110 protein-coding genes and 1 other annotated feature (1 of these 111 cut by a window edge) are annotated in these 115,343 nt (G+C 38.1%); of the genes, 15 read left to right on the forward strand and 95 right to left on the reverse strand.

The window, feature by feature from the left end; genetic code table 11:
• The 19 genes from MHH51_RS13850 to mtaB all read right to left on the reverse strand — a co-directional run.
• Nucleotides 1-65, reverse strand: partial view of a helix-turn-helix transcriptional regulator gene (locus MHH51_RS13850; RefSeq protein WP_147209432.1) — the beginning only. The gene continues 565 nt to the left of window position 1, outside the view; the window shows 65 of its 630 coding nt (coding positions 1-65); it begins with the start codon at nt 63-65; its stop codon lies beyond the left edge, outside the window.
• A 227-nt stretch (nt 66-292) separates the two neighbouring features.
• A complete protein-coding gene (glyS, locus tag MHH51_RS13855) occupies nt 293-2,368 on the reverse strand; it encodes a glycine--tRNA ligase subunit beta (protein WP_339282332.1) in 2,076 nt (691 codons plus the stop codon).
• A gap of 1 nt (nt 2,369) precedes the next feature.
• The gene (gene glyQ / locus MHH51_RS13860) at nt 2,370-3,248 is read right to left on the reverse strand and encodes a glycine--tRNA ligase subunit alpha (RefSeq protein WP_147209434.1); all 879 of its coding nucleotides are present in this window, start codon (nt 3,246-3,248) and stop codon (nt 2,370-2,372) included.
• Between the two features lie 97 nt (nt 3,249-3,345).
• Nucleotides 3,346-3,523, reverse strand: a binding site (T-box leader).
• Nucleotides 3,524-3,592: 69 nt separating this feature from the next.
• Nucleotides 3,593-4,336 carry a DNA repair protein RecO gene (gene recO / locus MHH51_RS13865; protein WP_147209435.1) on the reverse strand — a complete coding sequence of 248 codons (744 nt, stop codon included), beginning with the start codon at nt 4,334-4,336 and terminating at the stop codon, nt 3,593-3,595.
• A gap of 59 nt (nt 4,337-4,395) precedes the next feature.
• Entirely contained in the window at nt 4,396-4,557 is a 162-nt protein-coding gene (locus MHH51_RS13870) for a YqzL family protein (protein WP_147209436.1), read from the reverse strand.
• Nucleotides 4,558-4,736: 179 nt separating this feature from the next.
• Nucleotides 4,737-5,639 (reverse strand): GTPase Era, encoded by a 903-nt coding sequence (gene era / locus MHH51_RS13875; RefSeq protein ID WP_147209437.1) that lies wholly within the window; start codon nt 5,637-5,639, stop codon nt 4,737-4,739.
• 272 nt (nt 5,640-5,911) lie between these two features.
• On the reverse strand, nt 5,912-6,274 hold the full coding sequence (locus MHH51_RS13880) for a diacylglycerol kinase family protein (RefSeq protein WP_147209438.1): 363 nt from the start codon (nt 6,272-6,274) through the stop codon (nt 5,912-5,914).
• On the reverse strand, nt 6,264-6,728 hold the full coding sequence (gene ybeY / locus MHH51_RS13885; protein WP_147209439.1) for an rRNA maturation RNase YbeY: 465 nt from the start codon (nt 6,726-6,728) through the stop codon (nt 6,264-6,266). Before ybeY ends, MHH51_RS13880 begins: the two co-directional genes overlap by 11 nt.
• Nucleotides 6,728-8,854: an HDIG domain-containing metalloprotein gene (locus tag MHH51_RS13890; protein WP_339282333.1), complete on the reverse strand. Its 2,127-nt coding sequence runs from the start codon at nt 8,852-8,854 to the stop codon at nt 6,728-6,730. Before MHH51_RS13890 ends, ybeY begins: the two co-directional genes overlap by 1 nt.
• A 247-nt stretch (nt 8,855-9,101) precedes the next feature.
• On the reverse strand, nt 9,102-10,073 hold the full coding sequence (locus MHH51_RS13895) for a PhoH family protein (protein WP_339282334.1): 972 nt from the start codon (nt 10,071-10,073) through the stop codon (nt 9,102-9,104).
• 2 nt (nt 10,074-10,075) lie between these two features.
• Nucleotides 10,076-11,293, reverse strand: a complete 1,218-nt coding sequence (gene yqfD, locus MHH51_RS13900; protein ID WP_147209441.1) for a sporulation protein YqfD — start codon at nt 11,291-11,293, stop codon at nt 10,076-10,078.
• A gap of 111 nt (nt 11,294-11,404) precedes the next feature.
• Nucleotides 11,405-11,704 carry a sporulation protein YqfC gene (yqfC, locus tag MHH51_RS13905; RefSeq protein WP_147209442.1) on the reverse strand — a complete coding sequence of 100 codons (300 nt, stop codon included), beginning with the start codon at nt 11,702-11,704 and terminating at the stop codon, nt 11,405-11,407.
• Nucleotides 11,705-11,854: 150 nt separating this feature from the next.
• Complete coding sequence (locus MHH51_RS13910; protein ID WP_147209443.1) at nt 11,855-12,394, reverse strand: hypothetical protein; 540 nt, start codon at nt 12,392-12,394, stop codon at nt 11,855-11,857.
• Between the two features lie 28 nt (nt 12,395-12,422).
• Nucleotides 12,423-13,418, reverse strand: coding sequence for a flotillin-like protein FloA (gene floA, locus MHH51_RS13915; protein WP_147209444.1), 996 nt, complete (start codon nt 13,416-13,418; stop codon nt 12,423-12,425).
• A 23-nt stretch (nt 13,419-13,441) separates the two neighbouring features.
• Nucleotides 13,442-14,776, reverse strand: a complete 1,335-nt coding sequence (locus MHH51_RS13920) for an NfeD family protein (RefSeq protein WP_339282335.1) — start codon at nt 14,774-14,776, stop codon at nt 13,442-13,444.
• Between the two features lie 229 nt (nt 14,777-15,005).
• Nucleotides 15,006-15,452 carry a GatB/YqeY domain-containing protein gene (locus tag MHH51_RS13925; protein ID WP_147209446.1) on the reverse strand — a complete coding sequence of 149 codons (447 nt, stop codon included), beginning with the start codon at nt 15,450-15,452 and terminating at the stop codon, nt 15,006-15,008.
• Between the two features lie 14 nt (nt 15,453-15,466).
• Nucleotides 15,467-15,643, reverse strand: a complete 177-nt coding sequence (gene rpsU, locus MHH51_RS13930) for a 30S ribosomal protein S21 (protein ID WP_019377991.1) — start codon at nt 15,641-15,643, stop codon at nt 15,467-15,469.
• 111 nt (nt 15,644-15,754) lie between these two features.
• Nucleotides 15,755-16,420, reverse strand: coding sequence for a deoxyribose-phosphate aldolase (gene deoC / locus MHH51_RS13935; protein ID WP_339282336.1), 666 nt, complete (start codon nt 16,418-16,420; stop codon nt 15,755-15,757).
• A 15-nt stretch (nt 16,421-16,435) separates the two neighbouring features.
• Nucleotides 16,436-17,797: a tRNA (N(6)-L-threonylcarbamoyladenosine(37)-C(2))-methylthiotransferase MtaB gene (mtaB, locus tag MHH51_RS13940; RefSeq protein WP_147209448.1), complete on the reverse strand. Its 1,362-nt coding sequence runs from the start codon at nt 17,795-17,797 to the stop codon at nt 16,436-16,438.
• 239 nt (nt 17,798-18,036) lie between these two features.
• On the opposite strand from mtaB, the gene MHH51_RS13945 reads away from it, so the two are divergent.
• Nucleotides 18,037-18,441, forward strand: coding sequence for a recombinase family protein (locus tag MHH51_RS13945; RefSeq protein ID WP_339282337.1), 405 nt, complete (start codon nt 18,037-18,039; stop codon nt 18,439-18,441).
• 194 nt (nt 18,442-18,635) lie between these two features.
• On the opposite strand, the gene MHH51_RS13950 is transcribed toward MHH51_RS13945, so the two are convergent.
• Nucleotides 18,636-19,367, reverse strand: coding sequence for a hypothetical protein (locus MHH51_RS13950; RefSeq protein ID WP_156986112.1), 732 nt, complete (start codon nt 19,365-19,367; stop codon nt 18,636-18,638).
• Nucleotides 19,354-19,584: a PspA/IM30 family protein gene (locus tag MHH51_RS13955; RefSeq protein WP_339282338.1), complete on the reverse strand. Its 231-nt coding sequence runs from the start codon at nt 19,582-19,584 to the stop codon at nt 19,354-19,356. Before MHH51_RS13955 ends, MHH51_RS13950 begins: the two co-directional genes overlap by 14 nt.
• Before the next feature lie 1,016 nt (nt 19,585-20,600).
• Here MHH51_RS13955 and MHH51_RS13960 point away from each other — a divergent pair.
• Nucleotides 20,601-21,824: a dicarboxylate/amino acid:cation symporter gene (locus MHH51_RS13960; RefSeq protein WP_339282339.1), complete on the forward strand. Its 1,224-nt coding sequence runs from the start codon at nt 20,601-20,603 to the stop codon at nt 21,822-21,824.
• Between the two features lie 72 nt (nt 21,825-21,896).
• Here MHH51_RS13960 and MHH51_RS13965 read toward each other — a convergent pair whose 3' ends face one another.
• The 14 genes from MHH51_RS13965 to gpr form a co-directional block, all read right to left on the reverse strand.
• Nucleotides 21,897-23,093, reverse strand: a complete 1,197-nt coding sequence (locus tag MHH51_RS13965; RefSeq protein ID WP_339286311.1) for a Bcr/CflA family efflux MFS transporter — start codon at nt 23,091-23,093, stop codon at nt 21,897-21,899.
• 216 nt (nt 23,094-23,309) lie between these two features.
• Entirely contained in the window at nt 23,310-23,780 is a 471-nt protein-coding gene (yiaA, locus tag MHH51_RS13970; protein WP_339282340.1) for an inner membrane protein YiaA, read from the reverse strand.
• Between the two features lie 238 nt (nt 23,781-24,018).
• Nucleotides 24,019-24,675, reverse strand: coding sequence for a hypothetical protein (locus MHH51_RS13975; RefSeq protein WP_339282341.1), 657 nt, complete (start codon nt 24,673-24,675; stop codon nt 24,019-24,021).
• A gap of 66 nt (nt 24,676-24,741) precedes the next feature.
• On the reverse strand, nt 24,742-25,509 hold the full coding sequence (locus MHH51_RS13980) for a 16S rRNA (uracil(1498)-N(3))-methyltransferase (RefSeq protein ID WP_339282342.1): 768 nt from the start codon (nt 25,507-25,509) through the stop codon (nt 24,742-24,744).
• Nucleotides 25,510-25,526: 17 nt separating this feature from the next.
• Nucleotides 25,527-26,468, reverse strand: coding sequence for a 50S ribosomal protein L11 methyltransferase (gene prmA, locus MHH51_RS13985; RefSeq protein WP_339282343.1), 942 nt, complete (start codon nt 26,466-26,468; stop codon nt 25,527-25,529).
• Between the two features lie 100 nt (nt 26,469-26,568).
• Complete coding sequence (gene dnaJ, locus MHH51_RS13990) at nt 26,569-27,699, reverse strand: molecular chaperone DnaJ (protein WP_339282344.1); 1,131 nt, start codon at nt 27,697-27,699, stop codon at nt 26,569-26,571.
• Nucleotides 27,700-27,881: 182 nt separating this feature from the next.
• Nucleotides 27,882-29,723 (reverse strand): molecular chaperone DnaK, encoded by a 1,842-nt coding sequence (gene dnaK / locus MHH51_RS13995; RefSeq protein WP_339282345.1) that lies wholly within the window; start codon nt 29,721-29,723, stop codon nt 27,882-27,884.
• A gap of 42 nt (nt 29,724-29,765) precedes the next feature.
• The gene (grpE, locus tag MHH51_RS14000; RefSeq protein WP_147209459.1) at nt 29,766-30,326 is read right to left on the reverse strand and encodes a nucleotide exchange factor GrpE; all 561 of its coding nucleotides are present in this window, start codon (nt 30,324-30,326) and stop codon (nt 29,766-29,768) included.
• Nucleotides 30,327-30,430: 104 nt separating this feature from the next.
• A complete protein-coding gene (gene hrcA / locus MHH51_RS14005) occupies nt 30,431-31,462 on the reverse strand; it encodes a heat-inducible transcriptional repressor HrcA (protein ID WP_339282346.1) in 1,032 nt (343 codons plus the stop codon).
• A gap of 76 nt (nt 31,463-31,538) precedes the next feature.
• Complete coding sequence (hemW, locus tag MHH51_RS14010) at nt 31,539-32,720, reverse strand: radical SAM family heme chaperone HemW (protein WP_339282347.1); 1,182 nt, start codon at nt 32,718-32,720, stop codon at nt 31,539-31,541.
• Nucleotides 32,721-33,393: 673 nt separating this feature from the next.
• A complete protein-coding gene (gene lepA / locus MHH51_RS14015; protein WP_147209462.1) occupies nt 33,394-35,202 on the reverse strand; it encodes a translation elongation factor 4 in 1,809 nt (602 codons plus the stop codon).
• 177 nt (nt 35,203-35,379) lie between these two features.
• Nucleotides 35,380-35,673, reverse strand: a complete 294-nt coding sequence (locus MHH51_RS14020; protein ID WP_147209463.1) for a hypothetical protein — start codon at nt 35,671-35,673, stop codon at nt 35,380-35,382.
• A gap of 11 nt (nt 35,674-35,684) precedes the next feature.
• Nucleotides 35,685-36,854 carry a stage II sporulation protein P gene (locus MHH51_RS14025; RefSeq protein ID WP_147209464.1) on the reverse strand — a complete coding sequence of 390 codons (1,170 nt, stop codon included), beginning with the start codon at nt 36,852-36,854 and terminating at the stop codon, nt 35,685-35,687.
• 129 nt (nt 36,855-36,983) lie between these two features.
• Nucleotides 36,984-38,084, reverse strand: a complete 1,101-nt coding sequence (gene gpr, locus MHH51_RS14030; protein WP_147209465.1) for a GPR endopeptidase — start codon at nt 38,082-38,084, stop codon at nt 36,984-36,986.
• 355 nt (nt 38,085-38,439) lie between these two features.
• Between gpr and rpsT the strand changes: the two genes are divergently transcribed.
• The gene (rpsT, locus tag MHH51_RS14035; protein WP_147209466.1) at nt 38,440-38,697 is read left to right on the forward strand and encodes a 30S ribosomal protein S20; all 258 of its coding nucleotides are present in this window, start codon (nt 38,440-38,442) and stop codon (nt 38,695-38,697) included.
• A 113-nt stretch (nt 38,698-38,810) separates the two neighbouring features.
• On the opposite strand, the gene holA is transcribed toward rpsT, so the two are convergent.
• The gene (gene holA, locus MHH51_RS14040) at nt 38,811-39,815 is read right to left on the reverse strand and encodes a DNA polymerase III subunit delta (RefSeq protein WP_339282348.1); all 1,005 of its coding nucleotides are present in this window, start codon (nt 39,813-39,815) and stop codon (nt 38,811-38,813) included.
• A 443-nt stretch (nt 39,816-40,258) separates the two neighbouring features.
• On the opposite strand from holA, the gene MHH51_RS14045 reads away from it, so the two are divergent.
• Complete coding sequence (locus MHH51_RS14045; protein ID WP_040980284.1) at nt 40,259-40,393, forward strand: YqzM family protein; 135 nt, start codon at nt 40,259-40,261, stop codon at nt 40,391-40,393.
• Between the two features lie 230 nt (nt 40,394-40,623).
• On the opposite strand, the gene MHH51_RS14050 is transcribed toward MHH51_RS14045, so the two are convergent.
• The 11 genes from MHH51_RS14050 to MHH51_RS14100 all read right to left on the reverse strand — a co-directional run bounded on the left by MHH51_RS14050 (nt 40,624) and on the right by MHH51_RS14100 (nt 49,430).
• Entirely contained in the window at nt 40,624-42,915 is a 2,292-nt protein-coding gene (locus tag MHH51_RS14050; RefSeq protein WP_339282349.1) for a DNA internalization-related competence protein ComEC/Rec2, read from the reverse strand.
• Complete coding sequence (locus MHH51_RS14055; protein ID WP_147209469.1) at nt 42,912-43,490, reverse strand: ComE operon protein 2; 579 nt, start codon at nt 43,488-43,490, stop codon at nt 42,912-42,914. The genes MHH51_RS14050 and MHH51_RS14055 overlap by 4 nt, the downstream gene beginning before the upstream one ends.
• Nucleotides 43,491-43,568: 78 nt before the next feature.
• Nucleotides 43,569-44,174 carry a helix-hairpin-helix domain-containing protein gene (locus MHH51_RS14060; RefSeq protein ID WP_246145065.1) on the reverse strand — a complete coding sequence of 202 codons (606 nt, stop codon included), beginning with the start codon at nt 44,172-44,174 and terminating at the stop codon, nt 43,569-43,571.
• Nucleotides 44,175-44,277: 103 nt separating this feature from the next.
• Nucleotides 44,278-45,024, reverse strand: a complete 747-nt coding sequence (locus MHH51_RS14065; protein WP_147209470.1) for a class I SAM-dependent methyltransferase — start codon at nt 45,022-45,024, stop codon at nt 44,278-44,280.
• A gap of 5 nt (nt 45,025-45,029) precedes the next feature.
• The gene (gene rsfS, locus MHH51_RS14070) at nt 45,030-45,386 is read right to left on the reverse strand and encodes a ribosome silencing factor (protein ID WP_147209471.1); all 357 of its coding nucleotides are present in this window, start codon (nt 45,384-45,386) and stop codon (nt 45,030-45,032) included.
• A complete protein-coding gene (gene yqeK / locus MHH51_RS14075) occupies nt 45,379-45,963 on the reverse strand; it encodes a bis(5'-nucleosyl)-tetraphosphatase (symmetrical) YqeK (protein WP_147209472.1) in 585 nt (194 codons plus the stop codon). Before yqeK ends, rsfS begins: the two co-directional genes overlap by 8 nt.
• Nucleotides 45,944-46,519 carry a nicotinate-nucleotide adenylyltransferase gene (locus tag MHH51_RS14080; RefSeq protein ID WP_147209473.1) on the reverse strand — a complete coding sequence of 192 codons (576 nt, stop codon included), beginning with the start codon at nt 46,517-46,519 and terminating at the stop codon, nt 45,944-45,946. Before MHH51_RS14080 ends, yqeK begins: the two co-directional genes overlap by 20 nt.
• A 104-nt stretch (nt 46,520-46,623) precedes the next feature.
• Nucleotides 46,624-46,914 (reverse strand): ribosome assembly RNA-binding protein YhbY, encoded by a 291-nt coding sequence (yhbY, locus tag MHH51_RS14085; protein ID WP_147209474.1) that lies wholly within the window; start codon nt 46,912-46,914, stop codon nt 46,624-46,626.
• 1 nt (nt 46,915) lies between these two features.
• Nucleotides 46,916-47,746, reverse strand: coding sequence for a shikimate dehydrogenase (gene aroE, locus MHH51_RS14090; protein ID WP_156986103.1), 831 nt, complete (start codon nt 47,744-47,746; stop codon nt 46,916-46,918).
• Nucleotides 47,747-47,802: 56 nt separating this feature from the next.
• Nucleotides 47,803-48,912, reverse strand: a complete 1,110-nt coding sequence (gene yqeH, locus MHH51_RS14095) for a ribosome biogenesis GTPase YqeH (protein ID WP_339282351.1) — start codon at nt 48,910-48,912, stop codon at nt 47,803-47,805.
• Between the two features lie 2 nt (nt 48,913-48,914).
• On the reverse strand, nt 48,915-49,430 hold the full coding sequence (locus tag MHH51_RS14100) for a YqeG family HAD IIIA-type phosphatase (RefSeq protein ID WP_339282352.1): 516 nt from the start codon (nt 49,428-49,430) through the stop codon (nt 48,915-48,917).
• Between the two features lie 508 nt (nt 49,431-49,938).
• Here MHH51_RS14100 and MHH51_RS14105 point away from each other — a divergent pair.
• The 11 genes from MHH51_RS14105 (at nt 49,939) to MHH51_RS14155 (ending at nt 59,740) form a co-directional block, all read left to right on the forward strand.
• A complete protein-coding gene (locus tag MHH51_RS14105; protein WP_077601248.1) occupies nt 49,939-50,079 on the forward strand; it encodes a sporulation histidine kinase inhibitor Sda in 141 nt (46 codons plus the stop codon).
• 857 nt (nt 50,080-50,936) lie between these two features.
• A complete protein-coding gene (locus tag MHH51_RS14110) occupies nt 50,937-53,354 on the forward strand; it encodes a Na+/H+ antiporter subunit A (protein ID WP_339282353.1) in 2,418 nt (805 codons plus the stop codon).
• Complete coding sequence (locus MHH51_RS14115) at nt 53,354-53,782, forward strand: Na(+)/H(+) antiporter subunit B (protein ID WP_147209674.1); 429 nt, start codon at nt 53,354-53,356, stop codon at nt 53,780-53,782. The genes MHH51_RS14110 and MHH51_RS14115 overlap by 1 nt, the downstream gene beginning before the upstream one ends.
• Complete coding sequence (locus MHH51_RS14120; RefSeq protein WP_147209479.1) at nt 53,782-54,120, forward strand: Na(+)/H(+) antiporter subunit C; 339 nt, start codon at nt 53,782-53,784, stop codon at nt 54,118-54,120. The genes MHH51_RS14115 and MHH51_RS14120 overlap by 1 nt, the downstream gene beginning before the upstream one ends.
• Entirely contained in the window at nt 54,113-55,597 is a 1,485-nt protein-coding gene (locus tag MHH51_RS14125; protein ID WP_339282354.1) for a Na+/H+ antiporter subunit D, read from the forward strand. The genes MHH51_RS14120 and MHH51_RS14125 overlap by 8 nt, the downstream gene beginning before the upstream one ends.
• Nucleotides 55,598-55,602: 5 nt before the next feature.
• A complete protein-coding gene (locus MHH51_RS14130) occupies nt 55,603-56,079 on the forward strand; it encodes a Na+/H+ antiporter subunit E (RefSeq protein WP_339282355.1) in 477 nt (158 codons plus the stop codon).
• Nucleotides 56,079-56,357, forward strand: coding sequence for a Na(+)/H(+) antiporter subunit F1 (locus MHH51_RS14135; RefSeq protein WP_152656324.1), 279 nt, complete (start codon nt 56,079-56,081; stop codon nt 56,355-56,357). The genes MHH51_RS14130 and MHH51_RS14135 overlap by 1 nt, the downstream gene beginning before the upstream one ends.
• Nucleotides 56,350-56,703, forward strand: a complete 354-nt coding sequence (gene mnhG, locus MHH51_RS14140; protein ID WP_147209675.1) for a monovalent cation/H(+) antiporter subunit G — start codon at nt 56,350-56,352, stop codon at nt 56,701-56,703. Before MHH51_RS14135 ends, mnhG begins: the two co-directional genes overlap by 8 nt.
• 229 nt (nt 56,704-56,932) lie before the next feature.
• Nucleotides 56,933-57,640, forward strand: coding sequence for an RNA polymerase sporulation sigma factor SigK (sigK, locus tag MHH51_RS14145; RefSeq protein WP_147209483.1), 708 nt, complete (start codon nt 56,933-56,935; stop codon nt 57,638-57,640).
• Between the two features lie 164 nt (nt 57,641-57,804).
• Entirely contained in the window at nt 57,805-58,449 is a 645-nt protein-coding gene (locus MHH51_RS14150) for a cupin domain-containing protein (protein WP_339282356.1), read from the forward strand.
• A 214-nt stretch (nt 58,450-58,663) separates the two neighbouring features.
• Nucleotides 58,664-59,740, forward strand: a complete 1,077-nt coding sequence (locus tag MHH51_RS14155) for a type I restriction endonuclease (RefSeq protein ID WP_147209485.1) — start codon at nt 58,664-58,666, stop codon at nt 59,738-59,740.
• 58 nt (nt 59,741-59,798) lie between these two features.
• On the opposite strand, the gene hfq is transcribed toward MHH51_RS14155, so the two are convergent.
• From hfq to tsf, 48 genes are all read right to left on the reverse strand, one after another.
• Nucleotides 59,799-60,023 carry an RNA chaperone Hfq gene (gene hfq / locus MHH51_RS14160; RefSeq protein ID WP_077601236.1) on the reverse strand — a complete coding sequence of 75 codons (225 nt, stop codon included), beginning with the start codon at nt 60,021-60,023 and terminating at the stop codon, nt 59,799-59,801.
• A gap of 46 nt (nt 60,024-60,069) precedes the next feature.
• On the reverse strand, nt 60,070-60,999 hold the full coding sequence (miaA, locus tag MHH51_RS14165; protein WP_147209486.1) for a tRNA (adenosine(37)-N6)-dimethylallyltransferase MiaA: 930 nt from the start codon (nt 60,997-60,999) through the stop codon (nt 60,070-60,072).
• A 37-nt stretch (nt 61,000-61,036) separates the two neighbouring features.
• Complete coding sequence (gene mutL, locus MHH51_RS14170; protein ID WP_339282357.1) at nt 61,037-62,920, reverse strand: DNA mismatch repair endonuclease MutL; 1,884 nt, start codon at nt 62,918-62,920, stop codon at nt 61,037-61,039.
• Nucleotides 62,921-63,037: 117 nt separating this feature from the next.
• The gene (gene mutS, locus MHH51_RS14175) at nt 63,038-65,635 is read right to left on the reverse strand and encodes a DNA mismatch repair protein MutS (RefSeq protein ID WP_339282358.1); all 2,598 of its coding nucleotides are present in this window, start codon (nt 65,633-65,635) and stop codon (nt 63,038-63,040) included.
• 199 nt (nt 65,636-65,834) lie between these two features.
• The gene (locus MHH51_RS14180; RefSeq protein ID WP_147209489.1) at nt 65,835-66,407 is read right to left on the reverse strand and encodes an outer spore coat protein CotE; all 573 of its coding nucleotides are present in this window, start codon (nt 66,405-66,407) and stop codon (nt 65,835-65,837) included.
• A gap of 259 nt (nt 66,408-66,666) precedes the next feature.
• Nucleotides 66,667-67,095: a YlbF family regulator gene (locus MHH51_RS14185; RefSeq protein WP_147209490.1), complete on the reverse strand. Its 429-nt coding sequence runs from the start codon at nt 67,093-67,095 to the stop codon at nt 66,667-66,669.
• A 1-nt stretch (nt 67,096) separates the two neighbouring features.
• On the reverse strand, nt 67,097-68,656 hold the full coding sequence (miaB, locus tag MHH51_RS14190; protein WP_147209491.1) for a tRNA (N6-isopentenyl adenosine(37)-C2)-methylthiotransferase MiaB: 1,560 nt from the start codon (nt 68,654-68,656) through the stop codon (nt 67,097-67,099).
• Nucleotides 68,657-68,914: 258 nt separating this feature from the next.
• Nucleotides 68,915-69,175: a stage V sporulation protein S gene (locus tag MHH51_RS14195; RefSeq protein ID WP_042534912.1), complete on the reverse strand. Its 261-nt coding sequence runs from the start codon at nt 69,173-69,175 to the stop codon at nt 68,915-68,917.
• A 91-nt stretch (nt 69,176-69,266) separates the two neighbouring features.
• The gene (locus MHH51_RS14200; protein WP_147209492.1) at nt 69,267-70,064 is read right to left on the reverse strand and encodes a TIGR00282 family metallophosphoesterase; all 798 of its coding nucleotides are present in this window, start codon (nt 70,062-70,064) and stop codon (nt 69,267-69,269) included.
• A 335-nt stretch (nt 70,065-70,399) separates the two neighbouring features.
• A complete protein-coding gene (rny, locus tag MHH51_RS14205; protein ID WP_147209493.1) occupies nt 70,400-71,962 on the reverse strand; it encodes a ribonuclease Y in 1,563 nt (520 codons plus the stop codon).
• 714 nt (nt 71,963-72,676) lie between these two features.
• Nucleotides 72,677-73,720, reverse strand: a complete 1,044-nt coding sequence (gene recA / locus MHH51_RS14210; protein WP_339282360.1) for a recombinase RecA — start codon at nt 73,718-73,720, stop codon at nt 72,677-72,679.
• Between the two features lie 228 nt (nt 73,721-73,948).
• The gene (locus tag MHH51_RS14215; RefSeq protein ID WP_339282361.1) at nt 73,949-75,196 is read right to left on the reverse strand and encodes a competence/damage-inducible protein A; all 1,248 of its coding nucleotides are present in this window, start codon (nt 75,194-75,196) and stop codon (nt 73,949-73,951) included.
• Nucleotides 75,193-75,771, reverse strand: coding sequence for a CDP-diacylglycerol--glycerol-3-phosphate 3-phosphatidyltransferase (gene pgsA, locus MHH51_RS14220; RefSeq protein WP_147209496.1), 579 nt, complete (start codon nt 75,769-75,771; stop codon nt 75,193-75,195). Before pgsA ends, MHH51_RS14215 begins: the two co-directional genes overlap by 4 nt.
• Nucleotides 75,772-76,149: 378 nt before the next feature.
• Nucleotides 76,150-77,049, reverse strand: a complete 900-nt coding sequence (locus MHH51_RS14225; RefSeq protein ID WP_339282362.1) for a RodZ domain-containing protein — start codon at nt 77,047-77,049, stop codon at nt 76,150-76,152.
• 25 nt (nt 77,050-77,074) lie between these two features.
• Nucleotides 77,075-77,860, reverse strand: coding sequence for a DUF3388 domain-containing protein (locus tag MHH51_RS14230; protein WP_147209498.1), 786 nt, complete (start codon nt 77,858-77,860; stop codon nt 77,075-77,077).
• Between the two features lie 344 nt (nt 77,861-78,204).
• Nucleotides 78,205-78,456 (reverse strand): DUF3243 domain-containing protein, encoded by a 252-nt coding sequence (locus tag MHH51_RS14235; RefSeq protein WP_147209499.1) that lies wholly within the window; start codon nt 78,454-78,456, stop codon nt 78,205-78,207.
• A gap of 273 nt (nt 78,457-78,729) precedes the next feature.
• On the reverse strand, nt 78,730-79,446 hold the full coding sequence (locus MHH51_RS14240) for an SDR family oxidoreductase (protein WP_147209500.1): 717 nt from the start codon (nt 79,444-79,446) through the stop codon (nt 78,730-78,732).
• Nucleotides 79,443-80,738: a pitrilysin family protein gene (locus MHH51_RS14245; protein ID WP_147209501.1), complete on the reverse strand. Its 1,296-nt coding sequence runs from the start codon at nt 80,736-80,738 to the stop codon at nt 79,443-79,445. The genes MHH51_RS14240 and MHH51_RS14245 overlap by 4 nt, the downstream gene beginning before the upstream one ends.
• Nucleotides 80,731-82,017 (reverse strand): pitrilysin family protein, encoded by a 1,287-nt coding sequence (locus tag MHH51_RS14250; RefSeq protein ID WP_339282363.1) that lies wholly within the window; start codon nt 82,015-82,017, stop codon nt 80,731-80,733. The genes MHH51_RS14245 and MHH51_RS14250 overlap by 8 nt, the downstream gene beginning before the upstream one ends.
• Before the next feature lie 681 nt (nt 82,018-82,698).
• Entirely contained in the window at nt 82,699-83,424 is a 726-nt protein-coding gene (locus MHH51_RS14255) for a GntR family transcriptional regulator (RefSeq protein WP_147209503.1), read from the reverse strand.
• Nucleotides 83,425-83,748: 324 nt separating this feature from the next.
• The gene (locus MHH51_RS14260; RefSeq protein ID WP_339282364.1) at nt 83,749-86,079 is read right to left on the reverse strand and encodes a DNA translocase FtsK; all 2,331 of its coding nucleotides are present in this window, start codon (nt 86,077-86,079) and stop codon (nt 83,749-83,751) included.
• A 318-nt stretch (nt 86,080-86,397) separates the two neighbouring features.
• On the reverse strand, nt 86,398-86,604 hold the full coding sequence (locus MHH51_RS14265) for a YlzJ-like family protein (protein WP_147209505.1): 207 nt from the start codon (nt 86,602-86,604) through the stop codon (nt 86,398-86,400).
• Nucleotides 86,604-87,341 carry an ATP-dependent Clp protease proteolytic subunit gene (locus tag MHH51_RS14270; protein ID WP_147209676.1) on the reverse strand — a complete coding sequence of 246 codons (738 nt, stop codon included), beginning with the start codon at nt 87,339-87,341 and terminating at the stop codon, nt 86,604-86,606. Before MHH51_RS14270 ends, MHH51_RS14265 begins: the two co-directional genes overlap by 1 nt.
• 153 nt (nt 87,342-87,494) lie before the next feature.
• Nucleotides 87,495-88,724 carry an aspartate kinase gene (gene dapG, locus MHH51_RS14275; RefSeq protein ID WP_339282365.1) on the reverse strand — a complete coding sequence of 410 codons (1,230 nt, stop codon included), beginning with the start codon at nt 88,722-88,724 and terminating at the stop codon, nt 87,495-87,497.
• A gap of 100 nt (nt 88,725-88,824) precedes the next feature.
• Nucleotides 88,825-89,877 (reverse strand): aspartate-semialdehyde dehydrogenase, encoded by a 1,053-nt coding sequence (asd, locus tag MHH51_RS14280; RefSeq protein ID WP_339282366.1) that lies wholly within the window; start codon nt 89,875-89,877, stop codon nt 88,825-88,827.
• Nucleotides 89,878-89,917: 40 nt separating this feature from the next.
• Entirely contained in the window at nt 89,918-90,523 is a 606-nt protein-coding gene (gene dpaB / locus MHH51_RS14285) for a dipicolinate synthase subunit B (RefSeq protein WP_147209508.1), read from the reverse strand.
• Entirely contained in the window at nt 90,520-91,404 is an 885-nt protein-coding gene (gene dpaA / locus MHH51_RS14290; protein ID WP_339282367.1) for a dipicolinic acid synthetase subunit A, read from the reverse strand. Before dpaA ends, dpaB begins: the two co-directional genes overlap by 4 nt.
• A 353-nt stretch (nt 91,405-91,757) precedes the next feature.
• Complete coding sequence (locus MHH51_RS14295) at nt 91,758-92,012, reverse strand: YlmC/YmxH family sporulation protein (RefSeq protein WP_147209510.1); 255 nt, start codon at nt 92,010-92,012, stop codon at nt 91,758-91,760.
• Between the two features lie 103 nt (nt 92,013-92,115).
• Nucleotides 92,116-93,342: a pitrilysin family protein gene (locus MHH51_RS14300; protein WP_339282368.1), complete on the reverse strand. Its 1,227-nt coding sequence runs from the start codon at nt 93,340-93,342 to the stop codon at nt 92,116-92,118.
• A gap of 26 nt (nt 93,343-93,368) precedes the next feature.
• The gene (locus tag MHH51_RS14305; protein WP_339282369.1) at nt 93,369-94,322 is read right to left on the reverse strand and encodes a polysaccharide deacetylase family protein; all 954 of its coding nucleotides are present in this window, start codon (nt 94,320-94,322) and stop codon (nt 93,369-93,371) included.
• A gap of 569 nt (nt 94,323-94,891) precedes the next feature.
• Nucleotides 94,892-97,006 carry a polyribonucleotide nucleotidyltransferase gene (gene pnp, locus MHH51_RS14310; RefSeq protein WP_147209513.1) on the reverse strand — a complete coding sequence of 705 codons (2,115 nt, stop codon included), beginning with the start codon at nt 97,004-97,006 and terminating at the stop codon, nt 94,892-94,894.
• A 302-nt stretch (nt 97,007-97,308) separates the two neighbouring features.
• Nucleotides 97,309-97,578 carry a 30S ribosomal protein S15 gene (gene rpsO, locus MHH51_RS14315; protein ID WP_040980194.1) on the reverse strand — a complete coding sequence of 90 codons (270 nt, stop codon included), beginning with the start codon at nt 97,576-97,578 and terminating at the stop codon, nt 97,309-97,311.
• A gap of 126 nt (nt 97,579-97,704) precedes the next feature.
• Nucleotides 97,705-98,637, reverse strand: coding sequence for a bifunctional riboflavin kinase/FAD synthetase (locus MHH51_RS14320; protein WP_307725833.1), 933 nt, complete (start codon nt 98,635-98,637; stop codon nt 97,705-97,707).
• Between the two features lie 34 nt (nt 98,638-98,671).
• Nucleotides 98,672-99,559, reverse strand: coding sequence for a tRNA pseudouridine(55) synthase TruB (truB, locus tag MHH51_RS14325; protein WP_147209515.1), 888 nt, complete (start codon nt 99,557-99,559; stop codon nt 98,672-98,674).
• Nucleotides 99,560-99,676: 117 nt separating this feature from the next.
• A complete protein-coding gene (gene rbfA / locus MHH51_RS14330; RefSeq protein WP_077601204.1) occupies nt 99,677-100,018 on the reverse strand; it encodes a 30S ribosome-binding factor RbfA in 342 nt (113 codons plus the stop codon).
• A 33-nt stretch (nt 100,019-100,051) separates the two neighbouring features.
• Nucleotides 100,052-100,330 (reverse strand): DUF503 domain-containing protein, encoded by a 279-nt coding sequence (locus tag MHH51_RS14335; protein WP_147209516.1) that lies wholly within the window; start codon nt 100,328-100,330, stop codon nt 100,052-100,054.
• Nucleotides 100,327-102,426, reverse strand: a complete 2,100-nt coding sequence (infB, locus tag MHH51_RS14340; protein WP_147209517.1) for a translation initiation factor IF-2 — start codon at nt 102,424-102,426, stop codon at nt 100,327-100,329. The genes MHH51_RS14335 and infB overlap by 4 nt, the downstream gene beginning before the upstream one ends.
• 20 nt (nt 102,427-102,446) lie before the next feature.
• Nucleotides 102,447-102,746, reverse strand: a complete 300-nt coding sequence (locus MHH51_RS14345) for a YlxQ family RNA-binding protein (protein WP_077601201.1) — start codon at nt 102,744-102,746, stop codon at nt 102,447-102,449.
• A 1-nt stretch (nt 102,747) separates the two neighbouring features.
• Entirely contained in the window at nt 102,748-103,017 is a 270-nt protein-coding gene (locus tag MHH51_RS14350; protein WP_077601200.1) for a YlxR family protein, read from the reverse strand.
• 13 nt (nt 103,018-103,030) lie between these two features.
• Nucleotides 103,031-104,137 (reverse strand): transcription termination factor NusA, encoded by a 1,107-nt coding sequence (nusA, locus tag MHH51_RS14355; protein ID WP_147209518.1) that lies wholly within the window; start codon nt 104,135-104,137, stop codon nt 103,031-103,033.
• Nucleotides 104,138-104,158: 21 nt separating this feature from the next.
• Nucleotides 104,159-104,629: a ribosome maturation factor RimP gene (gene rimP, locus MHH51_RS14360; RefSeq protein WP_147209519.1), complete on the reverse strand. Its 471-nt coding sequence runs from the start codon at nt 104,627-104,629 to the stop codon at nt 104,159-104,161.
• Between the two features lie 394 nt (nt 104,630-105,023).
• The gene (locus MHH51_RS14365) at nt 105,024-109,313 is read right to left on the reverse strand and encodes a PolC-type DNA polymerase III (RefSeq protein ID WP_339282370.1); all 4,290 of its coding nucleotides are present in this window, start codon (nt 109,311-109,313) and stop codon (nt 105,024-105,026) included.
• 327 nt (nt 109,314-109,640) lie between these two features.
• Complete coding sequence (gene rseP / locus MHH51_RS14370; protein WP_147209521.1) at nt 109,641-110,915, reverse strand: RIP metalloprotease RseP; 1,275 nt, start codon at nt 110,913-110,915, stop codon at nt 109,641-109,643.
• A gap of 275 nt (nt 110,916-111,190) precedes the next feature.
• On the reverse strand, nt 111,191-111,979 hold the full coding sequence (locus tag MHH51_RS14375) for a phosphatidate cytidylyltransferase (protein ID WP_147209522.1): 789 nt from the start codon (nt 111,977-111,979) through the stop codon (nt 111,191-111,193).
• A 15-nt stretch (nt 111,980-111,994) separates the two neighbouring features.
• Nucleotides 111,995-112,753: an isoprenyl transferase gene (locus tag MHH51_RS14380; RefSeq protein ID WP_147209523.1), complete on the reverse strand. Its 759-nt coding sequence runs from the start codon at nt 112,751-112,753 to the stop codon at nt 111,995-111,997.
• Between the two features lie 323 nt (nt 112,754-113,076).
• Nucleotides 113,077-113,634 carry a ribosome recycling factor gene (frr, locus tag MHH51_RS14385; protein ID WP_147209524.1) on the reverse strand — a complete coding sequence of 186 codons (558 nt, stop codon included), beginning with the start codon at nt 113,632-113,634 and terminating at the stop codon, nt 113,077-113,079.
• A gap of 2 nt (nt 113,635-113,636) precedes the next feature.
• Nucleotides 113,637-114,359: a UMP kinase gene (gene pyrH / locus MHH51_RS14390; RefSeq protein WP_147209525.1), complete on the reverse strand. Its 723-nt coding sequence runs from the start codon at nt 114,357-114,359 to the stop codon at nt 113,637-113,639.
• Between the two features lie 86 nt (nt 114,360-114,445).
• Complete coding sequence (gene tsf / locus MHH51_RS14395; RefSeq protein WP_147209526.1) at nt 114,446-115,330, reverse strand: translation elongation factor Ts; 885 nt, start codon at nt 115,328-115,330, stop codon at nt 114,446-114,448.
• Nucleotides 115,331-115,343: the final 13 nt, after the last annotated feature.

The raw sequence follows: 115,343 nt of genomic DNA on the forward strand, positions 1-115,343 counted from the left end.
CCCGTGATAGGACCGTCTGCTTTTACTATTTCTATAATCTGCTGTTGCCTTTTCGATAAGTCCACTTTTTCACCACCTATACTGCTGCATTATTTGCAAATGAATATTATAAATAGTATTACTTAAGGGCATAAAAATTGGTATACATAAAGGATAACGTACCATGATTCCTTAATATTTTTAGAACATGGTACGTTATTATAATTCGACTTTATTCACTAAAATTCCTTTTTTAAGAGAGAAAACCTTTTTTATTATATTTTTCCTTGTTTATAAGACCGTTATAATCCATTTATGCGTGCTGTTTCCATGCTATTTTCCGTAAGTCTGCATATTGCAAGATTAGCACAGAAAGCTCATGGATGATAGAAAGACGGTTTTTTCTTACTTCTTCATTATCGTCCATAATCATATTATGATCAAAGAACGCATGGATATCACCTGCAAGGTCGGCAAGCAGCTGCAATGCTTCCTCACTTTTTTGGGCTTCTAAATATTCTGCGTAAGTTGATTTTACTGCTGCTACAGATTCATGTAATTCTTTTTCTGATTCTGTTTGGAAGAGGTTAGGATTTACCTTATAATCCGTATCCTCTACCTTGTTTTCCAAGTTCAACACACGAACAAGTGCCTCCTGAGAGGTCTTAAAATGATCATCTGCTTTTTTCTCAGCTAAAACATGTGCTTTTTCCACTGCAACATGAAATATACCTAATTGATTATCTACGACAGCATGGATTATATCTGTTTCAATATTTTCTTCACGCATTAAATACTCCGCACGGGAAGCGAAAAACGCCAGCAAGTCATCGTTAGAAGAAGCGTTTATTGTTAAACCGGCATTCTCTAATACAGATAAAGTATACTCAATTAGTGATTCTATGGTTAAATCCCAATTTTGATCCTTCAATATACGCAGGATGCCCATTGCCTGCCTTCTTAAGCCATATGGATCCTGGGAACCGCTCGGGATAAGACCAACACTGATACATCCGGCAATTGTATCTATTTTATCCGCGATACTTAATACTGCACCGACTGTCGTGGCAGGAAGCTCACCATGGGACTGCTTCGGCAGATAATGCTCGCGGATAGCTTGAGAAACCTCTTTAGCTTCTCCAAAGTAAGCAGCATATTTCTCACCCATAACGCCCTGCAGCTCTGTAAATTCATTTACCATATTGGTCATCAGATCAAACTTACTGATTTCAGCTGCACGAACAACTTCTTTAAGCTCTTTTAAGGAAAGCTCCTCTGCTAAATGCTTAGCAATTGTTTTAACACGATTAACCTTCTCGGTATACGTACCAAGCTTCTCCTGGAATATAACCCTGGTGAGTTTTTCCTGGAAGAAATCAATCGAAAGCTTTTTATCTTCTTCGAAAAAGAATTCTGCATCCGCAAGACGGGCACGAAGAACCTTCTCATTTCCCCGGATTACTGTTTCCAGCTCATAATCATCACCGTTTCTCACGCCGACAAACTTAGGAAGCAGTTCACCACCCTGCTCTACAGGAAAATAACGTTGATGCTCGGCCATAGATGTAATCAGAACTTCATTTGGCAATGCTAAGAAAGAGGTAGAAAAGCTGCCCACAAAGGCTGTCGGATATTCCACAAGATTTCTTACTTCATTTAATAGATCTTTATCAACAGGAATTTGGAAATCATTTTTCTCTTGTAAAGCACCAAGCTGCTTCACAATTTTAGCCTCGCGTTTTTTAGCATCAGCAATTACATAATTATCGTTTAGCAATTGCTCATATTGTTTCGGTTCATCTATTGTAAGCTTACCACTGAGGAAACGATGTCCATATGTGAAATTGCTTGTTTTCACATGAGCTATTTCAAATGGGATCACTTCATTACCGTAAAGCGCAGCCAGCCAGCGGATTGGCCGTGCATAACGCAATGTTTCATTTGCCCAGCGCATATTTTTACCAAATGTAATCGACTCAATAATATCCTTAAATTCCGGAAGTAAGGATTGCACAGACTTTCCTTCAATATATTTTTTTACATAAATATAAGAAGTTCCCTTCACTTCTTTAATATAAATATCATCCGTTGTTTTTCCCTGTCCCCGGGTAAATCCTTCCGCTGCTTTTGTCCAATTATCCTGGTCATCCTTAGCAATCTTTAAGGCAGGTCCTTTTGCCTCTTCTTCGATAGATGCCTGACTCTCAGCTACTTCTTCTATAAGGACAGCTAATCTGCGCGGTGTTGAGAAAGAAACTGCAGATGCGTAGGAAATACGTTGTTCATCCAGCCATTTTATTGTTTTATCTAAAAATTGAGCTTCTGCATCGTCTATGAAGCGAGCCGGCAGCTCCTCTAATCCAATTTCAATTAATACATCCTGTGCCATTTTAGTTCCCCTCCTTTTTCAACATTGGAAAGCCTAATTTTTCACGCTCTTGTACATAAATCTTTGAAATGCTGCGGGCCAAATTACGAATCCGGCTAATGTAACCTGTTCTTTCTGTTACAGAAATAACACCTTTAGCATCCAGAAGATTGAATGTATGTGAGCATTTTAAAACGTAGTCGTATGCAGGGAAGACGAGCCCTTTTTCCATCGTTGTTTTTGCTTCCTGTTCATATTTTGTAAATAAATCAAATAACATATCTGTATTTGATGTTTCAAATGTATAGACAGAATGCTCATACTCCGGCTGATAGAAAATATCTCGAAGTGTCACGCCATTATTCCACTCTAAATCAAATACATTTTCTTTATCTTGAATATACGAAGCGAGCCGTTCTATCCCATATGTTAATTCAACAGTTACCGGGTTGGCTTCTAAACCGCCAATCTGTTGGAAATAAGTAAATTGTGTGATTTCCATACCATCTAACCATACTTCCCAGCCAAGACCGGCAGCTCCTAACGTCGGGTTCTCCCAATTATCCTCCACAAAACGGATATCATGCTTGAGTGGATCAATCCCCAGCTTTTTCAAAGACCCTAAATACAGTTCTTGAATATTTGACGGAGAAGGTTTCATAATAACCTGGAACTGATGATGCTGATACAGTCGATTCGGATTTTTTCCGTATCTGCCATCAGCCGGCCGTCTGGAAGGTTCTACATAGGCAACATTCCATGGTTCTGGCCCCAAGCTTCGCAGCAGCGTCATCGGAGACATCGTTCCAGCACCTTTTTCTGTATCATATGCCTGCATTAAGATACAATTTTGTTCTGACCAATGATTTTGTAAAGTTAAGATCATTTCTTGAATATTCATTTACTCCACTCCTTTAATGGATAAGAAATTTACATCGTATTTCACGTTCAGCAGAACCAATAAGAAAAGCCGTCCCTATGTCTGCTTTAATGACAGACATAGGGACGGCTTAAAACCGCGGTTCCACCCTATTTGCTCTTGTTTTATAAGAGCCTCTTTTCATTGTTGTTACTCCGAAGCTCCTTCCTGAAGTCTCTATATACCTGGCTCGCACCATTTCCAGGCTCGCTTTTTACAGACAATACTTCAGTACTTTTCTTCATCATCGTAACGACTATTTCATAACATTTATACTTAAGATATATGTACAAATCATACTCTATCCGTCCTTGACTTGTCAATTATTACTTAAATAAATCCAGCTGATCCAAAAACTTTCGCGACTTTATGAAATATCCTCCATAACGATCATAATAAGCTTTTAAAATGGCCTGGAACATTTTCACGTTTTCTGGTTTCATTTGGATGGATCCGATACGTTCTAATTCTACCTCGGAGAACAGATATAGAATCCTGGCCAATTTTGGAGAAAGTTCTATTGCTTCCGGATCCAAATGGCGGCATTTAGGACATAAAAAACCGCCCTCCACGACAGAAAACACAAAAGGCTGCTGCACCGACCCACAATTTATACATTGATTTAAGAGTGGGGCAAACCCAGCTTTTTTATAAAGTTTTAATTCATACATCATTATTGGAATTTCAGCCTGATCATTCTCTTCAATCCACTTTACTGTTTGTTGAAATTGTCCAAATATGTACGGATCTATATTTTGATTTTCCAAAAGCTTATCTGTAAGCTCTGCAACATAGGAACAATAAGCTGTTTTCACGAAATCTTCGCGTATTTTGCGATGTGAGTTTAATAATTCTCCTTGCTGTATTGTACTCAATCCGCTTCCAAGATAAACAAAAAAACGGGCAAAAACGAATGGCTGAGTAACAGCAGCCATTCGACTTTTTGGTTTTTTTGCCCCTTTTGCCAAAGCTTGGAACTTCCCAAACTTTCCGCTGTAAATTGTCACTAATTTATGTGTTTCACCATAATCTTTTGTTTTTAATACGATACCATCTATCTGTTCCAGCACTCTAAATCACCCGGCCTCACTTTGTTTTGAACAGAAAAATCATCGTTATATCTCTGTGGTTAAACAGATGGTAAATCTAAACTCCCAGTCATAGAAGATCGGGTCTGTTCTTTTTGTTTCACTTCCGGGTTTAATTCTCCTTGCTGCTCTAATTCTTTTAATAATAAATAGGTTTCAATGTTTCCTGTTTGACAAAACAAATACCATGTTGCATCTAGCACAAGAAACCCCCGCCTTTCAAATTATTTTTTGCTAAGACTAAAGCAATTACTTAAAAAATACCCTGTTATTAACTTCCCGCTTCTTTTATAGGTTGGTTCGATTTGAACATTTCATGAGTATAAAAAATTACCATCTTTAAGAGGTTGTTCTTAAAAATCCAATGAAAATGTCACAAACTTTAATACTCATCAAGTCGGAATCCAAATTCATGCAATTGATTTTGTTTGTTTCTCCAATCTTTTTTTACTTTCACCCAAAGCTCTAAATACACCTTAGAGCCAAGTAAAGCTTCAATATCACGGCGTGATTGCTGGCCAATTTTTTTCAGCATGCTCCCTTGCTTTCCAATTAATATACCTTTTTGGGAGCTTCTTTCTGTAACAATCGTTGCTTGTACCAATAATTTTTCATTTTCATTCTTCTCTATATTTTCAATGACAACAGCAATCGAATGAGGAATTTCTTCCTTCGTATGATGCAATACCTTTTCTCGGATAAGCTCAGAAATGATGAATCTCTCGGGATGGTCTGTTACCTGATCGGCAGGATAATACTGTGGCCCATCTGGAAGTTTTCCAGCAACCACCTCTAACAGATGATTAACATTATTTCCATCTAATGCAGAAATTGGAATAATTTCATCAAACGAATAAAGATCCTTATACTGGTCAATCAGCTTCATGAGCTTTTCTGGATGAATTTTATCAATTTTATTAATTACCAGATAGACCGGCTGTTTCACTTTTTGCAGCAAGTCAATGATGTATTGGTCCCCGCGCCCATATCCTTCATCTGCATTAATCATGAACAAAATATTATCCACTTCATTTAAAGTATTCTCTGCCACCTGCACCATAAAATCGCCTAATCGATGTTTCGGCTTATGAATTCCAGGTGTATCAATAAAAATCATTTGGTATTCCTTGGTTGTCAGGACACCTTGAATTTTATTTCTTGTTGTTTGTGCCTTATCACTCATTATTGCTATTTTTTGACCAATAACCCGGTTCATAAAAGTTGATTTTCCCACATTTGGTCTGCCAATAATTGCAATAAATCCTGATTTAAAATTATTTGTCATGCTACGTTCCTCCGAATTTCTATTGTTTGCTTGCTTCTTATCATACTACATTTTTATGTTCGTTTCACTATATCGACAAAACCTTTAACAAACATACAATTTCAATTGTTTTTTGAGTAATTTGGTTAAGATTAACCAAGAAATGTTTTAATTTTTTTAATAGGTCTGCTCTTTTAAATTTGCCGGGGCAACTCTTGTCAGCGTTTTTATATACCTTTTTATTCTAAAAAAGAGGCTCCTGATAGGATCCCCTTTTGTAAATAATTATCGGATTATAGAAGCTGCATTATTTTTGGTCCGAAAATAAGTACTCCGACTACAACAGATATAATAGCTGTAACAAGAACGACACCTGCAGCAATATCTTTTATTTCCTTTACTCTTTCATCATAGTCCGGCTGAATAAAATCCATAATCCGCTCAATGACACTGTTTATCATTTCTGTGATAAGCACGAGACCTATGGTTAATAAAATAACTGCCCATTCGATGAGAGAAAGTTTGAAAAAGAAACCTAATGTAACTACAATTGCTGTTGCTGTGAGATGCAGCTGAAAATTAGACTCCTTTTTCACAACCGTTTTTAGCCCTGCCCAAGCAAAACGGAATCCAACAATTCTTTTTTTATCTTTCAATGCCAAATTCACCTAGGATTTCGTCCTGTCTGCGGAACATTTTCTTCTCATCCTCCACATTCATATGATCATACCCAAGCAGGTGTAAGAATCCATGCAATGCTAAAAAGGCCAGCTCTCTCTCAAAGCTGTGATTATATTCTTCTGCCTGTTCTTTTGCTTTATCTATCGAAATAATGATATCTCCCAGCACAACAGGCAATCCCTCCCCGACAATTTCCAGCTCTTCGTCTTCCATTTCCTGCATTGCAAATGAAATTACATCTGTCGGTTTGTCTTTATCACGATAGTCTCTGTTGATTACTTGAATTTGTTCATTATTCACAAAGCTGATGGAAACTTCTGCGTCATGAGCCACCTTCTCAGCTTTTCCAGCAAAGGTGAGCAGCTTCTCTACAAGCTCTATATGCTCATCAGCTACAATACCTGTTTCATCTTGAAAATCAATCATCATTATTTATCACCTTCCTCTTTCGGATACTGAATTCTGGAATGGAAAATTCCTTTTAAAGAATCGCAAATTGAATGTTGAATGGTTTTTAACTCTCTTAATGTTAAAGGACTGTTATCTAATTGTCCATCTGAAATTTTACTGCTGATAATAGCCGAAACAATTGAATCAATCTGCTCAGGAGTCGGATCCTGTAATGAGCGGACAGCCGGCTCTACAGAATCACAAATGCAGATAATAGCTGTCTCTTTGGTTTCCGGCTTTGGTCCAGGATATCTGAAATCCGATTCCTCCGTTTCAGGATTCAGCTCCTTCGCTTTTACGTAAAAGAACTGAACTAAAGAATTCGAATGATGCTGCTTCGCAATATCAATGATTTCCTTAGGCATTTTATGCGCTTTTAACATATTTGCTCCATCGGTTGTATGACGGATAATAATATCTGCACTTTCTTTTGGCGGCAGCAGGTCATGCGGATTTTTATTTGGCATCTGATTTTCAATAAAAAATCCCGGCCGGACTGTTTTACCAATATCATGATAGTAAGACCCTACCCGCGCCAATAAGCCATTTGCTCCTACTGCTTCACATGCTGTTTCACTGATGTTGGCAACCATTACAGAATGGTGATATGTTCCAGGTGCCTCCACCAGAAGCTTCTTCAACAACGGCTGATTAGGATTGGATAATTGCAGTAGCTTCATATCTGTTAATGTTCCTAAAAAGCTCTCAAATAACGGCAATATCCCAATTGCCAGGATCGCAGAGAGACAGGCAGCTGCAATACCAAAGCCAACATATAAAAACACATCAAACCATGTATATTTTTCAAAGGACAGGAATAAAAATAAAATAATGACAGCAGAATGGATAAGGATTAACCCGATTGCAGTTTTTAAAATAACTAAACGTTCACTTATTTTTTTCATTAATACAATCGCTGCAAGCTGAGAGAAAAGAAAATAAATAGCAGCTTCGACGTGCAGCATCCCGGCAATATAATTATTAAACATAAATGCAGCTAATATAGCATATAAAATGCTCAGCCGTATGGCAGTACGATCGCTTATTAATATTTTTAATAAAATAGCAATAGCTGCAATTGGTGTAACTAAGTACAGTGCGTTAGACTGGTCAAAGAAAACACTTTGAATCTTCATAATAAAGATTGCCAATGCACTTATCAGCACTGTTGCTACAATTGGAAGAATACTCCAATTTCTGTTTTTAGCAATTTGAAAGCTTTCATAGCCGAAAAAGTAAGCAATCACAGCTGCCAAAAATCCCAGAGCAAGAATCGGATAGATATTACCTTCCTGTGATAACACTCCTACCAATTCCAGCTGTTCATAAATTTCATTTGTAATGGTCTGCCCTTCACGGACAATAGTTTCTCCAGCCCGGATAATAACAGGGTCTACAAGCGTTGCTGCATCCTTTTTTTCTTGAGCAGTTTCTTCATAATCAAAAAAGGAATTTTCCACAACAGCAAAGTCTGCTAATTCGATTAAAGCCCCCTGCAACTCTTCATTTAAATCCGAATAAGATATAGCGCGATCTACATTAGTTATGCCAGATTGTATATTCTCTACTCTTATCCCCTGATTTAACACTTCTTCTAACGCTTGTGAAAATATTGTTTCAGCCTCTATTAAAGCAGCGTCTGACTGCTGCAGCAGTAAAACGAAAACATCTTCAGAGATTTCCGAACTGATTTCTTCAGAAAGAAGGGCCTTTAATTCAACTGCCTCCTCCCGATAAATATCTTCTATCGCCTCTCCTGCATCTTCATCGTGCTCTTCCTTCACCTTAAATACTGCTTCAAAGATTTCATTAATATAGTTTAATCGTTCTTCCGTGACTTCTTCGGAAATACTATACCGATCGGGAACAGCATCTACAGCTTCCCGAATCCTCTGATCTGTCTCCTGCTTATTCTCTATAGTGATCGGTGATCGTATTGTCTCTTCAGAAACAGCAAAACGCTGTATATCATATGTATCCGTACGTACATTATCTAATAAAGTAAAAAAAACAGTTGCTCCTATAATAAGAGCTGGAATAACCGCAAATAGATATTTTCGTCTCTTTTTAAAAAAAGGGAGTATTTTCCTCCATCTATTTTTCAACACCTTCACCCCACTACACATTTTTACCGGCTGCATTAAAATGATTATGGTGTACCATCTGGCAAGTAAACTTCCAGCTTTAAAATCAGGATATAACAACTGGATAAAAGATGATATACACTATTCAATTTATTATGATGATTCATTTACGATCTCTCCCGATTAATTCAGTACATCATATCCATATATGTATGATTGAAATACAACGATCTTCTCATGAACAACAAGGATGAGACTTTTCCCTGTCTCATCCTTCATTTCCGTCTTCTGCTTCATAAGCATTTATAATTTTTTGAACAAGCGGATGCCGGACTACATCAGCAGCCTGCAGATGCACAAAGGACAATCCGTCTATTACTGAAAGCATGCGTTCCGCAACTCTTAGTCCGGAAGTCATTCCTTTGGGAAGATCCACTTGTGTCATATCCCCTGTAATAATCATTTTTGATCCAAATCCTAGTCGTGTTAAAAACATTTTCATTTGTGCAGGTGTTGTATTTTGGGCTTCATCCAATATGACAAAAGCATCGTCCAATGTTCTCCCGCGCATATAGGCCAATGGAGCAATTTCAATTGTTTCCCGTTCGATTAAACGTGCTGTATGCTCCGTACCCAAGACATCATGTAATGCATCATAAAGGGGCCTTAAATATGGATCCACCTTCTCTTTCAAATCACCTGGTAAAAATCCTAAGCTTTCCCCGGCTTCTACCGCTGGTCTGGTTAAAATAATTTTTTTCACAAGCCCATTTTTCATAGCATGAACAGCCATAACAACAGCCAGATATGTTTTCCCCGTACCAGCTGGGCCAATCCCAAACACTAAATCTTTGGACTTGATAGCCTGAATATATTGCTTCTGTCCAAGCGTTTTTACCCGGATTGATTTCCCTTTATAATTTTTTGTAATTTCATCTTCAAATAGGGTTTCAAATTGTTTTATTTTACCTTTTTTCGCCAGTTCTACTGCATAAACAACATCCCGCTCTGAAATGGTTTGACCTTTTCGAATAACGCTCAAAATTGTCAGGAGAATCTCTTGTATCAATTGTACTGCCTGATCATCTCCAGAAACACGAATTAATTCGCCTCTGGATATAATATCTACTCCAAGTAAAGCTTCCAGCTGTTTTAGATGCTTATCATTAGCACCAAATAAAGCAAGCGCTTCATTGGCACCTTCTAATTGCAAATCAATATCCACTAAGTTTTCGGGCATAATCAGTCTCCTTGAGTTATAAGTTCTTCTTTTACAATATTTTCTTCTACAGAAAGATATAAGACTAATTCAACTTTACCATGCTCTGTATGTTCATGTAAAATCTTTTCTGATAATATCACGGCTTCCGGACCAAGTTCATTTTCCAATTGTGTTACAGCCTGCTGGATTCCGGCTTCAATCGCTTCTTCCTTCGACCTTTGTTCTTCTATTTTCTCCGTTTCACTTATTTCTTTAGAAACATACGATATGGGCAGCTCCCATTTCAAAAAATGAATAGGCTGTTCTCTCCGTTCCTCTTGGGAATATATAAAATCCGGATCCTTAAATCCCCAGAAAGGCAGCTGAACGTCTCCAAAACGTAAATAATGCTTCTTTTTCTGTTCACCAGTTATTTCTTCAGCCTGATAAAGAAGCGGAATACTGACATGAACTTCATACCACGTATTTGCTATCACTTCTGCTTCTGCAGCAATAGGCTGTCCTGGATTTTCTTCAGCATCTGTATTATTTTCCCCTTCTTCTGTATTTAAATTACCGGAAACTAAAACTTTTCCCGGAACAACATAATCATTCACACTTACCATAGCTCGTCCTTTAGAAACATACATGTTAGTAATAACACCCTTTTTCGTTGCCACTAAATTTCTCGGCTCCCCTGGAGGCAGCTCCTCTACAATTGTTTTTTCAACAGCTTCCAGGTGTAAGCTTGTTCCCTGAAGATTCACTCCTGTCCAGAGCAGCTCAGGCACTTCATTTAAAAGCTGGCGCTGTATATCTGTTGGTGTAGCAAGAGAAAACAGCCAGACACCTGGATGTATCCCAAAGGCTTCAAGCTCTGTTTCTATTTTTTCTTCAATTTCTTTTGGAACGCCAGTTATTTTAACTGACCATAACAAATTAGATAAAACGAAAAAAAAGAGAAAGCCAATGAGTATACCAATAACCAGAAATCTTTTTTTACAGAGTCTTGAAAGAAAAAAAGGAAAGCCTTTTCGATCAACAAAAGAAACTTTATATAAAGAATTCCTCCTTATTTTTCGTAAGGCTCCTAAATCCTTTAACATAATAGTAGCCTGACAGCAGTCATCTTCTATTTTTTTTACGTCCCAAATAGAAATACCCCCGCTGGCACATTTTTGTAAAAACAATTCCGGCCTGGCTCCTTTAATCCGAACAGTAATGTATGCACGTATAGTTGGCGAATTTTCTTTTTTCATTTCAACCTCCTATGGCTCGTCTCATATCCTTTTCATACAATAATGGTACTCCTATGCAAGTATTTATTTCTCATAAGGAAACACTTTATAGGCTTGTTAAGGATGGAGAAATCATTCTTTTTTTTCGCCTTCCTGATTTAAGAAGAGTACCTCTGAAATGGTTCCTTCCAGCATAATCTCCTTTGGCAGCATCATTTTAAGCACAAAGGAATGCCCTTTAATACATACAAAACCATTTGCCACCTTTAATCTTAGCTCTTCATTTGTGTATAGGGCTAAGCCTTGATGATTTTCAATATAGAAATGTAAATGTCCAATGATTGTTATACGCGGCATCTCCATAACAACATCGGATGGAAGAGAGAATTGCTCCATTAAAAGCGAACGGATTCTTTGTTGCCATTTTTTCAATGATGATCCCCCCTCATTGATACATATGTAAAGTCTTTCTTGAACAGAACCAGTTTTAGAAGGAAAGAAAACTTCCGAATAATATCCTCTTTAAACAAAGAAATATCCTAATTAGCATATCTATGCTAATTAGGATATAAATGTGATTCTTTATTTTCTTTTTTGTACGATACTTCTATACGGCTGCTTAGCACGGGGAGATCCAAGAACCTCCGACATAATAATTCCGTTTACTAAGCCTTTTCCGTCCAGATTACCGGAGACCCGTCTTTTCATTTCACGTTTCCCCGGGTTTTCTTCTTCAACGTTACGATCAACAATCAAATCTTTAAACTTTTGCTCTGCGTTCTCTATATCTTGCTGAGCAGAAGTCTGATATCGATTTGCCAAACGTTCCATTTGTTTTTTCTGCTGGTCTTCAATGCTTCCAGCAGAAATATCCGGACGCGCTCCTTCTCTATAGACTTGGCGTTCTGCGCGAGGCTGCTCTCTTTTTCTTTGAGTCTGCTGTCTCGTCCTCATCTCTTGTGGGGAACGCTGCTGCCTTTGTCTGGACTGCGTCTGATTTTTTGGAGGTGTAGACTGCTTTTTTTTCTGTTCTTCTTGTTTCCTTTTGGAATCACCCAGAAAAGTGATTAATCCAGAAATAATGATAATAACAAGAAATAAATTATCTAATATCCAGCCCATATGCCCCCTCCTTTTTTTGTCATTTTAATTACTTGTTTTGATCGTCATCTTTGTTGTCTTTGGAAAGCTTACCAATAGAATCACGCATATCTGTATCTGCATCAATATTTTGGTAGTTCATATAATCCATGACACCCATTTTACCGGAACGCAATGCTTCTGCTAACGCAAGTGGTACATCGGCTTCTGCTTCCACAACTTTCGCGCGCATTTCTTGTACGCGGGCAACCATTTCCTGCTCTTGTGCTACAGCCATTGCACGACGTTCTTCAGCTTTCGCCTGAGCAATATTCTTATCAGCTTCTGCCTGGTCTGTTTGAAGGATAGCACCGATGTTTTTACCGATGTCTACATCAGCAATATCAATCGATAGGATTTCAAAGGCAGTACCGGAATCAAGCCCTTTACTTAAAACTGTTTGAGAAATCATATCCGGATTTTCAAGTACCTGTGTATGTGCATCTGAGCTACCAATTGTACTTACCACACCTTCACCGACGCGGGCGATAATTGTTTCCTCACCAGCACCACCGACTAAGCGGTCAATGTTTGCACGTACTGTAATTCTTGCTAATGCTTTAACTTCAATACCATCCATTGCAATACCTGCGATAAATGGAGTTTCAATTACTTTCGGGTTTACACTCATTTGTACCGCTTCTAATACGTCACGGCCAGCTAAATCGATCGCTGCTGCACGTTCAAATAGTAAATCAATATTTGCACGCTGGGCAGCAATTAGAGCGTTAACCACTCTATCTACGTTACCACCGGCAAGATAGTGACTCTCAAGCTGATTAATTTTTACTTCCAACCCTGCTTTATGCGCTTTAATAAGCGGATTAATAACACGGTTTGGCACAACCCGGCGCAGACGCATACCAATTAGTGTAAAGATACTGATTTTTACCCCGGCAGCCAAGGCACTAATCCATAGTGCAACTGGAACAAAAGTAAATAAAATTGCTAAAGCAATAACGATGACCGCGATTATGATAAGCGGCATTAAGATTTCTCCATCCATTCTGATTCCTCCTGATTAAAAAGTTATTTTATTTCCCTAACTACGACACGAACACCTTCTACTCGAATTACTTTGACCTTTTTTCCTTTTTCAATATAAGATCCATCAGAAACAACATCAATTGTCTCATCATTTAATTCGACCAATCCGGAAGGGTGCAGTGGTGTTAATGAGTTTCCTTCAAGTCCGACAAGCTCTAAACGGTTCACTGAGGATACATAACCTTGTTCCGTTGCGGTACTGTCTCTTAAAATGATATGGCGGAAAATACCTTTGTCCATACCAATTCTTCTAAACAGAATGATAGCAAGAATCACAGCAATTAAAAAGGCAATACCTATACTCATTGACATGTGTACCATATCATATCCTGACATGAATAAAGACCCGACCACTGCAGCAATACCCAGGACACCCAATATACCTCCGGTGACAAAGAATTCTGCTACAATTAGGCCAATACCAATGATAAGGAGAAGAAGTGCCTCCATTCCAGCCAGGCCGGCAACAATATGACCATAAAAGAACAGGAGCAATGACAATAATCCCAAACTTCCCGGTACTCCAAATCCAGGAGAATACAGCTCAACAATCAGCCCGATACTGGCAACGGAAAGCAAGATAGGTATAACAACCGGATGCGTCAGAAATCTTGCCAGGTCTTCTGCAAAAGATGTTTCTGTTTCTACAATGGTTGCTTCAGAAAGATTAAGTTCTTCGAGAAGTTCGGCGCGATTTGAGACTATACCTTCTGCATAGCCTACTTCAACCGCCTGCCGGGGGCCTAATGTTAAAAATTCCCCTTCAGGAGCTCCATATTCCGGTAAATCAATACTGCTATCAGCCATCGCCGCTGCATAAATAGGATCTCTGCCGTTTGATTCCGCAGCGCTTCTCATCTGTGCAAGCCAGGCAGATTGTGCTTTTTTATCAGCCGCTGTTCCATCCTGATTGATGACGCCGCTTGCTCCCATAGTTGCATGCGGATTAAAATAAATATTATCAGAGAATAAGGCAATATAAGAACCTGCGGATAACGCCTCGTTAATGATATACGCTGTTGTTGGAATAGTTAGACTTTGAATATGCGAGCCTATTTGACCAGCAGAATCTACACGTCCTCCAGGAGTATCAATTTCAAAAATGATGTGATCTGCACCACTTTCCATAGCTTCTTCTGTGGCTCGTTTAATAAAAGCTTCAAGTCCTCTTTCCACTTCATTTTCAATCGGAATAATATATACTGTTTTACCCTGGCCCTGCTCGGCTTCGGCCTGTTTCCCTGTGAAAATAGATACCAAGGTTAAAACTGATACAAAAAATATGTATACAGCCAACCGCCTGCGATGTCTTTTCAACTTGAATCACCCCCTCATCGTCCACCTTATCTATATTTACGAAAGTAATTCATAAAAGGTTTCATTTTTCGTGGATGGGCATACTCTGATAGTACCATACCTTTTGAAGGAATAGAAAGCTTCATCTAATATTCAAGTTAGAAAAGTCTTTTATGTACATATTGATACTTGTCGTAAACTACATTTTAATTCAAATTAAAAAACCAACCCAAAAACGGGCTGGTTTTTTTTATCGCAATTTCTGCTCTACTATTTGTTTAATTTTAGTACCGTCAGCCTGTCCTTTAACCTTTGGCATCACGGAACCCATTACTTTCCCCATATCTTTCATCGAGGTTGCATTCACTTCTTTTATTGTTTCCTGAATGATCGATGTTAATTCTTCATCTGAAAGCTGTTTTGGTAAATACTGTGCAAGTATATCCAATTCATTTTCGGTTTTTTCAACCAAATCTTCTCTTCCAGCATTTTTAAATTCTTGGAGGGAATCTTTTCTCTGCTTAACTTCTCTCGAAAGAATAGTTAAATCTTCGTCCTCAGATAGAGTATCTTTTCCAAGCTTAATCGATTCATTCTGAATAGAAGCCTTTACCATGCGAATAACGCTAAGGGTTTCTTTATCTTTGTTCTTCATCGCCTGCTTCATATCTTGATTCAATCGATCAAGTAGCGTCATACGTTACACCTTCTTTAGAATTTACGTTTTCTAGCAGCCTCAGATTTCTTCTTACGGCGTACACTAGGTTTTTCATAGTGTTCACGTTTACGATATTCCTGTAATGTACCACTTTTTGATACACTACGCTTAAAGCGACGAAGAGCATCCTCAAGAGACTCGTTTTTACGAACGCGAGTTGTATTTGACATGCTAATTTCCCTCCCTCCGAAGCACAAAACCATATTTAATGCTGACATGAACATACTCTCATGCCTTTTTAAAGTATAATATAAACCTTCCGTGCGGTCAATGGTTATTTATTAATAATCTGAAGTTCCTTCTTTACCTGAAACAATTTCCACTCCGGCGCTTGCACCAATACGTGTTGCTCCAGCTTCAATCATCGATTCCGTCGTTTCTAAGTCACGAATTCCTCCTGATGCTTTTACTCCCATATCCGGCCCGACTGTTTCCCGCATCAATTTGATATCTTCAACAGTTGCACCGCCTCCGGAAAAACCAGTTGATGTTTTCACAAAGTCTGCTCCGGCTTCTTTTGCTAATTTACAGGCAAGCACTTTTTCTTCATTTGTCAACAAAGCTGTCTCAATAATTACTTTTGTTAAAGCTTTGTCCTTTGCAGCATCTGCAACAGCCTTAATATCTGCTTTAACTAATGCTTCATTTCCTGCTTTTAATTCTCCAATATTTATAACCATATCTACCTCTGTTGCACCGTTTTCAATTGCTTCTTTTGTTTCATAAACCTTTGTCTGTGTTGTTGTTGCTCCTAGAGGAAAACCAATTACGGTACATACTTTTACTGGCGAATCCTTTAGTTCGCTTGCACAGTAAACAACCCAATGCGGATTTACACAAACGGATGCAAATTTATTTTCTTTTGCTTCTTCGACAATTTTTGCAATTTGCTGCTTCGTAGAGTCTGGTTTTAATAATGTGTGGTCAATATAAGAAGCTAAATTCATGATTAATATCTCCTTTTATGCGTTTTTTTCTGCAATATGTGTGGCATGATCCATCACCCTTACAAAAACACCTTTATTAATAGGGTAGCCGGACTCTGTTATTTTCACTTTAACAATTTTACCAATTAAATCGGCTGAACCTTCGAATTGTACTTTCATATAATTATCCGTATAGCCTATAAGCTGATTGTTTTCCTGTTCACTGGCATGCTCCTCTGGAATTACTTCCAATACTTCATCTTCGTATTTAGAGGCATATTCTTTAGCAAGCTGATCAGATAATGAGATTAAGTCATGCACACGTTTTTCTTTCACCTCATCTTCTACTTGATTATTCATTCTGGCTGCAGGCGTTCCAGTTCTTCTGGAGAAAGGGAATACGTGAAGCTCAGCATAGCCGATTTCTTTAATAAAATCATACGTTTCCTGGAATTCTTCCTCTGTTTCCCCAGGAAATCCGACAATGACATCCGAGGTAATCGCTAATCCCGGCAGTGCTTTTTGTATCTTTTTCACTTTTTGTCGGTAAAAATCTGTTGAGTACTTACGGCGCATTCTGGCTAATACCGTATCTGACCCGGATTGCAATGGAATGTGCAAGTGACGGACAATTTTTTTACTTCTGTCCAGCACACGGATAACCTCGTCCGTAATTTGACTAGCCTCAATAGAACTGATTCGGATGCGTTCTAACCCTTCCACCTGCTCCAGCTCTCCAAGAAGCATCGCGAAATTATAATCCTTTAAATCTTCTCCATATCCAGCCGTATGTATTCCTGTAAGTACAAGCTCTTTATACCCTGCTTCCACTAATTTATTTGCTTGTTCAATCACATTTTCAGGATCTCTGGAGCGAAGCAGTCCTCTTGACCAGGGAATAATACAGAATGTGCAGAAATTATTGCAGCCCTCCTGAATTTTCAGTGATGCCCGTGTGCGGTCTGTAAATACAGGTACATCCATTTCTTCAAACACACGATTTTTCATAATGTTTGACACACCATTAATAGGAGCTTTTGTTTTTTCATGCTCTTCAATATAAGTAAAGATATTTTTTCGCTCCTGCGTACCGACAACGACATCGACACCAGGAATCTCCATAATCTCGCCAGGAGAGGTTTGTGCGTAGCACCCAGTTACACAGACTACTGCATCAGGATTATTTCTAATTGCACGGCGGATTGTCTGTCTGCTTTTTTTATCACCTGTATTAGTAACTGTACATGTATTAATGACATAAACATCCGCATCATGATCAAAGTCTACACGTTCATAGCCCTGTTCCTTAAACATTCTCCAAATACCCTCAGTTTCGTAGTGATTTACCTTACAGCCGAGCGTGTGGAAGCTGACGGTTTTCGGTAGCTTTTCAGCCATTTATTTATCATCCTTTCATTACAATCTTTATTATAACTTCATCGTATCTTATATTATCACAAAAGATTAGAAATAGAATACTAAAGAACCTTTCTATCTTAAATATGATGAATGATTTTTTATTTAAATAATTAATTCCACTTTATTCTGCAAGGAGGACTCTTCTATTAATTCCGCCATCTCATTTAAACACTCATTCAATTGTTCATTTAACTTGCCACTTTGAAAGTTCTGATATATTGTTCCTTAGAAAAGACACTTGGAAGAAAGACAAAAAGGAATGGGTTGTTAAAGAAAATAATCATGAAAGTATTATTTCCAAGGAACAGTTTATTCGTGTTGGAAAAATATTAGATGGTAATTACAGAGGAAATCTCCACATTCAACGGGAAAATAAACATGATCATATATTTAGTAAGAAATTGTATTGTGGCAAATGTGGTAAAATGCTGTTTGCTGCTTTAGATAGTCATATAATTGAAAAGCAAAAAAATAGAAGCAAACAAAGGTTATACTACAAAAATTTTGAGGATACAATTCTACAATATTTAAAAGAACATGGATCTGCAAAAAGGATAGACCTTCAAAACCTTACAAATCTTAATTGGGATGCAACTACTGAATTATTAAAGGAATTAATTTAAAAGGATTTAATTGAGAGACGAGGTATCTCAATGGCTATTCGGTATTATTTTTAAAAAAGTAAACAATAAAAAGGGGATTTGGGGGGGTAATCCCCCCTCCCCGCTCTTGTATCTCAAAGGCGTGGGCGATTGCCCATACGCCTCTGTTTCTATGAGAAGGCTCTGTTAATGAGGTAAGGCTAAACTTCTGATATTCATGTGTCGTCCTCGATGTGCAAACGACCGAGCGGGCGCGCCTTTAGCACGTTGATGTCAGCGACGTCGCTATTAATCAGGCCCCGTTGCACGAGGGTGTCGATAGCCCGGCCGCGTAGCATCAGCAGACGCTTCACAGTCTTCTCGTCAAGATCCTCAAGAGCAATCTCCTGCACCTTCATCTCCGGGAGAGGCGACATCTGCACGAGAATGAACAGCAAGATGGCAAGGCCCATCATCACGTAGGCCGGCAACATCATGAGGCCCATGTCCACACCCTCGCGAGCCGCCAGCATGTACGCCACGGGAATCCCGAGTGCGCCGAACACGAAGATAATCGTCATGGTCAGGCGTAGGCCAGGCGTCTGCTTGCGTCCTTCCCGCACCCAGTCCACAAGCAGCACCACCACGCCGAGCGCTGCAATTGCGTAGCAGACAGAAGCGAAAGGAATGTCTCCCGCGTCCCTAGGAGTCATACGCCCAAGACGGATTGCACGATCATCGCCCAACAGCGCCGCAAACCCGCCAATCGACGCCAGCCAAGGAACAAATCCGACGAGAAACGCCCAAATTTTCTGCAGAGCCGAACTCTTCGTCCACTCAGACGCATTCATTCGATGCGCGACCACGTGGGCTTCCAACACATCGAGGCCGTGTGGCTCATACCGAGACACACTCCGCGCCCACATGGAAGGAGGCAGTGGGTCCGGTCCGATATCAGGCAACTTCATCTGCATGCTCCCATGAAGCCTGTAAAGATTCATACGATTTTTCTCGGTGTCTTTTATCTTTCAGTGCTTTTTTTGATAATTCTTCATTATTTTGAATTTCCTTCCCAATATCTATCGGGTATTGTTCTAACATTTTGACCGGATCTTCTGCCTTGTCAGTCATTGTATTCAATTCTGAACTGACAATGGTTTTCATTCTATTATATAATTGAAACATACAAATCCTCCTCTTAGAATAAGTAATGTACGATTTGTTCACAATATGAAATACGATTGATTTTGCAAATAGTTTCGTTTGAGGCGTTTCTCCAGATAATTTAGGAAACAGACATTTATTCTTAAATGCTTTAAGGTATGTTTCTAAAAAATAATGTGGCAGCTATTCGGTATTATTCAAAGAAAAAAATCAATAAAAAGGACTTTTGAGGTAATTCCCCCAACTCTTCTATGCCTTACCATTACAAAATTCTGTAGCAATCCTAAGTGAGTTTAGTAGGGGGCAGCCGAGCGTATGAAATCTGATGGTTTTCGGTAGCTTTTCAGCCATTTATTTATCATTCTTTCATTAATTTCTTTATTATAACTTCATCGTATCTTATATTATCATAGAAGATTAGAAATAGAATACTAAAGAACCTTTCTATCTTAAATATGATGAATGATTCTTTTTTCTATAGTATACAAAGAATTCCTAACAATAAATTATTTCATGAGTTTAACCCGTTCTTCCAAGGTATGAAAAAACGCTATTCTTCTACAGCTTTCAGCATAAACATGTCAGAACATGCGGTTTCCCAGGAAATAATTGAAACCAATATTGGAGATTTTTCTGCCGCAAGCCATGCTCCCAGCCCAATCATTGTTAATCCTGACAATTGATCGATCCGTTTGTCCTCATTAGTTAATATGTATAATCTAACCAAGTTAAATGTTTATATTCTCTTTCTTTAATACATTCACTCAACTTTCGCTCCTGAGAATAAGCATCTATACTCTACTATTCCAAGGTTCCCTGAACTCTAATTGTACTTATACCCTTAGAAATATAATTAAAAACAAAGCTTTATAAACTTTTCCATCATAAAAATCAGGAGACAAATTTAAAACACCCTAATCCATACAAGCTTAAAACCGCTGTCACTAAAGCAAGCCTTCATTACCCACTAAAAAGATGTGAATTATGAGTTTAATATGCTAATATATAATGAAATAGGATAAAAGGAATTGGGGAGAATGTCTTTATCTAATAGAATCTTTATGGCTTTGGGTGCGGGAGTTCTATTCGGAGGTTTACTGAACCTGCTTGCTCCGGGCTGGGTGGAGCCGCTCGATCAGCATCTGTTACAGCCTGCTGGCGAAATATTTCTACGGGCAATTCAATTAATTGTTGTCCCGCTTGTATTTGCAGCCTTGATTATGGGTATCACTCAGTTAAGAGGGACTGGCTATATTGCCCGATATACAACAAAGCTGATGAGCCTTTATGTGGTAACTTCTGCTATTGCTATCGGCCTTGGGCTTGTAGTCGCGTTAATCGTTCGTCCTGGCAATAATGCAGAAGCCATTTCTATAGGCGAGGCATCGGCCAGCGATGAAGGATATTCCTTAATCGAATGGCTCGTAAGCATTGTTCCCTCTAATCCATTTGAAGCATTGGCAACAGGGAACCTTTTACAGGTTATTGTCATCTCTGCCCTTGTAGGTACAGCGATTAATCTGTTAAAAGAGGAACAAACTCGTCCCTTTTTAAATGTTGTGAAAAGCATGTACGAAATTGTGCAGAAAATCCTGCAGCTTGTATTAAAAATAGCTCCATATGGGGTTTTTGCCCTGATTACCTCTGTAGTAGCAACGCAGGGATTTGGAATTATCGGCAACCTGGCTGTTTATATGCTTGGTTTGATTTTAGCAATTATTCTTATGATTGGTTTATATGTACTGATTTTATTTGCCTCCGGTGTAAAACCAAAATCTTTTTTCCGGGGATTTGGCTCCGCATTTACGCTGGCATTTGGCACAGCCAGTTCCAACGCGGCTTTGCCTCTTGCCTTAAATGGAGCCGAGAAAGCTGGATTGCAAACTGATTTATCCGGTTTTGCCATTCCATTCGGAACAGCCTTAAAAAGAGATGGCGCTGGTATCTTACAGGGATTTAACGCCATTTTTGTTGCGCAGCTGTTTGGGGTAGATTTAACGATAGGACTTGTAATCGCAGTTTTCCTGAGTGCTCTGCTTGTTTCGTTTAGTACAGCCGGGGTACCTGGCGCAGGGATTATTATGATGACCACTGTTCTTTCTGCAGCGAATCTGCCTTTAGAAGGAATTGCAATTGTTGCCGGTATCGACCGGGTAACAGAAGGATTCCGTACACTTTTGAATGTTTTCGGAAACACGGCGAACGCAAGTCTTTTGCAGCAGTGGGAAAATCGGCGGGATCGTAAAAATCAGGAAGGGTGAAGGATAATCACTCTTCCTGATTTTTTATAAATACCAATTAAATACTTCTTACGCATTACATCATTTATTTCTCTAATTTATTTTTTTAACAAGCGTAAAGAAAGCAATAAAACCAATGAGCGTTGTTACAAATAAAATAGTCCCCATCGGCACCGCTGATGCCTCATTAATACCCGCCAATGGTGAAAAAATGGAACCAAGCAATAAAGGAAGCATACCTAAAACAGCACTCGCACTTCCTGCACGATGACCCTGTTTGGCCATCCCCAACGTAAAGGTACTCGTCAAAATCATACCCATTGTAATCATATAAATAAAAATCAATATAACGATCATCGCTAAAGGTCCTTCAATAATTGTCATGACAAGTAATAAGGATGTAGCCGTAAGTGCAGTTACAACAGCAGCTTGAAGCAGCTTTTTTTCTGAAATGATTCCGCTGAAGCGCCCGATAACAAAGCTGCCAGTAATAATTGCCAGCCCATTAATACCAAATAATACACTAAATACTTGAGGAGATACACCATAAATGTCTTGATATATAAATGGAGTTCCCGATACGTAAGCAAAGCTGCCGCCATGGATAAACCCGACGACCAAGGCATAGCCGATAAAGGAGCGATCTTTCAGTAAACTGCCCATTGTTTTTACCGAAGCTCCTGCTGAACTCGAGATTCGTTTATGCGGCGGTAAGGTCTCTTTAAGCTTCATAGCTACAATGACAACCATAAGCAACCCAACTATACTTAAAAAGAAAAAAATACTTTTCCAGCTGGTCGAATGAAACGCCAGAATAAACCCGCCAATCATCGGGGCAATCATTGGAGCGATCGCATTAATCACCATCAATAACGAAAAAAACTTTGTAAGTGCCTGTCCACTGAACACATCCCGTACAACTGCCCGCGAGAGAACAACTCCGGCTGAGGCAGTTAACCCTTGTAAAAAACGCATTGCAATCAATATCACAATATTAGGAGCTAAAGCACATAGAACCGAAGCCAAAGCAAACAGGAGCGTAGCAATCAGTAACGGCTTTCTTCTCCCCTGGGAATCACTTATGGGGCCCGCAAACAGTTGACCAATTGCAAGCCCCAGCAAACACGCTGTTAAACTCGCCTGAACAAGTGTTGCACTTGTATCTAAATCTTGAGCAATCTCAGGAAAACTGGGCAAATACATATCAATATTAAGCGGCCCTAAAAAAGCTAGTAACCCGAGAAGCAATGCTAATCCCAATCGAGTTGATCCCGTCGGGTTATGCTGTATCGTTACTTCTCTTTCAAATTTCAATCATTCTCACTCCTGACAGCTTTATTGCAGATAATATTAGACAGAGAAAATTTTAAAATTTATTCATCCAACTGTCAAATCTTTCAAATATTGATTGGCAATCGATATAACTATTAGGACAATTAAAAAGCCTGACTTCTTTATTCTATTAAAGAAATTAGGCTCTTCATATTCAGCTAACCTATTCCATTTTCAATCTCTTTCTCTAGCCTGCTCTGTATCTCTAATATTTTTCTGAACCGTTACTGCGGAAAATAAGCTAAGTACAAATGCCATACCGTAGAATCCTTTTTCACTTAAAACAATACTTCCGGCATTGTATAGACCGATACCAATTAATGAAATAGATATAATAAGTGCAACCCAGCTGATACCATAATAAATATTTGTCACTGGAATTCCTTCATCTTTATCTCTTACCGCTTTTTGTAACGATACCGCTGAGTATAATCCAAATATTAATACTGCAAAATAATAGCCTTTTTCATTCAGTTCCATTCCTGCGTTAAACAGGCCGATAAGATAAGCAGATACACCAATTAATAAAGCTGCCCAGGAAGCGCCTTTAAATGCTGCGGTAGGTTCGCCTTCTTTTCTTTCAATTTTTATCTTTGGTTCCACATCCTCTTGCCTGTCTGTTACAATCTTAGGTTCGCTTGCCATTCACATTGCCTCCTTCTTTTTATCTATAAAATAAAGCATTGCAATAATTCTGCAATGCTTATACTTACATTTATTATACGTGATCTCCCTGTAAAGAGAAGATGATTTTAAAAAGATAGTTACTTAGACTTACAAAGGAAATTCGAGATGTACAGCATAAATAACAAAATGGCTTCAACGTAATTAATACTGCCTAAGCTTTAACGTTATAATCTTTTTTATATCCTGAGACTTATTTCTAACTTTCAATATTCAGCTTTTTGATTAGTGCGGTTACTTCTTCGTCGTTACCTGTTTCAATATAAATCTTTTCAGTATTTTTAACGATATTCTCCGTATATTCCTCCATTGACGTGTCTATTTGATCCTCGCTCGGCCAGTGTGAGGGTACATCATATAAATTAATTGTTCCGTCTCCATTACCGCTATAAGTCACGATACCATCTGCCATAATTCCTCCCCCTAAGGTGATAACATCTTCTGGATAATCAACACTTGTTTCTTCATAGGGATTTACTTGTTCTCCGGCTGAGGTATGGTAAACGTTTAATTCTTCGATATCCTGATTACCTATAATTTGCAGCCAAACACGGGCGAATTCAATTTCATCAGCTGAATATTCAGATAAGGCATCGCTGTTCACCTTACTGTCATTCGATTGATTATTTGAACTCTCATCCTCCTCTTCTTTGGATGGTTTTTCTGTAGAATCATTCTTCTTTACTTCTTCTAAGTCATCATCTGTTTTATTTGCGGATTTGTTTTCTTCAGTCTTCTCCTTCTGCTCCCCAGCTCTGTCCTCGCTATTCCTGCTTTGTTTAGCATCATCATTACAAGCTGCAAAAAGGAATGCGATGGTAATTAAAATTATCATTGAAGCCAGTGTTCTTTTCATTTTACATCCCTCGCTTGATAGCTTCTAAAAAAAGGCAAAACAGCCTTTATCCGACTATTTTACCCTCTAATCTTTGTATCTAAATTCTTCCATATGATAAGAAATACTTGCCAACGCATATAAAGCTGCTGTTTCCGTACGCAAAATACGCTTACCAAGTCTTATTGCCTGAAAACCAGACTCTTTAAGATGATCCACTTCTTCCGGAGAAATCCCGCCCTCTGGACCTATCACAAGCAGAACTCGGTCATTCTCGGATACATTATCCAATGCAGATGCAAAAAGAGAAGATTTTTTATCTGCTCCTTTAGCCTCTTCTTCATATGCAAAAAGCTTTACTGTATAGGATTCGCTTTCTTCTAATAAAGCTTTAAATTGCATAACAGGGAACAGTTCAGGAATCCGATTGCGATGACTCTGTTCACTAGCTTCTTTAATAATTTTCTCAAAGCGTTTTGCTTTTTTATGAAATTTCTGGTCATCCCATTTTGCAACAGATCTCTCTGCTGCAAACGGAATAAATTTTGCTGCCCCCAGCTCAGTTCCCTTTTGAAGAATCCATTCAAATTTATCACCTTTAGGAATTCCTTGTGCAATGGTGACCTCCACTGGTAATTCAACGGATTCATCCAGCCAGACTTCAATGATTGCTTGCACTTCTTTTTCATGCATTTCTTCAATTTTACAAAGAGCTGATTTCCCATCCTCTGTATTGCAAATAAATTTATCACCAGGCTTATTCCTCATAACCTTTGTCATATGATGGACATCGTCTCCAAGAATTCGGATCGATTGATCTTGTATTTGTTCTTTCGAGATAAAATAGCGCTGCATTCTAATTTCACCTGCTTTTATTCCGGTTTTTTAGCAACAATGGAAACCCAATCTTCCATTTCGCTGACTGAAATAATATCAAACCCGGCTTCTGTTAACTGATCCCGGACCAACTGTTTCTTCTTCTGGATAATACCTGAAGTAATGAAATAGCCGCCCGGCCGAAGATTATTATAAGCATCCCCTACAAAACGGACAATAATCTCAGCGAGAATATTGGAAACAATCATATCTGCCTGGCTCTCTACCCCGTCCAGTAAATTATTCTGTTTCGTTGTTACTTTATCCTGAAGGCGGTTTAATTTCACATTTAATTTTGTACTCTGTACAGCTACATCGTCTAAATCAAAGGCCTGTACTGACTCCGCGCCTAATTTTACAGAAGCGATGCTTAAGACCCCTGAGCCGCAGCCAACATCAATAACTTTATCACCAGGCTCTATATAGGCTTCTAAACCTTGAATACTCAATACTGTGGTAGGATGTGTGCCAGTACCAAAAGCCATTCCCGGATCCAGCTCAATAATTAATTCATCTGTAGATACCGGTTTATAGTCCTCCCATGTCGGAGTGATTGTAATCCGGTTGGATATTTTGACCGGTTTATAGTACTTTTTCCAGGCGCTCGCCCATTCTTCTTCATGAACCTCGCTTATTGTTACTTGATTTTTCCCTAAATCAATATCATAAAGAAGTAATTGGTTAATTGCTTGTTTAATCTCCTCTACAGTTTCTCCTAAAAAGCTGTTCATCGGCAGATATGCCTTAATACGAACACCTTCATCCGGATAGTTCTCAGGATCTAACTCCACAATTTCTCCAAATCCTTCTCCTTCAAAACGCTCCAGGTCCAATGGATCTTCGATAACTAATCCGCTCGCACCTGTTTCATGCAAAATATTTGAAATAGGCTCCACTGCTTCGTTTGTTGTAAGAATGGTAATCTCTGACCATTTCATATTGAACACCGCCGTCCTTTTAAAATATCTATGTAAACAGAGGAACCTCCAGCCTTTACCCTGAAAATATCATCAAAATTCAAGCTGGAGGGTACCCTGATCAGTCACCTTTGAACGCTTTACGAAAACGTTGGAAAATATTATCTTCTTGTTCATCTGTAGATTCATGTCCGCCTAGTTCATTAAATTGACGCAATAAATCTTTTTGTTTGTCTGTTAAGTTGGTTGGTGTCATAATCTTCACTTTAATATGCTGATCTCCATGACCTCTTCCATGAACATTTGGTGCTCCTTTTCCTTTTAAACGGAAAGTCTTGCCTGCCTGTGTACCTGCTGGAATTCTTAATTTGACTTTCCCATGTACAGTAGGAACTTCTATTTCATCACCTAAAGCAGCCTGTGCAAAGGTAAGCGGCAATTCACAGAAAATATGGTCGCCTTCGCGGAGAAAGAAATCATGCTTGCGAACACGAATTACAACAAACAAATCGCCTGCAGGTCCGCCATTTTTTCCCGGCTCTCCTTTTCCGGCGACACGGATTTGCTGCCCTTCGTCAATACCTGCCGGAATATTAATATGAATTTTTTTCTTTTTATTAACTGTTCCGGAACCGCCGCAGGTTTCACATTTTTCAGGTATAATTTTACCTGTTCCGTTACAATAATGACATACACGGCGATTAACCACACGACCAAACGGCGTATTCTGCTCTTGGTTTAGTTGGCCTGAACCATGGCAGTGTGAGCATGTTTCTGCCTTTGTACCCGGTTTCGCTCCTGAACCATGACAAGTATCGCATTCTTCCTCCTGAGAGACTTCAATATCCGTTTCTTTTCCGAAAATCGCTTCTTCAAAATCAAGAATCATCGTATATTGTAAATCGTCTCCCTGCTGCGGAGCGTTTGGATCACGCGTACGCCCTCCGCCGCCAAAGAACATATCAAAAATGTCACTGAATCCGCCAAAGTCTTGAGCGCCGCCACCGCCAAAACCGCCGAATCCCTGACCTTGAGCTCCTGCATGCCCAAATTGATCATATTGTGCTTTCTTTTGATCATCACTTAATACTTCATAAGCTTCTTTTACTTCTTTAAATTTTTCCGCTGCGCCTTCTTCTTTGTTTACATCTGGGTGATATTTACGGGCCAGCTTCCGGTAACTCTTTTTTATCTCATCCTTCGAGGCACCCTTATCCACGCCTAAAACATCATAATAATCACGTTTTGCCAAATTACTCACTCCCGAAACTCTGATTGCATAAGTTTAATCATATCATCATTCATTTGTCTGTGGCAACAATGAATATCTGCTTCGAATCAAACTGACTGCCATGCGTTCATTTTCTACATTAGTCTGTAAAAAAGTCAAAGCCAAGAGAATCCTGACTTTGACTTTTATTCAGTAACTATTTATTATTTATTTTCTTTATCGTCATCGTCGACTTCAGTATAATCAGCATCAACAACATTGTCATCCTGTTGTCCACCAGCATTTTCTGCTCCTTGTGCTGCTTGAGCCTCCTGCTGAACCTGCTCATAGAGCTTAGCTGAAAGCTGTTGAACTTTTTCTTCCAAAGCATCTTTCTTCGCTTTGATTTGTTCCTGATCATTAGACTCTAAAGCTTCTTTTAATTCATCTCTCGCAGCTTCTGCCTGCTGTTTATCTTCATCAGAAACTTTATCACCTAAATCTTTCAATGTTTTATCTGTTGTAAATACAAGCTGATCTGCCTGGTTGCGAAGCTCGACTTCTTCACGGCGCGCTTTATCCGCATCTGCATTTTCTTCTGCTTCTTTTACCATGCGGTCTACTTCTTCATCAGATAAACCGGAGGAAGATTTGATTGTAATGGATTGTTCTTTATTTGTTCCTAAATCTTTCGCTCTAACATTTACAATACCATTGGCATCAATATCAAAGGATACTTCGATTTGAGGCATTCCACGTGGTGCCGGTGGAATATCAGTTAATTGGAAACGGCCGAGTGTTTTGTTATCTGCCGCCATTTCACGTTCCCCTTGAAGTACATGAATATCTACTGCAGTTTGATTATCTGCTGCTGTAGAGAATGTTTGTGATGCACTTGTCGGTATTGTCGTATTACGTTCAATCAGTTTAGTAAAGACTGCACCCATTGTTTCGATACCTAATGAAAGTGGTGTTACGTCAAGTAATAATACGTCTTTAACGTCTCCTTGTAATACGCCGCCTTGAATAGCTGCACCAAGTGCTACAACTTCATCCGGGTTAACGCCTTTAGAAGGATCCTGACCTAATTCTCTTTTAATTGCTTCCTGTACGGCTGGAATCCGTGTAGAACCACCAACTAAGATAACTTTGTGGATATCATTTTTAGATAATCCGGCATCAGAAAGTGCACGGCGTGTCGGTTTCATTGTACGTTCTACTAAATCAGATGACAGCTCATCAAATTTCGCACGGGATAATGTCATTTCCAAGTGTAATGGGCCTGCATCGCCGGCTGTGATAAATGGAAGAGAAATCTGTGTCTGTGCAACACCAGATAAATCCTTCTTCGCTTTCTCTGCAGCATCTTTCAAGCGCTGTACAGCCATTTTATCCTTAGAAAGGTCAATGCCGTTTTCTTTTCGGAACTCTTCTACCATATGCTTGATGATTACTTCGTCAAAGTCATCTCCGCCAAGACGATTATCTCCAGCTGTTGCAACTACTTCGAATGTACCATCACCGATGTCTAAGATGGATACATCAAATGTACCGCCGCCAAGGTCATATACAAGAATTGTCTGATCCTGATCATCTTTATCAATACCGTATGCAAGTGCTGCTGCTGTTGGTTCGTTAATAATACGTTCAACCTCTAGACCTGCAATTTTACCAGCATCTTTTGTAGCTTGACGTTCAGCATCATTAAAGTAAGCAGGAACTGTAATGACAGCTTTCTCTACTTTTTCACCGATATAATCTTCTGCATAAGATTTGATATATTGCAAAATGATTGCTGAAATTTCTTGTGGTGTATATTCTTTATCCTCAATAGTTACTTTATAATCTGTACCAATATGACGTTTGATAGATTGAACTGTATTCGGGTTTGTAATTGCCTGACGTTTAGCAACCTCCCCAACCTGTCTTTCACCGTTTTTAAAAGATACAACAGAAGGAGTTGTACGATTTCCTTCCGGGTTAGGGATAACGACTGCTTCGCCACCCTCCATTACTGACACACATGAGTTTGTTGTTCCTAAGTCTATTCCAATAATTTTACTCATTTCTTCATTTCCTCCTTAAATCCTTCAATGACACATATTAGATTATTTATTGACTTTTACCATAGCCGGACGGATAACCCGGTCCTTTAAGAGATAGCCTTTTTGCAGCTCTTCAACCACTTTATTTGCTTCAATTGAATCATCTTCAATTTGCATTACTGCATGATGCAGATTCGGGTCAAAGTCAGCACCCTCTGTTTCAATAATGGAAACATCCTGGGAAGCAAATACATCTTGTAATTGACGGTATACCATATCAATTCCTTCAAGTATGCTTTTGTTTTCTTCCGATACCTCTACCTGCAGGGCACGTTCAAAATTATCCATAACCGGAAGCAGTTCCTGCACCATGTCCTGTGCTTTATATTTACGATCTGCTTCACGTTCTTTTAATGTGCGTCTTTTATAATTATCAAATTCAGCCTGCAAGCGGAGCATACGATTCGTAAGCTCTTCTTTTTCATTTTTCAATTCTTCAATTTGAACTTCTAATTCATTATTTTCATCGACAGATTCAGATTCAGCATTCACTTCTTCTGTTGTCTCATCAACAATTTCTTGTTCTTCTTGTTTTACTTCTTCTTTTTTTTCATTCTCTGACATCTACTCGGGCACCTCTTTTCTAAATTACAATTAAAAACTATACCATAGAAGATATAGACAGGAAACCAAAACCCTTGATTTCTTTATAAGGATGTTCACTTACATCATGATTTGTCACTATACCATTTTCCCATTGCACCAGTCATTTCCTTGGAGATGCTTTCCATTAAGGATAATACTTTTTTATACTCCATTCTCGTGGGTCCGATTAATGCAATTGTACCCATCTGGCCGCCGCCAATATGGTAAGAAGCAGTGATCAAACTCAAGTCTTTAATCTCTTCAACTTCATTTTCATGACCAATAGAAACTTTAATACCTTGATTAGAGTTCTTCAAGAGATTTACAATTTCATCCTCGCGTTCCATCAAGGAGTAAAATGAGCGAATTCGATCAACATCATTGAATTCCGGCTGCATCAAGATATTGGCTTTACCGCCAAAATAAAGCTTTACAGCCTGCTCTTGTGTGAAGAGTGTGCGAATCCAATTGAGTGAAGAATCTACGCCATTCATATATTTCATCATTAAGGAAGCTACTTCATTTTGAATCACCTCAGGAATCCTGTAAAGTGGAATCCCCTGAAGACGGTTATTTAAAATGTTTACCAGCTTTTCGAGATCAGATGATGAAACTCCTTTTGGCAAAGTAAAGGATCGATGCTCTACATGACCTGTGTTTGTTACTAAAATCGCTACTGCTGATTGATCGGACAGTGCTAGAACCTGAATCTGCTTTACTGTTGTTTCAAACATTTCCGGTCCAAGAATGATTGACGTATAATTTGTTAACTTAGAGAGAGCCTCTGCTGCCGTCTGCACAATCTGTTCAAATTCATATATTCCGTTATTTGTTAATCTTTCAATGATGCCCAGTCCATGCTGATATATTTCAGGACCAATTAAATGATCGACATAATAACGATATCCTTTTTCTGAAGGCACACGCCCAGAAGAGGTATGCGTCTTTTCTAAAAAGCCCAGCTCTTCTAAATCCGCCATTTCATTTCGAATCGTTGCGGCGCTGTACGGTAAAGTATCTTTTTTAGATAGCGCCCTGGATCCAACCGGTTTAGCAGATTCTATAAAATCATCAATAATCACCTGCAATATCATAAGTTGCCTTTCTGTTAACATGATGATCACCTCTGTTAGCACTCTCATGTTTTGAGTGCTAAATCTATAATAAAATTATCAAATTCATTTTCTTTTGTCAAACAGTTTGACTTTCTGCTGCTATAATTTTTTGATCAAAGTCTTCCAGTAATAAAAACTGCCCGAAAACTCTGTCGCCAAGAAGCATTCCTCTGTTCGTCAATGCATAGTTTCCATCGTTATATGTTAATAATTTGTCATGAATTAATTGATTTAATTCATTCCCATATATTTTCTCCAAAGATACACCATATCTTTGCCGAAATACTTTCTTATCAATTCCTTCCGCTTTTCGCAGCTGTAAAAACAGCTCTTCTTCAATTCTGTCCTGCAGCGTTATTTCTTCCAGTTGTTCAACTGCTGAACCGGAACGGTGGATTTCTTTCATATAAGTTCCCAAAGGTTTGTAATTTGCTGTACGTTTTCCCGGTAAATATCCGTGAGCTCCGGCTCCAAACCCAAAATAATAGTCATTATTCCAGTACGTTAAATTATGTCTGCTCTCGTATCCCGGCTTGGCAAAATTACTTATTTCATACTGAAGCACACCCTGTTTTTTCATGTTTTCCTGAAGCAGCTGATACATCTCTACCTCGTCATCCTCTGGAGGCTGATGCAGGGCTCCCTTTCTCTTCTTGTGATAAAACACGGTTTTCGGCTCAATTTGCAGTGCATATGTTGAGTAATGAGGAAGTCCAAACTGCAAGGCTTCTTTTAATGTTTTTTCAAAGTGGGATACTGACTGATCAGGGAGAGCATAAATTAAATCCAGACTAATGTTTGTAAACTTTGCCTGTGTCAAAATATCAACTGTTGTATAAACATCCGCCACACGATGTATGCGGCCAATTTTTTCAAGCATATCATCATCCATTACTTGAACACCAAAAGAAATCCGGTTTACTCCATAATCATGAAGCAATGCTGCTTTTTCTGCATCAATATCACCCGGGTTAATTTCAATCGTAAATTCCTCACATGACGTGAGGTCAAACTTTTCATTTAAAAAGTGAAAAAGCTTCTGCAGCTGACTCATGGACAACGCTGTAGGAGTTCCGCCACCCATATAAATCGTCCGGAAGACATTTCTTTTTCCGGGAATAGCTGTATCAATTTCTTTTATTAATGCATCTATGAAGGCATCTGCCTTTGTCTCCATATAATAATATTTTACAAAATTACAGTAATGGCAAATTTGCTTACAAAAAGGAATATGAATATATACTGACTGAACTTGCATTGTTTGACTTCCTTTCTTACTAAAATAAATCGTCAATCAACAGGAGTTTCTTCATTTCATACGGGAATATACCTGTAATTATTCGTTCATTTTCAAATACCGAAGACAAAGCCTTTGATTGAATAAAAGACAATGTACTGTATTTTATCACATTTAAATATGTTTAACTATCATTCTTACGGGCTGTAATGTAAATCGAAAAAATAATGAAGGCCAGTGAAGGATGATAGCTGACATAAAGAGGTCTGTTGTCACAGATCAGTCTGTTTAAAATTCTTGCCGATTGTAGTTCCGTTTTGTGTAAAAACAAACTATAATTTTCTATATGGGCAGGTAGCTGAATGAAGAAATTATACGCAAGTCTTGTTTCATCTTTTATATTCATTTTTTTGGTTAACAAACTTAGTCCTGAAAAAACAAGGAGACAACTAAACAGAAGAGTAAATGGAAATTGAAAATAACAATAAGTTTTTAAAAGAAAAATAAGCATAGGAGAACCTATAAATAATTCAAAAACCCGTCAAAAGCATATATCTCTGCCATGACGGGTTTTACTTATAAAAATATTTGTAACAGTCTGCAATTCCTGCCAGCCTAAATAGAGCAAAAGCAGTCTGCTACACGAGTTAAATTAAATGTTTGTTTCGATATAAACCTTGCGTTAAATTAGTATTTAATCCTCATCCATCTTCAGAACAGCCATAAACGCTTCTTGTGGAACTTCTACAGAACCTACCATCTTCATACGCTTCTTACCTTCTTTTTGTTTTTCAAGAAGCTTTCTTTTCCGGGTAATATCTCCGCCATAAAGCTTCGCAGTTACATCTTTACGTACTGCCTTGATATTGGATCTGGCTACAATTTTATTACCGATTGCTGCCTGAACCGGTACTTCAAATTGCTGTCTTGGAATTAATTTCTTCAGCTTTTCAACAATCTGCTTACCGCGCTCATAAGCGAAATCACGGTGAACAACAAACGATAGCGCATCAATGGAATCACTGTTGAGCAGGATATCCATTTTCACAAGCCGGGAAGGCTGATAGCCGATTAATTCATAGTCAAACGATGCATACCCTTTTGTCTGTGATTTTAACTGGTCAAAGAAATCATAAACAATTTCCGAAAGCGGAATATGATAGACCACATTGACGCGAATGTCATCTAAATATTGCATATCTACAAAATTCCCGCGTTTCTTCTGAGCAATTTCCATCACAGCCCCAACATAATCATTCGGAACCATAATGGTAGCTTCTACATAAGGCTCACGTACTTCTTGAATGACTTGCGGATCTGGCATTTCTGATGGATTATCCACAGAAACCACGTCGCCATTTGTCAACTCCACTTCAAAAATAACACTTGGAGCTGTTGTAATTAAACTGATACCAAATTCTCTTTCAATACGCTCTTGAATAATTTCCATATGGAGCAATCCTAAGAAACCACAGCGGAAGCCGAAACCAAGTGCCTGAGAAGTTTCTGCTTCATATTGCAGAGAGGAATCGTTCAGCTCCAAACGTTCTAAAGCTTCTCTTAAATCATTATAGTCATTGGAATCTACCGGATAGAGTCCGCAAAATACCATTGGGTTCAGACGGCGGTAACCTGGAAGTGCTTCATCGGCTGGTCTGTTAGCTAACGTAATGGTATCCCCGACACGTGAATCACCAACATTTTTAATTGACGCGGTTAAATAACCTACATCCCCGACTGTTAATTCTTTTTGAGGAAGCTGTTTCGGCGTAAACACACCTACTTCATTTACCTCAAACTCTTTACCGGTAGCCATCATTCTGATTTTATCTCCGACTTTAACAGAGCCTTCCTTCACACAGACATAAGCAATAACACCACGGTAGGAATCATAAAGCGAGTCAAAGATTAAAGCTTTCAACGGATCATCCGCACTTCCTGGCGGCTCCGGCACAGCCTCAGCTACACGCTCAAGAATCTCTTCAATTCCTATATTTGCTTTTGCAGAAGCTAAGATTGCTTCATCACCATCAATTCCTAAAACATCTTCTAATTCCTTTTTAACTTTTTCCGTGTCTGCACTCGGCAAATCGATTTTATTAATTACTGGAATAATCTCTAGATCATTTTCCATTGCCAAATAAACGTTTGCGAGCGTCTGTGCTTCAATTCCCTGGGCAGCATCCACCACAAGAATAGCACCTTCACAAGCAGCTAAACTTCTGGATACCTCGTATGTAAAATCAACATGCCCCGGTGTATCAATCAGATGAAAAATAAATTCTTCTCCAGCTTTATTTGTATATTTTAATTGTACTGCATTTAATTTAATGGTTATGCCGCGTTCACGCTCCAAATCCATTCCATCCAGCAACTGTTCTTTCATTTCACGTTTCGTTACTGTTTCTGTATTTTCAAGAATCCGATCAGCTAATGTTGACTTTCCGTGGTCAATATGAGCAATGATCGAAAAATTTCTGACGTTTCTTTTTTTATTCGTCATTTCACGCACACTCCTAAGTTTTTCCTGTACAAACTATATTTCTTTCCACAATAAAAAGGCGTCAATTACTAGCATTGATTATAGCAATTGACGCCCCGAGATTCAATGATTAACTAATAAGTAACCATCTTATCGTTAAATTTTTTGTTCAAAATAATTTCCTGAATTAGTTCATTTCTAGAAAAACAGCTCTCCAATCCCATACATAATAGAGACAATTACTTCAAATAGCCCTTTAACAATTCCTTCCATGGTTGCTGCCGTGCGATTTGTCAGGGAATAGTTACCTTCTTCCAGCACATCCGTTTCGGTGATAATTATTTGCTCTTGTTCATTTATCTCTTCTGCTACCTCAACGGCAGACTCGTCTGGAATAGCAGTTTGTTCAGCTGTTTCATTCTTTTGCATGCCGAATACGAGTCCGCTCAGAAAAAAGATGACAAGCAATAACAATATAATAATATTTCGCATCAAATCTCTCCTTATTGATCAGACTGTACTGCTTCAGCGTCCCAATAATACTCGCTGAACACTTCCGCTAATGCATCAGCAGAACGGTATAGCTCCTCCATCGTGTTATCTACTCCGCCAAATTCAATGAGTAATGCATTGTCAGCCATATCCTGATTATAAATTCCGTTGCCGCCCGACCCATCCTTTTGGTAAACTCCTCGGCTCATTCCGGGATAAGCTTCTTCTATTAATGCATGTAATTCAGTTGCTACCTTCAAATTATTTTCATAATCTGGATGCCCGGTGCCGATCACAAATAGAATTTTCGCATAATCTTCTCCTTCAATGGTTTGTGTGGTCTTATCTCTCCGAAGTGCATCTCTATGCAAGTCAAACATATATTGAATCTCTTGATTACCTGCCATAGCCTCCGCGACCACATCACGGGAAACTTCATAAGATTGATGATATCCCATCCCCAGTTCGTTGAGCAGCTCACCGAAATCCGTCTTATCCACCTGTGTTCCAATTCCCTTTTGCTCAAGCCCCTCTGCTAAACGGTCACTGACTTTTGTAATATTAATTTCTCCATGCATTGCAGCATTAGGATTCGTTTCATTAGGCAGATGCGGCAAAAAAGACTCTCTATTGTGTGTATTATAAATAAAAACAACATCCCGGTCCCCAGTAGTCTGTTCATTTTCTATTTCTTCTTTCGTTTCTTCTTCCCCTTCCGCTTCTTCCTCTTCTGTCAATACTGCTTCTCTTTCCCGTAACACTTCTTCTAAAGGCGGATTAGATTCGATTGGAAAGTGTGTAAAATCATTATCACTTGCCATTAATAATTTATTATCAAATATTGCGAACCCCGGAATTTCATTTCCGAAAAGACTTCTAGGATCTGTCGGCTTTACATTAGATGTCAATTCAAAAAATAAACCGGACAGTTTCGGTATTTCAGCTTCTCCTTCTGGAAAGCTCTGCTTATAGGCCCTGTTTTCCATCGTAATTAAATGATAAAAAATTGTACTATCCATTTCTTTTGTCCAATTCGAAAGCATATCTGATGAAAACCGATATGCAGGTTGAACAGCGGTCAAAACACTGATTAGTAAAAAGATACTGACAAAAAATATAATGTAAATACCACTTCGTCGAGAAAAGGTTTGTACAATTTTACTCCAATTATTTTTTTTCATAAAAATACACGATGCCACCTTTCTCTAACAACTCTATAGTTTAATCTATGAGTAAAATAGAGAAAGTAGAACCGTGTAAAAAGAAAAAATAGACTTAATAGTATGTGTCCCAAAAAGAAAAAATAGAGCTTATCTGGAATAGCTTGAAAAATTATCTATTGTTACAGTCTCATGCAAAGCCGCGTTCAATCCATTTGCTATTACCTCGGCCATATCAATCATGAATCCATCCACTTCTTTGGGAGTAACCATTAAATTATGACCGATTGGTGTTAAAACTTCCATAATCAGCTGCCTTTTCTCTTCATCTGAAAGCCCTCCAATTATACCGAACAGCTTTTCACGCTGTTCTTTATCAGGCATATCCGCATCTGTTAACTGCTTCTGTCCGAAACTCATACCAGCGGGGGTTAAGGATTTAGACGGATCATCCTTTTCCTTCCATTCTCTCCCGAAGTGTTTTAATAAGTAATCTATTGTATCACTTGTTATTGTTACTGCATCTACCACTGTCGGCACTCCGATAGCGATAACAGGCATTCCAAGTGTCTGTTTACTTATTTCTTTTCGTTTGTTGCCCACACCTGAACCCGGGTGTATACCTGTATCAGATAACTGGATCGTTTCGTTCACTCTGCTGATCGATCTGGCTGCAAGAGCATCAATAGCGATAACAAGGTCAGGCTGATATTTTTCCACGATTCCAAAAATAATATCACTGGTTTCTATTCCTGTTACTCCCATTACTCCCGGTGTAATAGCGGCCACTTCACTATAGCCTTCTGCCACTGATTCTGGCTGCAGACGAAATAAATGACTGGTAACCAAAACCTTTTCCACTGCCATTGGCCCCAAAGCATCAGGAGTTACATTCCAGTTTCCTAAACCAACAACTAAACAAGAAGCTTTATCTGGCAGATCCTGCTTTTTTATTAAATGTTCCAGCTCTTTCGCTAATATCTTCGCTGCCTGATGCTGTTTCTCAGTATCCTGTTTTTTTACACCGTCAGCATGAATGGTGACATAATTTCCCGGCTTCTTTCCAATTTGCTCGGCACCAGTTTCATCAATAGTGACATAAGAAATTTTTACATCCTTTATCGTGGTTTCTTTAAAGGTAACACCTGCAATTTCTTTGTCTTCTTTACTTTCTTTCTTTTCTGTATACATGTCCCTTGCTTCAACTGCTAAATCAGTTCTCACCTGAAAGTTTTCCTCAATATTTTTCATAACCTCATCCACCTTTTTCAATGCGTACTATTGGCATAAATGAAACATTATAGAACGGAGACGGCAATTACTCGTCCCATCAATAGATTTGCACCGTGATAAATCCAGATACCCTCTTATCAGCCGGAGAAAATCATAAACATTTACACCGTGATAAACTCCTGTATTTTTACATTCTTAGCATGTACGCCTTTAATTATTTCATACCAATTTGTTGATTAAGTAACAATTCTATTGAAAAGATGGGGTAGCTTTGGTAAAATACATCTTGTCGTACGGATAAAATTGATAACTGATTAAAGCATACTTAAACATGTTTTTTTTAAATCGTACACTTTTTAGGAGGTGAATAAACATGGCAAATATTAAATCTGCAATTAAACGCGTAGAAGTTAACCAAAAGAAACGTGCTAATAACGGCTCACAGCTTTCTGCTATGCGTACAGAGATTAAACGTGTAGAACAACTTGTTGAAGCAAACGATACTGATAATGCAAAAGCAGCATACCAATCTGCTAGCAAGCATATCGATAAAGCAGCTCAAAAAGGTATTATCCACAAAAATGCTGCTAATCGTCAAAAAGCTCGTTTAGCTAAAAAAGTTAACGCATAATTATAAATAAAAGGTGAAGTAATCCCGGTTATAACCGCAGATACTTCACCTTTTATTTTTTTACTGTTTTATAGAACATTTATACAATAATTATTTAATGCATTTAGCTCTGCCTACACCAAATCCATTAACAGAAGCTCAAACGCCAGTCCTTTTTCCATAAGCCCTTGTTTCATTTTTGCATCAGCATCTGCCAGCTGACAAATAATATAAGACAGACGTTCTTCTGATAACTTCGCCTCTCTTGCCATCGCTACCTTAATAACATACGGATGTGCACCAATATTTTTTTGAATTTGAAACTGGGAATACCCTTTCTTTTTTAATTGCTTTACTCTTAAAATCATCCGAAATTGATAGGCAAGTAAACCAATCATAGCAATGGGGTCTTCATTCATTTTCTCTAAATCCTGGTAGATTTGAATTGCTTCCTGAATGCTTCCTTTCATTACAGCATCCACAAGTGCAATTGATGTAGTGGTTGGTGTATGGGATACTAACTGCTGTGCAATTTCTTTGGTAACAGTCCCGCTCTCCCCCACAAAAAGAGCAAGCTTCTCAATTTCACTTTGCAGTAGCTGAATATTATTAGAGACCTCCGCCTCTAATATTTCCATTGCCTCCTGATCAATGTGTATTCCATATGATTTCACCAGGCTCTGAATCCATGTTCTCGCATCTTTTTCCTTCACAGATTGACAATCGACAGAATAAGCCAGTTTTTTTAATTGTTTTGTTACTTTTTTTCGCTCATCTAATTTTTCATATGGTGCTGTAATAAGCAAAACAGAGTACTCAGGCGGGTTTTCTAAATATTCCTGTAAATACGTTAAATTATGCTCAAAAGGGGCTTTATCTGGCTTTGTTTTAATAAAAGAAGCATTACTGGCAAATATTAATTTGCGCTCACCGAAAAACGGGAAGGTTTCTGCATCTGCTAAAACCTCTTGTATAGACGTCTCCTCTAAATCATACAGGGATAAATTGGTTTTATCTCCATCTAATACTGTTTTTATCAGTCGATTTTTTAATTGTTCCTGAAAGAACGATTCCGTTCCAAAAGCAAAGTAAACCGGCTGAATCTGGTTACTTTTTATTTTCGTAATTTGATCCATCATGATGTTACGCTTCCCATCTAAAAAAATTTCATATCATGCGATATTTCTATAATCGATAAGTTCATCTCTTTTTATCGTATAAGGAAGCAGACATAAACGCAACAAAAAAATAAAGGAAGAAACGCAAGTATTTTGCATTCTCCCTTATGAAGCATCTATATTAAACGTCTTAAAATAAGCTCTAGAAACAAATTTTAAGAACGATATTTGCTTATAATGCGTCTTCAAAAAGCTGGAAAATAAAAAGCGAGAAGATCAAGGTACTGTCATTTGGCTGCTTTATGAACCTCCCTTTATATAATTTGTGCTTCCATGCAAAAAGTATAGATGACAACTGTTGCTAAAAATGGCTGATACCATATCAGTCTGGAATCCTTTAATTAATGTGGATTTTTTTATGTGTATGATTTATACTATAGTTGTGAGTATAGGAGGGGTATGTCTTGAACGAATTCGAAAAAGATCCGCAGTATAAAGGAAGCGATGTAGTAGACTCCATTAAAGGATTTACCTTTTCATTTCTCTTTTTCTTTATCATTTTTGCGGTAGGTGTAACCATCAGCGTAATTGGTCAATAATGAAAGAGATAAAAGGTCAAAAAGGAAGGGATTACATCTCTTCTTTTTTTGTTGCATGGGAATTTATAGAATTATTATCTTGTGGATAACTAATTATGGAAAAGCAGCCGGGCCCAGCTCCGAGCGTCGAAAAATGGGAGTCGACACGTGAATGCTCTGCGCTTTTGTTCTTTTGCAAATATTCATTTTTCCAGCCCTAAGTTATACTATCTCTATTTTCTCACTTTATATTATGGGAAGAAGGTGGAAAAGGTTCCTCCTTCATCTGTGTAAAAAAATTGAATCGCACCATGTTCATCTGTACGGTAAACATGTACTTGATTATCTTCTAAAACCTCCAGCACCTCTGCATTCGGATGATTAAATCGATTATTCCTCCCTGCTGAAATAAGAGCTGTATTCGGCTGAACAGCTTCTATAAATGCTGGTCCAGTGGAGGTTTTACTGCCATGATGGGCGACCTTTAAAATGTCAATGTTCATCCCCGGATAATTACGTATTATTTTTTCTTCTATTTCCTTACTGATATCACCTGTAAATAACCATTTCAAGCCAAGATTTGCATATAATACAATTGAATTATCATTTGAATTTCCAGAATCTATATCAGGTGCTAAAACCTGAAAGGACATAGAATCATTAAAGTTCAGAATATCCCCTGCTTTTACCTGCGTTATATTTAAAACAGGCTGTATCTCCTGAAATTCTTTTAATAGCTCCACATCAAAATAGGGACTTACTATTAATTCATTGACTTTAACCTCTTCTAAAATAAAACGGACACTCCCAAAGTGATCTACATCATCATGTGTAACGATAATTGCATCCAGCTCTTTAATCCCGCGTTGATGGAAATAGGCCCGGATAATATTTTTGTACACTCCTCTCGTCGGTTCCATATCCTCAAAATGAAAAGCAGCTCCGGCATCAATCATAATAACAGCTTCTCTCTTTGCCGCCTCCACCAGCATGGCATCTCCCTGCCCCATATCAAACATCGTTACGATACCCTCCTCCTGAAAATAAGGCTTACCCGCAGTCATTAAAATAGGCAATATAAAAAGAATTCCGGCTATCCATGCCCGTTTCTGCTGTTTGTGTTCTAAGTATTTCATAAACAGCAAAAAACAAGTGAAATAAAAAACAACACTCCATATAGATAATTGATTTAGATAAATAGGGGGAAATAATGTAGTATCTAATGCTTCAATAAAAATCAGAACTTTCTCATGAATGAATGCAAAGCTCCGATCTACAATAGCCAAAAGATTACCAGGAAAAAAATGAATGAGTAAAAACGTGTACATAAGTGGAATAACGAAGAAAGTAAAGTATGGAATGACTACTAAATTCATTAAAATTGACAGCGGATGGAAGATATTAAAATAATATATCTGCAGTGGAAGAATTGCCATCTGCGCAACAAAACTTACTTGGAAAATATTCCATACTGGAGATTTTGTTTTGCGGACCCATGCCTGAGACAGGAGAATTGCGAAGGTTACTGAAAACGAAAACTGAAAGCCCACATTATAAATAATATAAGGATCCCAAAGCATAAAAATCATAAAAATGATAGAAAATAAATCCGAATACGGAAGCTTCCACCGATATTTCTGAAGTATGAGCACCACAACCATCATAGAAGCCGCACGAAGCACAGGCGGATTAGCTCCAGCCAATATAGAGTAAACAGGAAGGAAAATTAGTAAGAATAGATGTGTTTTCTCTTTTGTAATTATATTTCCTTTTACAAGAATCAAATATACAAAAGTAATTACTAACGTCACATGTGTCCCAGAGATAGCGATAATGTGCGATAACCCAAACCGTTGAAACAGCTCCGTTACTGATTCCTCTATTCCAGAAGCATCTCCAAAAACAATTGCATTAATCCAGGGAGCACTATAATCACTCCATCTATATTCCATTTTATTCAGCAAATCTGTTCTCAGTTTATATAGTAAAGGGAGTACGCCGCTTTCAGGAGTACAAACAATATGATTAAAATCCTTTAAAACTGCCTGGTGGGTAATTTGTTTTTGCAGGAGGAATTGACGAAAATCAAATTGTGCAGGGTTAGTGCTTGAAGGGGGAATTTCAATACTTTGACGAATTGTACATTGAGATCCGTGAAATAGTGAATGTTTCAGAGGAATATCTCGAAAATCTTCATTTTTATCAGGAAAATAAGTAACCAAAAGATTAGTGGAACTATACGGTGGATTAAGAGTGAATTGTATTTGTTTGGAACTGAGCTTTACCTCACCTTCAATTTTCCCGATAATCTCTGCCTCGACAGAGCTTTCTTCAAAAGCTGCTTGTGGGATTACAGGAATAATATAACTAAAGATGATAAAGCTGAATAAGGTAATTATCCATACATTGATATTAAGTTTTTTCAAAAGCTTCAGCCATAAAAGCCATGCTGCGAAAAGAAGGAGAAGCCATTTTATATCCAGCAATTGATATAAAATGGCGATTACCCCTGCTATAGCAGGGAAATGCCAATAACCTCTCAATGCTTTTTGCCTTCATTAAAAAAAAGTCTGTCTGCATCGGCTTGGATTTCCGCTCTTTCCGATGAGCTCAAGCTTGATGAATCCAACTTTTCCATAAGTTTGTAAACAAAAGCATTCTTTTCCACAAAATTTGTGTCAACCATGGCATCAACTAATGGTACCTTTTGTGTTTTCACACCAGCTTCTTCAAATAACTGGATTGCATATGGATGATTCTTGTAATCTTCTGCATAAAATAAGTTTTTAATTCCACTTTGAATAAGCTGTTTTGTACATTGCAGACATGGAAAATGTGTTACATAGACATCTGCACCGTCCGTAGGTACACCGAATTTCGCACATTGAAGAAGCGCATTAGCTTCTGCATGTACAGTACGTACACAATGGCCGTCAATGACATAGCATCCCTCATCAATACAATGAACATCACCGGAAACACTCCCGTTGTAACCGCCGGCAATAATGCGTTTATCGCGGACAATTGTAGCTCCGACCATTAAGCGGGTACATGTGCTTCTTAGAGCTAACAGTTGACTTTGAGCCATAAAATACTGATCCCAAGCAATTCTCTCCATGATTATTACCTCTTTCTCTCTGTTTTGTATTACAAAAGCTATATGATTCATTTTTTCGCATTCCATACTTGATACTCTTTATGGTACCTGGATATGCTCTATAAGTGTCTCCAGGGTTTTTTCCCCAATACCTGAGATATCTAATAAATCCTCTGCTTTTTGAAACTGTCCATGGTTATCCCGATGAGCAATAATTGCTTCTGCTTTAGCAGGTCCGATTCCTGGCAACTGAGTCAATTCTTCCCTTGTCGCAGAATTTATTTTTACTTTATTATTATTTGTCTGTTCCCCGGCAAGACTATTAGCAGGATCCCCTTCTTGACCTACGGCAGGAATCAGGACAACCATTTCATCCTGCACAATTTGGGCTAAATTCACTTGAAAAATATCTGCATCTTCCGTAAAGCCCTCAGCACGTTCAATAATATCCTGGACACGATCGCCCTCATCAATCTCATATACTCCCGGCCGTACCACTTCTCCTTTTATATCAACCACTGCAACTCGTTCCTTCTCTTCTATGGTTTCTACTGCAAGAGGGGATTCAGCGGAGTCGGCAGGTTCAGAAGAAATTAATGAGGCGGATAGCGGACTGGAGGCTTCTTTCTTATTCATAAACACAAAAAGTACCAAAATAACAACAATAACGATAAAAAGTGGAATATTTTTCTTTAACCAATTCAAGGTATTACCTCCTTCTTTGTCAAAATACTGCTAAATGAATACTTCGACAAAGAAAGTTAATCTCCTTTTCCATGGCAATTACGTTAAAATTCGCTTTTATCGTTTATTTTTCAGCTAAAAAGAAAATTCTCTCTGATCGTTCATTCCAACTATTTGGTTCCAATGAAAAATCAGCGTAAATTTTAATTTTTTCAAAGCCGATTTTTTTTAAAATATTTTTATATACTTCTAATGGAAATGTCCGCTGATGATGTTTTTCTTGAAATCGGATAAAGCGGTCTCCTTCCTCCTGATGGAAAAAGGTTAGCTGATGATACATTTCTCCAACTTCGTCGCCCGGGACACATTCCCAGATATAAGCTGCTTCATCAGCTACATCTGAAAATGTTTGGCCAATATAGACATCCTCCACCGTATAAAGAGAATGAACATCAAAGAAAAACAGTCCATCTGCCTCTAATAACTGATATATATTTTTGAATGCTGTCTCTACATTTTGAAGATCTGTCACATAATTTATTACATCACAACAGCTGATTGCCATATCATATTGCTGTTTGCATCCATCTAATTCTGTAATATCTGCTTCTAACCAGTTGATGCTGCTGACAGATTCTAAATCCTTCTGTGCTTTCTGCAGCATTTCCGAAGACTGATCTACTCCGGTCATCGTATATCCTTCTGCAGCAAGCTTCCTTGTAATAACACCAGTTCCACATCCCAAATCGATAATCGATTGAATCGGCCTGCCTGCCTGAGCTATCATTTGCTGAATTAAGACCACCCAATCATCATATGGGACATTATCCATCAGTTGATCATAAACCTCAGCCATCTTGTGATATACCATTCTCATTAACCTTCTTGGGTAATATTCAGCGCAACACGATCAGCATCGCCCCATAATTTTTCCAAATTATAATAGTGTCTTTCATCCTTATGGAAGACATGACAGACAATATCGCCAATGTCCACTAAAATCCAGCGGGCTTCTTCAAAGCCTTCCATCCTTTTAATATTTTTTCCATTTTCTTCAGCAGTTTCTTTTATTGCACGTGCAATTGCTTGTACTTGCCTTTCGTTGCTCCCATGGCAAATTACAAAATAGTCAGCAACTAAGGATACTTCATGCATATCTAAGGCAACAATATTTTCTGCTCTTTTATCGTCACAGGCCTCTGCAACTACTTGAATTAATTCTTTGCTATTCATTTATTATTCCTCCAAAAACTTGTTGATTTAAATCATTATAAGCATGAAAGCTATCAGGATATACAGTACGATTCTTTTCCATTAAAAAGTGAACAGTATTCCTGGCAGCCTGATAGCATGCTTTTGTTAAATCTGTTTTAGCTGCAGCTCTCACTTCATCTAATCCGGGAAAGCTTCTTCCCGGCTCTATATAATCAGCAAGAAAGATTATTTTATCCAGCATTGTCATATTTGCTCTTCCTGTGGTATGAAAGAAAATCGCATCTTTTATTTCTTGATCCGTAACAGTATATCTTTCTTCTATCTGAACGGATGCAACTGGTCCGTGCCATAACTCATGATGAAAAGAAAGCAGCAAATTTGGCAGCTTGCTATTTGTTTCAATAATTTTTTTCATTTCTTCTAAAGAATCATACTTACAATAATCGTGAAACAAGGCAGCAATTTTTGCTTTTTCTACTGGCCCGTGAAAGGTCTCTGCCAGATTGATTGCTGTATCTGTTACTCTTAATGTATGTTCATATCTTGCTTCAGTCAGCCTTTCTTTCAGATCTGTTTTAAGGTTCTCTATATCCATAAATCTGATTCTCCTTAATATAATTCATTACATCATCAGGAAGCAAATAACGGATAAGCTCGCCGTCTCCCAGCCGATTTCTTATGAAAGTAGAGGAGATGTCTAAAGGATGTATCTCCAGACAATCCACCGGATAAGGTGTTTCCAATGTATAACCGGGTCTGGATACCCCTACAAAGCGAATCATCTTCACTAATTCATCTACCCGGTGCCATTTAGGCAAATATTCTACCATATCTCCACCAATAATAAAGTAAAGGTCATCGTCAGGATAACTTGCAGTTAATTCCTTTACTGTATCAAATGTATACGATTTCCCTTCTCTTTCAAGCTCTAAAGCATTCACATGAAAATGGGGGTTATCTCGTACTGCCAATCGGAGCATTCCTAAACGGTGGGCTGCATCAAGTATCGAGGTGTCTTTATGAGGCGGCGTCCGTGTAGGAATGAACCAAATTTCATCTAATTGATTTCTTATCCTTACTTCTTCGGCAATCCATAAATGCCCTATATGCGGCGGGTTAAATGTTCCGCCTAAAATTCCAATCTTCTTCAAAGACTCACCTTCTGCAATTATTGATTCGTGTTCAAAAAAGTGCCAATGAAAATCCTTGTGATGATTCTTACCTCGGAACCGCTGGCCTTTTTTGAACATCCTCTTTATGGAAGTTTAATTTCTTTGTGATCTGTTGATTCCTTATATAAAATAATCGTGCTGCCGATAACTTGTACCACTTCTGATTCAGTCCCGTTAGAGATTTGCTCAGCAACCACATTTTTATCCTCTGAACAATTCTGAAGGATACTGACCTTTATCAATTCTCTTTTTTCTAAAGCTTCACCAATTTGAGTTATCATATTTTCATTTACACCATCCTTACCAACCTGAAAAATTGGCTTAATATGGTGTGATTCACTGCGCAAAAATTGCTTTTGCTTATTTGTTAGCATCTTATTTCTCTCCTTTTATTTTTGCTATCATTTCTTCGTCCATCCCGTGTACATCTACCTTTTTATTTGTCCAAATTTCAAAGGCCTTCTGTGCTTGATAAAGCAGCATCGTATGACCATAATGAATGCGACCGCCTTTTTCTCCTGCCTGTTTTAAAAACTGTGTGACAAGCGGCTGGTAAACAATATCGCTGACAATGGTTCCTTCTTGTATATTGGACAGATCTATGATTTGTTTTGCCTCATTCATCCCTACAGAGCTGGTTTGAATAATAACATTATAAGCTGCAATATTTTTTTCAGCTTCTTCCAATGTAATCACAGATGCACTGGTTCCATTTGTAATATCTTCACATTTTGATCTGGTCCGGTTTGCAAGCGTCAGATTTTTATACCCTGCCTGTACCAATCCATGGAATATACCTCGTGCAGCACCGCCTGCACCGAGTATTATAATAGGGACATCAATATCTTTATCCATATCAGGAAACTTATCGCGCAATGCCTGTACATAGCCGATGCCGTCTGTATTATATCCAACCCATTTATTTCCCTCTAACGATACTGTATTTACTGCTCCCACGCGTTCCGCAGTAATATCAATTTTATCGAGATAAGGAATAATTGTTTCCTTGTAAGGAACCGTAATATTAAATCCATTAATTTCTGCTTCTCTCAGCTTCTTCATTTCCTCACCAAAGATTTCTTTACTTGGTATTTCATGCAATGTATAAGAACCTTCTACACCGCTTCGTTCTAAAAAAGAGCTCTGGATCCAGGGTGATAGAGAATGCTTGATAGGATAACCAATTAATTTTAATTTCAAACTCAACGAAGCGCCTCCTCTCTCTACTGCTGTACTTCTTTTCATCTAAGCATCTTGCCTGCTTACTGACCTGATAAAAAGGATTTTCTCGTTGTTACGGAGACTCCTTTAGGGCTATGCGCAACAACAGTAGCCCCTTCGCCTTGAATGCTAATCCAGCCAAGGCCCGGGAAGACAATATCTGTTTTTCCCTTTCCCACTTTAAAGCTGTGTGCTGTCATTGGAGGAAATTTATCCAGCTGCTCACTGTACGGAGGAGATAACAGTTCCCCAACATGCTTTTCATATAATTCATCCGCATTCTCCAACTTTGTCCGGTGAATCGTTAAATCATTAGAGAAATAACAAATAAATGATTGCTTTCCTCCTTTGATAAAGTCCAATCTGACCAAGCCGCCAACATATAACGTCTGCTGCTCATTTAGTTGATAAACTCTTGCTTTAATTTCTTTTTTCGGAGTAATCATTTTTAATTCCTTTTCAGAAACATAATGAGCCATCTGCTGTTTGTTAACAATTCCTGGTGTATCTACTAAAAATGTCTCTGCATCCAGCGGTATTTCAATAAAGCCAAGTGTTGTTCCAGGGAAATAAGAAGTTGTTATTGCGTTCTCTTCTCCTGTTGATTCTTTAATTAAACGATTGATAAAAGTTGATTTACCAACATTCGTGACACCAACAATGAATACATCTTTGCCTGCCCTGTATCTTTCTATTTTCTGCTTAAGCTCATCCATTCCATTCCCTTTTACAGAAGAAATTAAAACTACATCCTGAATTTTAATTCCAAGCTGACTTGCTTCATGACGCAGCCATTGCTTTAATTTATTTTCATTTGTCGATTTCGGCAATAAATCAAGTTTATTTCCAGCTAAAATGATTGGATTATCACCCGTAATTCTTGGTAAATTACTTAATAGTGTACCGTTCACATCAAAAATATCAATAATATGAACAACTAATCCATCCCGGTCCCGAATTGAACTGACCATTTTCAAAAAGTCTGCATCTGTAATTGACACATCCTGGATCTCATTATAATGCTTCAATCGAAAACATCTTTTACATAAAATAACATCTTTCTCTAACGCGCTGACAGGCGCATAGCCCGGCTCATCCGGATACTCTGTCTGAATAACGCTTCCGCATCCTTGACAAATATGTTGCTCCAAACTTATTCCTCCTTATTACTATTACTCTTGGTCTGCATTCTTTTTAAAATTTTCCTTTCAATCATACGGTTAATCTTCGTTATTCTACCATCCGTGTGTACCACAGGAACAACTAATACCGTATAAAATCCGGCTATATTGCCTCCAAGGACATCTGTCAACAATTGGTCCCCGACAACTAAAATTTCTTCTTTTTTCAGACCCATCTGCCTGGCAACTGTTTTAAAAGCCCTGCTCAAAGGCTTTCTGGCACTAAACACAAACGGCGTCCCAAGCGGTTCTGAAAAAACTGTTACACGTTCCTGATTATTATTCGATATAATTGTTACTTTTATATCATTTTCTTCCATTGTTTTAAACCATGAAATGACATCAGGGGTTGCATCCTTTACATCCCACGCAACGAGGGTATTATCCAAATCCGTTATAATACCTTTAATCCCTTTCTTTTTTAACGTTTCTGGTTGCAGGTCAAAAATTTGATCAATTTGTTCATTCGGTAAAAATTTTGAAAACATATACACACCTCAAGATTTCCGATTAGTTAACATTATACTTCTTGCATACTATACTTTTTATGTAAAGAAACTTCACTAAAAAAAATACTGTTTTTGCTTATCTCAAGAAAATTCAAGATAAAGCAATTTTATGCTACATCACATTATACCTAATCCTGCAACAACTGACTAGCGTTTCAAATAATTAATCTTTCTAGAGTGACGTTCACTCAATCGACATCGATATCCAAATTTTTCTTCTATTTCTATGGGGAACTATGCAGACTCCTTATGAAAAATGCTTCTATTCTTTAAAAATCGTTCGACAAATTCCGATTCCTTTCGATTTTGTGGATAACTTTATCAACATAAGAATGTACGAATAACAATCTTGAAAGAGGTTACCCACTTCCTTATACACAACTTATCTACAACTATATGTAGATAAGTTAGAGCTTGTTAACACAAGATATACATGTTAAATTATTAATATCTTAAATATTTGCTTACAAATCGAGGAGGTTGTATTGTGGAAACATTATCGGACGAACTATTACTAGAATCTTATTATACAGCAGTTGCACTAAACCTAAGTCCTGATTTTCTTTCTTTATTTGAAGAAGAAATCCATAAAAGATCTCTAACTCATAAAATCAAAGAATCTGTATAATTTTGTCTTGTTTACAAATCTTCAATTTTAAAATTGAAGTTTTTTTTTTGCCTTTTTCCCCTTGTTCCTTCCTATTTAAAATAAAGATTTCAACCTTTAGCAACCGCATTCTTTTTGTATGCATCCTTCTTCTTAATAAGTTATAATCAAATATAGTACTCTATTTTTGTGTGTGCAAAATATCGTAAAGAGATGGAGAATGCTAAAAAAGCATAGTATTCCTTTGAATTATCATACCGATTACTTTTAAGTAAGAGGCTATACAAAAGCCCGATAAAATGACATGACAGGAAAAGAAGTTTCTACTTAAAACCGTCTACATCGCGCGGGTAACACAGAAGCCATTACATATGTTTTCGATAAAGTGAATAATCGTAACGCCACGATGCAGCTGCATCAGCTGACATTGTCCTCTTTACTGGTTTTTGAACATGCACTACAGTGTAATTCATCCTTATTCTTATATTAAAAGATAAAATGAAACTTCATTCGTTAGGGGTTTTCTTTTCATCTCCCATGGTTTCCAAGGACCAAAGGCTAATTCTACAGCATGGTGAGACTACTGGGACTGGAGCTAAGATTACTTGCACCATCAAAAAGCGTTGTCTCAGGCGCCTTTGTGACCTATATCTTGAAGGCCTGATTCAACCGGACCGTTACTGGCTGCCTGATTCCTACATGGAATTTTTGATTCTCTATCTGTTGTTGAAGTGGGAGTCGTACAGCCAGTTACACTGTGATAAATTTTATTTTTTGCACAAGAAATGAAAAAAGTACTTTTAACTGAAGGAATATTGAAAGTATTCTTTCAGTTAAAAAGGAATTTTTCGGCATTATTGTAAAAGGAGGAATTATTGTTGACTTTATTACACTGGGCTGTTTTATCACCTTTTATTGCAGCCATACTTATTCCATTTTTATATAAGTATTTAAAAAGAATACATACTGGCTGGTTTGTTTTAATTCTGCCTCTGGCACTATTTATTTATTTCCTATCATTTATACCTGAAACATCCTCTGGAAACGTGGTCTTAAATAATCTGGATTGGGTACCTTCGCTAGGTATAAATTTCAATGTGTACATTGATGGTTTAAGCTTACTTTTTGCATTATTGATTACTGGTATTGGGACATTGGTAGTCCTTTATTCTATCTACTATCTGTCCAAGCAAAAAGAAAAGCTGAACAATTTCTATGTTTATCTATTAATGTTTATGGGTGCTATGCTGGGTGTTGTTCTTTCCGATAATTTAATTGTTATTTATGTTTTCTGGGAAGTAACAAGTATCGCTTCTTCTTTATTAATCAGCTACTGGTATACAAGAGAAAAATCTATTTATGGTGCTCAAAAGTCGATGTATATTACCGTTTTCGGCGGATTATCCATGCTTGCCGGTTTTTCTCTGCTTTACGTTATTGCAGGCACATTCAGCATTAGAGAGCTAATTGCAAATGCTGACCTTATCATGGCAAGCAGTTTATTTATTCCGGCAATGATTCTTGTCTTATTAGGAGCGTTCACCAAGTCTGCTCAATTTCCGTTCCATATCTGGCTCCCAGATGCAATGGAAGCACCGACACCCGTCAGTGCCTATCTTCACTCTGCAACCATGGTTAAAGCAGGAATTTACCTTGTCGCTAGATTAACGGGGGTTTTTGGCGGCGCACCAGAGTGGTTTTGGATTATTACCATTGCTGGATTAATCACATTGATTTGGGGCTCTATTTCAGCAGTACGCCAGAAAGATTTAAAAGGAATACTGGCCTATTCAACTGTAAGCCAGCTTGGTTTAATCATGAGTCTGCTCGGGGCTGGTTCTGCTGCGTTCTATTTTCAAGATGGAGACAATCCTTTATATATGACGGCCATCTTAGCAGCAGTATTTCATTTAATTAACCATGCAACCTTTAAAGGAAGCTTGTTTATGGCGGCAGGAATTATCGATCATGAGACAGGAACGAGAGATATCCGCAAACTGGGCGGATTAATGACTATTATGCCTGTAACAGCAACTATTTCTCTGATTGGTTTGGCTTCTATGGCAGGTCTTCCTCCATTTAATGGATTCTTAAGTAAAGAACTATTTTTAACAGGTATGTTGAGCGTTACGGAATATGGTATTTTCAACTTAGAAGCAATCGGATTTATCATTCCTATCATTGCTTTCATTGCCAGTGTATTTACTTTCTTATATTGCATTCTCATGTTTTATAAGACGTTTATGGGTAAATTCGACATAAGTAAATTGAAAGTAAAGCATGTTCATGAAGCACCAATTGGTATGCTGATTAGTCCTATTATATTAGCTGTTCTTGTTGTTTTATTCGGGCTCTTCCCTAATCTGTTAGCATACTCTATTATTGAGCCAGCTATGGCAGCTATCGCTCCCGGGATACTTTCTCCCGGAGAATTTTTTGATGTACACATTACGCACTGGCACGGCTTTTCAGCAGAACTCTTTATGACACTTGGCATTATTGTTTTAGGTGTTCTCTTATTTATAACATTTAGAAAATGGGAAAACACTGCATTTTACCGCGGGGAACAGGATCTATTCAACTATGCCTATGATTATGGATATGATGGTTTAATTAAGGGCTCACAGTGGCTTACCCGGATTCAGATGACCGGCAGATTAAGAGATTACTTCATCTATATGTGCACGTTTATTATGTTAATAATGGGTTATACGATGTACCGATATAATCTGCCGTTAATTCAAAATCTTGATTTATCACCAATACCTGTTTACACATGGTTTGTTATTTTAGTATTTCTTGGCTCTATTTTAACAATTCCATTTCTAAATAATCGGATAGCGATTATTATAACAACTGGCGTCAGCGGTTTTCTTGTAGCTCTTCTATTTGTATTATTCAGAGCTCCTGATTTAGCATTGACGCAACTGCTTATCGAAACAGTATCGGTCGTATTATTTATGCTTGTCTTTTATCATTTGCCAAAGCTGAAAAAGGTGAAGACACCACCAAAAATGAAAACGATCAAGTTAATTATTTCTATCGGTTTTGGACTAATGATTACACTAGGATCCTTATCAGCGTTTTCAATGGGACAAGAGGCAAATTATGAATCTATTTCTGAGTATTATACAGAGAATTCAAAGGAAAAAGCTGGCGGATATAATATCGTAAACGTTATTTTAGTCGATTTTCGTGGTCTGGATACTATGCTTGAGGTACTGGTTGTATCTTTAGCTGTATTGACTGTTGTCAGCTTGATTCGATTACGTTTTAAAGGCGGTGAGGATGTATGATGAAAAAGCCTAATAATATGATGCTGCAGACATTAGCAAGGTTGATTATACTCGTCGTCCTCTCCTTCTCTATTTATTTAATGCTGGCAGGGCATAACAGCCCTGGAGGAGGGTTTATCGGAGGGTTGATGACTGCGAGTGCGATTCTTATTTTATACCTTTCATTTGGCTTAAATCCGATTAAAAAGGTAATCCGTTTTGATTACATCAAAATCATAGGAATTGGATTGCTTTTACCCGGCATAACTGGTTTGGTTTCTATTTTCTTCGGATTTTCTTATCTGAAACAATTTTTTGGATATTTTCACATACCATTAATTGGTGAAGTAGAATTGACCACAGCACTGCCTTTTGACTTGGGAGTATACTTTGTCGTGCTTGCCAGTGCATTAACAATTATTTTAACAATCGCGGAGGATGATAAATAATGGAACTATTAATGTCAATTGTAATAGGGATTATTTTCAGTGTCAGTATTTACCTGTTCATGTCCAAAAATCTGCTCCGCGTTGCAGTAGCCACTTTATTGCTCTCTCATGGAGTGCATCTTTTATTAGTAACGATGTCTGGCTTACAACGTGGTGCATCACCAATCTTAAGCTTTGATGCAGAAGCTTATACAGACCCGCTGCCACACGCACTTGTATTGACAGCAATTGTTATCAGCTTTGCTGTAACTGCATTATTGTTAGTAATGTCTTACCGCACCTATAAAGTGCATAAAACAGATGATTTAGAAGATTTGAGAGGTTCTGCCGATGAATAATATCATAATTTTACCGGTTATTATTCCCTTTATAATCGGTGCTATACTTATACTATTATATAAAAGGCACTCCATGCAGCGTGTCATAAGCGGAATAACTATGTTTGTATTATTGGCACTTTCCGTATTTTTAGCAATCTATGTCTACCAGCATGGAACAATCGTTTTGGAGGTCGGTGACTGGAAAGCTCCATTTGGGATTGTTATTGTAGCAGATCTCTTTTCAACACTGATGCTGCTTTTATCTACCCTGGTGGGAACAGTTTGTTTGTTCTTTGCTTTTCAGACTGTATCTCAGGACAGAGAGAAGCAATTTTTCTACCCGCTTTACCTTTTCTTAATGATCGGAGTAAACGGATCTTTTTTAACAGGCGATTTATTTAACCTGTTTGTATTCTTCGAAGTTATGCTGATATCGTCTTATGGGTTAATTGTCCATGGTGGGACGGGCTATCAATTAAGAGAATCATTTAAATATGTTATTATTAACATTTTTGCATCTGCTCTTTTTATCGTGGGGATAGCCTGGGTATACTCCATTACCGGAACCATGAATATGGCACATATGGCACAGCGTGTTTCAGAGCTTGATCAAACAGGAGCACTTAACATTGTAGCGATTATATTCTTTATCGTTTTTGCTTGTAAAGGAGCTTTATTCCCATTATATTTCTGGTTACCGAGGTCTTATTATGGCCCTCCTGCAGCAATAGCCGCTCTATTTGGTGGTCTTTTGACAAAAGTTGGTATTTATGCGATTATCCGCACATTTACTCTTATTTTTAACCATGATGTTTCCTTTACACATAAGGGGCTTATTGTTACCATTGCTGGTTTTACGATGCTGTTAGGAGTTCTTGGAGCTGTATCGCAATTTGATTTCAAACGGATTCTCTCCTACCATATCATCAGTCAGGTCGGCTACATGGTGATGGGGCTTGGTATTTTCACACCATTAGCTGTTGCCGGCGCCATTTATTATATTGCGCATCACATGATTGTAAAAACAGCACTTTTCTTATTTGCCGGCGCCACACAGAAAATTACAGGAACAACTGACTTAAAGAAAATGGGAGGCTTACTTGGAACACATCCCTGGCTGGCATGGCTATTCTTTATTACTGCCATTTCCTTAGCAGGTATTCCGCCACTAAGCGGATTCTTTAGTAAATTTCCAATTATATTAGCCGGTTTTGAGGAACAGCAATATGTTATTTCTGCTGTTGCTCTCCTGGTTGGACTGCTTACATTATTTTCTATGATGAAAATATTCAGTTATGCCTTTTGGGGCAAACAGAAACATACAGAGGAACAAGCAAAGATTCCAGTAGAAAAATTGTTACTGCCTATCTTACCGCTTGTTGCACTGACAATTATTCTAGGTTTTGCAGCGGAACCGATTTTCACGTATTCGATGGAAGTTGCAGAAGAGATTATGAATCCTACAAATTATATTGAATCTGTGCTTAAGGAGTAGTTGCTATGCCTTTTCAAATATTAATAAACGTATTGCTCGCGATACTCTGGATGTTTTTACAAAATGAGTATACATTCGTAAGTTTTCTTTTCGGCTATTTAATCGGAATTCTAATTTTATTCGTCATACGCCGTTTCCTTAAGTTTGATTTTTATTTAAAAAAAGTCTGGGCTATTATTAAATTAATTTATCTCTTTATGATTGAATTAATTAAAGCTAATATTGATGTTGTGAAGGTAGTACTTAAACCGAAGCAGGATCATCAGCCTGGTATCGTTGCTGTCAGAACAAGCCTCGAATCAGATTTTGAAATTTCTATGCTGGCAGCATTAATCACTTTAACACCTGGAACGATTTCCATGGACTTCTCAGATGACAGTAAAACCATTTATGTGCATTCTATTGATGTTCCGGATAAAGAAGCAATGATTAAAGATATTCAAGATTCTTTTGAAAAAGCGATTATGGAGGTGACGAAATAATGTTTGATACAGTTATGATTATTGCATTAAGTGCACTCTCCATCGCACTTGTTTTATTGTTTATCCGTATTATTATCGGTCCTTCTACACAGGATAGAATTCTGGCATTGGATGCCATTGGTGTTCTGCTTGTCGGTTTTATCGGGATTCTGATGATTTTACAAGATACTTCCGTGTTCTCTGACATTGTTCTCGTACTGACTATTTTAGGATTTGTCGGGACCTTGACCCTGTCAAAATTCCTGGAAAGAGGTGTTGTCATTGACCGGGATGATTGAAGTAATTGTAGCTGTCTTTGTTATCATTGGTGTATTCTTCGCAGTAGTGAGTGCCATTGGTATTGTCAGATTAAAAGATGTATACAGCCGCGCACATGCCTCTGGTAAAAGCGCGACATTGGGTGTTATTTTTATTATGCTTGCTGTATTTATTCACTTTTTATCACAGGGCGAGATGAATGCAAAAATATTATTAGCTATTCTTTTCTTATTCTTAACAGCTCCGGTAGCCAGTTTAATGATAACAAGATCAGCCTACCGCAACGGTGTGAAACTCGATAAGAATACCGTAATCGACGATTTAAAAGAGATGTACGAAACCGATGACAGTAAACAAAATAAATGATTAAATAATTTAAAAGCTCAGATTCTCCTGAAATTTTGGGAATCTGAGCTTTTTATATGGCTTCTTGGTTTATTGAAATTCTCAAGTGACGAAAGAAATATAATAATTTTTTATTTCAGCTCCCGTATTGTGCATGGACAGACACGTTTTTTACCTTCCGCACATAAGATTAGGCTATAGGCAATTACCTAGAAGATTTAAAGGTGCTGACTCTCGGAGGTGATGGGACTTGTCCATTGTATTATCTGCACTTGGATTATTTATTAAAGAAGCTTTATTTTTCGTCTCTTATGTAAAGAATCAATCTTTCCCCCAGCCACTATCCCCAAAAGAAGAAGCAAAATACATCCAATTAATGCAGGAAGGAGATGAAGAAGCCAGAAACAAACTGATTGAGCATAATCTCCGTCTCGTAGCTCATCTGGTGAAAAAATTTGAAAATACCGGGGAAGATATGGAAGACTTGATCTCTATCGGCACGATCGGTTTGATTAAAGGGGTTGAAAGCTTTTCTACCGGAAAAGGAACAAAGCTTGCTACTTATGCTGCGCGCTGTGTAGAGAATGAAATCCTCATGCACTTAAGAGCTTTAAAAAAGGTTAAAAAGGATGTATCCCTGCATGATCCAATTGGGCAGGATAAGGAAGGTAATGAAATCAGCTTAATTGATATTTTAGAAGCTGAAAATGAAAATGTCATTGAGTATATCCAATTAAATATGGAGATTTCTAAAATTGAACAATACTTCTCCATTCTGGACAGCCGGGAGCGCGAAGTGATTGTATACCGCTATGGTTTAAACGACCAGGATGAAATGACACAGAGGGAAATTGCGAAAAAGCTGAATATCTCCAGAAGCTATGTATCCCGTATTGAAAAGCGCGCGTTGATGAAGATTTTTCATGAGTATTATCGGAATGAGCATCCATCATTTTAAATATTGAAGTTGATTATTAAAATAAGAGTGCATATTAAAATGCTTCAAGTGAAAATTTATCACTTGAAGCATTTTTTGTATTACATCATATCATTTTTTCAGATACACCGATTCTTTTTATATGAATAAAATGACTACATAATTTAGTAAGGAGTGACGAAATTATGGTGTCATATATGGACTATACTTCCTCATCAGCCCAATTCTTTTTTGATGTAAATAAAAGTCCCCTGTTCAAAAAGGACAACAGAAACTTAATTAATGTTTTAGGAGTTCAACAGTTAAATACATTAGAAAATGTATCTCTGCTTGACATTTTTCTAAGTGAGGATAATGTTGTAGAACCGCACTATCATCAAAATGCAGCTGAGCTCGTTTACTGTATTTCCGGTGCTGCCACAGTTTCAATGCTTAAGCCATTTACAAAAGAAATAATTAACATCCCTATTACACCTGGTCAAGTCGCGAACGTTCCACAGGGTTGGTGGCATTACGAGGTCGCTACTGCAGATAACACGCATATATTAGCAATCTTTGATGCTCCAACGCCTGAGGTGGTTTTAGGTTCTGATATCTTAAAATTTACTCCCTCAAATATTATGGCCCATACTTATTGTCTGGATGAAAACCAGTGGAAAAAAGCGATAGAACCTGTAAAACCGTCAACGTATATCGGTCCTTATAAGGATTGTGAAAGAGAAAATAATAGGATGGATAAACGACAATATAGAAACAGGTCGTATCAACAGCAGGAATATATTCAGCAGTATCAGCAAGATCCCTATGCTCCAGGATATCCATATTATTGAAATAGGTTAAGGAGTATAACGGAAACATGGTTTAAGCCATGTTTCTGTTTCATTTCATATTGATTCAAGGACTTATAAACAATATTTTTCTAAAAAAACAAAAAAATCAATCTAATTTGCTCATTGGTATTTATTAATTAGATAAATAGTGTAAAATAAATGTAAATAGAAAAAGTTTACTAATAGTAAATTTTTGAAGGGGGATTACACATAGATGTCTGAATTAAAAGATAAATTAAAAGGACTTGCTAAAAGAGTAGAAGCATTAGAAGGAAAAATTACTACTGAAGAAGCGACTAAAACAAGTATTATTATGCCTTTCTTTCAAATTCTGGGTTATGATGTATTTAATCCAAGTGAATTTACTCCAGAATATACAGCTGATGTCGGGATAAAAAAAGGAGAGAAAGTGGATTATGCTATCATGGACAACGATCTTCCTGTGATTTTGATTGAAGCCAAGTCAATTGCAGAACAATTACACAAGCATGATTCACAATTATTCCGCTATTTTGGAACTACGACAGCTAAGTTTGCTATACTTACAAATGGAATCGAGTACAAATTTTTTACTGACCTGGATGAACAGAATAAAATGGATTCCTCTCCTTTTTTCGAATTTGATTTGCTTGATTTAAAGGATAGTGAAATTATAGAATTAGAAAAATTTAAAAAAGATAAATTTGACTTAGAAAATATATTCAGCACTGCTTCAGAATTAAAGTATACAAGTAAAATCAAATCTTTGCTAACAGAGATATGGGAGGAACCAAATGAAGAATTTGTTTCATTCGTTTTAGCCCATGTATATGAAGGACGTAAAACAAAAAATATTCTCAACCAATTTTCTCCAATCGTTAAACAATCATTAAAACAGTTTATTAATGAGTTAGTGAACAAAAAATTAAGTGCGGCATTAAACTCTACCAGTGATGAGAATAAAGTTAAAGATGAAAGTAAACAGCCTGAAAATGCGTCTGATGATGAAATTGATATTGATGCTGGAATCATCACCACAGAAGAAGAAATTCAAGGTTTTGCTATTGCTAAAATTATTTTGTCTGAAATAATAGAAGAGGACAGAATTTACTATCGTGATACTAAAAGTTATTTTAATATTCTATTAGATGATAACATTAGAAAGTGGGTCTGTCGTTTAGGCCTGGATTACAATAAAAAATATATTCGATTCAACGACAGTGATAAAACTACCGTATATATAGAGAAAGTATCTGACTTAATGAATCATAAAGAAAAACTAAAAACTGTTACCGCTTCTTTAATCAATTAAATTATGGATAAATTAAAAAGAGAGAAGCTCAACCTAAAGCTTCTCTCTCCCATACTCTCTATTCTTTTTCAATCTCCACATTCTTCGACGGTGAGAATGTGGAAATAGCGTGTTTAAAAATAAGCTGCTGCTTGCCATCTGTTTCTAACAGTACCGTAAAATTATCAAATGCTTTTACCGTTCCTCTTAATTGAAAACCGTTTGTTAAAAAAACTGTTACAAAGATATGATTTTTTCGCAGCTGATTCAAATATTGATCTTGAATGTTCACGGATTGAGCCATAAATGAGTTCCTCCTCTTTTCTATCTATACATCTTTATTCGATTTATTATTCTAAAAATCCTGCTAAATCACTTAAAATTAATTTCATTTGTTGCGATGCTTCTTTTTCAGTCAGCTGATACCAGTTCACATCCAGCTTATTCCGAAACCAAGTAAGCTGTCTTTTCGCATATTTTCGTGAGTTTTGTTTTACCGCAGCAATCGCATCTGTTTGTGATAATCGATTTTCCAAATAGGCAACAATCTCCTTATATCCAATCGCATGCATTGATTGACAGTCCTTATAACCTTTTTCAATAAGCGCCTGGACTTCATCGATTAAGCCTGCCTCTATCATTTGGTCCACCCGCCGGTTAATCCGATCATATAATATTGCTCGTTCCATATCTAATCCGATAATAAATGGATCATACGGAGACTCTGCCTGCTGCTCTTTTTGGTAGTCCGACATTGTCAGTCCGGTCAGTTCATAGACCTCTAATGCGCGCACAAGACGCCTATGATTATTTGGATGAACTTTTCCCGCTTGTTCCGGGTCGACCTGCTTCAAGCGCTCATAAAGCTTTTCTGTACCTTCTGCTTCAATCTGCTGAAACAGCTGATTTGTTAACTCCTCATCACGACGCTGATCAGAAAAATGATAATCAAACAGTACAGATTGAATATACAATCCGCTTCCCCCAACAATAATAGGAAGGTTACCTCGCTCATGAACAGCTTCAATATGATATTTCACATGCTCTTGGAAATCCGCCACAGAAAACGGCTGATCAGGACGGATAATATCAATCATATGATGAGGGATGCCTTCTGTTTCTTCTTGTGTTACCTTTGCCGTTCCAATATCCATTCCAATATATATTTGTGTCGAATCACCGCTGATAATTTCTCCCTGGAACTTTTTTGCAGCGGCAATTCCTAATGCTGTCTTTCCGACTGCAGTTGGTCCTACGATAGAAACTACTTTTTTCTTCATTTACCTATTCCTCAACTTCAATATTTTTGTTCCCATTCTACATAATACGCTTAAACATCTTTTCTAATTCATAGGTAGAGAAATGAACAATAATCGGTCTGCCATGCGGGCATGTAAAAGGATCTGTTGTACTGCGTAAATCCTCAAGCAATTGGAACATTTCTTCATTTGTTAAATAATGATTTGCCTTTATCGAACGTTTACAGGACATTAATATCGCCGCTTCCTCACGTATCTTTTCTACATTAACTGTTGATTCCTGAATAAACTGATCTACCATTTCACGTATAATTTCTTCTTCAAAACCTGTTGGAAACCATGTTGGATGAGAACGTATGACATAAGTTTGGCTGCCAAAAGGTTCAAAAAATAATCCGGCTTGTTCCAACGTATTCTTTGCTTCTTCGATAAAAATAGCTTCTTTTCTAGAAAAGTCAAAGGTCATCGGTATTAAAAGCTCCTGTGATTCATTAATTGGCTTGCCCAGCTTGTTTTTAAAAAATTCATATTTAACCCGCTCTTGCGCTGCATGCTGATCTACCATATATAAGCCATTTTCGTTTTGTGCCATAATATAGGTTCCTTGCAGCTGGCCAATTGGATACATCATTGGTACCCGTGTGTGCTGTTCTATTCTCTCTTCTGTTTCAAGAGGGGCTAAGATGTCTTTTAAAGGCTCCTCAGAGGCTCCGGCTTCTTGGCTGATACTTGATTCGTATCCTTCCCCATTCATCTCTATGTCCTTATTCTCGTCACGAAGATAGGCGGGTTCATCCTTGTGAAATGGATTCTCTTCCTTGATAACCGGCTCTGATTTTTCAAATTCAATATTTTTCCCGGTTTCCTGAAATGGATTGACAGGCTCCGTCTCGAATTGAAAAGTATGCTGTTCTGATTTTTCTCTTGGTTCCGGCTTTTTCGTTACTTCTGGAATAAGCGTCATTTTCCGAAAATGAGACTGTATCATATCTCTGACAGCTGCATAAAGCTCTTTTTCTTTACTGAAACGAACCTCGAGCTTAGCAGGGTGGACATTCACATCAACCAATATAGAATCCATTTCAATGGAAAGGACAACAATTGGTGATCGGCCAATTGGAAGCAATGTATGATACCCTTCGATCACCGCTTTATTTATAGCAACGTTTCGGACAAATCTGCCATTAATAATGGTGGACATATAATTTCTGGACGCTCTCGTTACTTCCGGTTTCGCTATATATCCAGTAATCGTAAAATCTAATGTCCGGTATTCAACTGGTGACATTTGCTTGGCAACACTCATCCCATATACTTGTGAAATCACCTGAAGCATATCATTATTTCCTGATGTTTTTAAAAGCCCCTTGCCATTATGAGTTGCTTCAATCCGAATTTCCGGATGAGCCAGTCCCATCCGGTTCAAAACATCTGAGATATGCCCAAGCTCTGTATGCAGGCTCTTCATATATTTCAAACGCGCCGGTGTATTATAGAATAAATCTCTGACAACAATTTCTGTTCCTTGACGGGCATCGCTTTTACCTCTTTTGACCACTTCTCCGCCTTCTAATTCTAATGACACTCCTGCTGCGTTTCCTTCAGAAGTTTGAATAGAGAGTCTGCTTACAGAAGCAATACTCGCCAGTGCCTCTCCGCGGAATCCCAGTGTTTTCACATGGAATAAGTCAGTTTCTGTACTTATTTTACTTGTAGCATGTGGTAAAAAAGCTTTCTCCACATCTTCAGCAGCAATTCCAGAACCATTATCAACAATTCGTATTTCCGATAATCCTGCTTCATGTACATCGATTCGTATCCAGGTCGCTCCCGCATCAATGCTGTTTTCCATGATTTCTTTTACGACCGACGCGGGGCGTTCTACCACTTCCCCTGCCGCAATTTTATTTGCTAAGCTATCCGGCATTTGCATAATTGGCATGCTATCACCTTCCTATAAATGCGTGTTCAAAAAGTTGCCAAATTAGAAGCAAATCGGCAAAACCACTTCAACGATGAGATTCGCCGCTTATCATTTGGTGATTTTTTGAACTTCCTATTACTTTATCTTTTTCTGCAGGCGATACAGCTCATTCATAGCCTCTAATGGATTCATTTCCAATATATTTAAGCTTTTAAGCTCTTCCAAAGCTGTATTTTCTTTATTACTTAACTTTGCTCTCTTATTTTCTTTTCTGTTCTCCTCCACAAAGAAGGATAATTGATCTGATTGAGCTTCTTCCGGTTCAAGCGATGCTGCTGACTCGTTCAGATCTTCTTTTGTACCGATGCTTTCAAAGCCTTTCAGAATAACAGAAGCACGGTTGATTAATTCGTCAGGCAAATCAGCTAATTTAGCTACATGAATCCCGTAGCTTTGATCCGCTGCTCCTTCTTTAATTTGATGAAGAAAAACAACATTTCCTTCATGCTCTTCCGCACGGACATGGATGTTTTTTAAGTGCTCTAACGAAGCTTCTAAAGCGGTCAGTTCATGATAATGGGTTGAAAACAGTGTTTTAGCATGAATATGGTTATGAATATACTCCACAATTGCCTGAGCCAAGGCCATCCCATCATACGTGCTTGTCCCCCGTCCAATTTCGTCTAATAGAATCAGACTGTTGGAGGTAGCATTTTGAATAGCATGCCTCGCTTCAAGCATCTCTACCATAAAGGTACTCTGCCCGGAAACAAGGTCATCTGCAGCACCTATCCTTGTAAAAATTTGATCAAAGACAGGTAATATCCCTGATTCAGCCGGGATAAAGCAGCCAGTCTGCCCCATAATCGCAATCAGAGCTACCTGTCGCATATAGGTACTCTTACCGGACATATTTGGACCAGTAATCAGCAGCATCTGATTATTGTCATCTAACTGCACATCATTGGGCACATAAGTTCCGCTCTTCATCACTTGCTCGACAACTGGATGGCGGCCGCCTTCTACAGAGAACACACCTTTTTGAAAGGCAGGACGCTTATAATTATTTTCTTCACTAATCGTTGCAAATCCTTGTAACACATCTATTTCACTAATTATTTGTGCAAGCTGCTGAATTAATGGAATATCCTGCTTGATCCGTTCTCTGAGTTTAATAAATAAATCATACTCCAGTTCAACACTTTTCTCATCTGCCTCTAAAATAAGTGTTTCTTTCTCTTTTAACTCTGGTGTGATAAATCGCTCCGCATTTGTAAGTGTTTGTTTACGGTCATAGCGGTCATCCTTTAGTAAAGGCAGATTTGGTCTCGTCACTTCAATGTAATAGCCAAATACACGGTTATATCCTATTTTAAGCGATTTAATACCGGTTAGTTCCCGTTCTTTTTTCTCTAAAGCTGCAATCCATTGTTTTCCGTTCCTGGAAGCATCGCGATATTTATCTAATTCTTCATGGTAGCCTTCCTTAATCAGAGCTCCTTCTTTGATAGAGATTGGCGGCTCTTCTACTAAACTTTTTTCCAAAAGGTCCACAATATAATCTGGGTAGATTAAAGAATCTGCCAGGTCTGTTACTTCAGAAACCTTAAGCTGCCCAAGTGTCTCTTTAATCGCAGGAATTTTCTGCAGCGATTGTTTTAACTGAATTAAATCTCTTGCATTAACATTCCCGAAAGCAATTCTTCCAGATAAACGTTCTAAGTCATATACTGATTTTAAGCTCTCTCTTAAGCTCTCCCGTTCCATAAAAGCATCCAGGAAAGTCCCGACAATCTCAAGACGGCGGTTTATTTTAACTTGATTTAACAACGGACGCTCCAGCCATTTTTTCAGCATTCTGGCTCCCATTGCTGTTACTGTCTTATCGAGCACCCATAATAAACTGCCATGCTTCGATTTTTTCATAATGGACTCTGTCAGCTCTAAATTACGTTTTGAATACATATCCAGGCTCATATATTGTTTTAATTCAATTACTTCTGCCGGCTGCAGATGATCTAAGGAGCGTTTTTGGGTATTCTGGATATAATTCAATAATCTGCTGAAAGCCTTCATCAGACGCTCATCATTTAAGTTCTCACTTAAATCGCGAAATTCTGCATTAAAATTCACTTCATCCTGATAGGACAGAGTAATCTGCAATCGTTCCCGGAGCTGTGCTTGCATTTCTTCAGGCAGGTTTGAGGAAACTACAATTTCCTTTACCGGCTGATGGTAAAATTCGTGAATCACACTATCCCAGCCGTCCTCCATTAAAGCAAGGCGATTCTCGCCGGTTGACAAATCGTTATAAGCAATCACAAAGGAGCCATCTTCAAAATGAGACAGGCTGCCGATATAATTGTTCTCTCCCTCCACAAGCATGTTGCTCTCCATAACCGTTCCCGGTGTAATCATTTGGACAACTTCCCGTTTAACAACACCTTTAGCTGTCTTTGGGTCTTCAACCTGCTCGCAGATAGCTACCTTGTACCCTTTTTCAATCAGTACCTTAATATAATTTTCTGCAGAATGATAAGGCACTCCGCACATTGGAATCGGGTCATTACCTCCCGCCCGTTTAGTTAAAGTAATTTCCAGCTCCTGTGCAGCCTTTGTTGCATCATCATAGAACAACTCATAGAAATCCCCGAGCCGATAAAATAAAAAGGCATCCTTATATTGTGATTTTATTTCTATGTATTGCTGCATCATTGGTGTTAATTTAGCCATAAAAAAGTTCCTCCAGCTTGCTATAATTATCTATTTTACTTCTATTTATATTGTAAACAGCTTCTTATATTGTTTGGTCTCATGCATCTTTTAAATGAAAATTTTAAGATGGATGGAATTTCATTATAGCATATTCCAAAGCATCCTTGTCCTATCTTGTTTGAAAAGAAAACGAGAGTATAGCTACCCTCGCTTCATTTTAATCTTTGTGTTTATGATGAATAAAATCTGGACGAATATCTTCTGCTTCATCATCGGTCATTTCATAATCCCACATAACATCATCTTCATCGTCATCGCTTTTCCAGTTTGGCTTTACTTTTACACAGATTTTTGTTTCACCAATAATCTGAACAACAAATTCACGTTCAATATCGATAGACACACTTCCACCTTTATCTGAAATCATGCACTCTAAGCAGTTGGGCTGCTGAAGCACTTTTGCAATAATATCGTATTCATCATTAATACAATTATCATCCTTCACAGATAAAGGAACTAAATCTGTATACTCCACCCTTTCTGTAACAACCTCTGTTTTCGTGTTGTCGTTGTAAGAATACCATACATTAATATCATAACTGCCACTGATAATGACAGTATCCTCAGACTTCTTCTTTGCGTGGTACAAATGGTTAATTACCCAGCATCCAAGAATACTTGTCGGACGATGGCTTGGAGTTATGGTATGGGTATCTTTGGTGAATTTTCTGCCTTTACCACATACTGCTTTCGTAATGATTTCTCTATATTCTTTATCAAGAAAAGTCATGATACATTTTACCTCCTCTTTTTTCATAGTCATTTTATGCACGGCAAATACCTAAAGTGCATAACTATTGCCAAGAAAAAAGAAAAGGAGCCGCCTCATAATAGCTTGAAAGGTTTTTATTTTTAAAAATGGGCTAAAAGTGGGCGCCTTTAACTGCTATAATGATGAATTTCTCTTTTTATATTCAGCGATAAAGAAAAGCCGGACAAATAACTGTCCGACTTTATCTGCTTATTCATTTTATTAAATTGATACAAAATTAGTGCGCACAGCTGGAACTATTTTGTGTTTGCGAACCTGTCTCACCTTTTAGCACATCGCCGCCTGTAGATTCAATAATATCATTTGTAACTGTACGGGATATTGTTTTGGAAACCAGCTGTAAGACATCATTTACAACAATTTGTGTTTCTTTAAACTCCTGAACAACAGGAATTTCATCAATTTCATTTTGTAATCGGTCAATTTCCTGCTCGATCCGCTGTAAGGCTTCCTTCTTATCATAGGCTTGGAAGTTTACCGCCTGTTTTTGTAAGGTTTTAATTTTCTTAATCAAGCTTTGGACTTTTTTATTCTGGTTTAATTTAGCCTCCACTTGTTTGAAACGTTCAATTTCTTCTGTATTTGCAAGCATTGCAGCTAATTTTCTCGCTTCATCAAGTACTTCTTTCCGCTCATACATTGCCATCTTATTCCACCTCAACTCTATTCTCGGCCATTACACCATTTAGTGACCATGTTTTCGTGTCTGTAATTTCTACCTCAACAATCTGCCCAATTACGGATTTAGGTCCTTTAAAGTTTACTAATTTATTCCGTTCTGTATAGCCGGCAAGAACATCTGGATCCTTCTTACTCTCTCCTTCAACAAGCACCTTAACAACTTCACCCTGATAAGTCTTCATTGATTCTGCTGATTGCTTATTAACCAGCTCATTTAAACGATATAAGCGCTGTTTTTTTACTTCTTCGGGTACATCATCTTTCTTTCTGGCAGCAGGTGTGCCTTCCCGTGGTGAATAGATGTAAGTATAAGCTGCTTCGAATCCTACTTCTTCCATTAATGTCATCGTTTCTTCAAACTGCTCTTCCGTTTCGTTCGGGAAGCCGACAATAATGTCTGTCGTAAGTGTCGCGTTAGGCATTGCTTCACGAATTTTTCGAACCAATTCTAAATATTCTTCCCTGGTATACTTACGATTCATTTTCTTTAATATTTCGCTGCTTCCAGATTGAACTGGCAAATGAATATGATCCAAAAGATTTCCGCCCTGTGCCAGAACTTCAATTAAACGATCATCAAAGTCGCGGGGATGCGAGGTTGTAAACCGGACACGCGGGATGTCAATTTTATGAATATCATCCATTAAATCGCCTAAGCCATATTCAATATCTTCAAAGTCTTTTCCATACGCGTTCACATTTTGACCGAGAAGCGTAACCTCTTTATAGCCCTGTGCGACAAGGTGACGTACTTCCTGAATAATATCCTGAGGACGGCGGCTGCGTTCTTTCCCTCGTGTCATTGGTACAATACAGTATGTACAGAACTTATCACAACCGTACATAATATTAACCCATGCTTTGATTTTACCTTTACGTACTTTCGGCAGATTCTCAATAATGTCGCCTTCTTTAGACCACACTTCAACAATCATTTCTTTACCGAACAATGCTTCTTTGACAAGATGCGGCAGACGGTGAATATTATGTGTTCCAAAAATCAAATCAATATGCTGATGTTTTTTCAAAATCCGGTCTACCACGGATTCTTCCTGTGACATACAGCCGCATACGCCAATAATAAGATCCGGTTTTTCCAATTTCAACGGTTTTAAATGCCCAATTTCACCGAATACTTTATTTTCAGCATTTTCACGGATAGCACAAGTATTAAGCAGGATAATATCCGCTTCTTCCGTTACATTTGTGGACTCATAGCCCATCTCAGATAAAATACCAGCCATTACTTCTGTATCATGCTCGTTCATTTGACAGCCATAGGTTCGTATTAGAAACTTTTTGCCTTCCCCAATTCGTTGCATATCCTCCGGGATAGAGAAATCATAATGAAACTGAATATCTTCCTTGCGACGTTTTCTCGCTTTCTTTATATCTGGAGCTTGCGGCTCATATTCCGCATGAAAATATTTAGCGATTAATTCTTCACTGGATGTATTCTTAATTCGTTCAATATTTGCTTCTTCGCTACGAATCTGGGCCTGCTGTTTACGTTGTTCTTCGTTCATCAGGTTGATCCCCCTTCTTTCATCGATTCATATGTATTGATGCACTAACTTACAGTATAAAGCCTACAGAAAAATTGTACAATACTCAAGGCTGTAAACATTAAAAAAATCTCTTTTTTCAAATTTGAAAAAAGAGATTTTTTCTAATCCATAAAGAAATAATTGCTAAATTACCAATTAATTTGAGAACGGGTATGCTTCTGTCCAATTGGGCAGTATATATGCCTCTTCTTATTGAACAGATGCCCGAAACATCCCTTATCTTGGCTCAATAATTAACTTAATCGCTGTACGTTCCTCATTATCAATTAAAATATCTGTAAATGCTGGTATACAGATTAAATCGACCCCACTTGGTGCTACAAAACCGCGAGCTATAGCAACTGCTTTGACGGATTGATTCAATGCTCCCGCACCGATCGCCTGGATTTCAGCCGTACCCCGTTCCCTAAGTACATTTGCCAAAGCTCCTGCCACTGAGTTTGGATTTGATTTTGCTGAAACTTTTAAAACTTCCATCACTAGTACCTCCTCATGTGCTATTTATACATTTATTGCTACTATTTCTCCTGGAGATGTATACCTTGTTCGACTGGACAATAAGCAGATATTATGCAAAGAAGGGGTGATCGTCATTAATGATAATCCTTGCAATGCTTAATGCTTTACCAGTCGAATCGTCCGTACTAATAAATACTCCATTTAGTTGTGTTCTTCCCTTTTTTTCGATTTCGAAACGTACTGGAAGGGAAGTTTGAAATCTTTTAATAACGGATTCCTTCTCCACGCCTAATATCGCATCATACGGTCCTGTCATCCCCACATCTGATATATATGCAGTACCACCGGGCAATATTCTTTCGTCGGCAGTTTGTGTATGGGTATGTGTGCCGACAACAGCTGTTACTCTTCCGTCTAAATACCAGCCAATTGCTTGTTTCTCACTTGTTGCTTCCCCATGAAAGTCTACAAAAACCGTTTTGGTTCTTTTTTTAGCCTCCTCAACTAACTGATCCGCTTTTTCAAATGGATCATCAATTGGCGGAAGGAATGTTCTTCCTTGCAGATTAATCACGGCAGCTTCTTTCCCATTAATATTCGTATAAGTAATGCCTTTTCCAGGATTATTTTCTGGAAAATTTGCCGGGCGGATCATAGCCGGTGCCTGATCAATAAACTCAAAAATTTCTTTTTTATCCCAAGTGTGGTTTCCCATTGTAATGACATGAGCACCTGCTTGCAGAAATTGCTTATAAATTTTTTCTGTGATTCCTTTTCCTGCAGCGGCATTCTCTCCATTTATAATGGTTAAATTCGGCTTATATTTTTCTTTTAATTTCGGCAAGTACTCCGTAATCATATCTCTTCCCGGAGAACCTACAACATCACCAATAAATAATATTTTCATTATTATCCAACCTTCCTTTGCTCCTGCTACATACACCCATATTATAATTCTCAAAAAAGGAGTCAATACCAAAATCTATGGGGACAAACAGCATTGAATTTGTTACTAGCAGCCGTTACGAAATACACTACGCTAGTTAAGTATCATTATCATAAGTATTCATATATTCCACCCATAGATTTTTGCTGAAAAACTCCAAAAAGAATCAGAACTTTTTTATTTTCTTTAAAATACAGGATAGCTTATTTTACCTGAAAAAGTAAATGTATGCTCATCCTCAAATTTATATTTTTTATAGAACAAAAAAACAAAGGCGACATATGCCGCCCTTGCTTTTATTTTGCGTATTCAACTGCTCTTGTTTCCCGAATAACCGTAATCTTAATATGTCCAGGGTAGTCGAGCTCCCCTTCAATACGTTTTCTGATATCACGTGCAATTCTCGCTGATTCCATGTCATCAATATCATCAGGACGAACCATGATACGAATTTCACGACCGGCTTGGATAGCAAATGACTTCTCTACGCCTTCAAATGACTCAGATATCTCTTCCAGTTTTTCTAGACGCTTGATATAATTTTCAAGTGTTTCACTTCGAGCTCCTGGTCTGGCAGCAGAAAGTGCATCTGCAGCTGCAACTAATACAGCGATAACGGAGGTTGCCTCTTCATCTCCGTGGTGGGAAGCAATTGAATTTATAACAACTTCAGGTTCTTTGTATTTCATTGCCAATTCTTTACCAATTTCAACGTGACTGCCTTCCACTTCATGATCTATCGCTTTTCCGATATCATGCAGCAGGCCGGCTCTTTTAGCAAGATTTATATCTTCACCTAATTCAGCCGCCAGCAGTCCTGACAAGTAAGCAACTTCCATTGAGTGCTTCAAGACATTTTGACCGTAGCTTGTACGATATTTCAAACGACCCAGAATCTTTACAAGATCCGGATGTAATCCATGGACTCCAACTTCGAATGTTGTTTCTTCACCCACTTCACGTATATATTCATCAACATCACGTCTTGATTTTTCAACCATCTCTTCAATACGTGCCGGATGAATTCTACCATCTTGTACAAGTCTTTCTAATGCCATTCGTGCGATTTCACGCCGTATCGGATCAAAACCGGAAAGAATAACTGCTTCAGGGGTATCATCAATAATTAAATCAATTCCTGTTAATGTTTCTAATGTACGGATATTCCGTCCTTCTCTACCGATAATGCGGCCTTTCATCTCATCGTTTGGCAAGTTCACAACAGAGACCGTTGTTTCAGCAACGTGATCAGCTGCGCATCTTTGAAGTGCAAGTGATAAGATATTTTTCGCTTTCTTATCTGCTTCTTCATTCGCACGATTTTCAGCTTCTTTAATCATTACCGCTGATTCGTGCTGTACTTCTTTTTCGATACGCTCTAAAATAAGTTGTCTCGCTTGTTCGGTTGTATATCCTGAAATGCGCTCAAGCTCAGCTTGCTGCTCGTCTTTCATAGCTTCCACTTTGCTTTTCATTTCTTCAATTTGTTGTTGTTGTTCCACTAAAGTTTGTTCTTTCTGTTCAAGCAGAACTTCACGTTTGTCTAATGTTTCACTTTTTCTGTCCAGATTTTCTTCTTTTTGCATCAGACGATTTTCTTGCTTCTGAGCTTCCATACGACGCTCACGAATCTCATCTTCGGCTTGCTGACGAAGCTTGTGATTCTCATCCTTTGCTTCCAGAAGCGCCTCTTTCTTAGCAGCATCTGCATTTCTACGTGCTTCGTCCATAATTTGTTTAGCTAATGTTTCCGCACTAGAAATCTTAGCTTCTGCAATAGATTTACGTACCAGATAACCAACAACAATACCGACGACTAGAGCAAGCAAAATGGAGATGATAATAATAGCTGTGTTCATAACTTCACCTCCTATTGCCTATAAAATTGTAAATTGCGTATTTGTCGGCATATCACATTTTCAAATGCATTAAAATAAAGGTAATTTCATAATACAAATTATAAAATTATACACTATTAATATTAATTCTCACCAGCCTGAATGTCAAGGAGCACCCGATATATAAATTAAAATATATTCGAAATTTTGTTATATAGTTTGTTTATAAGAACAAACCCCTGCAAAACATCCTATAGTTTAAGAGTGTGCTACTCTTGACGAAACGCCGATGATATCAGGTTTCCGGTATACATTTAGCTGTTCCGAAATGTGTTATTTCCTCCCGTTTTTGACATTCAGAGCTGGGTATAGTATTCCTGAACTTCAGAACAAAAGCGCAGAGCGCCTGCTTAAAAACGTAGAGATTGCGCCCCCGGTCTTTGGGGGTGGTTCGACCTTGGTCGAACTTCCTTTACTTTAAACCGATGTTGACTTTCACCCACAGGGCATAAGTGCGACTTTACCTCTGTCTACGCCTGACGGCTTGACAATCGCTAAGTCTTCTTTATCGTAGGGCGTGACGTGAAATCTCTAAAGTTTGGCGCTCGGAGCTGGACGCGGCTATTTTTCTATAAATAGTTATCCACAAGGCAATAATTCTATAATTTCCTGGCAACAAAAAAACCATAGCACAGATGTACTATGGTTTTTGAGTGAGGTACAAAGCAGGTTATATTAAAGATCCAGGCTTTCCTGCTCTTCTTTTGATTTTTCTTCAGGCTGTTCCAAGTCTTTGTCGAGCTCATAATGATCACGAATTGCTCCGCTGATTTCTTCAAATAATGCTTCATTTTCCTTCAGGAATATTTTAGCATTCTCTCTGCCTTGACCTAAACGGTCTCCATTATAAGAATACCAGGCACCGCTTTTTTGTACGATATCAAGATCCGAGCCAATATCAAGGACCTCTCCTTCTTTGGAAACACCTTTACCATACATAATATCTACTTCAGCCTGTTTGAACGGAGGTGCTACTTTGTTTTTCACAACCTTAATACGGGCTTTATTCCCTACCACGTCATTGCCAACCTTAAGTGTTTCGGCACGGCGCACTTCCAGTCTTACAGAAGAATAGAATTTTAATGCACGGCCGCCGGGAGTAGTTTCTGGATTTCCAAACATAACGCCTACTTTTTCACGGATCTGGTTAATAAAAATAGCTGTCGTTTTTGATTTATTAATTGCCCCTGAAAGCTTACGAAGTGCCTGCGACATTAATCTTGCCTGCAAGCCGACATGAGAGTCTCCCATTTCCCCTTCAATCTCTGCTTTTGGTACAAGTGCTGCTACAGAGTCTACAACAACAATATCTACTGCACCGCTTCGAACAAGCGCTTCAGCAATTTCCAAAGCTTGTTCTCCTGTATCCGGCTGCGATAGCAGAAGTTCGTCAATATTAACGCCTAAAGCTCTTGCATAGATGGGATCTAATGCATGCTCTGCGTCAATAAAAGCTGCCTGACCACCTTTTTTTTGAGCTTCTGCAATAGCATGAAGCGCAACGGTAGTTTTACCGGAAGATTCCGGACCATATATCTCTACTACTCTTCCTTTCGGATACCCGCCAATTCCAAGAGCTACATCTAAAGCCAATGAACCACTTGGAATAGTTGCCATCTTAGGTATTTCATGTTCCCCCATTTTCATAATAGAACCTTTACCAAATTGTTTCTCTATTTGTCTTAAAGCCATATCTAAAGCTTGTTGTTTATCACTCACCGAAACTACCTCCTTTATCTATCTTTATCCATCATACAACGTTTTTACATATTTAACAAGCAAAAAGACGAATAAATGTTCTGCTATTTTTATATCAGATTTTACTTCAAAAATTAAAATCTATACATTCTTTTGTTCAAAAATGCCCAATTCTCTCTCTTATATAAACTGAATTATTAAATCTGCCTCTTTTGTAATAAAAATAAAACTTTCATTCACCTTAAAAAATTATTTTAAGTATTGATATAATAATTCAAAGCCTTTTAATGCAGCTCTTTCACGGATATTATTACGGTTTCCTGATAAAAGGATAGAGCTTGACTCTACAATTTTCTCTTCATCAAAAATAGCAATATAGACTTGTCCGACCGGTTTTTCTTCCTGCGTATCAGGACCGGCAACCCCTGTAAAAGAAATAGCCATTGGTGTATTTAATTTAAAAGCTGCCTGTTCAGCCATCTTTTCAGCACATTCCTTACTCACCACACCGTATTCAGCAATCCATTCCGGAGATAAATCTAATAAAGATTCCTTTGCAGATGTTTGATAAGTAATTAAACTGCCTGCAAAAACATTGGAGGCTCCAGCGGCTGACACAAGATTACTAGAGAATAATCCTCCTGTTAAACTTTCTGCTGCACCAATTGTTTTTTCTTTTTCAGCTAATAACTCAATAACTTTATTCTCAATCGTCTGATCGTCCTCACCGAAGCAGTATTCACCGATACGGGCTAAAATTTCCTGCTTTTTATCTGCGACCAGCTTTTGGGCACCTTCTTTCGATGAAGCACTTGCTGTAACCCGGATGACCACACCCTGATCCTGAGCAAGGGGAGCTATTGTCGGATTTGTCTGTCCATGAATCATATCTGTCAGTTCATGCTCCAGATTAGATTCGCCGATACCAATAAATTTTAAGACCGTGGATTGGATTACCTGCTGTTTGCCTGTTAAGTTTTCTAAAAATGGAAATAATTCTTCTGATGAAATTTGCTTCATTTCCCGTGGAACTCCCGGCAAAAAGAACCAATGTGTATCCTGATAATCTACATACATTCCCGGAGCCATACCAGCATTATTTTTTAAAACACTGGCGCCTTTAAATACTCGGGCCTGCTTGCGATTATTCGGCGTCATCGTACGGTTGCGTTCTTTAAAATAACTTTCTATCTTCTCCATCGTAGTCTTATCTTCTAGAATTTCAAGGCCGGTCATTTGTTCAAAACCTTCACGGGTTAAATCATCCTCTGTAGGCCCTAAACCGCCTGTGACAATGACAATATCCGAACGTGACTGTGCCAGCCGAAATGTCTGCTCGACACGATCTAAATTATCTCCCACTACGGTATGGTTATAAACATTAATTCCATAAGTAGCTAATTGTTCAGACAGCCACTGGGCATTTGTATTTGCTATTTGGCCTAATAATAATTCTGTACCTACTGCAACAATTTCTGCTTGATAATTTTTTGTCATTTAGAATCCCTCATCACATGCCAGTTTTTAACAAAATAGTCCACCCCTGAAATAATAGTGAACACTAAAGAAATATATAACATAATCGTACCAAATGGGAAGCTCATATAAGAAAATGGAAAATTATGCAGCAATAAAGAAGCTATGGCAATCATTTGTGTAGCTGTTTTTAATTTCCCCATACTCCCTGCAGCCAAAACAATTCCTTCACCTGCTGCAACCAGCCTTAATCCAGTAACTGCAAACTCTCTGCTGATAATAATAATAACAACCCATGCTGGAGCAAGCTCTATCTCTACTAATAAAATAAGGGCTGCAGAAACAAGCAGCTTATCTGCTAAAGGATCCATAAATTTCCCTAAATTGGTAACCAGATTATGTTTTCTTGCATAATAGCCATCTACCCAGTCTGTGCCTGCTGCAATAATAAATATCAGAGCTGCAGCAAAATGAGCAACGGGTAATTCTGCATTTCCAATATTCCAGCTTCCCCATGGAAAGGGTACTGCCAGTAATATCATAAAAAGCGGTATCATTAAAATACGAGAAAAAGTTAGTTTATTTGGTAAATTCATTTTATATCCTCCATTTTTTCTTATAGTACGTGTTCAAAAAGTCGGATAAATAGGACCAAGAAGTTTAATACGACTAGTTTTTTCTGAGCGGAACGTATGCTTTATAATACGTGAGTAACGCTCTTGGTGGGGCAAGTAATCGCAAATTTTTCGATGGGACGAGTAATCTCAGTCCCATCGGAAAAAGCTAGTCAACGCACTTCTCACGTGTTGCGGCGCCTTCTACGTTGTTGCCCACACGACGTACCCGTTCTTAGTAGAAGATCCTCTTATCGCCGCGTCATCTTTATTGGACTTTTTGAACATCCTCTTATAGTGCATCATGTGCATGAAGTAAACCCTCCCTTTCAGGGAGGGTTTACAGGTTACTTAATATAGTTAATTACTAATTTGTAACTCTAAACGCTGATGGATTGCAGATGTTGGGTACTCAATATCTGTTCCATCAACAGAAATTGTTACAGCTGATGAATTACCTATATTTAGTAATACGGAATCTTCATCAGAAATATCAATTTCTAATGGGGATGCTTCTGCATCAAAATTGCCGCTGAATAAGGACTCGTCATCTCCGCCGGTTACATCTAACCAGCTGTTCAAGTCTGCATCAGCTGATTCCAGCGTTAATACAGCTTCATCACTAACATTTGATATCTCAAGTACAGATGTTGGAGAAGACCCTGTTCCTTCTTCTACTACCTCAACAGAAACTTCTTCATTTTCTTCTGTTTCCTGTTCCTCATCTTCATTTCCTTCGTCATCGTTATTCTCTTCAGAATCATCTGCTGCAGCGTCATTACCATTGCCACTATCATCTGAATCGGTAATAATCGTACTGCTATCCGTATTATTATCCTCAACTGGCTCTCCTTCATTCGAGGAGGAGCTCTGACGCAGGAAAAATATTGCTACCGCGATAATAGCGATAATTAATAAAATAACTGTAACCGTTGGAATGATGGATGATGAACGAGATTCTTTATCTGATTTACTCTCTTTTCTTGTCCGTTGTATCCGGCTGTATTGTACATTTTCTTCTTCTTCTGTGGGAGGAAGCTCCTCTTTATGATCTGTCATAAGCTCGTCCGGATTTATCCCTACCGCAGACGCATATTCTTTTATAAAAGCACGTGTGTAGAATTTCCCTGGGAGAATATTGAAATTCCCTTCTTCAATTGCAACTAAATACCTTTTTTGTATTTTTGTTTTTTCCTGCAGGCTGTCCAGAGAAATATCTTTGGCCAGCCGTGCTTCTTTTAGTTTTTCACCAACATCCATTTAAAACACCTTCCACCTTTGTAAATTAAAACATCGAGAATCCGTCCTGCCGTAAATCTTCATTTTCCACTGTTTCATAAGTGATTTCCTGATCTTCGTGGGTTCTGAGCTCAATAATATAATCAAAATCCTCCATGCTGTATTCCGTAGATTGAACGAATATATCCGGATGTTCAATCACCTTGACAGTCGGCAGCTGCATAATTTCTCTAATCAGCTGCCAGTGCTCTTCTTCATTCATTTTTCTTTTTGACACAATACCATCGATAATGTAAATATTGTCTGAATCATATTCCCCTTCAATTAAACTTTTACGCACAGTTTGTTTAATCATAGTGCTGGATACAAACAGCCATCTCTTATTTGCGCTGACACTCGCTGCAACAACAGATTCTGTTTTTCCTACTCTGGGCATTCCTCTTATCCCAATAAGTTTATGCCCTTCCACCTTAAATAATTCAGCCATAAAATCGACTAAAAGTCCAAGTTCATTTCGTACAAAACGAATAGTTTTACGATCCTCATTATCGTGATGGATGAACTTTCCATGCCGGACTGTAATTTTATCACGTAATTTAGGCTTACGAAGTTTGTGTACTTTAATCGCATCCATTGTTTCTAAAATATATTTAAGTCTAACTATATTTTCATCATACTTAGACAGGATGAGCATGGCTCTGCGAGAATTTTCCACACCATTAATCATAATGATATTAATGGAGAGCATTCCTAGTAAAGAGGAAATTTCGCCTAATAATCCCGGGCGGTTTTTTAAATTTTCATACTCTAGGTACCACTGTGTTCTGTCCATGATAAGCTCCTTTTAGAGTCTGCTCAAAAAGCCTGAATTAAAAATAACACGTCAGGAAAGAGACATCCCAATCCTTTTTATCGTCTTTTTGAACATACACTTTTTAAAGTAATCTTTTCAAACAGATAACTTATTATGTCGTACTATGTATCATCATATCGAAAAAAGGATAATGTTTCTATTATAATATACCATCTTTTTAGTTTTTCCTAAACAGCTAACACCTTTTTCATCATTCATTTTTCTGAAACACTTCCATACAAAAAATGAATAACGTTTATCCATACATAAAAAGAAGCTATATAGATAATCCTATACAGCTTCTCTTCTGAAATATTCATTAGTTAATCATGCTTTTGGACAAGCTTAATCATCGCGCTGGCAAGAGCTTGCTGCTCTTCTTCAGAAGCTGTACTCCACAACTCTTTCAGCACCTTTTCTTCCGGCGTTTTAGCATCAACACTTTCAGCTAAATAATCACCGACTTCAGCTGCCAAATTAGTTAAAGTATCATGGTTAATACCACTTTCTTCAGCTTGCTGCAAACGTCCCTTTAAAAAGCCTTTCCATGAATCGAAGTTATCTAATACTGACATTTGGACACGCCTCCTCAAAAGTATTCTTTTGCAAATTAAGAAGTCTCACGATTTGCCAACCATTATCCCTGTTACCAGGGACATACAGCTTTTTCAGAACACCATTTTATATCTCTTTATTCGCAAAAATAAAGGCTGACTACATAAGCGGGCTGTTCTGAAACTCTCCTTAAGCACCTATAGTATTTGAGGAATTTTAAAATTTATACATGCCCAATTATCTTTTACCATAGAGAAACGCTTGTAATTATGCTGTTGAATGAAGATATCCTTCTACAAACCGCCATTAATATGAATGACTTCACCCTGAATATAACTGGATTCTTCACTAAGTAAATAGCTGATTACATTGGCAACCTCTTCAGGACGCCCCGCCCGATTCTCCGGAATTTCATTAATAAAGGCATCTGCTTCTTCAAGAGATAAATTGTGATTCATTTTCGTATCAATAAAACCGGGGCTTACTGCATTTACCCGGATATTGGATAATGCTACTTCTTTTGCCAAAGCCTTTACAAATATATTTTGGGCTCCCTTTACACTGGAGTAGACAACTTCATTACTTGCCCCATAATCGCCCCAAATGCTTGTAACAAATAAAATATTTCCTTTTCTTTGGCGGATCATAGCTGGAAGAAAATGATGGGTAATCAACCATGGCGACTTGACATGAACCTGCAGTAAGTCATCCATCTCTTCAGCTCTCATATCCTGAAACAAACCATAATGTGCATGACCGCCAGCAAAAATAATTCCATCTACAGAGATAGATACAGCCTCAATAAAATCAGCTACCTCTGCTTCATCTGCTAAATCCGCCTGATAAGCAGCTAAGATAGCGTTTCGCTCATCAGCCTGCATTAATTCTTTAATAGGTGCCTGATTGGAATGATAATGAAGGATAAGCTGATACCCGGTGTCCAGCAATTTTTTTGCAATAGCTGAACCGATATCACCACTCGCACCAATTAAAAGGATATTCCCTTTCATTTATCCACCGTTTGATTTTGAATCGTGCATGTTGCCAGACGTTCTTCTTCTATCCATGAATTTAAAAACACATTTACATCCTGAACAGTCAGTTTTTGAATAAATGGTACGATATCAAATAAATTTACCTTTTTAAAGGATAAAGTGGCAAATTGATTCGCAATAAATTCCAAAGAATTCATCGCACGGAGCAATTGCCCCATCTTTTTCTTTTTCATCCGTTCAAAATCTGCTTCACTAATTTCGTGGTCTTTGGTTGATAAAAGCAATTCCTGCACCCGTGAGGAAAAAGCTTCAGGATTATTGGTATTGGAACCAATGGAAACATAACCAAAAGAAGTTTGCAGATTACTTTCAAAAAAGAAGCTGTTATCAATTAAATCTTCATCATATAGTTTTTGGTAAAACTCTCCGCCAGTTGAAAAGAAATGATCAAGCACCATATCAACGAATAAATCACGTTTCAGGTATTCTTCGCCTTCGAGCTGCTTATTCGGCTCTTTAATACCTACTGCACATTTAGGAATAGATACCGGCATATTTATCATTAAGTTCTTTTCTTTTACAGTATCAGGCTCTTCCGGAAACTGCCGCTTTATATCGTCCAGCTTATCAAATGATTTTTTCTGCTGGTTTTCTTTAATTAAATTCATCATTTCCTGAGCATCAAAGTTTCCAGTTACAAATAAGATCATATTTTCCGGATGATAGAAAGTATGGTAACAGGTATATAAATCATCCTTTGTTATGGTGTAAATGGAATCTACTGTGCCTGCAATATCAATATTCACAGGATGGTTATGGAACAACGCTTTATTCGTTCCCATAAACAGACGCCAATCCGGCTGATCATCATACATATTAATTTCCTGCGCGATGATTCCTTTTTCCTTCTCTACGGATTGCTCAGAGAAATAGGGATCCTGCACAAAATCAACCAATGTTAATACGTTCTTCTCAATATTACTTGTCGCCGAAAATAAATAAGCTGTTTCTGTAAAGGAAGTAAAGGCGTTTGGAGAAGCTGCCTGCTTGGTGAAATCCGTAAATACATCACGATCTTCTTTCTCAAAGAGCTTATGCTCTAAGAAATGAGCAATTCCATCCGGCACAGTGATCGCCTCTGTTTGACCAATAGGTACAAAGCTCTGATCAATCGATCCGTAATTTGTCATGAAAACACCATATGTTTTCGCCAGTTCCGGTTTTGGTAGTAGACAAACCTGCAGTCCGTTATCTAGTTTTTCTTCATATAAAGTTTCATCAATTGTATCAAAATACTGCTTATTCATCGGCCTCTCCTCCTTCACTTGTTAATAAGTACACCATGTTTTCCTTCACTTGATTCGCTACTTCGATAACCTGCTCTCTAGTTACCTGCTGAATACCATGAAACAGCTCATCAACTGTAATCTCTTTGTGTCCAACTACTTGCTGATACATAAATTCAATCATACCCTGCGTATGATCTAAGGTCTCTTTTAATTGATTGATAATAAGAAGCTTTGTTTCTTCCAGTTCTTCTTCCGTAAATTCGCCATTTTTCATAGCTTCCAACTGCTCACGGATAATTGTCAATGCCTTATCATAATCCTCTGGAGCAATTCCGCTCATCACAAATAATAAACCTTTATGACTCTCCATCCGGGAGACAGCATAATAAGCCAGGCTATTCTTTTCTCTTACATTTATAAATAATTTTGAACTTGGGAAACCGCCGAACATCCCATTAAAAACCTGCAATGCCGGATACTTTTCATCTCGGAAAAGAATATTGGTCCGATAGCCGATATTCAGCTTCGCCTGCTGCACCTGATCTTCTTCGATCAGTTCTTTGGATGTAACTGATTGCGCTGGCACATCATCATTAACAGGAGCTTCTTTTTTCTTTGATGACCGTTTAAATCGGCTAGTTAATAAATTCAGCATCTGTTCCGCATCAAAATCTCCGCTTACATAAATATCCATCTCATCTTCCTGGTGCATATTTTGATAATACGTAAACAGCTCCTGATTTGAAAACGCTGATAAATCCTTCTCATAGCCTTGTGCATGAATACTATAGCGTTCACCTGAACACATTTCGTCCATTAGCCGAATATTAGCATAGCTGGCCTTATCATCCTTAATAGAAAGTATATTTTGACGAAGAATTTCTTTTTCTCGGTCGAATACCCGCTTAGGAAATCCGTTCTCTTCCTGATTTGGTTTATAAACAATTTCATACAGCAGTTCTATCGCCCGTTCCAATAATGAATTGGTTCCAGGCAGGAATTTTTCATTTGGTACTTCCAAATAAAACGTCAAAATATGACTTTCTCCTTTTTTTGATCCTCCGATAGAAAGCACTGCCCCATACAATTCTGCCAATTCCTCCTGCAGTTCTTTGCGCGTAGGAAAGGAAGCTGTTCCCTGTTTTAACACATAAGGAAGCAGAGCCCGTTTTGTAATGGTTCCTCTCTCCAGCGGTGCACGAAATTTTATTGCAAAGGTTAATGTTTTATGTTTTTTATTCGGAAGCATGTGAAATTTTATATTATTTTCATTCTGTTTAATTTCCTTAACACTCATATTTATCCTCCATTCTAAACTAGCCAGTATTTATTTTACGCGTTTCTCTCCTTTATCATCCATCATATTCAAAGAAACAGGTATTACATGCGGAAATTTTTTAAAAGTATATAACTCAACTTTCGCACCTGAGAGTAAGCATCTATACCTTACTGTTCCAGGTTGAACATGTTCTTTCTTATCCTGTTTGCATTTTGTTAAATCCCCTACTATATGAAATGGAAATTGTGTATAGCTCCTGCAACCAACCACTATGCTTTCCATGGGGACGGCTTCAGCTAACTTGAAAAGAAAATCGCTTTTCAAGTGCTCTTCTTAGCAAAAGTTAGCTGAAGAGCATGCCCCTAGGCAGGCTAAGGTCGCAACGTCCTGGGGTTGCGATTACTCACCCCATCGAAAAGAGTTGTTGCAACGCCTGCATTAGTACGTCCTGTACGTCGAAAGCAAAACGGTCCGCCGCAGCGGTAGCCTTACACGTTATCTTCTTTCTAAATAGCGTTTATGCCTTGTCAAGAGATAGATGGAAGGAACGGTCAACGCCTGTCTCCAGGATAAGCAAGTTATTTTTCAGGTGTGAAAGTTGAGTATATAGAATTGATCTGTCTTCTAATATAGTTTAAACAACAGCTTTCCTTTTGATTATAAAATGTTTACAGCCCGCAAAGAAATTCCCCGGCAACATTAAAGACGTCTGCGTACAACTTGAAAGCTGAACATATCTGCCCGGAAATAATTCATAGAATACAAAACACCCTCATCATTGCTTGTATAGTGCATCTGTTTTAATAAAAGCAGCGGCTGGTCGGGCGTACACTGCAAAATACTATAAATGCGTTCATGATATGTAATTGGTTCAATATTTGCAACAGCGTAAGTAATTTGCTTTTCTGAGGCCGCTTCAATCGTACTGAAAATGGAAGCCATCTCCCGTAGTTTTTCTAAAGACAGGTAAGACGCTGGAGCTTTATCAACACAAAATACAACTGGCACATCATCAGCAGTACGTATTCTTTCAATAGCTGTTACATATTCTAAATCCGGGTTGCTGAAATCACGCTTTTCCTGCTCGGTAGCATCTAAAATATCTGTACTGATATATTGTGTCCCAGGCTTCTTTCCTGACTGCTTAATCATTTGTGTTACACTGCTGAGTTCTTCAATACCTGCCTGGAACAATGGCTTTGTATTTACAAATGTTCCAACTCCATGCCTGCGGGTTACGATATTATCTTCTTCCAGCATTCTTAATGCCTCTCGTAAAGTTGCCCGTGAAACCCCTAATTGCTTCGAAAGTTCGTATTCAGATGGCAGTTTTTCTTCCTCTTTATATAATCCATCTTCAATGCCTGCTTTTATTTTGTCCATAACCTGCAAATATAAATGTCTGGCATCTTCACGCAAATTCATTTCTTCACCTCTTTTCTTATCAAATACTTCATCTATAGCCTTTTTGCATCTGTTATTAATCGTACCACTTCTTCTGCTAATTTTGAACTTTAAAAAATCATTATCTGAACAAAAGCTCAGAGCCTCTGTACAACAACGTACAAACCGGACTGCACACTTTGAATCGACGGTGACTTATTATCCAGTTACTCAGGGAGATTGCCGGCTATTAAGCCTGTGAATCTGGACAGTTATATCTATGAACCAGAAATAAATTCACATCAAAAGTACTTTCTTACAGAATGAGAAAAAACCGGTTTATCCACAACAGATAAACCGGTTTTTTTAAGAAGTAGTGGAATGCTCTTCTGTCTGGTTAGGCACCAGTACAGAACGAGGTTTACTTCCTTCATATGGCCCGACAATACCACGCGCCTCCATAGCGTCTATTAATCGGGCTGCCCTCGTATAACCGATGCGGAAACGGCGCTGGAGCATAGAAACACTCGCACTTTGCATTTCAGTAATCATCTGTACTGCATCGTCATAAAGCTCATCATCCACTTCCTCCATCACTTCATTCGTTTCTTCTGGAATCATTTCTTCCTGATAGCTTGCCTGCTGCTGTTCGATACAGTGATCTACAATACGTTCTACCTCTTCATCAGATAAAAATGCACCCTGGACACGTGTCGGCTTAGAGCTGCCGGATGGGAGATATAACATATCGCCCCGCCCAAGTAATTTCTCTGCCCCCCCGGAATCCAGGATTGTACGTGAATCTGTTGTAGATGATACACTGAAGGCAATTCTTGATGGTATATTTGCTTTAATAACCCCGGTGATAACATCTACAGATGGACGCTGCGTTGCTATGATTATATGGATACCTGCCGCACGCGCCATTTGCGCAAGCCGGGTGATTGCATCTTCTACATCATTCGAAGCAACCATCATTAAATCTGCCAGCTCGTCCACAAGAACAACAATATACGGCAAATAAGGCTGCTGCTCCTCCGCATCTGCGTCTGCATTTTGTTTCCGGACATAGGCATTGTAGCCTTCCATATTTCTTGTGCCGCTATCAGAAAACAGATCATATCTCCGTTCCATCTCTGCAACAATTTTTTTCAATGCTCTGGAAGCTTTTTTAGGATCTGTTACAACAGGTGTTAATAAATGCGGAATCCCATTATATACATTCAGCTCTACTTTTTTAGGGTCAATCATCATCATCTTGACTTCATGCGGTTTGGCACGCATTAGAATACTTGTAATAATGCCGTTCACACAGACACTTTTCCCACTTCCTGTCGCGCCGGCAATCAGTAAGTGGGGCATTTTATTTAACTCCCCGGCAATTGCTTCTCCAGAAATATCTCTTCCTAAAGCAAACGTCAGTTTATTTGTCTTAGAAGATTGTTTGTCTAAAACCTCCCGGAGTGAAACCATGGATACTTCCTTGTTAGGGACTTCAATACCCACTGCTGATTTGCCGGGTATCGGTGCTTCAATACGTATATCCTTTGCAGCAAGTGCTAAAGCAATATCATCATGAAGACCGACAATTTTACTTACCTTCACACCAGACTCTGGATACACTTCATATTTCGTTACTGCTGGACCGACATGTACTTTTGCTATTTTAGCTTTTACGCCGAAGCTCTGAAAAGTACGGTCCAGCTTACGCACAGTTGCCTGAATATGTGATTTCTCCTGCTGCTGTGAATTATGGGCTGGACTTGCTAATAAATCCATCGACGGCAGCTTATAATCGTGATTTTCTGTTGCTGTCATAGGCAATGTTTCCTGAAGCTCTTCCTCACCACCCGCATTTTCCTGCTGTTTGGAACTCTCTGTTTTTACAGTTTCAGCTTCTGCTTGCGGCTGTTCCTGATACGCAATATCTGTAAAATCATTAATAAGAAGCTCTTCTGTATTGTCTTCATGCTCTTCCGTTACCTGTTTATTTTTCTCTTTTCGTTTCTTAGAAACAGAATCTTTAATTTCTTTTTGCTCTTCTTTCCGTTCAGCTCTTTTCTCTCTTGATCGCTCCAGACGTTCGGCCAGATAAGCAAAAGTGGATTTAAAACCAGCACCTAACTTTTTAACAAACTCGCCGATAGACAAATTCGTCAAAAAAATAATTCCGATTAGTAAGCAGAAAAATACAACTATCCGCGAACCTGCAATAGAAAATAAAAAGTAAGAGACAGTGAATAATAGTGCACCGACCATACCTCCGCCTGTCTGTACCAATGTACCGGTGCCTTCTAAGTATTGGAAGTAAAGCTGCCAGGTCAGACCAAGTATAGATACATCATTCGTATTAGCCAGCAAGCTTTCCATCACTTGTACATGTGTCAGCAATAAGATACCGGTCAGAAAAATATAAAATCCTATTAATCTTCTGGATAAAAAATCAGGTACCTGGCGTTTGATAATGAGATAAAAACCAATAATAAATAATGCAACAGGAAGGATAAAATGCCAAATTCCCAAGAAAAACTGAAATATATTTCCCAGCCAATCAGGTATAGCACCGCCGCTTAACATAGCTGCCCCGCTTCCAAATATTGCAATAAATATTAATAATAATCCAATGAGCTCTTTTTGTAATCCTTTAAGCTGTTTGGTTGTCGTTTTTTTTCTTCTTTTTCTCTTTTTGGCAGCCATTTTCTCACCCCTGTATGTAGAACAAATTAAGATTTCCATATAAATTGAATGAAAGCATTATACTCCTTTCATATACTTTATTTCTATTTTAAAAAGAGATAGATGCAATTATTCAATTTATATATTGATAGATTTAAACAAGGAAACTGGAATCAGTTCTCTTTATACTGTCAGAGAGACTTTATTGGGAAAATAAGTGCTTATTGCACTAATTCCCTGTCTTCTCCTTAAAGAGGCTGCTGTTCCAGTTATCATGTCATCCAATATTGTTTCATAATCTTATCTTTTATCGTTTCTTTATTATAGCATAGATTACCATCAGCTGATAATTCTTCCTGGTAAAAATTCCGGATTCAGATAATCATTCGGATTACTTGAAATAAGCTGATTAATTTGGTAATTCCCATCATTATTTTTAGATACAAAAACCGTTCTTCCCTGCCATTCAATTGCTTGTATTCCGTTACCTGCTCCTTGTTCTTCCGGAAAAATTTCCTGATAGGATAATGGTGTATAGAGTATCATCAGGCAGTCCCTTCCTCTTCTTGTTTTGGTTTTGAACTTTGAATCATGTAATTTAATTTCTTTATTGCCTCTTTTACTCCGCCGACTTCATCAATGATGCCATACTCCACAGCTTCCCTGCCAACAACATTTGTACCAATATCGCGAGTAAGATTCCCTTTTGCAAACATCAATTCCTTTAATTGTTCAGAATCAATATTGGAATGATCAACAATAAACTGAATCACACGATCCTGCATTTTATCAAGATATTCAAACGTTTGTGGAACGCCGATTACCAGTCCTGTTAATCTGACAGGGTGTATCGTCATTGTTGCTGTAGGCACAATAAAGGAATAATCCGTGGCGACTGCAATCGGTGCACCAATGGAATGTCCTCCTCCAAGTACGATAGAGGTAGTCGGCTTGGACATCGATGCAATCATTTCCGCAAGCGCCAGCCCTGCTTCAACATCCCCGCCAACTGTATTTAACAAAATAATTAACCCTTCAATTTTAGGGTTTTGTTCTACAGCAATCAGCTGTGGCAGCAAATGCTCATATTTTGTTGTTTTATTTTGCGGCGGCAGCTGAAGATGCCCTTCCACCTGTCCAATGATTGATAAAACATGGATATTTGAATCAGGAGCCTGCGGAACATTTGCCTGCCCAAGCTGCTGAATTTTTTCTACAAGAGAGGATGCATTGTTCGATCCGTTCTCCTCTTCTTCTTGATTTTCATTATCATCCGTATCCATACGCATATTAAAACCCCTTCCAGCTATTTTTATGATTAGTATAAACAATCGGTAAAAAATAATACGAAAGAAGAGATATGGTATCTTTTTTAATATTTTGGATAGTAAAAAGACATGAGGCAGATAATAGCTGCTTCATGTCTTTTTTGATTTTTATAACGGTACTTCTTCTGCACTTAATCCAAATACTTCATGCAATGCATTAACTGCTGTTACTAATTCATGGTCGTGTACCAAAACCCAAATTGTAGTATGGCTGTCTGCTGATTGTAATATCTGCACACCAGAGTCCGTTAATGCCTGCACGATTTTAGAGGCAACGCCAGGTACTCCTGTCATTCCGGCTCCAACTGCTGAAACCTTTGCACAGTTTTCCGTAATTTCCGGTTGAAAGCCCAGCATCTCTAAAATTTCTATTGCTTTTGTAGTAAGCTCTGTCGGCACAGTATAAGCCACACCTGTGGGCGAGATATTAATAAAATCAACAGAAATACCAGATTCTGCCATTGCTTTAAATACTTCTGATTGTACACGGTAAGCTGATTCCTTCGTCTGCACCTTAATTTGAGTAACATTCGCAATATGTGCAATACCTGTTATCATCCGTTCTGAAATGTCTGCACCTGCTTCTTCAATCCTGGAAGATGTAACAAGCGTCCCAAGCCGTTCGGAATAGGTTGAACGGATACGCATCGGTATTTTCCCTTGCATAGCTATTTCTACAGCGCGCGGGTGAATGACTTTTGCGCCTTGATAAGCAAGATTACAGATTTCAGTATATGTCACCACATCAAGCGGACGTGCATTCTTTACGACACGCGGATCTGCTGTCATAATACCTTCTACATCTGTAAAAATCTCGATACGCTCCGCTTCTAAAGCAACCCCTAGGGCAGCTGCTGAAGTATCACTGCCGCCACGGCCGATGGTTGTTATTTCTCCAGACTCACTTTGACCCTGGAACCCTGCCACAACAACGACGTCATGCGTTTCTAATTCATGTAATATACGTACAGGATTTACCTTTTTTATTTTTGCCCGGTTAAAATCTTCACTCGTTACAAAACCAGCCTGCGCACCAGTCAAAGCTGTTGCAGAAACATGATTTTTTTGCAGCTCATTAGATAGGACAACGGATGAAATAATTTCACCGCATGACATAAGTAAATCGAGCTCACGGTTAGAATTTTTATTTGCCGGAAAGTCTATTAAGCTTAGCAAACTGTCCGTTGCATAAGGATCTGGTTTTCTTCCTAGAGCAGAAACAACAACAACTAATTTATATTCTTGAACAAGTGCATCCTTAATATGACGGATAACATGCTCCCGATTTGTTTCTGATTGTACAGAAGTTCCTCCGAATTTTTGTACTAATACTTGCAATATTAACACCTCAACACTATCCAAGCTGTTAAACTCTGGATGTCTAATAGATTAATTACGTCATCATTTTAAAATCGTCTTCATCAATGACTGGGGATAATTATTTTTTTAACCAGCCGCGTTCTGTTAATACTTGCGCGATTTGTACTGTATTCCAAGCCGCGCCTTTTAATAAGTTATCAGATACAACCCATAGATGGAAGCCTTTTGGATTATCTAAATCTTTGCGTACGCGTCCGACAAAAACTTCTTCTTTACCTTGTGCAGATTGTGGAGTTGGGTACTCCTGAGCCTGAGGGTTATCCTGCAGAATAACTCCGTCTGCCGCTTCCAGCGTCTTCCAGATATCCTTAACAGCCAGCCCTTCCCGATCTAATTCAATATAGACACTCTCTGCATGGGAAGTAGCAAATGGAAGGCGTACACAGGTTGCTGCTACATTTAAGGCTTCATCATGCATAATTTTTTTTGTTTCATTAATCATTTTCATCTCTTCAAAAGTGAAGCCATTGTCTTCAAACACATCGATTTGCGGCAATGCGTTGAAAGCAATTGGAAAATGCTTTTTATCTCCTTTAACAGGTAAAATCTCTGCGTTTAATTCTTTACCTTCTAAATAACCCCTTGACTGTTCATACAATTCCTCTACCGCAGCATTTCCAGCACCTGATACTGCCTGGTAAGTAGATACAATAATTTTATTAATTCCATATGCATCTTTAATCGGTTTTAAAGCTGCGACCATTTGAATGGTGGAACAGTTCGGATTTGCGATAATCCCATGATGCTCTGCAATATCCTCTGGGTTAACTTCTGGAACAACAAGCGGTACATCCTTATCCATACGAAAAGCACTTGTATTATCGACAACAACTGCTCCCCTTTTAACCGCCTCTGGAGCCAGCTTTTTAGAAATAGACCCGCCTGCAGAGAATAGCGCAATATCTACACCGTTAAAGGATTCGGCTGCAGCCTCTTCAACAATGATTGTTTCCCCGCGAAATGTTTCTTCTTTTCCAGCTGAACGCGCAGATGATAATAATTTTAATTCATTTATCGGAAACTCTTTATCTTCTAATATTTTTTTGATTTTCTGACCTACTGCCCCTGTAGCACCTACTATAGCTACATTGTATGTTTGCTGCTCTGGCATTCTAATAACTCCCTCCACTTAATTAAATGTCAACTAAACTTCATTTTAACATATTTTTTGTGGAATAAGGTACAATAATCGGCTGAATTTGTTTTCCTTTTAACGCCGTCTCTACAGCTGGAATTAATTGACTTAAATCTGCTGAGAGAGAGGAGGGTTTTTGATAAGGATTATCCTGCCCGAACGGAACAAAAAACATATGCTTTGCATTAAGCAATATGGCTAAATTCTTTGCATTTAATCCGAGTGCATCATTGGTCGTTAAAGCCAATACCACTGGACTTTCATTGCGGAGAGTAGACTTGGCAGCCATCAGGACTGGATTATCTGTATGAGCATTAGCCAGCTTACTCATTGAATTTCCTGTCAAGGGGGCAATGACCATTACATCAAGCGGTTTATCCGGACCATAAGGCTCTGCCCCAGGGATAGTAGTAATAGCTGTTTGACCGGTTATTTTCTCAAGATTTTCTACATTATCTTTTGCCTTACCGTGCTTGGTATCTGTATATTGAACCGTTTCTGTTATAAACGGAATGATTTCTGCACCCTGATTAATTAATTCCTCCATAATTGGAAAAATATGCTCAATCGTATGATGGGAGCCAGTCAGACCAAATCCAATCCGTTTACCGGTGAATGTCATTCTAATTCACGCTCCTCCTCGAGAATTTGTTCCATCACATTAGCAAGTATTTTTCCGGCAGTTCTAGGGGCGACAATACCGGGAAGACTGCGTGCAAGTATGGCATTAATACCGCGTTTTTTCGCAAATTCAAAATCTGTTCCTCCCGGTTTGGAGGCAAGATCAATAATTACTGCATTATTCGGCAAATTCCTGATAGCCTCTTTGGTAACAACAAGACTCGGAATCGTATTGATTAAAATATCGCAATTCTCTGTCTGTTTACTTAAATCATGTAATGGCACTGCATTTAAACCCATTTCTGTAATACGCGCCAAATCCCGTATGCTTCTGGCACACACTGAAACCTTCGCACCAAGTGCAGAAAACTTATTTGCTACCGTATTACCTACTCTGCCAAATCCTACAACCATCACACGCGAAGAGTGAACTGTCTGATCTGTATGCTCAAAAGCCATCATAATGGCCCCTTCAGCAGTCGGAATGGAATTATAAATGGCAACATCATCACGATCAAGCAATGGTATCAGCTTAATACCTGCTTCTTCCGTCAAATTGGTTAAGTAATCATTCGTAATTCCAGTAAAAACTACACATTCGGGATTTAATTTTTGAAACCATGCTCCATCCAAATTTATTTTTTTATCTGTAAAAACTGTTTCGACATTTCCGCTTGAATCCGTCCCTGTAATTGGTAAAACAACTACATCCAGGCTGCTCTGATCCAATTCATCTAATGCTAATTCATTTAAGCCTGTAAACCCCTGCTCCAATTTATCAAAACCGCAAAGTATCACTTCATTATCATGATTACTTTTTAAGATTTTTATTAACTCTAAATATCTTGCATCTCCACCTATCACTGCAATCCGTCGACTCATTTTACGTATTACCTCCAGACAACTTTTAACGTATTCATGATTCGATATAGCTTATGTTTTTTTAAGTGAGGGGTGAACAAATAAGCCTTAAAATTACCGTCTAACTTTTAGAAAATGCTTTCTTCATTAAGGAAGCTCCGAAAAGTTTATTTTTCTTACTTAAAACTCTTTATATGCTGATGCATAGGTCTTTGGATGAGTTTAATCATCTGTTCTTTATGTAAATGCTCGCTCCCGGCAATTAAAAGCCTAATATTAAGATATTAAAAAAGCTTGTTTATTCAGAAAGAAAAGGATGTGTTCAGTCTCCTTTTCCAACAAAATAAACAAGCTTTAAGCAAATAATTTCTATTTTATCGTTCTTCATCAGGAAGTTTGGTGTCAATCATTATCATATCCTCACCAATTTTCCGGATAGACTGCCAATGAATTTTAGTCTCTTCTCCCTCTTTGACAAGGCCAAACCATTTATAACTCGGGATAATAAACGCTTCGATCTGACCCGTTTTAGGATTAATTTCTAAATCGGTTTGACCAAGCATGCCAAGCCTTTTTCCTTCATTCACATTAATGATTTCCTTATCTCCCATATCTCGAAAGCGCACCATAAAAAAACTCCTTTTTTTGTTTTTCTTAGGGCAAGTATTTACAATCACAAGATAATGAAGTCTCGTTTATACACTATATGTCCCAAAATAAGAAAACATGCTTCTATTTACGGTAGTCTTCTGGTGCAACTAGTGCACGGGATGGGTTTTGCAGCAGGACATTTTGAATGACACTTGTCACCTGCTGATCGGTAATGCCATCAATTTCTGTAATTAAATCATCTAAAGAACGGTGTTTTTGCAATAACAGCTCATTACGGCCATTTCGTGACATCCGACTATTGGTACTCTCTAATCCTAACATCAAATTTCCCTTAATTTGTTCTTTGCTGTTCCGTAATTCTTTCTCTGTTAATCCTTGTTTCACAAAATGATGAAGGGTAGAATAAATAACCTCTTCCAGCTGTTCTAGCTGCTCTTTGCCTGTACCCGCATAGATTGTGAGTAGACCATCATCTATAAATGCAGCATGATAAGAAAAGACAGAATAGGCAAGTCCTTTTTTCTCACGCACCTCTTGGAATAATCGTGAGCTCATACTTCCTCCCAGCACATTATTCATAATAGATAGCGGATATAAATGCTTATCTCCTACCTCATACCCATTATAGCCGAGGCATAAATGTGCCTGTTCTGTATCCTTGCTTCGATAAATTGCTTCCTGTAAGAATACTGGCTTCGTTAATTCTTTCTCTTTTGCTTTTCTTGTAAGTGATCCAAAGTAGGAATCAATCTCCTTAATAAATGAGCTGTTCACATTACCAGCTACAGAAACAACAATACGATCAGGGGTATAATTATCTTCTATATACTGCTGTAATTGCTTTTGATTAAAAGACCCCAACTGCTTTTCTGTACCAAGAATAGGGAACCCCAGCGGGTGCTTACCGTATGCAGCTTCTGCCAGCAGGTCATGCACAATATCATCAGGCGTATCCTCGCACATTTTAATTTCTTCATAAACTACTTTCTTTTCTCTTTCCATTTCTTCCTCGTCAAATGTTGATTCAAAGAACATATCCGCTAATACTTCTAAGGCAAATTCTTTATGTGTATCTAACACTTTTGCATAAAAACATGTATATTCTTTAGAGGTAAAAGCATTAATTTGTCCGCCGATAGAATCAAATGCTTCTGCAATATCCTGAGCGTTTCTTGTTTTAGTCCCTTTAAAAAACATATGCTCTAAAAAGTGTGAAATGCCGTTATTATCGATTGTTTCATTTCTGGATCCAGTTTTAACCCATATACCTATTGTGACTGAGCGTACAGCCGGCATGGATTCTAGTACAATACGTACACCATTGCTGCTTGTATATTTTTCTATCAAATGTATATCCTCCTAAATTTCCTAGCTTAACGCGATTCACTTAATAGTGATTCTACTGTTCCTATTTTATAACCTTTTTCTTTGATACCGCTAATCATTTGCTCCAGACCACCTGTACTTGCTTGGGTCGGATGCATTAAAATCATCGCTCCAGGGTGGACATTGTTTTGTATGCGATTCACCACTACGGAAACAGACGGATTCTTCCAATCAATCGTATCGACAGTCCATAGGATAGTTTCCATCTCCAGTTCAGCTGCTGTTTCCACCGTTTCGTCTTTGTAGCTTCCGCTTGGCGGCGCAAACCATACAGGCTGCTTTCCTGTTATTGTTTTTAAAATTTGATTTGTCTCTTCTATTTGTGTATAGGCATCATTTTTTTCCAGCATTGCCATATCTGGATGATTATAGGCATGGTTACCGATTAAATGCCCTTCCTCTTCAATCATTTTAACCAGACTCGCATTATTTTGTGCCCATTTACCTTCAATAAAAAAAGTTGCCTTTACTTGATTATCTTTGAGAATTTGAAGCATTTCGGGAATATATTTCTCTCCCCAGGAAACATTAATTAAAAATGAAACCATTTTTTTATCTGGATGTCCGCGATAAATTGGAGATGGCGGCAAATCTGTTAACAAGATATCAGGAGAGGTTTCATTAAAAACAAGTAAATCTTCGTCCCATTCATTTGCTTCTTTCATTTTTTTATAGGATTCTTCGACATTTACTTCCAGACCGTTTCTTCCAGGTGTTTTCTTCCAAACCTTATCAATGTAAGCATCCTGCGGCTTTTGTTCGTATGTCTCTTTTTTTTGTTCAATCTCCTTATACAGATCATCTTTTGTTGAGCTCATCTCTATTCCAGCTGGTTCAACCACTACAGAATTTGTTTGAAAAGGATTATATCGTATATCGAATACCGTAAAAATTAAAATTAGAAAAACTACTACATGTACATACTTAAAATATCGCTTCATATTTAATCCCTCCCCTTATCATTTCTATGCTTGAGAGGGACAAGTATGCATTTATTTTAAAGATGATCTTCGCAGTGTTCACAACCACAGACTATAATAAGATAATTAATCTTAAACTTTAGAAAAACACTATGCTTGTCATAGTGCTTAAATACTAGAAAAGCCAAGAAAATCACTTGGTCTTTAAAATACTAGTGTTCTTGCCAAGGAGATGTGTTTCTTTTGCTTTCTTTCAAAGAAAAGAAGATAATTCTAGCGGAAGAAATACACGAAGACTCCTGTGGGAATGCGCAAAACGGAAAAGGAAGTTCGGTTAAGTTCGCGGCGTCCTTGGGCCTAAGATTACTCACCCCATGAAACCCGTTGGAGCGGCTATCCTCAGCATTTTATACTTTCTTACTCTTCGAAAAAACGATTTATTATATTAGAGACAAAAGATGGATTTATTTTTCATTTTATTTAGTAATTCACTTTTTTTACCATAAACCGCTTCATAAAAAAAGAAACTGAACTAAAAAATCAGCTTCTTTTTTGTACAAAATATATAACCCAAAGTAATTTTTCTCTTTTTATGATTTAGCATTCTCTTTCTTTTCGTCTTGCAGAACTGCTTTTCTGGAAAGATTGATTCTTCCCTGACGATCAATTTCTTTTACTTTCACCATAATTTGATCCCCAATAGATACAGCATCTTCGACTTTATTCGTACGCTCTTCTGCAAGCTCAGAAATATGAACCAGTCCATCTTTCCCTTTGAACAGTTCCACAAATGCACCAAATTTTTCAATACGTTTTACCGTACCAAGATATAATTGTCCAACTTCCACTTCCCGTACCAGATCTTCAATAATTTTCTTAGCTTTCTGGTTCATCTCATTATCAGTAGATGAAATAAAGACGTTGCCATCTTGTTCAATATCAATCTTCACACCAGTTTCATCAATGATTTGATTGATTTGTTTTCCGCTTGGCCCAATGACATCACGAATTTTATCCGGATTAATTGTCATTGTTAAGATTTTTGGAGCGTATTCAGACAGCTCATCTTTTGGTTGCTGAATGGTTTGCAGCATGGAATCAAGGATATGCATACGGCCTTTTTTCGCTTGCGTAAGTGCTTCTTCTAAGATTGCTCTTGATAAACCGTCAATTTTAATATCCATTTGCAGGGCTGTTACACCTTTTTCTGTTCCTGCTACTTTAAAGTCCATATCACCAAGTGCATCCTCCATGCCTTGAATATCAGACAAAATCGTATAATCATCTCCAGATTTAACAAGTCCCATTGCAATACCTGCTACTGGTGCTTTAATTGGAACACCTGCGTCCATCATTGCTAATGTACTTGCACAGATACTCGCTTGAGAAGTAGAACCGTTGGATTCAAGAACTTCTGAAACCAGACGAATTGTATAAGGGAAATCTTTTTCATTCGGCACTACTTTTTCAAGAGCACGCTCTCCCAGCGCACCATGCCCAATCTCACGACGGCCAGGTCCGCGAATCGGCCCGGTTTCTCCTACACTATACTGCGGGAAGTTATAATGATGCATAAATCGTTTTGTTTCTTCTAAATCGAGTCCATCCAAAATCTGTACATCTCCAAGTGCTCCCAATGTACAAATACTTAAAGCTTGAGTTTGTCCGCGCGTAAACAAGCCTGATCCATGTGTACGGGGAAGAACATGAATACGTGATGATAACGGACGGATTTCGTCCACTTTCCGGCCATCAGGACGTACTTTTTCTTTTGTAATCAAGCGGCGAACTTCTTCTTTCACAAGCTTATCTAATACAGATTTAACTTGTTTAATGGTTTCTTCTTCAGCCTCTTCCGCTTCATATTTTTCTACAATCTCTTGCTTAACAGCTTTTATTGCCTCATCACGGGCATGTTTTTCGACAACTTGAATCGCAGTCTTTAATTCATCTTTCGCTTCTGCTTCAACCTTTGCTACAAGCTCTTCACTCGTCTCTGAAATAACAACTTCAAATTTTTCTTTTCCGCATGCCTGTATAATCTCTTCCTGGAAAGCAACAAGACGTTTGATTTCTTCATGACCAAACATAATTGCCTCAAGCATAACATCTTCCGGTACTTCATCTGCACCAGCTTCAACCATGTTGATTGCATCTTTTGTTCCAGCAACCGTTAAATCAATATCACTTTTTGCTTCTTGTTCAATGGTAGGATTAATGATTAGCTCGCCATTCACACGCCCGACATGAACACCAGCAATCGGCTGTTCAAAAGGAATATCTGAAATACCTAAAGCAATCGATGAACCAATCATTGCTGCAATTTCTGAAGAACAATCCTGGTCCACACTCATTACTGTACTTATTACTTGTACCTCATTACGAAAGCCGTCGGGGAATAATGGACGGATTGGACGGTCAATTAGTCTGGAAGACAAGATCGCTTTCTCACTGGGACGTCCTTCACGTTTAATAAATCCTCCCGGTATCTTCCCTACCGCATACAATCTTTCTTCATAGTTCACTGTCAACGGAAAGAATGGTAAATCTTTTGGTTCTTTGGAGGCTGTTGCAACGGACAATACAGAGGTGTCTCCGTAATGTATCATACAGGCTCCATTTGCTTGTTTTGCCAGCTCTCCTACTTCAACTGTAAATTTCTTTCCTGAAATCTCCGTAGAGAATAGCTTTTTTTCATCTGCCATTAGTTTTGTTACTCCTTTCAAGGCTACAGCATTTAAAATATATATGTAGCACCTCATATAGTACAATTTTTCTTCTATATCTTATTTTTACAAAAGAATGTCTTTTTATAGCATAAACGATAGCCTGTCAGGAATCAATCGCTATCTTATAGAGGATGTTCACGCATTGACATATTTATACCTGTTTCAGACCCTTATCAACCGTAAAAAACATCTAAACCACGGATTTGCAGCTTCAAATGCTTCTTATTTGTTTAAAAAACATAAAAGAAAAAGCAGGATTGCTCCTGCTTTTAACGTTATTAACGACGTAAACCAAGTTTTTTGATTAATTCACGATAACGAGTAACGTCTTTATTACGTAGGTAAGTTAATAAGTTACGGCGTTTACCTACCATTTTCAAAAGACCGCGACGTGAATGATGGTCTTTTTTATGTGTACGTAAATGTTCGTTTAATGCAGTGATTTCTGCAGTTAAGACAGCGATCTGAACCTCTGGAGATCCAGTATCTGTGTCATGAACCTTGTACTCATTAATAATTTCGTTTTTACGTTCTTGTGTAATTGCCATAATGGCACCTCCAAAATAATATTTGTTATCCCCAGTCCCCTAGCATACGTCGGAGTTACGTGATGCCAAGCGATGGTTGTACAACTATAAGAATAGCGTTTTTGAAGAAAAAAATCAAGTGTAAGTTTACCTATTTGCTAAATAAGCTCTAATTTCTTTCTCATCCTGCTGCATTTTTTCAATCAGAGCATCCTTCGAATCAAATTTTATTTCTTCTCTTGTGTAAGACAGCCATTCTATCGTTAATTCTTCCCCATATAAATCACCATCAAAATCAAATAAGTACACCTCGACAGACATATCTTCCAGCTCTTCTGTAAATGTCGGATTCGTACCGATATTCGCCATTCCGCCATATATTTTATCCTTATGACGAACACGGGTCGCATATACCCCCTGTTTAGGCAGCAGGGCATCTTTGGATATAGACAGATTAGCAGTTGGATAACCCAGTTCACGCCCACGACGTGCTCCTTTTACTACCAATCCAGTAGTAGCAAAGGGCCTTCCCAGCAGTTGCTCTGCCTGCTCCATATTTCCCGACGCTAATTCTGCTCTTATTCTGGTCGAGCTGACCTTTTCTTCATCCAAAGTAATTTTACCTATCGTTTCCCAGGTAAATAAATCCCTTGCATATTCCTGCATATCTGCCATTTTCCCTTGCCCTTTATGACCGAATGAGTAATCAAAGCCTGCCACAAGATGTTTAATATTTAATCCAATAATAAAGTGATCAATAAAGGCTTGGGGACTGAGCTTTGATAGTTCTTGGTTAAACCGGATAACATATAAACGGTCTACTTGAAGATCCTCTAATATCGCTTGCTTTTCAGAAGATATTGTTATGTATTTAACATGCTGTACGTCTTTTCTTAAAACAACTGAAGGATGCGGAAAAAAGGTAATGACAGCACTCTCCATGTTATTTTCCTGTGCTTTATTTACAGCCTGCCGAATAACCTCCTGATGTCCTTTGTGAATCCCGTCAAAGAAGCCGATTGCACTGACGGTTTCCGGTAAGTTCTCCTTATGTAACGTATGCGGATAGGATAATTCCATTGTTTTCATCCTGCTACACCTGCACTTTCTCTCGTTAGAATACTCTTATTGGTTTAATTTGATCAGGTTTATCTGGGTGCTGCCCATAAATCGCCAGCACTTCTTCATTATTTGTAAATACAAACGGATTATTTGTCTCGGGGGCTTCCGAAATAGATAGTTTTTGGCCATTCTTAATACGGGCCCTCAGCGCATCATCAACCTCTTGATGAACTAAATGACTTAATCCTTCTAAAAGAGGGCTTAACAGCTTCTCTTGCTCATTATTATCTGCCGCCTCTTCTATCATAGCAAAAGTAACCGTATTTTTCTTGGAAAAACTACCGGTTTTTGTCCGTTCCAGTTTAAACATATGTGCCGGATACCCTAATTCCTTTCCAATGTCCACACATAATGTTCGGATATAGGTTCCCTTTGAACATTCTACGAATAGGTCAAAGGAGTTTTTGTCCTCATCTATCGCTAAGAGATGTATATCATGAATAAAAACTTCTCTTACCGGTCTTTCTACCTCTTCATTTGCTCTTGCGTATTCATAAAGCTTTTTTCCGTTTACTTTTACAGCGGAATACATTGGAGGGATTTGTGTGATAACCCCTTGAAATTTTTCTAAAACAGTCTCTATTTCAGCTTCTCCAGGCATATGTACAACTTCTTTTTGTGCAATAACATTCCCTGTCGCATCTTCTGTTTCCGTAGCTGATCCTAACGCAACCGTCCCGATGTAGATTTTTTTCGTATCAGTAAGAAAAGGAACAATTTTCGTAGCACTGCCAATACAAATAGGTAGAACACCTTCAACTTCCGGATCCAACGTCCCGGTATGCCCTACTTTTTTTGTATTAAAGTAGCGGCGGCATTTAGCTACACAATCAAAAGAAGTCATTCCTTTAGGCTTCCATAACGGCAGGATACCATTCATTATTAATCCCCATCCTTTCTTAATGGAATACATTTTCTATATATGTGTTCGGGTTCTTTTCTTTATCCTAAAAAAACTGATCCTTGCCAGCAAGCAGAGGGATCAGTTTTTTCAAAGTCATTTATTCAGATCTCTTAAGATGGAGTCTATCCGGTTACCTTGTTCTATTGCTTCATCAAACTCAAAGGTAAGTTCAGGTGTTTTGCGCAAACGAATTCGCTTGCCAATTTCTGAACGGATAAATCCTTTTGCTTTTGCAAGTCCCAATAATGTTTCCTGCTTCTTCTTTTCATCACCTAATACAGAAATAAAAATTTTCGCCTGTTGCAGGTCACCAGTTACTTCCACATCGGTAACTGTTACAAAACCAACACGGGGATCTTTAATTTTTCTGGATAAAATATCACCCAGCTCTTTTTTCATTTGCTCTGCAACTCGATGAGCTCTCAATTCTGACATTAATCTCACCTCACATAGCTCTATGCATTTTCGTTATAATCGTTCTATATTTGTTATTGTTCTCTCTAGTTCAGAAAAAGAATCTATTGTTTTTAAAGCCTGTTGTATTACTTTTTCAGCATGCACATAATCGGTGGAAATGATAACAATCCCTAATTTGGTTCGTTGCCACATATCATGAAAGTCAAGCTCTGTAACTGAAACATTAAAAGACTGACGCAGCTTATTGATCATTCGCTTTAAAACAGATCGTTTCTCTTTTAACGAATTCCCTTCATACAACATACATTCTACTTCTGCATAGAGAATCATTTTCGTTCGATTTCTTCCATTACATAGGCTTCAATAATGTCGCCCTCTTTAATATCATTGAAGTTTGTTAATGTGATACCACATTCATAGTTTTGCTGTACTTCTTTTACATCGTCTTTAAAGCGTCTCAATGCCTGTAATTCCCCTTCATAAAGAACTACTCCATCACGAATCAGGCGAACACTGGAATCTCTGGTAATTTTACCGTCTGTTACATAGCTTCCGGCGATAGTACCAATACGTGACACTTTAAATGTTTCACGAACCTCCGCTTGACCAATCACTTTTTCTTCGTATTCTGGATCAAGCAGACCTTTCATTGCAGCTTCAATTTCTTCAATCGCACTGTAAATAACACGGTGCAGACGTAAATCAATTTTTTCAGATTCTGCAGCTCTTTTTGCATTGACGTCAGGACGAACATTGAAGCCAATAACAATCGCATTCGATGCTGAAGCTAAGATAATATCAGATTCAGTAATCGCTCCTACACCTGTATGAATGATTTTAACATTAACGCCTTCTACTTCTATCTTACGTAGAGAAGCAGCTAATGCTTCAACAGATCCTTGTACATCCGCTTTTACAATAATATTTAATTCTTTCATTTCACCTTGCTTAATTTTTTCAAATAAATCATCTAAGCTTACTGTTGATTGCCCGCCACGATTCTCATCAATTCGTTTTTGTTGACGTGCAATACCAATTTGACGCGCCTTTTTCTCATCAGCAAACGCAAGGAATTGGTCGCCTGCCTGAGGTACATCTTGTAAACCGGTAATTTCAACTGGCGCAGATGGTCCAACTTGATTCACACGTTGTCCTACATCATTTACCATTGCCCGAACTTTACCATACGTACTTCCGACAACGAGCGGATCTCCTACATGCAAGGTACCATTTTGAACAAGCAGTGTTGCAACAGATCCTCTGCCTTTATCTAATTGTGCATCAATCACTGTACCGAAAGCTCTGGCATCCGGGTTTGCTTTTAATTCTTCTACCTCTGCAACTAATAAAATCATTTCCAGCAGGTCGTCAATACCTTCTCCTTTAATCGCTGCAAGGTTAACAAAGATAGTACTTCCACCCCAATCTTCAGGGATCAATTCATGCTCTGTCAGTTCCTGCATCACACGGTCCGGATTAGCGCCTTCTTTATCCATTTTATTGACTGCTACAATAATTGGTACTTCAGCAGCTTTTGCATGGTTAATAGCTTCAATTGTCTGCGGCATTACGCCATCATCTGCAGCAACAACTAAAATAGCAATATCTGTTACCTGCGCGCCACGGGAACGCATACTTGTAAACGCTGCGTGACCCGGTGTATCTAAGAATGTAATTTTCTTACCTTCATTTTCAACTTGGTAAGCTCCGATATGCTGTGTAATTCCGCCAGCCTCGCCAGCAGTAACTTTTGTATGGCGAATAGCATCTAATAATGTTGTTTTCCCGTGGTCAACATGTCCCATAATGGTAACAACAGCCGGACGCTCTTGCAACTTGTCACTATCATCTTCTTCAATATATTTATCAAGGTCAGTATCTTCTAAAATAATTTCTTTTTCAACCTCGACATTAAATTCATCACAAATTAACTCTACAGCATCATCTTCAAGGTCTTGGTTTTTTGTAGCCATAATACCCATAAACATTAATTTCTTGATGATTTCTGCAGGTTCCTTATGAAGTTTTTCTGCTAAATCCTGTACGGTCAATATACCGTGGTACGTAATTTTACTTGGAGTCTCTTTCACTAATGACTGCTCCTTTTGTGGTTTATGTTGTTTACCTTTATTAGAGGTTTTTTGTTTTTTATTTTTCGAGTTATCTTTTTTAGTATTCCGATTTGTATCTGGTTTATTTACTGCATTTTTGTTCTTTTGTTGTTTGTTTTGATTTACTTGATCATTTTTCTTTTTATCCTGTTTTGGCTGCGGATTAAATTTTTCATCCAATTGTTTAATTTCATTATCGGAAATCGTAGACATATGATTGGAAACATCTACATTCTTTTCTTTCAAAAATTGAATGACTTCTTTACTTGCCACATTATTTTTCTTTGCGTATTCATATACACGTATTTTGCTCATACATTCACCCCCGGATTTATTTATCCAACTAGAGTAAGGAGTTTTTTTGCAAAGCCTGAATCTAGTATTGCTATAGCTACACGCTGCTCTTTCCCAATTGCCTGCGATAAGATATCCCGGTTATCAACAAATCGATATGGAATATTGTACGAGGTACATTTATCCGAAAGTTTCTTTTTTGTTTGCGGTCCAATATCTTCTGCCAATAAAACAAGCTTTGCACGACCTTTGCGAATATCCTTTATAATTGTATCTTCTCCTGTTGAGCATTTTCTTGCTCTGACAGCGAGACCAATGATGTTCAAATAATTAGGATTCATGTCAATCTCCCTCTACTAAAGCTTCTAACTCATCGTAGATTGTTGGACTTACTTCTGCGTTCAATATTTTGTTAAGCGCATTGGTTTTCCGAGCCTGTTCAATGACAGACTTATTCTTGGAAAGGTAAGCTCCGCGTCCATTTTTCTTACCAGTTACATCAACGGACACTTCTCCTTCTTTATTCCTCACAATGCGGATCAATTCTTTTTTAGGCTTCATTTCATTTGTAATAACACATTTTCTTTCTGGTATTTTTTTCTTCTTAGCCAAGTGAAATACCTCCTTATTCAAACAAATCTTCACTGTTGTCAGAATAAGTTTCTTCCTCTAACTCTATATCATCCAGTAAACCTTCTGCTCTTGCGTCGGATTCACTTTTAATATCAATTTTCCAGCCTGTAAGTTTTGCAGCGAGACGGGCATTTTGACCTCTTTTACCAATTGCTAATGATAATTGATAATCTGGAACAACCACTGTTGTTGCCTTCCCTTCCTCATCTACAAATACTTTTAATACTTTGGAAGGGCTTAATGCGTTTGATACATAAACAACCGGATCCTCGGACCACTCCACAATATCAATCTTTTCACCTTTTAATTCTGTTACAATCGCTTGAACACGCTGCCCTTTTTGTCCCACGCAAGAACCTACCGGGTCTATTTCCGGATCTGGAGCATGGACAGAAATTTTAGAACGATCTCCAGCTTCACGTGCAACAGATTTAATTTCCACAATTCCATCATAAATTTCTGGAACTTCCATTTCAAATAATCGTTTTAACAAGCCGGGATGAGAACGTGAAATATAGATTTGCGGTCCTTTACTTGTATTCTCAACCTTTGTCACATAAACTTTCAAACGATCATGGATATGATATTCTTCTGTCGGCATCTGCTCAGCCTCTGCCAGCTTTGCTTCAATTTTCCCAAGGTTAACATAGACGAAACGGGAATCCTTGCGTTGAATAATTCCTGTCATCACATCATCTTCTCTATCAATATATTCAGAGAAGATAACGCCGCGCTCTGCTTCACGTACCCGTTGAGTCACCACTTGTTTGGCAGCCTGTGCAGCAATACGTCCAAAATCCTTTGGTGTTACTTCTACTTCTATTATATCATCTGTTTCATAACTCGGATTGATACTTTTAGCTTCATCAAGAGATATTTCCAGCTGTGTATCCTCTACATTCGGCACGACTGTTTTTCTTGCATAGACAGCCATCTTCCCTGTAGTTTCGTTCAACTCTACCCGGACATTCGATGCAGATTTAAAGTTCTTTTTATAAGCAGAAATAAGCGCTGCCTCCAAAGCCTCCATCAATATATCCTTGTCTATTCCTTTTTCTTTTGCTAAATGATCAATCGCATCAAACAACTGCGTGCTCACTTTTTCTTTTCCCCCTTTTAATTAAAACATAACTGCAAGTCTTGCTTTTGCTACTTTTTCATAAGGTATTTCTACGATTTTTTTTCTTGTTTTAATTTTGTATTCAATAGAAACGGTACCGTTCTCCACATTTTGTAAAATACCTTCATATGTTTTTTCGCCGTCAATCTTTTCATATAGCTTTACAAAAACATTATTTCCAATGTTCTTTTTAAAGTCTTCCAGCGTTTTTAATGGTTTTTCTACTCCTGGGGAAGATACTTCCAGAAAATAAGCTTCTTTAATCGGGTCAGCTTCGTCCAATTTTTCACTTAACTGTTCAGAAACTTCACCACATTCTACAATGTCAATACCGCCTTCTTTATCAATATAAACACGCAGAAACCAGTTTTTCCCTTCTTTTACATACTCCATGTCAACTAATTCTAAATTTTTCTCTTCTAAAATTGGGTTAACTAATTCAGTTGTTATCTCAATTACTTTAGAACTCAAGTGTAAACCTCCTTTAACCATGTCCTCACGCCTTCAATCAATATAAAACCCCTGCCTAAAATACGGGCGGGGGAAGCAGAGAGTCTTGTTTAGGCGAGGTATGAATAAAGAGTGGGTGTACACCCACTCTTTTCATTCGTACGTATCGAACATTCTAACCAAAAATAGTATAGCATATTCTATACCCCTTTGCAAACCACTAAATCAAGACTTTAAAGCTTTTTTCCGCTATATAATCCGCTTTTAACAAGAATAGTTTTCCCAAAATCAGGCTGATTTATCCGTAACTCATCTATAAAAAGGATTTCCGTCCTGCAATCATTGCAATTGACGGAAATCCTTTGGTTTAATGAAGTCTTTCTTATTACTCAAAAATAAACCTGCAGAACGCTTCCTAGAATAAAGAAAGTTGATTTTTCTCTTCCATGCCTTCCAGACACCCGTGATTGTCCAGATACTCCAGCACGGTTTTAGAGATTTTACTTCTTTCTCTTAAATCTTCCTTGGATAAGAATTCTCCCTCTTCACGTGCTTTTACAATATTTAGAGCAGCATTCGTGCCCAATCCGTCTACTGCATTAAAAGGAGGCAGTAAAGAATCACCGTCAACAATAAATTCTGTTGCACTTGATTTATATAAATCTACCTTTTTCAGAGATAAACCACGTTCACACATTTCTAATGAAATCTCTAAAACTGTCAGTAAGTTTTTCTCTTTTGGAGAAGCATCATTCCCTTTATAGCTGATTTCTTCCATCCGCTTGCGAATAGCATCGGATCCTTTAATCATCGTATCTAATTCGAAATCATCCGCACGGACTGTGAAATATGCAGCATAGAAAAGAATCGGATGGTGAACTTTGAAATAAGCAATCCGTACAGCCATTAAAACATAAGCTGCGGCGTGAGCTTTCGGGAACATGTATTTAATTTTTTTACAAGATTCAATATACCAGTCAGGTACATTGTTTTTCTTCATTTCATCGATCCATTCATCCTTCAATCCTTTTCCTTTACGGACGAACTCCATGATATTAAACGCCATCGAAGGCTCTAACCCTTTATGCATTAAATACACCATAATATCATCACGGCACCCGATTACATCTGGAAGCTTACAGGTCCCATTATCAATAAGCTCCTGTGCATTACCAAGCCATACGTCTGTACCATGAGACAGACCGGATATAATTAGCAGCTCTGCAAATGTTTTAGGTTTCGTATCTTCAAGCATTTGCCTAACAAATTTTGTACCAAATTCAGGCACTCCCAAAGTTCCGGTCTTACACTGGATCTGCTCCGGGGTAACACCTAATGATTCTGTACCGCCAAAAATTTTCATGACCTCTTCGTCATCCGTCGGAATGGTTTTTGGATCAATGCCGCTTAAATCCTGCAGCATGCGAATGACGGTCGGGTCATCGTGTCCAAGTATATCCAGCTTCAGTAAGTTATCGTGAATCGAATGGAAATCAAAATGCGTTGTCCGCCACTCACTATTCCGATCGTCTGCCGGAAACTGGATTGGCGTGAAATCATAAATTTCTTTATCATCCGGGACAACAATAATTCCCCCGGGATGCTGGCCAGTTGTTCTTTTTACTCCTGTACAGCCTTGCACAAGACGATCAATCTCCGCATTTTTATAGACGAGCTGGTGATCAGAAGCAAAGCCTTTCACATAGCCGTAAGCTGTTTTTTCAGCGACAGTTCCGATTGTTCCTGCCCGGTATACACTGTCAATCCCAAATAGTTCTTTCGTATAGTTGTGGGCTCGCGGCTGATAATCTCCCGAGAAGTTCAAGTCAATATCAGGCACCTTGTCCCCTTTAAAGCCTAAGAATGTTTCAAAAGGGATATCCTGTCCATCTTTTTTCAGTGCTTCTCCACATTCCGGACAATTTTTATCTGCCAAATCATAACCGCTCGCTACAGAACCGTCTGTAAAGAATTCAGAGTGTTTACAGCTTGGGCAAACATAATGTGGGGGGAGCGGATTAACTTCTGTAATTTCTGTCATGGTTGCAACAAAGGATGAACCGACAGAGCCACGTGATCCTACTAGATAACCATCATCCAATGACTTTTTAACAAGCTTATGGGAAATTAAATAAATAACGGCAAATCCATTTCCGATAATACTTTCGAGTTCTTTTTCCAATCGGCTTGTAACAATTTCCGGTATTGGCTCTCCGTACACTCTTTTAGCCATGCTGTAGCACAGATCGCGCATTTCCTGCTCTGCACCTTCAATGTTCGGTGTAAATAAGCCATCCTGAATCGGCGAAATATCCTCTATTTCATTTGCCAGCTGCTGGGTGTTTTGAACAACAATTTCTTTTGCCTTCTCTTTTCCTAAAAAGGAGAAAGCCCCAAGCATTTCGCCTGTAGTACGGAACGGTGTATCAGGCAGCGTTTGCCTGTTTAATGGATTACCAGCCTGCGATTTTATTAAAATCTGACGGTACTGCTTATCAATATCCTGCAAGTAGTGAACATTTCCGGTTGCTGTTACTAATTTGCCCATCCGGTCGCCCAGATTCACAAGCTTCCGTAATATATCTACTACCTGTGCTTCATTTTGTACTAAATCCTTATCTATTAAATGAACGTAGTTACTTGGCGGCTGTACTTCAATATAATCATAAAATTCAGCGACCTGCTCCGCCTCTTCCTCTGATTTTTGCATCATTGTTTCAAAGACTTCTCCTCTATCACAGGCAGTACCAATCAGCAGTCCCTTACGATATTTTTTCAGGACAGATCTTGGCAATCTTGGCTCGCGGTAGAAGTAATCGATATGGGCATGAGAAACGATCTTATAAAGGTTTTTCAGGCCTTCCTGCGTCTGCGCTAAAATTGTACAGTGAAAAGGTCTGGAGCGCTGATAGGCATTATTTTCGCCCATATGGTTATTTAAATCCTGATGATTGGTTATTTCTTTTTCAATTAACCGTTGAACAAGTTTCCATAATAAATAACCGGTCGCTTCTGCATCGTAAATAGCACGGTGATGCTGTGTCAATTCAATATCCATATGCTTACACAATGTATTCAGACGGTGATTCCTAAGTTCCGGAAGCAGGAATCTTGCCAATTCTAAGGTATCTATCACCGGGTTGGCTGCTTTTTCATAGTCAATCCGTTTAAAACCCTGATTTAGGAAGCCCATATCAAAGCTTGCATTATGTGCTACCAGAATATCTTCTCCCATCCAGGCATGGAAATCTTTTAATACATCACCGACTTCTGGTGCATCCTTAACCATATCGTCTGTTATACCAGTTAAATTCGTTGTCGTCTCCGAAAGCGGATGATGCGGATTAGCAAATGACTCGAATCGATCAACAATTTCGCCATCATGCACCTTGACAGCAGCTAATTCAATAATCGTATCATAAACTGCTGAAAGACCTGTTGTTTCCACGTCAAATACAATATAGTTTGCATCTTTTAACACGCGGTCGCTTTCATTATAAGCAATTGGAACACCATCATCGACAAGGTTTGCTTCCACACCATAGAGCACTTTAACCCCATGTTTCTTGCCTGCATAATAAGCATCAGGGAAGCCTTGTACACCAGCATGATCTGTGATAGCTACAGCCTGGTGTCCCCACTTACCCGCCTGTTCGACTAAAGCTTCCGGAGAAACAACCGCATCCATTTGACTCATTGTGGTATGTGCATGCAGCTCTACTCTTTTTTCATCTTCAGGTGCCTCATCCTGCTTTTCTCTCACTTGAACCTCGTGAATATCCTTCGCCATCATTGCCAGCTCATTGGTATACATATCCGTTTGGATACTGCCGCGGGCTTTTACCCACATACCTTTCTTAACAGATTGAAACTTGCTGACATCCTCATCGCCTTTGGAGAACATTTTAATTTGCAGGGAATCTGTATAGTCTGTTGCTTTTATAATTAAAAGACTGCGTCCTGATCTCAGCTCTCTAATCTCTGAATCAAATACATATCCTTGTACCGTAATACGTCTTTCTTCTTCCAGAATTTGATTCATTTCAACCGGCTCATCCTGAATCTTATAACCGATTGCCAACGGCTGGTTCACCGGTACATCTTTTTCTTTATCCCGTTTTTCTTTTTCTTGAACGGTTTTTTGAACAAGTGCCTGGTCTTCTTTCGCTTTATTATCCTGAAATACCTGCATTTCTTCCTGATTCGCTTTTACTTCTAAATCAATAGCATAAGGCTTGGAGCCAATGCGATAACAAAATTGACTGAAAGCCGGCTCCAGTCTTTTTTTCAAAATATTCGATTCCGTCTCATTTCTGGAAGTTAACATAATTTTATTATCTGTAATTTTTGGTGTTTGCTGCATAATCATTTCCTGATGTGCCGGTGAAAATGTTGTTGTTGCTAAAAAATGCTTCCAGTAAACGCCAATATCATTCTCACTGCATTGTTTATTATCTGTATGTAGTGTCAGCTCTACCTTCTCAGCAATCGATGAGAAGCTTTTTTGCAAGGATTGATACAGATATAGATATTCATCAAAAGGAAGAACATCCTCAATATATATATAGAAATGCCATTTTTTTTCTTGCTTATAAACCTCTACTTTTTCTAAATAGCTTGAGGCAAAATACTTCTGAATTGATGTTTCAGATAACTGAATTTGCTCCAGTAATAATTTCATTTTTTTTTGCTTGGAAATACTCATTTATGTCCCTCCAATTGTAGATGGATTTGTGACTACACAGGAAGAAAAATTCTCCTATAAGTTAAAAACTCGCTATACTTATTATATTAATTCGTACCTCTTAATACAAAGGAATGATTTGATTAAAAATCAAATCGTTTAATAAGAGCCCTTCCGGGAGTACACTGTACCGGGTTACACTGGATAATCATATCTTCCTTATTCTATTTCTATTCTGTATAAATGTCCTGATAGGAATCGTATAATTCAATAATCTGCTCATATACAAACAGGAAACCCTTGTCTATAAATCGACAAGGGTAACTTATTTAGATTTACTATTTTATTTTACAGGAATAGACGTTGAATGTCATTCCATGTGACAACAATCATTAATAGCATCAATAATGCAAATCCGACAAAATGGAAGACACCTTCTTTTTCGGGTGCTATCGGTTTTCCTCTGACCGCTTCAATTAAAACAAACATCAATCTGCCGCCATCTAAAGCCGGAAGAGGAACTAAATTAATAATCCCTAAATTAATGCTTAACATAGCAGTCCACATTAAAAAGTTCGAAAAACCAGATTGAACAACCTGATCGGTTGCATCATAAATTCCTACCGGTCCAGATAAAACATCAATGGAAAGCTGACCCGTTACTAACATGACCAAATTAGTAATAATAAGTTTGGTCGTTTCATACGTTCTTTCAAATCCAAATTTTAACGTGCCAAGGATATCTTTTTCATAGGCTGCCAATACTCCAATTTGACCAACCTCAATAGGATCACCTTTTTCATTAACTGCCTCAACTTCCGCTGGCACAACAGTTAATTCATGCTCCGTATCTCCTCTGGAAATGACCAAATCCAATTCCTGACCAGGGCTTTCCCGTACAATATCTGTAAACTGTTCCCAAGTTGAAATGGACTGATCTCCTATTTGAGTAATAACATCATTTTCCTGAAGTCCAGCTTCTTCTGCAGGACTACCTGATTGAATTTCACCCATTTGTGCCTGCTCTACCGGTACGCCCTGGATAAGCCCCATAAGCAGAAAGATAAAGATAGCCAGTACAAAATTCATCATTGGCCCTGCAAATAGCTGCATAGCTCGCTGTCCGACCGTTTTGGATGCAAATTGTCTATCAAAAGGAGCAATCTGTGTCTCCCGTTCATCAACGACAAACATTGCTTTACGGTCTACATCAAAATGAAGCTTCGTATCCTCGTCGTCCTGCTCATAACCTTCAATAATCAGTTTATGATCAAGGTCAACATTCTCCACCTCAATCGTGCGGGCGTTAGGATGCTTTGATTTATTATTCACAATGATTTTTGCTACTTTTCCATCATTGTTAAATTCCAACCCAATATGATGTCCTGGTTTTAATTCAACAATTTCCGGATCGTCTCCAGCAACACGGACATAGCCGCCTGCAGGGATTAATCTGATTGTATAAAGCGTCTCGTTTTTAGTGAAGGATAATATCTTTGGTCCGAATCCGATTGCAAATTCACGAACAAGCATCCCTGCCCGTTTTGCAAAGATCAGATGTCCCCACTCATGGATAGATACGAGTACGCCAAACATTAATATAAATGCAATAACAGTTGTCATGACAGCACCTTCCTTTTGTAAAGGTAGAAAGAGGTTATTAAAACTTGGTTTCCTGCAATAATATTACATAACAATAATTTACTTTTTTATAGCATAGAACCTTAGACAAAAGACTATGCATTTATTTTTTTAAGCAGGAACAGAATATAAATGCTTACTTGTCCCATAATTTTAAAATAAAAGGTTGTTATGTATCAAGAAAAGAAAGCTCTTCACCTAGTATATTCGGGTAAGTCGGTTTACTTTACCGATTCTACAATATTCGCTTCAATATGTTAAAAAAAGTGAATAAAATGTAGTAATGGAAAAACAAAAAGCATGCTGTCAAATCGATCTAGAATACCACCATGCCCAGGCAGAATTTTCCCTGAATCCTTCACATTATAAATACGTTTAAATGCAGATTCCACCAGATCACCAATTTGTCCAAAACTTGAAGCTATAACAGTAACAATAATAAGAGTCAGCCATGACTGATCAAAAGGTTCTATCAGATGAAAAATCACAGCAACAATTACTGCTACAAAGATGCCTCCCACAGCGCCTTCGACAGTCTTCTTAGGGCTGATTGTAGGCCATAATTTATGTTTTCCAAGTTTGCGTCCAAATAAATAGGCTCCTGTATCCGTCGCCCAGATGATACAAAATGCGAACAGTATATTTCTCAGTGCATTTTCTCCATCTCTGGTCTGCAATAAATAAAAGAATCCTAATCCAACATAAAACGCTGCGAGGATAACAAAACCAACCTGATCAAAGGTAAACTCATTTTTCACAAGCACCGTATACGCTAATAAAACAAAAATAATAACAGAAATCAATTCATACTTCGTGAACCATTCTATATTAGTAAAAAATTCATTAGGTAATAAAATGACCCATGTTAATAAAGCTGATAAAACATATGGAAAGAAGTTCTTATCTGGATGCCGCATCCGGATTAATTCAAATAACCCGATTGTAGCTAACAGATAGACAAAAATGGTAAACGGCAATCCACCAATAATAATGATTGGCACAAATATAAGTAGAGCCACTATAGCTGTTATCGTTCGTTGCTTCATTAAATCATCATCACCTTATATACCTCCATATCGTCTTTTGCGCTGCTGATATGCAAGTAATGCTTCATGGAATGTTTCTTCTGTAAACTCTGGCCAGAGCTTATCCGTAAACCAGAATTCTGTATATGCAAGCTGCCAAAGCATAAAATTACTTAAACGGTATTCGCCACCAGTCCGGATTAACAGATCCGGATCCGAAACACCATTTGTATATAGATGCTTTGAAAATGCTTCTTCATCTAAGCTGTCAATATCTATGTTTTCTTCTTTCAATTCTGTTGCAATCTGCTTGACTGCTTTTAAAATTTCATGACGACTGCCGTAATTAATTGCAAAATTTAAAATTAACCCATCATTGTTCTTCGTTTTTTCCATTGCATAGTTTACTGCTTCCTTCGTATAGCCAGGCAACGACTGAAAATCGCCTATCGTCTGGATACGAACATTATTTTCCATCAAGCTTGGTAAATATACATGCAAAAATTCTTTTGGAAGTTTTAAAATATATTCCACTTCTTGTTTTGGTCGTTTCCAGTTTTCTGTTGAAAAAGTATAAAGCGTTAAAACCTTCACATTTGCTTTCACTGCGGTTTTAACGATTTTGTTTACCGTAGATACACCTTCTTTATGACCAGCAAACCTGGGTAATCCCCGTTTTTGCGCCCATCTCCCGTTCCCATCCATGATGATAGCAACATGATTAGGAGCATTTTCTTCAGAAAGTGAATCAGATTCTTTTGGTTGTTTTGATAAAAAAGGAATTTTAATAGACATTTTCCGTCCCCCGAATGGTTGTTTGTTCATAACCCTATTCTTATTTTTAAAATGCGTGTGCAAAGAGAAATCAAATTAATTTTGAACTTCTCATAAAAGAATAAGGGATGAAAGGCATGACCATGCCAATAAATATTATGACTGTATCCAGTTTAACATGTATTATACGAACATGATTGCCAGTGGTATTAATACAAAAACCCCCTTTAATAAGAGGGCTTAATGGCATCTTACTACGTTAGCAGAAAACTGTCACCTTTAAACAAAAAATTTTTGCCAGGATTTATACGACGAAGGTTAATAGAAATGAAGTATTCCTTCTATTACACTTCCATAATTTCATTTTCTTTTGTGTTTGCTAAATCTTCAATTTGTTTGATAAAAGTATCCGTAGTTTCTTGAACATCATCTTGAAATGCTCTTAAATCATCTTCCGTCATATCGCCATTTTTTTCAGCCTTCTTTAGCTGATCATTTGCTTGACGGCGCAGATTTCTAATTTGTACACGAGATTCCTCAGCATACTTTCCAACAACTTTTACTAAGTCTTTTCTTCTTTCCTGTGTAAGTGCAGGAATGTTGATGCGAATAATGTTCCCGTCATTCGATGGAGAAAGACCCAAGTCTGCTTTTTGTATTGCCTTATCAATATCACCTATTGCAGATTTATCATATGGTGTAATTGTTAATAACCTTGCTTCTGGAGCACCGACCTGAGCTAATTGATTAAGTGGTGTGGAAGCACCATAATAATCAACATAAACATTGTCTAAAAGGCTGGGATTTGCGCGCCCAGCACGAACAGAGGCTAAATTTTTTGAAAAAGCCTGAACTGCCTGAGCCATTTTTTCTTTCATATCTTTAATTACTGATTCTGACATTCTTAGTTCCCCCTTATCGTTGTTCCGATATTTTCACCTTGAATAACTCGTTTAATGTTACCTTCTTCCATAATAGAGAAGACAATTAAAGGCAAGTCATTATCCATACATAATGAAGAAGCTGTAGAATCCATAACACCTAATCCTTCATTTAACATTTCTAAATAGGTAAGAGAATCATATTTCTTTGCTTCTTTGTTAATTTTAGGGTCATCAGTATAAACACCATCAACATTATTTTTTGCCATTAAAATAACTTCTGCTTCAATTTCTGCTGCTCGTAATGCCGCTGTCGTATCTGTAGAAAAATAAGGGTTTCCAGTTCCGGCAGCGAAAATAACAACACGCTTTTTCTCCAGATGGCGAATCGCTTTCCGCCGTATGTATGGCTCAGCAACCTGCCTCATTTCAATAGAAGTTTGCACTCTGGTTTGTACACCAATTGTTTCCAGACCATCCTGCAGGGCAAGTGAGTTCATAATTGTTGCAAGCATACCCATATAGTCAGCTGAAGCTCTATCCATTCCCATTTCTGATCCTACTTTGCCGCGCCAGATGTTTCCGCCGCCAACAACTACAGCAACTTCTACACCAAGATCCACAATTTCCTTAACCTGTTTTGAAATGGATTGAATCACTTTAGGTGAGATTCCGTAGCCTTCATCTCCACTTAATGCTTCTCCACTTAATTTTAACACAACTCTATTATAATGTGCTGTCGTCATAATAACCTCCAGAGAAAAAATGTTTTTAGATTAGATTATATAGTTACAAAAGAGGGAACAAATTAATGTCCCCTAATTTGTAAAACTTATTTTTTAATTTGGCTCATTACTTCTTCCGCAAAGTTATCTTCGCGTTTTTCCATTCCTTCGCCTACTTCATAGCGAACGAACGCTTTTACAGAAGCGCCTTTATCTGCAACATATTTTTTCACTTTTTGGTCTGGGTCTTTTACAAAGCTTTGTTCTAAAAGAACAATCTCTTCAAAGAATTTACCTAAACGGCCTTCAACCATTTTTTCAACGATTTTTTCTGGTTTACCTTCGTTTAATGCCTGTGTCTTAAGCACTTCACGCTCACGGTTTACTTCTTCCTCTGCAACTTCTTCACGAGATACGTAACGAGGATTGATAGCTGCTACGTGCATAGAAACATCTTTAGCTACATTTTCATCAGTAGTGCCTTCTAATAAAGAAAGTACGCCAATACGCCCTCCCATATGAAGGTATGCACCAAAAGCATCATTATCTGTTTTATCTAATACAGTGAAACGGCGAAGAGAGATTTTTTCTCCGATTTTAGAAACGACACTAGTAATTGCATTTTCAACTGTTTCAGAACCGTCTAAAAGATTTTGCTGTAAAGCTTCTTCAACAGATGCAGGATTATTCTTCACAATATGCTTTCCAAGATCCGCAAGTAATTGCTTGAATTGATCGTTTTTTGTAACAAAGTCTGTTTCACAGTTTACTTCAATAATTGCAGCTCTGTTTCCATCAACCTCAATATGAGTTAATCCTTCAGCTGCAACACGGTCTGCTTTTTTAGCAGCTTTTGCCATACCTTTTTCACGAAGAAAATCAATTGCTTGTTCCATATCTCCGTTCGTTTCTGTTAGTGCTTTTTTACAATCCATCATTCCAGCACCTGTTTTTTCACGTAATTCTTTAACCATTTGAGCAGTAACTGCCATGTTAATTCCTCCT

The sequence above is a fragment of the Oceanobacillus sp. FSL K6-3682 genome, assembly GCF_037976165.1.
Classification (GTDB): Bacteria; Bacillota; Bacilli; order Bacillales; family Amphibacillaceae; genus Oceanobacillus; species Oceanobacillus sojae.

Coding starts and splice junctions, on each gene's coding strand:
- glyS (WP_339282332.1), bottom strand. CDS start 2,368: ATGGCACAGGATGTATTAATTGAAATTGGATTAGAGGAGCTGCCGGCT.
- glyQ (WP_147209434.1), bottom strand. CDS start 3,248: ATGAATATTCAAGAAATGATCTTAACTTTACAAAATCATTGGTCAGAA.
- era (WP_147209437.1), bottom strand. CDS start 5,639: ATGACAAATAATTTTAAATCAGGATTTATTGCAATTATTGGCAGACCA.
- ybeY (WP_147209439.1), bottom strand. CDS start 6,728: ATGATGATTGATTTTCAAGATGAAACAGGTATTGTAGCTGATGAGCAT.
- MHH51_RS13895 (WP_339282334.1), bottom strand. CDS start 10,073: ATGCCCGAAAACTTAGTGGATATTGATTTGCAATTAGAAGGTGCCAAT.
- yqfD (WP_147209441.1), bottom strand. CDS start 11,293: ATGAAAAAAGAAAATTCGCCAACTATACGTGCATACATTACTGTTCGG.
- MHH51_RS13910 (WP_147209443.1), bottom strand. CDS start 12,394: ATGGGCTGGATATTAGATAATTTATTTCTTGTTATTATCATTATTTCT.
- floA (WP_147209444.1), bottom strand. CDS start 13,418: ATGGATGGAGAAATCTTAATGCCGCTTATCATAATCGCGGTCATCGTT.
- MHH51_RS13925 (WP_147209446.1), bottom strand. CDS start 15,452: ATGACGCTACTTGATCGATTGAATCAAGATATGAAGCAGGCGATGAAG.
- rpsU (WP_019377991.1), bottom strand. CDS start 15,643: ATGTCAAATACAACTCGCGTTCGTAAAAACGAGTCTCTTGAGGATGCT.
- deoC (WP_339282336.1), bottom strand. CDS start 16,420: ATGAATTTAGCTTCTTATATTGACCACACATTATTAAAACCAGACTCT.
- mtaB (WP_147209448.1), bottom strand. CDS start 17,797: ATGGCTGAAAAGCTACCGAAAACCGTCAGCTTCCACACGCTCGGCTGT.
- MHH51_RS13950 (WP_156986112.1), bottom strand. CDS start 19,367: ATGAAGTTGCCTGATATCGGACCGGACCCACTGCCTCCTTCCATGTGG.
- MHH51_RS13955 (WP_339282338.1), bottom strand. CDS start 19,584: ATGTTTCAATTATATAATAGAATGAAAACCATTGTCAGTTCAGAATTG.
- MHH51_RS13960 (WP_339282339.1), top strand. CDS start 20,601: ATGTCTTTATCTAATAGAATCTTTATGGCTTTGGGTGCGGGAGTTCTA.
- yiaA (WP_339282340.1), bottom strand. CDS start 23,780: ATGGCAAGCGAACCTAAGATTGTAACAGACAGGCAAGAGGATGTGGAA.
- MHH51_RS13975 (WP_339282341.1), bottom strand. CDS start 24,675: ATGAAAAGAACACTGGCTTCAATGATAATTTTAATTACCATCGCATTC.
- MHH51_RS13980 (WP_339282342.1), bottom strand. CDS start 25,509: ATGCAGCGCTATTTTATCTCGAAAGAACAAATACAAGATCAATCGATC.
- prmA (WP_339282343.1), bottom strand. CDS start 26,468: ATGAAATGGTCAGAGATTACCATTCTTACAACAAACGAAGCAGTGGAG.
- dnaK (WP_339282345.1), bottom strand. CDS start 29,723: ATGAGTAAAATTATTGGAATAGACTTAGGAACAACAAACTCATGTGTG.
- grpE (WP_147209459.1), bottom strand. CDS start 30,326: ATGTCAGAGAATGAAAAAAAAGAAGAAGTAAAACAAGAAGAACAAGAA.
- hrcA (WP_339282346.1), bottom strand. CDS start 31,462: ATGTTAACAGAAAGGCAACTTATGATATTGCAGGTGATTATTGATGAT.
- hemW (WP_339282347.1), bottom strand. CDS start 32,720: ATGCAAGTTCAGTCAGTATATATTCATATTCCTTTTTGTAAGCAAATT.
- lepA (WP_147209462.1), bottom strand. CDS start 35,202: ATGACGAATAAAAAAAGAAACGTCAGAAATTTTTCGATCATTGCTCAT.
- MHH51_RS14020 (WP_147209463.1), bottom strand. CDS start 35,673: ATGCGAAATATTATTATATTGTTATTGCTTGTCATCTTTTTTCTGAGC.
- MHH51_RS14025 (WP_147209464.1), bottom strand. CDS start 36,854: ATGAAAAAAAATAATTGGAGTAAAATTGTACAAACCTTTTCTCGACGA.
- gpr (WP_147209465.1), bottom strand. CDS start 38,084: ATGAAAAATATTGAGGAAAACTTTCAGGTGAGAACTGATTTAGCAGTT.
- rpsT (WP_147209466.1), top strand. CDS start 38,440: ATGGCAAATATTAAATCTGCAATTAAACGCGTAGAAGTTAACCAAAAG.
- holA (WP_339282348.1), bottom strand. CDS start 39,815: ATGATGGATCAAATTACGAAAATAAAAAGTAACCAGATTCAGCCGGTT.
- MHH51_RS14055 (WP_147209469.1), bottom strand. CDS start 43,490: ATGGAGAGAATTGCTTGGGATCAGTATTTTATGGCTCAAAGTCAACTG.
- MHH51_RS14065 (WP_147209470.1), bottom strand. CDS start 45,024: ATGGTATATCACAAGATGGCTGAGGTTTATGATCAACTGATGGATAAT.
- rsfS (WP_147209471.1), bottom strand. CDS start 45,386: ATGAATAGCAAAGAATTAATTCAAGTAGTTGCAGAGGCCTGTGACGAT.
- yqeK (WP_147209472.1), bottom strand. CDS start 45,963: ATGGATATAGAGAACCTTAAAACAGATCTGAAAGAAAGGCTGACTGAA.
- yhbY (WP_147209474.1), bottom strand. CDS start 46,914: ATGCTAACAAATAAGCAAAAGCAATTTTTGCGCAGTGAATCACACCAT.
- MHH51_RS14100 (WP_339282352.1), bottom strand. CDS start 49,430: ATGTTTTCAAAATTTTTACCGAATGAACAAATTGATCAAATTTTTGAC.
- MHH51_RS14115 (WP_147209674.1), top strand. CDS start 53,354: ATGAAAAAGCCTAATAATATGATGCTGCAGACATTAGCAAGGTTGATT.
- MHH51_RS14120 (WP_147209479.1), top strand. CDS start 53,782: ATGGAACTATTAATGTCAATTGTAATAGGGATTATTTTCAGTGTCAGT.
- MHH51_RS14125 (WP_339282354.1), top strand. CDS start 54,113: ATGAATAATATCATAATTTTACCGGTTATTATTCCCTTTATAATCGGT.
- MHH51_RS14130 (WP_339282355.1), top strand. CDS start 55,603: ATGCCTTTTCAAATATTAATAAACGTATTGCTCGCGATACTCTGGATG.
- MHH51_RS14135 (WP_152656324.1), top strand. CDS start 56,079: ATGTTTGATACAGTTATGATTATTGCATTAAGTGCACTCTCCATCGCA.
- mnhG (WP_147209675.1), top strand. CDS start 56,350: ATGATTGAAGTAATTGTAGCTGTCTTTGTTATCATTGGTGTATTCTTC.
- MHH51_RS14150 (WP_339282356.1), top strand. CDS start 57,805: ATGGTGTCATATATGGACTATACTTCCTCATCAGCCCAATTCTTTTTT.
- MHH51_RS14155 (WP_147209485.1), top strand. CDS start 58,664: ATGTCTGAATTAAAAGATAAATTAAAAGGACTTGCTAAAAGAGTAGAA.
- hfq (WP_077601236.1), bottom strand. CDS start 60,023: ATGGCTCAATCCGTGAACATTCAAGATCAATATTTGAATCAGCTGCGA.
- miaA (WP_147209486.1), bottom strand. CDS start 60,999: ATGAAGAAAAAAGTAGTTTCTATCGTAGGACCAACTGCAGTCGGAAAG.
- mutL (WP_339282357.1), bottom strand. CDS start 62,920: ATGCCAATTATGCAAATGCCGGATAGCTTAGCAAATAAAATTGCGGCA.
- mutS (WP_339282358.1), bottom strand. CDS start 65,635: ATGGCTAAATTAACACCAATGATGCAGCAATACATAGAAATAAAATCA.
- MHH51_RS14180 (WP_147209489.1), bottom strand. CDS start 66,407: ATGACTTTTCTTGATAAAGAATATAGAGAAATCATTACGAAAGCAGTA.
- MHH51_RS14185 (WP_147209490.1), bottom strand. CDS start 67,095: ATGGCAATGTATGAGCGGAAAGAAGTACTTGATGAAGCGAGAAAATTA.
- miaB (WP_147209491.1), bottom strand. CDS start 68,656: ATGAACGAAGAACAACGTAAACAGCAGGCCCAGATTCGTAGCGAAGAA.
- MHH51_RS14195 (WP_042534912.1), bottom strand. CDS start 69,175: ATGGAAGTTTTAAAAGTTTCAGCAAAATCAAATCCAAACTCAGTGGCA.
- MHH51_RS14200 (WP_147209492.1), bottom strand. CDS start 70,064: ATGAAAATATTATTTATTGGTGATGTTGTAGGTTCTCCGGGAAGAGAT.
- rny (WP_147209493.1), bottom strand. CDS start 71,962: ATGAACACAGCTATTATTATCATCTCCATTTTGCTTGCTCTAGTCGTC.
- MHH51_RS14215 (WP_339282361.1), bottom strand. CDS start 75,196: ATGACAAAAAATTATCAAGCAGAAATTGTTGCAGTAGGTACAGAATTA.
- pgsA (WP_147209496.1), bottom strand. CDS start 75,771: ATGAATTTACCAAATAAACTAACTTTTTCTCGTATTTTAATGATACCG.
- MHH51_RS14225 (WP_339282362.1), bottom strand. CDS start 77,049: ATGGATGTTGGTGAAAAACTAAAAGAAGCACGGCTGGCCAAAGATATT.
- MHH51_RS14230 (WP_147209498.1), bottom strand. CDS start 77,860: ATGGACAGAACACAGTGGTACCTAGAGTATGAAAATTTAAAAAACCGC.
- MHH51_RS14235 (WP_147209499.1), bottom strand. CDS start 78,456: ATGTCAGTATTAGATAACTTCGATTCATGGAAAGGCTTTTTAAAGGGA.
- MHH51_RS14240 (WP_147209500.1), bottom strand. CDS start 79,446: ATGAAAGGGAATATCCTTTTAATTGGTGCGAGTGGTGATATCGGTTCA.
- MHH51_RS14245 (WP_147209501.1), bottom strand. CDS start 80,738: ATGAATAAGCAGTATTTTGATACAATTGATGAAACTTTATATGAAGAA.
- MHH51_RS14250 (WP_339282363.1), bottom strand. CDS start 82,017: ATGAGTGTTAAGGAAATTAAACAGAATGAAAATAATATAAAATTTCAC.
- MHH51_RS14255 (WP_147209503.1), bottom strand. CDS start 83,424: ATGAATTTGCGTGAAGATGCCAGACATTTATATTTGCAGGTTATGGAC.
- MHH51_RS14260 (WP_339282364.1), bottom strand. CDS start 86,079: ATGGCTGCCAAAAAGAGAAAAAGAAGAAAAAAAACGACAACCAAACAG.
- MHH51_RS14265 (WP_147209505.1), bottom strand. CDS start 86,604: ATGATACTCTATACACCATTATCCTATCAGGAAATTTTTCCGGAAGAA.
- MHH51_RS14270 (WP_147209676.1), bottom strand. CDS start 87,341: ATGGATACGGATGATAATGAAAATCAAGAAGAAGAGGAGAACGGATCG.
- asd (WP_339282366.1), bottom strand. CDS start 89,877: ATGCCAGAGCAGCAAACATACAATGTAGCTATAGTAGGTGCTACAGGG.
- dpaB (WP_147209508.1), bottom strand. CDS start 90,523: ATGACATTCACCGGTAAACGGATTGGATTTGGTCTGACTGGCTCCCAT.
- dpaA (WP_339282367.1), bottom strand. CDS start 91,404: ATGAGTCGACGGATTGCAGTGATAGGTGGAGATGCAAGATATTTAGAG.
- MHH51_RS14295 (WP_147209510.1), bottom strand. CDS start 92,012: ATGGTGCGCTTTCGAGATATGGGAGATAAGGAAATCATTAATGTGAAT.
- MHH51_RS14305 (WP_339282369.1), bottom strand. CDS start 94,322: ATGAAGCGATATTTTAAGTATGTACATGTAGTAGTTTTTCTAATTTTA.
- pnp (WP_147209513.1), bottom strand. CDS start 97,006: ATGGCAGATGAAAAAAAGCTATTCTCTACGGAGATTTCAGGAAAGAAA.
- rpsO (WP_040980194.1), bottom strand. CDS start 97,578: ATGGCAATTACACAAGAACGTAAAAACGAAATTATTAATGAGTACAAG.
- MHH51_RS14320 (WP_307725833.1), bottom strand. CDS start 98,637: ATGGAATTATCCTATCCGCATACGTTACATAAGGAGAACTTACCGGAA.
- truB (WP_147209515.1), bottom strand. CDS start 99,559: ATGAATGGTATCCTGCCGTTATGGAAGCCTAAAGGAATGACTTCTTTT.
- rbfA (WP_077601204.1), bottom strand. CDS start 100,018: ATGTCAGAATTGAGAGCTCATCGAGTTGCAGAGCAAATGAAAAAAGAG.
- MHH51_RS14335 (WP_147209516.1), bottom strand. CDS start 100,330: ATGATTCTCTATGCAGAAGTAGAATGTATGTTGTATGAAGGGAATTCG.
- infB (WP_147209517.1), bottom strand. CDS start 102,426: ATGAGCAAAATACGTGTATATGAATACGCAAAGAAAAATAATGTGGCA.
- MHH51_RS14345 (WP_077601201.1), bottom strand. CDS start 102,746: ATGAATCCTAATTATTTGAACATCATTGGTCTCGCTGTCAGAGCAAGA.
- MHH51_RS14365 (WP_339282370.1), bottom strand. CDS start 109,313: ATGAGTATTTCCAAGCAAAAAAAAATGAAATTATTACTGGAGCAAATT.
- rseP (WP_147209521.1), bottom strand. CDS start 110,915: ATGACAACTGTTATTGCATTTATATTAATGTTTGGCGTACTCGTATCT.
- MHH51_RS14375 (WP_147209522.1), bottom strand. CDS start 111,979: ATGAAGCAACGAACGATAACAGCTATAGTGGCTCTACTTATATTTGTG.
- MHH51_RS14380 (WP_147209523.1), bottom strand. CDS start 112,753: ATGTCTATTAAAATTCCTTTTTTATCAAAACAACCAAAAGAATCTGAT.
- frr (WP_147209524.1), bottom strand. CDS start 113,634: ATGTCAGAATCAGTAATTAAAGATATGAAAGAAAAAATGGCTCAGGCA.
- pyrH (WP_147209525.1), bottom strand. CDS start 114,359: ATGACGACAGCACATTATAATAGAGTTGTGTTAAAATTAAGTGGAGAA.
- tsf (WP_147209526.1), bottom strand. CDS start 115,330: ATGGCAGTTACTGCTCAAATGGTTAAAGAATTACGTGAAAAAACAGGT.